Genomic DNA, 115,083 nt, shown 5'->3' with positions numbered 1-115,083 from the left:
TCGAGCATTGCAGCCTGTGTAAAACCCACTAATCCAAATTTAGATGCATTATACCCAGCACCCTGAGCAAAAAAGTTGGTCCCTGCTAAGCTGGCTAGGGTAATATAATACCCTTCTGATTTTTTTAAGGCTTCTACACTTGCTTTTAAGGTAAAAAATGCTCCGGTCAAATTGGTATCGATCATCTGTTTCCAAGCATCTTCAGAAAGGGTATCGACAGCGCCAAAATTACCTACTCCAGCATTCGCTAAAACCACATCGAGCTGCCCCCATTTTTCTAGTATTTGCTTAACCGCATTATTTTCATCTTGTAAATTTGTCACATCAGATGCAACTGCTAATACCCGATCGCTATAACCTAAACTAGTCGCTGCTTTTTGAGTTGCTTCTAAATGACGACCACTAATAGCAACACGCATTCCCATTTCTAACATTGCTTGTGCAACACCATAACCAATCCCTTTTGTACCGCCTGTAATATAGGCCACTTTATCCTGTAATGAACTCATCTATTTCTCTGTTTGTTTTGTAAAAGTATAACCATCTATTATAATTTATCTCATTTTTAAGGAAACATTTACAACGAATAAAATTATTTTGTTTAATATTATTGAATTATCTTTAAACAAAAAATTATGTTCGGTTTTTTAAAAAAGAAATCAGAGAAAGAAAAGCTACAAGATCGCTACAAAAAGTTGCTAAAAGAAGCACATGCCTTATCAACAATAGATCGCAAACAAAGTGATCAAAAAACATGGGAAGCTGATCAAGTTCTTAAACAAATAGAGTCGCTCTCACAATAGTAAATTAATGTCAGAATTTAACGAAAGACAGCTAGATCGCATTATCGAAATGGCATGGGAGGATCGTACTCCTTTTGAAGCGATTCAATATCAATTTGGTTTGCCTGAAAAAGAGGTGATCAAGCTCATGCGAAAAACACTTAAAGAAAGTAGTTTTAAACTATGGCGCAAAAGGGTGAACAGCGGAGTAAGTCAAAAGCATCTTAAAAAACGTAATCCGGATATAGATCGTTTTAAATGCTCTCGTCAAAAAAATATTTCCAATAACAAGATCAGCAAAAGACGATAAACATGGTTGGTGTGATTGATAATGATTTTCCAATTGCTATTGATGCTATCAATGATAGAATTGATCAAATAGACCCGGTTCGATACGGCAAGACAAGAAACTTTATTGATGGTGCAGTCACCCGATTATCACCCTACATATCCCGCGGGGTGATTAGTACAAAACAATTGTTGAATCGGGTATTAAATAAGGGATACAAACCTTATGAGATTGAAAAATTTATACAAGAGCTCGCTTGGCGAGACTATTGGCAACAAATATGGATTAGTAAAGGAAATGAAATCAATACCGATTTAAAGAGGCTTCAGGATGATGTCTCTAATCACCAACTCGCTGTTGCTATTGACAAAGCTAAGACTGGAATTACTGCCATTGACAATGCTATTCTAGGGTTATATGAAACTGGATATATGCACAACCATATACGCATGTATACTGCTGCTATTGCATGTAATATGGCTAAAAGTCATTGGTTTATTCCCGCCAAGTGGATGTATTATTATTTATTAGATGGTGATTGGGCCAGCAATGCCTTAAGCTGGCAATGGGTAGCTGGCGCTAATGCCAATAAAAAATATGTGGCTAATCAAGAGAATATTAATAAGTACTGTTATACGAAGGATCAACATACCTTTTTAGATGTACCCTATGAAGCCTTTAACCATTTTCAAACCCCACAAATCTTAGAAGATACATTTGTTCCCGAATTAAAGACTTCTTTCCCGCAAACAGCATCACTTTCAATTATCGAAAACGTCCCAACATCGATTTTTAATTATTACAATTTGGATCCGAATTGGATGAAGGATTTGGAAACTAATAATATTTTATTGCTCGAGCCTTCTCATTTTGACCAATACCCTATATCAGAAAACAGTATGAATTTTATGCTTGAACTTGCTGAAAACATTCCAAATATTCAAGTTTTTGTAGGAGAGTTTGGCGAATTAATTAACACATATGGTTTAAGCGATATCCACTATAAAGAACATCCCTTAAATAAGCACTATACAGGAACCAAACATTCGCGAGACTGGATGTTTGATGTTACAGGATATTATTCATCATTTTTTGGGTTTTGGAAGCGATGTAAAAAACAGCTTAGGCATGTCTAAACCTTTAGTCAATATTGTATGGATGAAAAGAGATATCCGCTTGCAAGATCATCAGCCATTATTACATGCTGAAAAAGCTAACGTACCCTACATCATTATCTATCTTTTTGAGCCATCGATAATTACGTATAAAGATACTTCAACCAGACACTTGCAATTTATTTATCATTCATTGCTTCATTTAAATAGTAAGTTGGCTTCCTACAATAGGGCTGTGATAATAATGCATACCGAGGCTATTAAAGCATTTTCATTTTTAATGGATCATTATACCGTTAAGCGCGTTTTTAGCTATCAAGAGAGTGGAACACAAATTACATATGATCGTGATAAATCAGTCGCAACTTTTCTAAAAGAAAAAAAAATATTCTGGAAGCAATTTCAACGTGATGGTATTGTTAGAGGTATTAAAAACAGATACGGCTGGGAAAAACAATGGCAAATTTATGTTCGAACGATCATTGAGCCAAATACCTTTACCGTCAGCAGTTTAAATGAAATAGAAAACCCTTTTAAATTACCTACGAAACTACTTAAAAAAATAGCAGTTTATCCAGATCATTTTCAACCTCCTGGTGAAGACAATGCTTGGCGATATTTAAAATCATTCGCTAGCGGACGTGGGTTTCAATACCACAAACACATTTCAAAACCAACCAAGAGTAGAACCTCATGTGCTCGCATATCTCCCTATTTATCTTGGGGGAATATATCAGTAAGGCAGGCCGCTCAATTTCTAGGCACGCATAAAAACGCGCCAAAAAATAAACGTGCATTTTCGGCGGCCCTAACTCGGCTTACATGGCACGACCATTTTATTCAAAAATTTGAGGTTGAGTGCGCTTATGAAACCCGATGTATTAATCATGGTTTTGAGTTACTACGACATACCAAAAACGAACAATTTATAAACGCTTGGAAAACAGGAACAACCGGATACCCAATGGTCGATGCTAATATGCGTTGTGTACTAAAAACCGGATGGATTAATTTTAGAATGCGTGCCATGCTAGTTTCATTTCTGTGCTTTAATCTCGATCAAGATTGGCGATCGGGGGTGTACCATTTAGCGAGGCAATTTCTAGATTATGAGCCTGGTATTCATTATCCACAATTTCAAATGCAGGCTGGTACCACAGGTATTAACACCATACGTATGTACAACCCAATAAAACAATCACAGGAGCACGACCCTGAAGGTATTTTTATAAAAAAATGGGTGCCAGAGCTTGCTAATGTGCCTATAATGCATATTCATGAACCATGGAAGATGACATTGATGGAACAAGAACTATTCGGTGTCACTATCGGCAAAAACTATCCAAAACCTCTTGTTGACCTGAATAAAAGTGCCAAACAAGCCAGAGATAAGGTTTGGGGGCATCGCAAACACATTAAGGTACAACAAGACAAACAACGAATTTTACAAACACATACTAATAGAAAAAGATAAATGCATTTTACCAATCAAGACATCAAAACAATGGATCGCGTAAAAAGGCTGAAAATAATGAATTCCGTTAGCGGAATTAAGCCTGCCAATCTATTGGGTACAGTCTCCAGTAAAGGTGTTGAAAATGTTGCGGTTTTCAGTTCAGTATTTCACCTAGGAAGTAATCCGCCTTTGGTTGGATTCATTTTGCGTCCTGTTGATGAAGTCCCTCGAAACACATACGACAACTTTAAGGAAAATGGTCAATTTACGATCAATCATATTTCAACATCATTTATTAAAAATGCGCACTATACATCAGCCAAGTTTCCTGCAGAAGAATCTGAATTCGAAAAATGTAATCTCACACCCGAATATATAGCAAACTTTAAGGCCCCTTTTGTAAAAGAAAGTGCCTTTAAAATGGGGCTAGAATTCGTTCAAGAAATCGATATTGAGCTTAATGGCACTAAGATGATTGTTGGTGAAGTACAACATCTTGTGGTACCTGAAACAAGCTACATAGATGATGACATTGATCTTGCAGCGATTGATGTGGCCGGCATATCGGGTTTAAACACCTATTACAGCCTAAAAAAAATAGCAACGTTCCCCTATGTAAGACTTTCTAATTTTCCGGATTTTGAACAATGAGAGGCGTCAAAAAACAGCACTTACCTAAGAAAATATGTCCTGTTTGCGAACGCCCTTTTAGTTGGCGTAAAAAATGGGAACGTAATTGGGATGAAGTAATTTATTGCAGCCACCGATGCAGAACCAACTCAAAAAAATGAATCAAATTAATCTAGTATTTCCGCATCAATTATTTGAAGAAAGTCAACTGTTACAAAATGACTTTTCTTTTTATTTAGTTGAATCATTTCTGTATTTCAAACAGTACCCATTTCATAAGCAAAAAATAGCATTGCATCGAGCAAGTATGCAGTTTTACATGGGTTTTCTAAAGAAAAAAGGGAAGGAAGTAAGACTAATAGAAGCCGGAAAAGAGGAAGCTGATGTCAGAAATCTAATACCCTTTCTAGCGTCAAACGATGTACAGAAAATTCATTTGATTAATCCCATTGATGATTGGCTCTCTAGAAGAATGATAACCGCATCTAAGGAACATAACATTGAGATTATGGAATATGAAAGTCCAATGTTTTTGAATTCTCAAACTGAAATTGAAGATTATTTCAAGAAGGATAAAAAGAAATATTTTCAAACAGACTTTTACGCCAAAGAACGCAAAAAAAGAAGGATACTTGTTGATGACAATTTGAATCCGGAGGGAGGAAAATGGACCTATGATACCGACAACCGAAAAAAATATCCGGCCAAAAAAGAACCTCCTGCTATTCAATTTCCTGATAGCAATGCATACTTTAAAGAAGCAACGAAGTATGTTGATGCGAACTTCAGTTTGCATTACGGAGAATTAGGCGATCAACAACTATACCCTATAACTTTTGAAGAAAGCAGGGGTTGGCTGCGACAGTTTTTTGAACAGCGTTTTGCTGAGTTTGGCCCTTACGAAGATGCGATCGTTAACGAACATTCTATTTTAAACCATAGTGTATTGACTCCGATGATGAATATAGGCCTGATCACACCTAAGTACGTTATAAAAGAAGCAATCAACTATGCCAAAGACAATAATATTCCTTTAAATTCATTAGAAGGTTTTGTTCGTCAAATAATGGGGTGGCGTGAATTTATGCGAGGGTTATATGTAAGTATTGGCAGGAAGGAAAGAACCATGAATTACTGGAATTTTACCCGTAAAATACCTGACTCCTTTTATAACGGAACAACAGGAATAGAACCTATTGACAATACAATTAAGAAGTTATTAAAAACAGGATACTCTCATCACATTGAACGTTTGATGGTACTTGGTAATTTTATGTTGCTATGTGAGTTTGATCCTGATGAAGTATATCGCTGGTTTATGGAGCTTTATATTGATGCATATGACTGGGTGATGGTACCAAACATTTACGGGATGAGCCAATTTGCTGATGGCGGACTCATGGCTACTAAACCCTATATAAGCGGTAGTAATTATTTGATGAAGATGAGCAATTACAAAAAAGGAGATTGGCAACCCATTTGGGATGGACTTTTTTGGAGGTTTATGGACACCCATCGTGATTTTTTCTTGAAAAATCCAAGACTAGGAATGCTCGTACGAATGTTTGATAAAATGGATGCTGATAAAAAAGAAAAGCATCTTTTAAACGCCGAAAACTACCTACAATCTTTAGATAATTAATAACACAAATGAAAGTCACATTAAAGTTAGCAGCAGTCTATAATATTATCTGGGGAGCTTGGGTAATATTATTTCCCAATCACTTTTTTAATCTAGTTGGTATGGAGCCCCTAAACCACCCTATGGTTTGGCAAGGCATGGGAATGGTTATTGGGGTTTATGGTCTTGGTTACTGGTGGGCTAGTTATGACCCTATTCGCCATTGGCCCATTGTTGCAGTGGGATTTCTGGGAAAGATTTTCGGCCCTTTAGGTTTTATCTTTAATTACTTACAAGATATTGTTCCGTTTGAATTTATTTACACTTTGATTACCAATGATTTTATTTGGTGGATTCCTTTTTATCATATTCTGAAGCATGCCCATCGAAACCAATGGAAACTGACTAATGCATAAATGGTCTCGTAACATATTAATAGTATTTTATGTATTTGCGGGTTGCTATCACTTTATCAACGCAGATTTCTATGCAGGTTTAATTCCTAGTTATTTGCCCAATCATAAAGCAATAAATACGATAAGCGGGTTTTCCGAAATTAGTTTAGGATTGTTAGTTTTATTTACCAAAACAAGAAAAATCGCAGGGTATCTACTCATCTTAATGCTCATTTCTTTTATTCCTTCACACATTTATTTTATTCAAATAGGAAGTTGTGTTCCTAGTGGTCTTTGTGTAGCGGAGTGGGTAGGCTATACACGCTTGTTGGTAGTTCATCCAATATTAATGATATGGGTCGCCAAAGTATGCTTTACACCTCAAAAAAAACATAATATTGCATGCACAAATTCCTAATGAAGTATTAATAGTAACATGCAAATCGATTTAATTCGTTTATTGATAGATTTCGGTCTTTTTGTTCTTATTTGGATGGTGCAATTGGTTGTTTACCCTTCCTTTGCCTTCTATTCAAAAAAAGAACTAATCAATTGGCATCAGCTATACACCCCGAGGATTACAATGATGGTTTTTCCACTTATGGCAGGGCAATTATTGACTGGAATTTTTCAGTTAGCGAAAGGACAAAGCCTATTCTCTATTATAAGCATTATTGTTATTACTACCATGTGGTTACTTACCTTTTTCATCTTTGTCCCCACACATAATAAGATCACATCCGAGGAAGTCGATGATGAAATTTGTACTAAGTTGGTAAAATACAATTGGCTTCGTACTGCCGGATGGAGCTTTTTATTTATCTGGAATTTTCTACAGTATTATTTTAGATGAAACGAACATTAAGAAAATTAAATATGCACTTTTGCAAAGTAATTTTTAAATTTCTTAGTCTGGGAGCGCAGCAGTTACATAAGTTCTTATTTTTTTAATTCGTTTATTTTCCATTAATTAAAAACATTTAAACGCATGAAAGCGGTAACCGTTAAACAATTAAAAGACGAGTTAAAACACCTTTCGCAACCTGAGCTTATTGAACTTTGCTTACGTTTATCAAAGTTTAAAAAAGAAAATAAAGAACTACTTACCTATCTACTTTTCGAAGCACATAACGAAGAAGGATATATAGAAACGGTAAAAAACGAGATTGATGAGCAATTTAACGAAATCAATACCTCATCGTATTTCTATATAAAAAAGAGTGTTCGTAAGATTCTGCGCAATGTTAAAAAGTACATTCGCTATTCGTTAAACAAGGAAACTGAAGTTGCTTTGATCATATATTTCTGTCAAAAGTTACATGATATGAGTCCTTCTATCAAGCGCAACAGAACGCTCACAAATCTGTATGAACGCCAGTTAACACTTGCTAAAAAAAGAATAAGTACTTTACATGAAGATCTTCAATATGACTTTAATTTAATAATTGAAGACTTAGCGTAGTACACTTCAAGTTTATAGTAAATAAAAAGCCCGAACATAAATGTTTGAGCTTTTTTCTGTTAGATATACTAGTTAATTATCCGATCATAAAAAACCCAGTAAATACGCGATAAATAAATGCGAAAATACCTAATGCGATGAATCCCATCACAGTGTAAGACAACCCCTTAAGGATGTGTAATTGATACGACTTAAGCGTTTCAAAAGCCTGTGAATAAAGATTTCTAAAAAGTAATAGTGTACTCATACTCAAATTGTTTAATGTTAAACGTTTATATAGCTTTTAAACAATTAGGTATAATGGATGGTGATACAAATGTAAGGTAGACCTTAGTAAATGTAGCCTGATCGACGAAATACTCGTTGATATTTGCTAAAAATCGGGTATAAAACAACCAAAATGTCATACAACGATAAAAAAAGCACCTTAAACAAACTCCAAAACATATTATTTCTGTCATAATTATAATCTCCTCATAACCAACACATTATATTTAGTGAGATTTTAGAAATCATAATAAAAATGGGAAATATTTTAAAAATGTTTAATTATTTGGTCCGTTCATTAGAAACTTGACATAAAATCATATATTTAAATGAAGAATTCATTTTTAGTAATAAACACCTAAACAGTGAAGTTAATTTGCAGTATAGTACTTGCCTTTGTTATAAATGATTTGTTACTTTCTCAAGATTGGGCAAATCTCAATCGATATAGGGAAGCTAACAAAACCATTAGCGAGGCACTCGGAGATCGTGTGGTTTTTATGGGAAACTCTATCACCGAAGGTTGGAACGAGCATCACCCTGAATTTTTTGAAAACAATCCCACTTTCATTAATAGGGGCATCGGAGGGCAGACCACACCCCAAATGCTACTTCGTTTTCGTGCAGATGTTATTAATTTGAACCCAAAAGCTGTAGTAATTCTAGCGGGAACCAATGACATTGCAGGTAATACAGGCCCCATGACGCTTGATGAAATTATGGATAACATTAAGGGTATGCACGAATTAGCAAAAGCTAATAATATCAAGGTTGTTGTGTCATCAGTATTGCCAGCAGCCGATTATCCTTGGAGACCAGGTTTACATCCTGATAAAAAGATCCCAGCTCTAAATAAAATGATTAAAGCATACTGTGAGCAACATGAAGTAACTTATCTGGATTATTTTTCAGCAATGACTACCGGAAATAACGGGTTGAAAGATGAACTTACCTATGACGGTGTACATCCTGATAGAAATGGGTATTTGGTGATGGAACCTTTAGTTTTAAAAGCGATTAAACAGGCACTAAAAATTTAAGCTTCCACCAATAATTTATGGAATGACTTAAGTTTCTCATCCTCATTAATAAGTTTGCCCATACAAGTCTCCAGAAAATTAAGAAAAGTCTTTTTCTCCTCTACCGAAAATCCTTCTGTTAAATACATAATCACAGCTAAACGAGAGGGCTGCGTTCTGTTAACAAGCTCAATGCCCTTTTTGGTAAGTGTAAGACGCTTTTTACGGCGATCTTTGGTATCTTCATATTGGCGAATTAATCCCTTTTCAAGCAATACATTTATTAGGTTAGTAATATTTGCACGCGAAACATTTAAAGAGTCGGCCAATTCGCTTGCCATTAAATCTTTAATATGTTTTTCTCTTTTGAAAAATGGTAAATTCGGATTATCAGCTAAATGCAGCATAATTAACCATTGCTGAGTAGTAAGTCCTACTTTTTGATATACTTCGTCCCCGATTTTTTTAAGCTGATTAGCTAGGTCAAAAATACTTAGTACTATGGATTCTTCAATGCTTTTTTCTATCATCTTTCTTTTTCTATTTCAAGCAATTAGTTCGGTACAAAAGTAAACATAGTTAATCATTTTTTACTTAGTTTCTGAATAACTTTTGCTTGAGTCTTAATAAATAAGTCTTTACTTAGTTTTTGATCTTTAAAGCTGTTAGGCGGATAATGAGTAATGTTAGTATAGGAAGGTGCATATAACTCAAAACGCTGTCGTGCAATATAATTCTGCATCGATACTTTCGATCGATAGTCACGCAAAGCATCTATATCGATGTAACTATTTGCAACCATGCTACCTCCGGTTAATGCTTCGCTTAATACATGGCCTTCAAAATGAACAATTTTCGAAAGCCCATCCGTACTGGCAAAGGGAAACTTTATCCCAGATATGCCAGCTGAATTGGAGCTAACAACATAACCCATACTTTCAATAGCTCTCGCTCTCTTTGCAACTTCTTTATGAGACAGTTGCGCACTACCGGCCTCCGAAGATGAATGCAAAAACACCTCAGCTCCGCGCATTACCAGACATCTTGCAACTTCAGGATATAGTATTTCTTCTGATGCAATACAGGCTAGCTTTCCTAATTTGGTATCGGCAACGGGAAAAAGAGACTCATAATCGTACACCTTTAAATACTCATCAAAAATATCATGTGGTGTTGGTGCAAACATTGAGTTCAGTCTTCTATATTTTAATATCATTTGGCCTTCATCGTCTATGATAAAGCTCGATTGAAAATACAGATCAGGAAAATTGTCATCTAGTTCATAAAAATTTCCTGATACAAATAACGAATTCGCAATACAAAATGCTTTAATTTGATCAAAAAGCGGATCATCAGTCTTTAAACATGCTTTATTTTTCCACTGCTGAAGAGTCTCGCCAAAGGGAAAACTAGTTAAAAAATATTCCGGTAAAACAACCAATTTTAAATCAGGGCCTATAAACCCTTTCGAACCCCTTATTTCATCTAAAATTCGTACCAATGACCGCTGCATTATTGCATAACTTTCGTCACGCGTTTTACAAGTATTAACAGCTTTGCATTCAGTTTGTAGTGCGAGTGCTTTATATCTTTTTATCACTAAGGATGGAAATTTGGTTTTCTTAAATATACATAAAAACAGTTAACCACATTAACTATTCGTTAATTATCATCGGATATCAATTTACTAAATACCAGTTATTTTTCTTCTTTAAAAACAAGCTCGGTTTTCGGCTTATTTTTAGGCGGATAAAGCCTTTCAATAATTTGCCAACTAACACCTGCTGTATCACTGAATATAAAAGTACGTTCGTTAAACTCATTAGACATAATTTCTGTTGGATTAAGGTCATGCTTCTTAACCAGCTGATGAACCATCTCAATTTTAGGCGTATAAAATGAGTGAAGTGTGATACCTTCTTCCCCAATACGTTGATGTGCTGACCGATCCGTTTTATTTCCTATAGGAATAAAAAACTTTAACTTACCACATATGTTATTAGGTGAAACAAAGCCTTGATACCAATGACTAAACCCTGGTTCCATTTGAAATACTTGCCGGGGGCCTTTCATCCAATCACCATCAAGTGCTGGTTCATCTTCAGCAGTTAATCCCAAAGCAGAGGACAAATAGGTCATTTGATCCATCGAATCTGCCTTGATCACAAAATCATGATGTGTAAATTCACTTGTTTTTAAAAGTGTGTCATTTTCAATCGTTCCATAGCCCGGTATTTCATACCCATATCGTTGAAAGAAAATGTGATTAAAAAACTTGCCATACACTGCGTTTTCGCGAACTAAAATAGGGCGATTAAAAAAATCACGTTCTCCGGTATTTAATCCAAAAAGATCATCAGCAACTGGTTCTGTGGGTAACCACTGCTTTTTACCTTTATCTCGAGCAGCTTTGTAAATATCATGTAGACGAAAAATATCGTGAGTCATCATTACGGATATACGCGAACCTATAGTTTCAACGGGCGCATAACCGACTCCTGTACCTAGTAATTTATCCCATTCTAAAATCCGCAAAAGGCCATGACTATCAATGTTACCATTCTGAAGTCTATATGATTGTAACTTAGATGGAACACCGTATAGTTTTAAAGCTTCTTCCTCAGAAAAAGAAGCCTCTGTCACTACCCTAAAACCATAATCAGCAAAATATTTTCTGGCATAATCAGCGTTTGAAACCCCAATCATTACTTCATATAAACCACTAATACCAGTATCAGGGATTGCTTTTGCCATTTGTAATTCAAAAAGTTAGTACTATACAGTTAAAATAAGCTTCCCAAAATTATCCCCTGTATATAACATTTTCAAAGCACTAGGAAAATTTTTGAGACCAGTAATAATATGTTCCTTTGGTTTCATTTTACCATCTTCAATCCAACCCGCAATTTCTTTTACCGCCATAGGCCATTCTTTCACATAATCAAAAACAATTACCCCATTCATAACTCCTCTTGCCGTTACAATTTTCATGTAATTTTTAGGTCCACGTATATTTGCCATATCATTATACTGTGAAATTGCTCCACAAATAACAACGCGAGCTCCTTGAGCCAAGTTGGCCAATGCAATGTCTAAAGTTTCTCCTCCTACGTTATCAAAGAAAATATCCATTCCGTTAGGAGCATACACCTTGAGCTTCTCATCGATATTTTCCGTTTTATAATTAATTGCATGATCAAACCCGCATTCTTCTAAAAGATATTTGCACTTTTCGTTGCTTCCGGCTGAACCAATAACCGTGCAACCTTTAATTTTTGCAATTTGTCCTACTGTTGACCCAACTATTCCAGCCGCTCCAGAAATATAAATTACCTCACCTGCCTTGGGTTCTCCTTTTCGCAACAATCCAAAATAAGCGGTCATACCGGGCATACCTAATACCCCTAAATGATGTGTTAGATTATCATTGGTGACATCAAGTTTCATTAAACCTTCACCATTATGAATACAATATTGTTGTGCACCTAAAAGACCGGAAACGAAATCACCTTCTTTATAACCCGAATTGGATGATTTAATTACTTTTCCAGCCGAAAAAGCACGCATTACTTCGCCTATCCCAACTCCTTTTATGTAAGTAGTGCCTTCATTCATCCAACCACGCATAGCAGGATCTAAAGAAATGGCATTTATTTCTATCAATACTTCACCGTCTTTCAACTCAGGAAGCTCTTCTGTTTTGATATCAAAGTTGCTATCTTCGATTGCTCCTGTCGGTCTATTAGCAAGTATTATCTTAGTATTCATCATACCTATTTACATCTAATTATAAAATTCTTTCATAAATTTAGTTAATATATTTAATTATTAACTATATTAACTAAAAATATTTTCCTATTATATGCCAGAACTCCAAGATAAGTACGTGCAACTAGACGGCAGGAAACTTCATTTCTACATAGGTGGTTCAGGTCCTGCACTTGTTTTGATGCATCCCTCACCACATACTGGTGAGATGCTCATTCCTATTGCCAAAGAATTGACTTCGCACTATACGGTTCTATGTATAGATACTCCGGGTTACGGAAAATCTGACGGTTTCGAAATAGCTCCTACTTCAATTGAACAATATACCGATCTTTTATATCAATTTTTTAAAAAAATGGGATTACAAAAGCCCTCTCTTTACGGATCGGCAACAGGCGCACAAATTGCTATTCGGTATGCTATTAATTATCCTGATGATGTCGGACATATTTTTCTAGATAACTCCGCTCACTTTGATGATGCTTTGCGCTCAGAAATCATGAAATACTATTTCCCTGATCTCACCCCTGTTGAAAATGGGGATCATCTAAAGACAATTTGGCGCATAGTTAGTAATATGTTTCAGTACTTCCCTTGGTGTTTACAAACGGATGAATTCAAGTTAGACCGATCACAATTACCTAAAGAATTTTTGCATGCTATTGCAATAGATTATTTAAAAGCAGGAGCAACCTATCATTATGCCTACAAAGTAGCCTTTGAGCACGAAATAGGCTCTAACGTTCAGGAGATAAAGGCTCCAACCACCATATTTAATTGGACAGGTAGTATTATAAGGCCCTATGTAGATGCTTTATTAGCATTTGAATTCGGTAGTAATATTGAAACATTGACGTTACCTGCTGATCAAAATGAACGCATGGAAATCATGTGCTCACATATCAATAAAAAAACAAACGGAGCACCTTTTTATTTATCTGAAGTGGTCACAATTACTCCTGAAAACGATCATGAACCGTATATTCCTATTTCTGTCGTTCCTTCTATTACCATGGATGGTGACTATCTTTTAGACGCTTGGAATAACATCAAAAAAGAAAAACCATCGTTGTCGCCAACAGAAATACAAGACAGTATGGTTAGTTGGTTTAGTAATGCGAATGCTTAAATAATTTTATAATGAAAAAATACATAAGTATACTGTTCATTCTGGTTGCGGCAGCAAGTTGCATAGTGAAATATAATGCCGATGAAGAAGGTATTAAAGATCAAATAAACTTGATTGGCGAATGGGATAATTTTCAGCAATATTGGTTAGAGAATACTGCTGAAGATATGCATCGTGTTGAAACTGATGATAAACACCGACATCTATCTTTAATTATTGATTCATTAAACAATGACCAATTGAATATTGAAGTTCGAGAAGGAAGAAATGGAAAAAATCTTATCGAAAAAATGGCCATTCCTTCAAATAAACTTCCAGACCATTTCAAACTAATAAACGATACCCTATATATATCTGGTAAAGCACCTTTTGAAAACAAAGATGCCTATAAATTTATTCGTACTCGCAAGTTTTCAGGCTGGGTAGAGGCCCCCAAAAGTAATGGAGAAGAAGACACTTATCGAAATGATAATTTGGTTATAAGCGATCAAGGCGGAATGGCCGAATTACAGGTAGATGGCTCATTTTACACCGTCGAACTCACACAGCTTCTTTTTGCTAAAAAGCTCGCCATTATGAAACTGGCTGTTTATGACATGCCTATGGATAGTGTAGAGATTAATAGTCGATCTATAAGTTATACATGGACCAATCCTGCTGCCAAACGACTTGGCATCAACTTGAGAAAAGTACTTTCTGGCTGGACATTCATCGAACCCGGATATCAAAATCAAAATTCCTGGCAAAAAGAAAAAGAATAAATTATTTTGAAAGCTATTTACAACGCTTCAGGGAAAAAGTTTGTCATTGTTGGTGCCAATAGTGGTATCGGTCAAGCGTTAACTCATGAATTATTAGACTGTGATGCAACAGTTTTTGGGATTGATATTCAAAAAGATTCCCAAATTGTAACAACTCCTAAATACTTCTATTTTAAAGCTAATCCGCTTGAAAAAAATGATCTTGATGACGTTTTTACCAAAATCGACACACAAGTGGATCAAATAAATGGCCTTGTAAATTTATCAGGTACTATAAAACAATTTAAGGCTATTGAATCTCTAACATCTAGTGATTGGGACGAGACCTATGACATTAGTTTTAAAAGTTGCTTTAATGCATGTAAAGTGATTACTCCTTTACTAAGAAATGCTCAAAAAGCAGCAATTGTAAATATGGCTTCGGGTCTGGCCTTTATTGGACAGAAAAATTATGGTCCTTATAGCGCCTCTAAGGCTGCAGTTGTAAGTTTTACAAAAACCTTAGCGGCAGAGCTGGCTCCTGCTATTCGGGTAAACTCAGTCGCTCCCGGAGCGGTGAACACCAATTTCATTTATAAAGAAGATGGTGGCACAAGATTTGACAAAGACCAGTATATAAAAATGGTGCCGCTCAAATCCTTAGCAAGACCTGAAGAGATTAGCTCAGTTATCTTGTTCCTTCTTAGTGAAAGTGCATCTCATATAACAGGACAATGTATACATATTAACGGAGGTGCAGGAATGCATTAAACATCAAGCATATGAAAACAAAGCTTTTTTTATTAATAGTCATATCATTTATTGCTAATCAAACAATATTAGCTCAGGGGGAAACAAACGTTTTGTTTAAACGAAGTACACTGCTTGTTGCAGATATGGAAAAATCACTTACTATTTACAGAGATGTTCTTGGTTTTTCAATGTTCGGGCAAATTAAAAACAGCACAAAAGATTCCTATTCGTATCCTGTTTTTAAAGTTCCGAAAGAGGCTACTATTCGTTTTGCAACCCTAAACTCTAAAACACAGGAGCGTACACTAGCACTAACCGAGGTAAAGGGCGTAAAACTTCCCAAACCTAATACTCCTTTAATGAGCGCAATTGTAATTAAAGTTGACAATATTCAGCTGACGATGGATGAGATTAGAAAAAAGGGACTGGAAACAACAGCAATTAGAATAGTAGAATCAAAAAGATTAAACTATAAAGAACAAGCCTTTATCGATTATGACGGACATTTAGTTGTTCTATATGAAGTTTTTTAACAGGAATTAAGATGAAGAAAGCAGTTGTAAACAGTCCAGGTGGGCCAGAAAAAATAATAGTAGAAGAACATCCTATACCTCATCCAAAAGAAGATGAAGTACTTATTAAAGTGGCATATGCAGCATTAAATCCGATGGATAATCACGCTCGAGCCGACAGGATTAAGTGGATGCATCCAGGATTCCCATTCACACCAGGATTTGAGTATTCCGGCACTGTTGAAGCCTTAGGAAAAGGTGTTAATTCATCATGGGTAGGAAAACGTATAGCCTGCAACGGTCAATGGGGAGGCTGTGCTGAATTTGCCATTGCAAAAGCCAATTCACTTCAAGAAATTCCGCAGGGTATGGATATGAAAACGGGGGCGGTCTTTTCTACATGTGCCTATACTGCATGGTTGCTAATTCACTCTGCAGCAAAAATGAAACCTGATCAGTCACTAATCATTCATTCAGCTGCAGGAGCCGTAGGAGCTATGCTTATTCAAGTAGCAAAATCTCATGGAGTAACGGTTTTTGCCCTTGCGGGAAGTGATCAAAAATTAGCATATGCAAATCAGTTTGATCCTGATCATCTTATTAACTATACAGACCCCAAATGGCCCGAAAAAGTATTAACGTTAAATGACGGTAAAGGAGTTGATGTTATTATTGATGGTAACGCCGGTCCTAATGCATTACGAAACTTTGAGGTGATTGCTCCTCATGGTAATGTAATATTTATTGGTGCTGTTGCAGGGCAGGCTCCGGACATTAATGTATCGATGCTTATCGGTAAAAATTGTTCTGTAACCGGATTCGTTCAATACTTTCATCAAGCTATAAATAATGGGGCAGAGAAAGAGGCAACCCATGAAGCATTGATCTCCAAAAAATGGCGAATACCTATCGAAAAGATCTATTCCTTACAACAAATCACACAAGCTCATGAAGCTTGGGAAAACCGGGAACTTGTAGGCCGAACATTGATCAAGATCAATTGATTTCACTCAATCTTGTCAAGATTATGATATGCAAAATCGGCTGCTGTGGTCAACCGCTTGTTAGTTGATAATTCGGTAATCTTATCTCGATAACTAAACATATTATGGGTAAGTTTTACCTGATAGCTAAAATACTTATCTCCAAAGGCACAGTCTTTATCATTCATATACATATGGTAAGCATCGCCATCTTTTTTTACATGCATGTCGCAAAAGTCTGGATAAGCACTGATCTCTTCTTTCTTTAGGTCTTTCAACATCGTGATATCGTTGAAAGAACCTAGGTATTTCTTCTTGTCCTTAAATGGCCACATTTTAACCTTAATCATATTAGCTTCTTTATCGATTGATACCGTATAAATGCGTTGCCTATATGCGTTTTTTGGGTCGTGATCCCGATATTCTTCAACGTATAAAACGTGCTCTCCCAAATCGGGTCTATCCAGTTTTATGTAATGTGATGTAATTTGCAAAAAGCCTCCTTTACCCGAATCATCTACCATCCAAATATCTTTTCCAGCTTTTTTAGCTGTTGCGATCTGCTTATCATTATTGTAGGTACCTGGCCAGAAGTTCATAATTTCTGTCAGCTGTTCTTCTAAAGCTTGTCCGAAACTAATCGTACTCACTAATACAGCTATCATGGTAATCCCACCTTTAAGAATTGATTTTCTCATCAGTATTTTGTTATTAATTATTAAAGTAAATTTAAAATTTCGAAGGCCGCTCTTTCGCCGGACTCCATTGCCCCTTCCATACCTCTGCTAATGGTTGCGGTATGCTCTCCAGCGAAATGAATACGTCCATTTGGAGCTGCAATTCCATCCGCGAATTCGGTAATTTGCCCCGGTTTCCAGTAGGCATATGCGCCACCGGCATATGGGTTATCGATCCAGGTCCAATAGTGCACAAATTTAAGTGCCCCGTTCAGACTAGGTCGCATATCTTCAAGTGTCTTGGTCACCGTTTGAATCGCAGTTTCTCTATTCATGTTATCTACTTGAACAGCCACACTACTATTTAGGTAAGCAACGCAACTTGTAACCTTATCCGGATCATTGGGATCGTTTTTTAAAGCCATAAATCGCCCTGCCAAGGTATCGCACCACATACTTGGCGGTAAACCATCTTCTTCCCAGTACTTTTTGGTTGGAACAAAATGAATTTGACAGCAGGGTGTATAAGGCAGTTCCTTAAAGGCTTTTTGCTGAGTTGGAGTAGGCGAAACGGAAATTCGTCGTAATGCTGATGCAGGTAGCGTAATTAGGGCGTATCTGGCACGCAGTTTTTTATCGTCCTCTAGTATGATATCTACTCCGTCAGCTTCTGAGGCAACCGATTTTACCGGAGAGCTCATTAAAATATCTTGTTTGAAAGCAGCACCCATAGCCTCCGGAATTCGCTGATTACCTCCTACTGCTGCACCTCCCTGTCCATTAAATTGTGATTGCTGGGTAAGGAAATTCAAGATTTGAAAATACATTAGTACTGAAATATTCTTGGCATCAACACCATAACTCGAATTGGTTGAAACACCTAATTTTATGGCCTCATCTGAAAATCCTTCCTCTTTTAGCACCTCATAAACTGATTTATCCCATTTGGTGTATTCTTTATTTCGCCAAGCCACCAAATCGTTTTTAGGAAGCGGATTTAGCTTGCTATATATTGACCATGGCGGTGATGTGGGAGAGCCTTTTCGGTATCCTTCTGGATGCGGATTTGCTTTGTGACCTTCCCAATCTTCAGGTAGAATGAAATTGCCCTTAACCGCATATAAAATTTCACCATTTCGAGGCTCCGTTCTTGGTCGATAAGGTCCAATGCCCACACCATATTTTTGAGCGGCATTTAATAAACGTGCATAACCTCCACCAATACCATTTGCACCCAATTCAGGATGTCCGGGCACATCACTCTCTTTGGCAGTGTGTACGCGACCGCCTAAGCGGTCTGTTGCCTCAACAATTTTTACGGAAAAACCACTTTCTTCAAGCAATAATGCCGCATTTAAACCGGACAGCCCAGCACCGATAACAATAACGTCTGCATCAAAAGCCTTCTTACTAGCCGATACACAAGAGCTCAAACTTAAAAATGGGGTAGCAGCTATAAACAGGCTACTCTTTTTAATCATTTCTCTGCGGCTAAAGTCCTGTTTAGCTGTTTGCTTATTTCTATTATTCTTCATTTTCTTCCCATTCTAGAGGTTCACCAAAAATATCTGGTTGTTTGGCTTCTGTCGCAGCTATAAATTCTGCCGGAAGGTCTTCTTTGTTATAATACGTGCCTCCACTAGATGCCCATATCATATGACCTGGTGTACCTGCCATATCTAAAATAGACAGCCATGAGGTTTCGCTTGTCCAATGTGTATCAGCAGGTATATGAGGATGCGAGCGATCGTATAAATACGATTTATCAAAATCATAAGTATCTAAGGTCATTTCTGTTCGCCATGTTTGCGACTTCTTTTCAAACCACTTAGTAAATGCATGCCTCGTAACGTGCATGCGGTCACCAATCTCCGTAAAAACAAGATTTAAGGGTTGGCCAAAAGCCGTACTTTCCATTGTAAAATTTGCGTCGACCTTAGGTCCTTCTGGGGTCATAATTCCACCCCGAATCCCGGCTCTAAATGGTGGTACATCGACCACTTTACCCGTATATGGGTTTCGCATTTCACTAACATATTCTCCTGTTTTAGGGTCTTGGTACAATAACCATCCTTTAGATTTGGTCTCAACATTCCCATCCTCTAACAAACGCATAATCTTCATACCGCAGCCTGAATATCTGAAAACTTCCTTTCCAAATACATCTAAGCTGTCTGGTTTATCAGGACGAATGCCAAACACCCTACCCTCGGAATAGGAGTAGGTTTTTTTGCCAGATAAATCGCCCTGTAACTTTTCAAAAATTAGCAATTGATCTTTAGGGTCATTAAGGTCGTACGCTAACTTTTTAGTAACAGGAGCTGGTTCCTTTTCAGCTGATTCATTTGCTTTCTGCTTTTCATTACAACTTATAGCTGTGGCTACGAGGAATGGCAAAATCGCAATTAAGGCAATTAATTTCTTGACTTTCATCCTTAAGTTAATTGATTAATTAAATTAATAATTAATAAAGTTAACTAAATTTTAAAGAATAACTTAATAATGTAGTCATTATTTTTTCAATCTGTTTAGAATTGTGTCAAGAGATTTTCGATCATGTATTTTCCCATTCCGTATCACGGAATTGATCGATAAGGTATTTCCTATTTTTTCCAACGGATTTGCATCTAAAATTAACAGGTCGGCTAAATAATTTTCTTTGATCAGCCCTAATTCATCATCTAGGTTGAAGTACTTGGCGGGGTTCAAGGTTGCTGTTTTTAATGCTTCTTTTGGAGATAAGCCTGCTTTAACCAACACTGCTAATTCTTCATGAAGGCTTCTACCGGGAGTTAAATACGCTATGGGGCTATCAGTCCCCGCCATAATAGGAATACCGGTATCATGAATTTTCTTTACCATTTTCAAGTTCCAATCATCATATTTCTTCCTAAAATCACTTATTGGAAACTTTTGAAGTACAATAGATCGTTTCTGCCAATAGGCTCCAATGGAATCTGGTAAATACTCATAGCTTTTTTGATAGTCTTCATTGGCAAAATACTGTCCTGTAAATAAGGTGTTTAAAACCAGTGTAGGCACTTGCCAAGTATCATTCTTTTTCAAAACGGCCAGTACTTCATTTGCTCTTTCTTCATCATAATTATTAATAGCTATTTCTTGTTGAGCCTTGTGGATAGATGATCTTAAATCTCCCCCCTGTTTATATGCGCCTTCGGCAAGCATTTTTGTACGTTGTTCCCATAGTTCACGCCAGTTAAAAGCCATTGACACATCGAGATTTCTCATGTGCTCAATGCTATGCATGCCTGCGTTCGAAGCGCTAATGGCATCCATACTAAGTGGAATATGTCCCGTAACTTTAAGCCCTTTTTTATTGGCTATTTCAACAATCTTGACTAACTGCTCGGGACTTAACATTTCATAAGCTTTAAACAAATCCACCCCAATACTGTCAAGCTTATGCATTTCCTTTGCTACTGCTTCAACAGAATTTAAGCCTACCGATAATTCAGGTCGATTGGGTGCGCCTCCATCATATACATTAGGAATGCCGTCTAAAAGCGGACCAGCTATTTTAACGCGAGGTGAATTTTCAGGGTCAGCATCCGCTTTATCCTTCCACTGCTTTACAAACTCAATTCTTCCACCGGTATCTCTTACCGATGTAATTCCATAAGCCAAAAATAGGTCTAACATACTGGGTGCCAATTCTTCTATATAAGCAAAATGCATATGGGTGTCCCATAAGCCTGGAATCAGATATTTTCCGGTCCCATCAATGATATTGTTATCTTCTGATAATGCTAAATCATTGGTGTCCGAAATTTTAAATATTCTATCGTTCTTTAGTATTACGGTCTGACCTTCTTCTACGCCATTAATGGCATCAATCGTAGTAATATTTTGAATGCAAATGGCATTTTCAAAAACCTTTTTATTGTTTTGACATCCATTTAATAGCAGTGACAGTAACAACAATACGAGGCTAGACTTTTTCATAATCTGTATTAATATTATCCCATTATCCCTTTAACCAAGCCACCATCTACCGAGATAGTTTGTCCTGATATATAAGCGCTATGCGGTGAGAGCAACCAGACTGCTAACGAGGCGAAGTCTTTAGGGTCCCCAATTCTGTTCATTGCTATTTGTCCTTCAAAAGTTGCTCTTATAGACGATTCAGAGACTCCTTTTAATTCGCTATTCTTTTTAAACAGATTTTCCATTCGTTGTGTAGCGTGATATCCTGGTCCAAGAATATTCATAGTCACTCCTGATCTACCTACTTCTTGAGAAAGTGTTTTTACATAACCCACTATAGCCAATCGCATGGCATTACTCAATACCAAATTCTCTACGGGTTGTTTTACTGATACGCTTTCGATATACAACAATCTCCCATATTGTTGTTTCATCATTTTGGGGATTAGCGCTTGGGTAAGTTCAATTTTCCATCGCACGACATTTTTATAAGCATCATCCCAATCTGACATTTTGGTTTCCAAAACTGGCATAGCAGGTGGTCCTCCTGAGTTAATTACTGCTCCTGTAAGTACCCGATCTCCTATTGTCTCCAATATTTTCTTAAGTGTAGATTCTTCTGCAAGATCTCCTGATATAATCTCAACCGTATCATTACCATTTTGAAGCTGAAAAAGCGCTCCTTCTTTTCTTGCTACTGCTATGACTCTTGCATTTTCAGCTAGAAGTTGTTCTGTAATTGCTTTTCCCAATCCGCTAGTTGCTCCGCCAACCAAGAAAAGTTTATCTTTTAAATGCAAATTCATGATTTTTCTACTTTAATGATCATCTTCTTATAAATATTGACCACCGCTATTGCTAACAAACTCATTACAACACCATAAACACCAGGTGTGGCAGCCATTTCCGGAGTATTTAATAAGCCGGGGGCCATTGCCAGTGTCATTCCCAGCACATTATTTTGCATGCCACTTTCTATGGAAATAGTCGCAGCTTGTTTGGTTGAAAGCTTAAGCATTTTCGCGCTTACGAATCCTACTCCCAATGTGAAAAAATTAAGCAACAAGACACTTACTAATGAAGCTTTTAAAAAGCTCCAGCTATCACCAATTTCTTCTAACTTCATTACCATAAAAATTAGTGCGAGTATGATAACGGTAATCGAACCCCATTTGATCACTGGTTTACTTTTTTCCGCGGTTTTTGGGAATTTATAGTTAATCAACATTCCGATAAATACAGGTAATGCCGTTAGCTTAAAAATATTGTAGATGGTTTTTCCCAATGGAAGTTGAATGCTTTTTGAGGCCTCTCCTAAAATTGCATCTAAGGAAAAATTAATGATTAATGGTATCGTAAATATCGTTATGATACTGCTTATTGCTGTTAGGGTAATTGACAACGCTGTATCACCTTTCGACAAATAGGAAAAGAGGTTAGACACTGCGCCTCCCGGACTACATGCAACCACCATGAGCCCCATGGCAATCATCGGTTGCATAGGAATAATTAAAACAAGACAATATGCAATTAAGGGGACAAAAAGAATTTGATTAACCAGTCCTGTAAAAACCGCTTTTGGTTTAACTCCAACTCGCGTAAAATCTTTTACGGTAAGTGTCATTCCCATACCCAGCATGATAAGAAACAACAACAGTTGTAATATCTTTGGAATGTACTGGGAAAGTAGCTCAGTCATTATTTATAATCTTCTCTAACCGGCTGAAAAATATCAACAATCACGCAGTCTGTAATAGCTTTTCCTGAATGCACTGTATTCGACGGAATTACTACCAATTTACCTGGAGTTATTCGCTCAGTTTTTCCTTCTAAGGTGAAATCGAATTCACCTTGAACGAGATACGAAAGTTGTTCATGAATGTGATGATGTTCAGGAAGTTGAGCTCCTGCTTTAATTTCCCATTGTGAAAAGGTCATTCCCTCCATATGAACCATTCGGGCTACAAAACCCGGGATCATTTCACGTGCTTCAATGTCTTTAATTGATAATACAGGCATAATTTATATTATTGTTGACTTTTCCAAGCTTGTTGAATTTCTCCTGCCGAGGCAGTCCAAACATCTGAATGATTCCCCAATAGGTTCAAAACCCTTTCAAGGTATTGAATACGATGTGGTTGACCAAGCACCCATGGGTGAATATTCAAACTTAATATACGACCACCTTGGGTTCTTGATTCCGCTAAAAGAAACTGAAATGCATCTTCTACCTGCTCGGCCCAGTCTTGAGCTGAATGTAAGTTGTTTAAAATGATAAAATAATCTTCCAACTCCGTTGACAACGGCATTGCTGTGAGCATGCCTTTTGTTGTCCTAAAATCATATGGCATTTCGTCATTTACCCAGTCGCAGAAATATGAAATTCCATTTTCAGCTAATAAATCTGGAGTGTTTTCTGATTCATTTTTTGCTGGACTTATCCAGCCTTTAACTTCTTGGCCTGTTATTACTCGAAGCTTTTCTAATGATCTTTTTACGAGCTCTCTTTCTTCCTTTATATCCTGACCACCGTAATGTAAATTATCCATGTGATAGCCATGACATACAACCTCATTACCACGTTCTTTAATAGCTCCAACCAAGTAGGGAACTCGCTCTGCAAGTCTTGTATTCATTGCAAAAGTTGGTTTAATGTCAAACCTGTCAAAGGCCTTTAGAAAACGATAGATTCCAACTCGGTTACCATAATCTCTTAGACTGTAATGCCGCAAATCAGGATATGGTTTGGTCATACCTCCGGGAACCTTGAATGGGATTCCTTTCTGGTTCAAGGGGAAAAATTGAAGACCCACATTTACCCAAAGCGCAATCTTCTTATCCCCTGGCCAGCTAACTGGTTTTCTGTTTGTTAGCATAGACCAATCGTAACGATCATGGTCCATTCCGTAAGAACGCTCAGGATATTCTAAATATGATTTATCTAACCGTCCCATACCTGTTATTTTTCTTATTTATATCCTCTAAAGCAATATCGTAATAGTGATCTAAAAAATAAGAGGCTATTTCTTTTCCCGTGGTAACCCAGACATCAGAATGCCCGGTAATGTATTCTAATGCTTCTTCATAAGCTTTTATCCTATGAGCATTGCTTACTTGATAATTGTGAGTTGGGATACACATGATGGTCCCGCTTTCGGCACCTTCTGCATATAACCTGTCGAAATTGTCCTTTAATTCCTTTCCGTATCGCCTTGGTGTGATTTTTTGCACCAGATAGGCAATGGTATCATTCATTTCTAAGGAATAGGGAATTGAAGCAAATCGTTTACCATTTCTTAATTGAATAGGTGTTGGTTGGTCATCATGAAAAAGATCACAAGAATAAAAACCGGCTTCATCACCAAACAATTCTGTTCCTACCTCGGCAAAAAGATCTAAGGTGTTTTCTGAATGGGATAAGGCTGGTGCCAAATACCCTGCACATTTTTGCTTGGTATGATTGTAGATCGTTTCTATAGAGTCTTTAATCATATCACGTTCCTGTTGCTCAGTCATTCCGTAGGTATAACGTGTGTTGTAAATACCGTGACTAAAAAACTCCCAATTACGTTCCTTACATAACTCAATAATTTCAGGATGGTGGTCACATAATGCCGTTGATAATGAAATAGAACCCCGAATTCCATATTTGTCAAGTAATTCCATTTGTCTCACATGCCCAACTCGGTTTCCCCAATCTCGACTGGTGTATCCCGGTAAGGCGGGACTTGGTTGTGGCCACGGCTTTCTAAAAGGATTATCTGGTGGATTTAACTCATAAAACTCAATATTTGGAGCCACCCAAAATGCAACTTTTGCCCCATTTGGCCACTCAATTTTAGGCCTGTTTTCATAGGCCCAATAATCGTAATATCCGGTGTCTTCTTTCATAATTCTATTCCCGCGAAGGCGGGAATCTTTTAATCCTAATTCTCAATAACTTTAAGGGGACACCCCTCTAAATCTCCCCTCAAGGGGAGGCTTTCAACTCTCAACTCCATTTAACCAATCAAAAACCTCTTTAACTTCTAGTACATCGCAATACTTCAATGCTAAATCGGTCAAGTTGGAGTAATGATAACTTTCATGTTTATCTGCAACACATTCTTCAGGAATTATTGTTCGATAACCCCTAGATAACGAATCTACTCCCGCTGCACGAACACAACCAGAAGTAGAGCCTCCTGTTAAAATAACAGTATCGACCTGATGCCATACCAATAATGATTGTAAGGGTGTTTCAAAAAATGGAGATGGCATTTTCTTCTCGTAAAATACATCTGTGTTTTTGTCTAAAATCAAACGATCATCTAATTCTGCTCGTTCAGACGCGAACTTAATATTTTGTAAGCTATCTGGTGTATCGGTTCTGGTACCCCAAACCCCTGCATCGGCTGCGGTGTCCATATACGCTACATGCGTCCAAACTACGGGCCAACCTAATTTTCTAAATGCAGCGGCCAGTTCATTTACATAATCTAGCTGTTTAGGGTTTGCTTCATAGGCAGTCTTAAACAGATCGGTCCTTGTATATGCTTTTTGAATATCAATATTTACCAATGCCGCTTTCTTACCAAACCCGAATCGCTTTCTAGCCGGATTTGCCTTTACCTCAAAATAAAGTTCTTTAGCCGTTTTGGTTGTGGTTTGCATTTTGGTTCCTTTCATTTTATGGTATACTATTTAGGTTTTTTGATTCTTGAAGATTGCATGGAAATAATTTTCCAATCTCCCTGATACTGCTTCCAAACAACAGTAAGTCTGAATACACCCTTATCCAAATCTTTATATTTCCTTTCGTTGATATAATTTGTTATCACAACAGCATCGCTAGCGTTTAAAAATTCAATATCTGAACTTTCATAAATCTCAAATGCATTTTTAAGATTTTTAAGTGCTACTTCCTTCTTATATTTTTTACCACTTTGGGAAGTAAGAATTAAATCTTGATGATAAATTTTGGCTGCTAACTCTGCATCACTTTTCAGATGAGCTGTTCTTAAATTTTCGATCTGTTGTTTGATTTGTTGTTGAGTTTCAGGGCTCACTTGTTGGGCGAATCCTAAAAAACAGAAAAGTAAACAAGCTAATAGTGTTGCAATTTTCATAAAGCAATCTAATTCATTTTAATGATGCCCGCGGCAACCATTTTTTCGATGGTAGCATTATCTATATCTAAACTCTTTAAAACCTCAGCTGTATGCTCTCCTATCTCAGGCGGATCCATACGTTTTCCGGAGCGCGTGCCTTTATACTCCAACGGAAACTTAGGAAGCTTGGTTACTTTATTATCTCCCATCTTAACCTCCAGCAAGCTTCCTCCTTCGTTTAATTGTTCATCGTCGAAAAGGTCTTCCGGTTTGCTAATGGGTGCAAAAGGTATATGCCCTTTATCACAACGTTCAATGATCTCAGCTTTTGTAAACTGCCTGAAACGTTCATCTAAGGCAGGCAAAAACCACTCTCGCTCATCAATACGCCTATTATTTGTTTCTAATCGACTATCATTTGCCCAATCATCCCAACCAAATACATCACATAAGCGTACCCAGTGTTTTTCGCTGATAATACCAACAAATACCTTATCATTTTCTTTAGTGTCAAACACCTTGTAAATAGACCATGCACTTACTCGACTTGGCATTGGCGGAATCTCATAATCAATTTGAGAGGCATAGGCCATATGCTGACCCATTAAGAAAACACAGGTTTCGAATAGTGATGCTTTCACAAAACCTCCTTCTCCCGTTTTTTCTCGTTCATAGAGGGCCTGTAAAATCCCAATATAACCAAACATCCCACCGGTAATATCGATCACCGAAGTACCTGCACGAAGCGGATCACCTTTTCGTCCAGTCATATATGCTAGGCCGCCCATCATCTGCACCACTTCGTCCATTGCATGTCGCTTCTCATATGGGCCGCTTAAAAACCCTTTTAAGGAACAATAAATAAGTCGGGAATTTAATGGCTTTAAGGCTTCATAGCCTAAGCCTAACCGATCCATCGTTCCAGGGCCAAAATTCTCAACAACAATGTCATATTCCTTTACCAAATCATGAATAAGTGTTATGCCTTCTTCAGATTTTAAGTTGACTGCAAGACTTTTTTTATTTCGATTATAAAACCAAAAATAGCCGGTTCCAAAACCCTTTAATCGCCTGGTGTTATCTCCATTTAATGGTTCTACATGTACCACTTCGGCGCCCATATCAGCTAACATGAGTCCGGCACAAGGCCCCATTACAGCATGGGTAAATTCTAATACTTTTAATCCTTTAAGTGGATTGCTATGCTCCATCCTTATCATTTATTTTTTGATATACCGCATTCGGTACATCTTCTAGTTTTGTATTAAATGTAAGATTCCATCTGTTTAAAAAACCAAACATCGCTATTACACTTACGATTTCGACAATTGCTTCATTGTCAAAATACTTTTTTAGCTCCAAGAAATCGTCATCATCTACTTGGTTTGGACTTATACTACCTTTTAAAGCAACATTTAAGGCAGCTCTTTCCCTTTTGTCAAACAACTCAGAAGCGTTAAACTCCCAAATTGCCTTCATTTTCTCCGCTGAAACCCCATTATTATCCGCTCCAAAAGCGGTATGCGCACTACAATACACACAACCTGAAGCCCGGCTAGAAATATGACCTATCATTCGTTTAAGGCCGGAATCAATTTTTCCCGGGGCATAGATCGCTTTTGCTAATGCAAAAAACGAGGCCAAAATATCCGGTTTATGCGCCATGACCAAACCATCATTTGGCATAAAACCCATCCAAGCCTCGGCCTTAGTGAAAAGAGAAGCTAAATCACCTTGTTTTGGGTTGGATATTGGCGGAATTCGGCTCATACTAAAGTGTATAATTTCCGTGTTCCTTTAAGTAATTGACCAATCCGCCTTCATTCAAAATATTGATCATAATATCCGGTAATTTTGTGGCTTTATAAGTAATGCCCGCTGTTAAATCTTTGACGATACCCTGTTTCAAATCGACCTCTACCTCACTGTTTTTTGCAATATCATGTTGCCCAATTTCTAATACGGGTAACCCTATGTTAATTGCATTTCTAAAGAAAATTCGAGCAAAGTCTTGTGCAATTACAACAGACACCCCAGATTGTTTTAAAGCCAAAGGAGCCTGCTCTCTAGATGAGCCACAACCAAAATTGGTGCCTGCAATTAAAATATCTCCTTGTTGTACTTTTTTGTTGAATTCAGGATCTAGATCTTCGAGTACGTGACTCGCCAAGGTCGAGAGGTCTAGTGTTTTTGTATACTTCCCCGGAATGATACGATCGGTATCAATATGATCGCCATATACATGAGCGGTTGCCTTGATAATGGTTTGTAATGCCATTACAGATATTTTTTTGGATTGATAATTCGTCCTTCTAAGGCTGATGCCGCAACTGTTGAGGGTGCACCTAAATAAATATTGCTATTTGGATTTCCCATTCGACCTCTAAAGTTTCTATTAGCTGCCGATATCACCACCTCACCATCAGCCGGAACACCCTGGTGGGTGCCAACACATGGACCACAGCCTGAAGTAATTAGTGATGCACCTGCTTCAATAAGAGTCGCAATGCTTCCATTACTAATCCCATCCAATAACACACTTTGGGAAGCAGGTGCTATGACCATTCTTACATCTTTATGTATTTTTTTTCCCTTTAGAATTTTCGCAGCAATATCCAGATCTTCCAATCGACCATTACAACATGTGCCAATAAAAGCATAGTTTATTTTGGTGCCCTCGTATGCTGAAATATTATGTACATTATCGGGAGATTCAGGCGCGCTTACCTGAGGTTCGAGATCAGAGACATCGAAATCGAATGTTTTAATATAATTAGCATCTTCGTCGGGTTCAACAGCCTTAAAATCGTAATCGAGCTCTAATCCTTTTGGATGCGCGATACCCGCTTTTGCACCCATTTCTGAAGACATATTTGCAATAGTCATTCTACTTGCAAGACTAAGGCCTTCAAAAGCTTCTCCGGTAAATTCAATTGCCCGATATGTTGCTCCTGAAACAGTCACTTTCCCTACTAAAAATAGAATCAAATCTTTAGCAGTGACACCGGGCTTTAATTTTCCTGAGCAATTAATTTTAATGGTTTGCGGTACTTTCAACCAGATCTTACCAGTCATCATTACTGCAGCTAGATCAGTAGAACCCACTCCGCAAGCAAATGCATTCAATGCCCCATATGTTGGCGTATGCGAATCAGCACCAACAAAAATATCCCCGGGTTTCACATATTCATTTTCTACCATTACTTGATGGCAAATTCCTTCTCCAATTTCAAACAATCGCATACCTTGATCTTTGGCAAAGTCACGCATCATTTTATGCAGGTTCGCAATACGTTCGTTTGGTGACGGCGCCGCGTGATCAATGACCAAAGCACATTTATCAGGATTGAATACCTTCTTTCCGCCCATTTCATGAAACGCCTTTATAGTCAATGGCCCTGTGGTATCACTCGCCATACAACCGTCTACATCGCTAATAACCAATTCGCCGGCATATACTTTTTTGCCAACATGGTTTGAGATGATCTTTTCTGATATTGTTTGTCCCATTAATTTAATACTATGTTTTCGTCATTAATCAAACTATACAGCTGTCCTGGCAATTTATACCCTAAAAATGTATCCATTTCTTGACTAATTGAAGCTATTTGCGAAAGATTAATACCCGTTTCATAACCCATTTGATGTAACAGGTGCGCAGTATCTTCAGTTGCAATATTCCCAGTCGCATTTTTTATAAAAGGACAGCCACCAAGTCCTCCAAAAGCAGTATCAAAAATTTTCACCCCAGCTTGCAAAGCGGCTACTAAATTGGCGTAGCCTTTATTTTCTGTATTATGTAAGTGAAGAATGACAGGAGTGTCGCCAGCTTTTTCTACTACTTTGCTCATCAGCTCACCTAGTTGCTTCGGGTTTCCCATTCCCGTGCTGTCAGCTAGTGCTAGTTCATCAATTCCCGCATCCAAATGGTGATCGACCATATCAAGTACGTGATTTGGATCGATACTTCCTTCGTATCTACATCCAAAAGCACATTGAATTCCGCCTCTAACAGCAATCTTATTTTCTTGGGACAGTTTTACCATTTCTTTGAATGCCGTCTTTGCTTCATCCAGCGTTAATCTTGCATTTTTTTGACTATGCGTATTACTTGCAGAAATAGAGCATGCAAGATGATCAAGTCCTGTATTAATGCCCCGCACTACCCCTTTTAAATTAAGAACCAAGCCACTGTAAACTACTCCCTCTTTTTTATCGACTTGCTGGCAAACCGCTTCTGCATCGGCCATTTGAGGCACTAGTTTTGGATGTACAAAGGATGCGATTTGAATTCGTTTTAGACCTGCATCCACCAAGCGATCAATATATGCTAATTTCATCGCTGTAGGAACATTTTTTGACAAGGTTTGAAATCCGTCACGAAGACCTTGCTCTTCTAAAATAATATGATTGTTTTCGCTCAAAATTGAGTTTTCAAAATTAGTTAACTAAGTTAACTAATTTTATTGGATTGACTATCGCTAAGCTCAATTAATTTACTAAGTGATACAACCAAGTCAAAACCTTCCGATGCACAAACGATATATGATCTATTCAATATTAATTTTTAATGTACTCATACATTTGGATGCGGATACCGTTGGGATCTAGTACTGCCAAGGTCATCGATTTTCCCGTAGCTGATGGTGTCAAGGGAGCTACGATAGGAATCCCGGCATCTTTCATCATTTTTTCAATCTGTTTTAGCCCTGTCACCGAAAATGCCATCATTTGCTCTCCGGCAATGGGCGGTCTTTTGCCTTCTTGTTGAAAAGGTGTATTTGCTGCTTCTTCAATCTCAATAAGATTGATTCCCATAATGATATTATCCTTTGAAAATTCTTGAGGGACTAATCCGACATAGTCTAAGGACTTATCCCCTGTAACTCCAAAATTAGCTAGCCCCCCGGGCGTGTCGATTTTAATACGTTTACGTACTTTGAAATTTAAAAAACGTGTGTAAAACTCGATGCTGCCTTCAAGATCATGGGTCACAAAAGCCATACCAGATACTTTGGCTGTTACCTGATCTTGCCCTTTTAAAACAAGTGTTCCTGTGAAACACATAATAAACAATAAAAACGTTGATTTACTAACTCTCATATTTGTCCGTTTAAAAAAACGGATAGCTTTTTAAGGGCTATCCGTTTAATAAGTCAAACTAACTCAGTAATTAAAACTCTACTTCTATTTTAATATCCTCGACTAAAAAGAATATCCAATAGTAAACAATACTCTTTTTGGGTTTTGGAATACCGCTGATGATATTCTTCCAGCACTAGTAGGATTAGCTTGTAATTCTCTTAAACTAGCGTCAGTAGCTTGCCCACCTACGACCAATTGTCTCGCATTATCTCCGTCAAATAAATTCTTGATTCGCATACTAATTCTCAGTTCATTATCATCTAATGGGAATGAGTAATATGCCCCTAAATTGTATTCAGACAAGGTTGGAAGCTCTATCAGGTTTAAGATATCTGCAAAAGCACCTGAATATGTAATACCACCAAAATCAGCACCCCATCTATCTGCGTTATACCCAATATTAATATTGTAAATAGTATTAGGCCTGTTTGGTGCTTCTAAACCTTTTAAATCGAATGCTTGTGCCCCTGTATCATCAGTGACCACAGTTCTACCAAACACGTTATTAGGATCAGTTGCGGAGTTAAGAGGTTCTAAAAAAGTATCGAACTCTGATTTCGAAAGTGTTAATGCACCTCTAACAATTAAACCTTGAATAGCACTTGGAGTATATATTGCCGAAATCTCACCCCCAGATACTTTGTTTGATCCTGCTGGTCTTTCAACAAACTCACCAAGGTTACTGTCAAAAATAACCGCCGTTCTATTATCTATTTTTGTATTAAAGAGTGTGAAATCAACTGTCAAATCACCAAGACCTGCTCTATACCCAACCTCAAGGTTGTTTACTACTTCATTATCATCTGGTAAGATAGTCGTTAGGTTAATTGAACCTGGCAATGAAAACGCTCTAACATAATTTGCGTAAACAGCAGATGATTCTCCTAATAAATAGTTTGCTCCGATTGAATAAGAAAAATCTTTAAATTGCAACTCATTCTCCTCAAAAGTTCCCGGATCAAAATCAATTCCTGTCGATCTTATTTCTTCAGGATCATTATTGAATCTTGATTTTAACCAATCGTAACGGAAGGCAACATTCACACTTAGTTTATCATTAAATGTCATTTCATCTCCAATAAACAAACCTGTACTTGTTTCTTGCCTATTCGATGATGTGTTAGAAATGTATGAAGTGGCCGGTAAATTTGGATTTGTAAATGACCCTCTTGTAAACCCATTGGCAGAAATGGTTGGATTTCTGAAAGCAACGCTTGAGCCATAAATAAAATTAATCCCTAAACGATCTCTTTTTGCATCAGAATAATAAAGACCTCCTGAAATGTTATGTTCGGCAGTTTCTCCCTTTATTTGCTTAGAAATTCTGTGTTCAGTAATTATCGCCCGATTCTGATTATCTGCCTGACCATTAAACCTACTCACAGTGGTATTCTCATCGTAAAAGGTGGAAAAGTTAAACTCATTGATATCTAAATATTTGAAATCATTATAACGAAAACGCTCATTTAAGAACCAACCGTTGCCTAAGTCTAGATTAAAGTCTATTCCTACTGATGTTCCACGAGTCTTTTCTCTGTTTCTTCCAGGGTTATCTCTAAGAGCAGCCCCTGTATTGGCATCTGTTGCTGGAGTAGGATTAAAGAAACCTTGTCTTACACCCACTTCGCCAAAAGCTGTAGTTAAATTTCCAGCGTCATTAAAGAAAGTATTGGCGGGATGCCATCCATCCAAAATTCTGTTATTCTCTAAATCCCATGGGCCATCGGTTACATTTTGAAACTGGTTGTTAAAGGTAGAACCATATACACGTATGGAAGAAGTTTCGGATATTAAGTAGTCAAAATTAGCCCTTACTTGAGCACCTCTATCTTTAGCAAATTGCTCTTTTACTCCAGAATCTTCTAACAAATAACCCCCAATGTTATATCGGATTTTGTCACTAATAGGACCATTAAAGTTAAAGTCTGTTCTAAAATCAACTTCATCTTCAAACTGATGCCCTTGTCTCGAGTTATTACTATATTTTGTTATTGAAAAACTACCATGATGCTCAGTACCTCCTGTCTTTGAGATAATATTAATGGCGCCTGCCGCTGCTGCTCTACCAAATAACGTAGCGGCTGCTCCTCTAACAACTTCTATGTTTTGAACATTTTGGTCTATTCCATAAAATTCCTGCGTGCCACCTGATAACGCTGCTATTCCAGAAACAGGTAATCCATCAATTAAAGTGGTCGTATAAATAGAACCTCCGGGAAAACCCCTAATGTTAAACCCCCCTTTTCTACCTTGTGTTTCATCAATAGTAACACCTGGCGTATTCTGGATCGCTTCGGTAAATGACTCCGCCTTTAAAGTTGCTAGTTCTTCAGAGCCAATACTATTAATTGCAGTAGTTGCTTGCAGTTTACGCACTGGTTTTCTGGTTGAAGAAACAACAACCTCATTCAATCTGCTTACATCCGGTTTCATTTGTACATCGATGGTACTTTGGTTTCCAACCGTAATCGATTGTCTTGCAAATCCAATGTAAGAAAATACTAGGACGTCCCCCTCGCTAGCACTAATACTATAAGTACCATCTTGTCCGGTAACTGTACCCGTACTTGTGCCTTTAACTTGAACGGCAACCCCCTCAATAGGAACGCCGGTTTCGTCTGTAACAGTACCCGAAATTTGGGCAAGAACTCCCGCCGAGCAAAACAAAAAGCTTAGCATACAGACTAATTTCATAACTTTTCTTGTCTTCATAAAGTTAAAATTATTGGTTTTGAATAGTTGCAAATAGTATTGATTTTACTGCCTTGCAATGTGATTAATAGTTGCTGTTTAGGGATAATTTATGCTTAAACAGTTCACCAATATAATAATTAATTATATTAATAGTTAATTTTATTAACTATTTTTTTATAAATATCTTAATCATTCTATTCACAATGGGCCTATTTAATGACCAATTGTTCTTGTATTCTGGTGATGCCCTAATAACACTGAAAATAATTTGATTAATAAAATTAATCGTTAATAATGTTAATTATTTATAACTTTACTCATGACATGAAAGATTTTCATGTTTATTTTTATTAGACATTTGAATCTATGAGCGCTATAAAACACAACCTTCACTTTACAAAATCAGATAAGGACCTTAAAGGGTTTCAAGAAGTTATTTTTAGTGTTTCTAATATAGAACGATGGGTTGACTTTTTCGAAACGGTGTGTGGTTGGATTGTAATAAGTGAAAATGAAGGCGGCAATGACCTTAAAAAACTATGGCATTTAAATGAGGACGTAATCATATCAGAGACGGTTATGCAAAATGAAGGAGATCATGAAGGTTTTTTGCGTATTGTTCAATTTAAAAATACTGATCAAATACAAATACGATCTGGCGCTCATGTCTGGGATACTGGGGGCATCTTTGATATTAATCTTCGTACTCATCATATGGACGTTACGTATAAAGAGCTTCAGGATAACGGATGGAACGGTATTAGTGATCCACTTAGATACACCTTTAATATATATGACGTATCTGAGGTTTTAATGAAAGGACCCGATGGTATTGTTATCGCATTTATGCAACGCTTTGCTCCTCCACTTGTTGGTTTTGATCACATGAAAAAGACGAGCAGAATATTCAATTCATCAGTTATTGTGCGGAACATGGAAGCTTCCTATGATTTCTTTATCAATAAGCTAGGCTTTAACATGTTTTTTCAGACCCCGGGTCTTGATCGTAAAGCTGGTCATAATGTGATAGGCATTCCTCCTAATATTAACAAAGACGTTACAGTTCCCATCGATATCGTACGACCGGACCCTGACCACTTTGGTTCTATCGAATACCTCCATACGAATGAGCTAGTAGGAAAGGATTGCTCACCTATGGCGAAACCGCCAAACTTGGGAATATTGATGTATCGTTTTCCTGTTAGAGATGCCAATACCTATGCCGAAACTTTAAAAAAACGGGGACTTACTTTAAACTCTGAAGTACAAAAATTAAGAATCGAGCCCTACGGAAATATGAAAGTCTTTTCAGTTTTATCACCTGATGGGGTCTGGATTGAATTTATTGAGTTAGTTGACTAATATCACATATGAAAAAACTGAGTGCCATGTTAACAGCATGACAAATAAATCATAATAAACACCGATATTAAAATGAAAAAAATCAACGTTATTCTTATGCTACTACCCTTAGTAGCTTTAATAGGTTGTAAAAATGTAGAAAAAAAACAACCTCAAGCTGAGACAACCTTGGTTGAACAAGCTCCTATTGAAAAACTACTTACCATGTTTTCAGGCGAATTTGATAGTATTGACCAAATGCGAGCTGATCAAAAAGAGGACAGTATCCCTGAAGATGATAAACATGGTCGTGTAAACCGGATTTTCGTACGAGTAAATGCCCCAAAAGTGGGCAAGTATATACTAGTGGGTTCAACGCGATATAATGGTCATGATGACAAACCCTGGTACTTTGACAAAACGGAATTTTTAGTTTGGATTTTTGAGGAGGACACCAATGGAAAAACTATTACTATGCGACCTAAGAAGTTTAAAGATATAGAATCGAAGATACCGCATGTAAGAGATTCTGTAAAACTATCGGGTTTTGGACCTGAAGACTTAGAAGATGGAAAAAGTGGCGCCATATGTCACATTGTATGGACACCTACAGAAACAGGATTTTCAGGAAGAAATAAACCTTGTAAGGTGTTTTCTACCACCACACAACAATTACTCAATTTTAAATGGGAATATGAACTAGATGAAGGCGGCATGTTCGCAGAGGTAAATGGATTGGATGATGACGGTAAAATTATCTACAGTACCCCTGGGATAGCTCCTTACCGATTAAAACGGGTCAACTAGTTTTTTTGAACCGGTCAACACCGCACTAAACAAAAAAATAGGCGGGTCATATGACCCGCCTAAATACTATATATATTGTTTACAACCACGAACTGTTAATTCAATCTCTTAAGATTGTATACCATACCAAAGGGTGGTTTGTCAAATACCTCACCATCATCAGCAACTCCTTTAGTCTCCATAAGTAAGTAATCTTGGTTAAGCTGCATTTTCCAGGTCCAGCTTACCATTTTATTCGACTTTTTATTTAACATTCGAAAAGGCTTACTGATAGCGGTATATCCATTTCCTGTGTCGTCTTTATGCCAAATAAACTGAAATTGTTTTTCTGTTGCTTCTTCAAATAGACTTTCTTTTGAGATTTCTTTCAATTTATCGGCTTCTTTTGAATAGGCCATGAAATCTTCAGGCTTTTTAAAATTAAGCGGAATCATCTTTATAGTACCTTTTTCTTCTCCGTCTCTAAGTACCCAAACCAAAAATTCTTTGGTGTCAAATTTCCATATTTCCTCTTTGTAGTTTGTAGCTGATACAATCGCATAATCTGCTATATGAGGTGCGTCAATTTTTATAAAAGAGCGATTAATACGCATGTGGGTTTTCTCTTTTGGTGCATTCGTGCGTAAGTCTTCTAAAACCTCATCTTCATTGTCAAAATCACCGTTAAGAAGCATGGCTACCTCTTTTTTCATGGTCTCTAGGTCATTCGTATTTGACTGGCATTGCACATTGCTTACTAAACCAATGGTCAGTAATAAAAATATATAAACATTTTTCATATTGAATAATCTTTAAAAAATAAACTTATAGTCCTTCGTCAATTGATGGCTTTCCAGGTCCATTCAACAATAAAAAAATACCCATGACCAACAAAACCGTAGCTGACATAGATTCACTAATACCATGTCCTTTAGCAGCATGAAACCCCAAAACCGCCACCAAAAAATAAATTACGATAGGAATACTGGCTAATCTTGTTTTCCAACCGATAATTACAAAGACATATGCAATAATGCCACTCCAACTTGCTAGGTAGGCCAGAAAAGTTGACATTGGCCAATTCATTTCCGCTAGATTGCCGGCAAATTTCTCAACATTACTAGGCATGAACGATTGGTGATCAACAGCCAAAATAAAATATAACAGAAATATGAATCGAATTCCTACCGGGGCATAGTCTTTGAACTTTTCTAATTTGTTTAATGTTTTAAAAATCATCTGTATAAAGTGTTAGTGCTGATAGTGATTTATGCAATCCTATTATGGTTATCTTACTTTTGAAATTTTAGCTTTTTCCACATCAATGATACGAATGTAATAATTAATTATGTTAATAATTAATTAAATTAACTAATTTTGATTAATTTTATTACCGAATCTTATTCGCATTCCTTGCTAAACTCGATTCTTACTCTAGAAAAACATTTAAAATCATCATATGAAATTTAGAATCCTCATCCTTTTGTTTGTTACCCTCTTTGCCTGTAAAACAGAAACAAAAACAGCCGAAGAAGAAACCACTGTTGAAGCCGTTCATCCTTGGGCGGACAAGGCGTCTTATCAAAATGCTGCCGAACCACTTAAAACTTGGATAGATTCCCGGGCAGGTACCGGTAAACCTGTACATTGGATATCTGATGGTGCCGTATATGAATATCCTTCAGGCAAAAAACTATTCGGTCTTATCGGTTTTGATAGTTCTACCATCATATGGCCTGACGAAGCTGATGGTAAGGTAACTCATTTGACCAGAAAAACGTTTGCCTATACCGATGCAGAAACTGGTGAAGTACTGAAAGAATATAATGGTCAAGAAGTAAAGCCTATAGCCTATCCCTATCAAATGATTACCTACAGATTTGAGAATGATAGAATTTATGGTGATGTCGAACAAGGCGTTGGTGACCGTGTGCAGTTCATAAAATCGGAAGACGGTATTCCTTATCGTAAAATGGGTGATGGATACATTTACAACGCCCAAGTATATCTAGACTTTCCTTTACCCTCAGGAAAGCAATACCAAGCTTGGGAAAACTATGATTTTTTCATCCAGCCGGAAGGTAGTGTCGAAGAACCTTACCAAATGGCATGGCAACGTTATGGCGCTTTACCTGCGTGGGCAGGTATGCCGGATACCAAAGCTATCATTCACTTGCACTCTTGGCGGGTTGAAAGCCATGATGAATTTCCGAAAGCGTTAATGGAATGGGCCAAGGCCGATAAGCCACAATGGCTAAATCCGCCAAAAGACGTAGCAGAAGTAAGGGCTTTACAAAAGGGTGAAGCTGGTGCGGGTTGGGGTCGATAGACAGTCTCAACAGGAAACAGTTTTTACCTAGTGACGTTTATTTCGGTTCGGTAAGATCACGCAGCAATAATCTTTTTAAGCTACCGGGATACTACGTACCAGAGGTATTTGGATCATATTAATCTGCCTACCTCCAAAATGGATGAAACGGCTCTAGCACCTTCCTATATATACCTTTAATATACATAACTGTGCGAAGTATTAATGAAAACGTATGCTGCTATGCTTATTAACTTTATTGAATTAATCGATTAATAAATTACTATGAAATTTAAAGCTCTTTTACTACCTATTGTGCTATTTATAGTTTTAATGGCCTGTAAAGAATCTAAAAAAAATGTAGCCTCTAAAGAGGACATGCACCCCTTAACTACAAAACTTGTAGCTGAAAATGGTACGTACCCTAAAATCCCGTTAGAAAAAGATTCAGTAGTTGTTAAGGTCATGCAAACCAGAGTAAAATCATTATCGAGTTTCCCATCGATTGATGAAGGACTTGAAGAGAACCTTCAATACATGGAAAAAATGGCTAAGCAAGCCATGACCGAAGGTGATAAACCCGATTTTATCTTATTCCATGAATTCCCACTAACAGGATATTCTTCAGGTACACGTCAAGAAAAACTTCCTTTCACTATTGAAGTTCCCGGTCCCGAAACAGCGCGTATCGGAAAAATTGCCCAAGATTGCGATTGCTATGTCATTTTTGGAAGTTATGTTCGTGATACCGCATGGCCGGACCATATTTTAAGCATTAATACCGTGATGGGAAGAGACGGTAAAATAGCCAAAACCTTTTGGAAATCTAGAAACATTAAACGCATCTATAAAGATAGAGAGATCACTACAACTACAGTAGAATCGGTACGTGACGCCTATCGCGAAAAATATGGTATTGAAGAAGAGTTTCCTGTACTACAGACTGAGTTCGGAAATATTGCAGTAAGCACTGTGCAATTTGATCCTTTTATTTATGCTGCTTTTGCCATGCGGGGCACCGAAATAATGCTACGGACTGCCACTATGTTTGCTGTAGAAGATGTGGTTTTTACTGCATGGAGTAATGACTTTTATTCGGCTATGGCTAATTTTACTTTACCCTTAAGTTCTGGTTATAAAGCCGGAGAATCGGTAATTGTTGGCCCGAATGGCGCTATTTTGGCTCAACACCCAAGCAATGAAGATGACGGAATTGTGGAAGCTAAAATTCCGATAGCTGCTTTTAGAAGGGGCAGAACTATCCCTAATTATGCATTAGAAATGACCAAACCAGTTTTTGAACAATATCAGCAGGAAATCCCAATTAATCATATGGATATGGCTCGAAAACAGCTACCGCAAACCGGACAGGAAATGAAAGCTCTACTCGATAGTATAAGTCGCTATAATCCTCCAAAAAAAGCCACCTGGTAAAACCATAAAATAAAAAGATATGTCATTATTATATAAAAGAATTACACTTTGCGTGGCCGATTTAGAACGTTCACTTACTATCTACAGAGATATCCTGGGATTTACCATAAATTACATTCAACCTTCTGAAAAAGATTCTTTTTCTTATCCTGTTTTTAACATCCCCAATGAGGCAGATATCAATTTCGCCACATTAGATAGCCCAACACAAGAACGTACTTTCGCACTTACTGAAATAAAAGGAGTGCCATTGCCTAAACAGGAAGGAATTCATATGTCTGCATCTGTCATTAAAGTGGATGACCTAAATGGTGTGATTTCAAAAATTGAAGCCCTTGGTCTAAAAACTACAGAAGTGAAGACTGATGAGAATGAATATGCAACTTTTATTGAACAAGCTTTTGTCGATTTTGACGGACATCTGATTGTACTATACCAATTAATGGAGAAAAGCTAAATACCTAATCACAAAGTTTGGCTAAATCAAATTCAAATTATGAAACCACTAATTAATGCAGACCAGCTTCAATCATTAACCAGTAATAAAGATCTTTTATTAGTAGATGCTAGAAGTGGAAAAGCTGGGAGAACGGCTTATCTCAAAAAACATTTAAAAGGAGCTGTTCATGTCGATCTAGACAATCAACTTTCTGATATTAAAGAAAACCCAGCCAATGGTGGGCGGCATCCTTTACCAACTGTTTCTCATTTTGTGGATACGCTTTCTAATTTGGGTATTTCTAATGATCATCATATAGTTGTTTATGACGATAAAAACGGTGCCAATGCTGCATCTCGATTTTGGTGGATGCTTCGTTCATTGGGTCATGAAAAAGTTCAGGTATTAAATGGCGGGCTTGCAGAAGCTGAGAAAGTAGATTTCCCGATGTCATCAGGCGAAGAAAAATTACCAAAAACAACCCCTTTTCCATCCAAAAAATGGGAACTACCTCAAGCTTCCATGAGTGATGTAACACAAGTTGCTGATAAAGAAAATTACTTGGTTATCGACGCAAGGGCCAAAGACAGACACGACGGTAAAGTCGAACCGATTGATCTCATAGCAGGCCATATTCCCGGCTCGATTAACGTTCCTTTTGCGACCAACCTAGATGAGAATGGACTCTTTTTATCTTCATCGAAATTAGAAGAAAAATATAAGACTTTAGTTGGTAATCGCCCGATGGATAATGTGATCGTGCATTGCGGTTCTGGGGTGACTGCGTGCCATACCATTCTGGCGATGGCTCATGCTAAAATGCCATTGCCCAAATTATATGTGGGGTCATGGAGTGAGTGGTCACGAAATAATAAACCAATTGGGACTAATCTTTCTTAAACCTCTATTTATGAAAAGTATTCTTGTTATAACATTCATCTTGGTCTCATTAGTTGCTCGAGGACAATCTGATGAAAAGGGCGTGGAAAGGGCGAGTTCCAAAACTCCAATTATTGAAAAAAACAGCACGCAACCCTCAAAAATGCCTCTGGCATTTAGACGAACCACCCTAATTGTGAGAGATATTGAAAAATCACTAGCGCTTTATCGAGACATTATGGGCATGGAAGTTATTTATGACACTAATTTAACGAGACCTCACCCTAAAGAAGATCGCGATCAAATAGTACGTTTAGTTTTCCTGAAAGCCATTCATAATTTTTATGGTGTATTAGGTTTAATGGAATATGACTATGGGAATTCAAATAAAACCACTAAACCTATCAGAAAAGAGGGATTTACTGAGCAAAATGTGGTGCTCCTTTTTAATTCTAATAACCAAAAAGCGCAATTCGAAAAAATTAAAAACCTAAAGGGTATTGATGTCATTAAAGAACCAACATTAACCGAATATCCATCCTATGACGGCAAATCTAAGACACGGGTAATGGTTGCTATTTTTTATGATCCGGACGGATTTCTTGTGGAGTTTAACCAATTACTAGATGACCTATAAGCCTGATGGAAACCCCAATTAAAATGAAACAGTGGGTTATGGCAAAGAGGCCTATTGGATTGGTCAAACCAACTGATTTTAGACTTGAAGAAACCTCCATTCCTGAAATAGAAGAAGGACAAGTCTTGGTTAAAACCCTGTATCTTGGTGTTGCACCGGTAATGCTTCGTTATATGACCAACGAAACAGAATTTGAAAGACCTATGAACAATGGTGATGTTATGCATGGCCGTGGTGTAGCCCGGGTTGTTAAAAGTAAGTGTGGAAAATTCAAGGAAGGTGATATCATTCAAACTAAATTGCGTTGGCGAGAATATGCGGTAATAGAAGATGACCCCTATTATATGACTTATAAAATGAATAATACCGATTTAAGTCTATCATATGGTTGCGGAGCCTTAAGTATGAACGGATTTACATCGTTATTGGGAATGCGAGACATTTGTCATGTTAAAAAAGGGGATCAGGTATTGGTTTCAGGTGCCGCCGGAAGTGTTGGTAGTATGGCTGGATTTGTGGCGAAAGCACTCGGCTGTAAAAAGGTCATTGGCATTGCAGGTGGTAAACAAAAATGCCATTTATTGAAAGAACGGCTCGGTTATGATGGTGCCATTGATTATAAAGAAGAAGGACTTTACGAAAAACTCGATCAATATTTCCCAGATGGGATTGATGTATTTTTCGACAATGTCGGTGGCGAATTATTAGATGAGGTATTAGCTAGAATTAACCGAAGGGCACGGATCGCCATTTGCGGAAGGATATCCGAATATCTAATTCCACCTGAACAATATCACAGGCCTCGAAATTTGTATCGAATAGGATTAAAAGATGCCAAAATGGAAGGGTTTTTTATCTATGATTATCAAGGGAGGCATTCCGAATATGAGAATCAACTAGCACAATGGATCAGGGAAGGTAAGATCAATCCGCTGGAAGATATAGCCGTAGGGATAGAAGAAATGCCAAATGCACTAATTAGTTTATATAAAGGCACCAACGGCGGCACTCGAATGGTAAAACTTGATTCTTAGTTGGGCGACTAATTATCCCAGAATTTTCAATCGATTTTACTACTTTCCTTTTCAAAAACATACCAGCTTTTAGAAATTTCATAATACACACTTCCGTCGGTATTAAACCATCCATCAAGGTACGCAAATGAGGTATCATTAAATTTCATTTGTGACCATGAATAAATTGGTATGCCACTATCAGGTGCATTAAAGGAACATGCCTCCTTTTTCATAGCACCTGTATATTCATTTTTATCCCATTTGAAGTAAACGTCACAACCAGGAAGCGGAACAACATCTTTAGGAGTAACTCCATCCAATTTTGAAGGAGTTTCATAGGCCCCCTGCGTTCTTCTGACAAAAGCAGAATCTCTTGGGAATGCAAACAATTTCAAAACAAAAGTGGTGTCTCGGTTTTCGAAAGCATAAATTCGTTGTCGCGTTACCTGCTCAGGATTTTCATGCTCAAACCACTCAGCATAAAAAACGTTATTGCCGAAAGAAGGAAGTGCTAAGCTCTTAATACGAAGTGACAAATGTTTGTTTATATCAGTTGAGTCAACTTTCGCATTAAGTTGCTCTTCTATTTGCGAACTATTGTCATATGTTCCCTCCCACGATTCCAGAAAAGATTCCCAAGAAAGCTTTTGACGCTTTTTTCTGTTGTCAGATGAACATTGAATTAGAAAAAGACACAACAGCAGTTTTATAAAAGTAGCATACTTCATTATTTATCTGTTTAGCTATTAGCCACTTCCACCTTTTCGCTTACAATGGGTTTAATGAAAAAAGAAATGATTAATGCAATACACAGCAGTACCACTACCAACCAAAAACTAGCACTATACGAGCCTGTTTTATCCGAAATTACACCTGTTAACCAAGCACCTACACCTGACCCTATTCCCTCAAAAACAGAAATGATCCCTCCAATCTTTCCTGCTGATTTTACCCCAAAAGTGGTTATAATAATATAGTTAAGTAGGGTATACAATCCTCCCCATCCAATACCCACGGCAATTAACGAGGGCCAAACCAAATTTTCGGTATTCATTGCAATACCTACAGTGCCTAATGCCATTAGGGCCACTTGAATTTTAAATAGTTTATGCTCATTAATAAAGTCGGTCACTACGCCTGAAGTAAGTTTAGCAGCAAGAATAATGGCAAAGAAAATGCTAAATGCATTTGCGGCACCTCCAACAGAAAAGTTAAGCTCACGCAGGTAAAGAAAGAGGTTACTAATGATCCCCATGATACTATAGAAACAGAAAATACCAGCAAAACAAATAGCCCAAAAAACCGGAGTTTTAATGGCCTCTTTAAACTTTAGTTCAACCAAGCCTGTTTCATCATCGGTTTTGGCATCCTTAGTAGAATCAGCAGCAGCCTTTTTATATTTAATTGGTCTAATAAAAGCCACTATAAGCACCAAAACAAATACAGGTATAATAGCTTCCCATTGAAATGCGGCACGCCAACCAAGAGATTCTAGTAAAGGCTTACCAATTTGAGGTATTACAATTCCACCCGCAGAAGTACCTGCCAACGCAATACCAATTGCCGTGCCTCGGTTCTTAGTTACCCGCTGCGATACCATGATAATGGTTGCTAAGGTACCTGCTCCTGAGACAGCAAAGGCAAAAGCAAAATGAATGGCATACATGTGAAATGTTGTCTGTATTAATGAGTAGAGATAATACAGTCCCGCAATTAATACCAATCCCGTAACCATCATCTTTTTGACACCATATCGGTCAATTATGGCACCCACAAATGGCATAATAAATGAAGCCGCAACCAAATTGACCAAGTCTCTAAATTTTAACTCAGACTTCGTCCAACCAAACTCTTTAATTAAGGCTTCATCAAAAATGGTTATTCCTGAAAAGGTCATTCCGTTTGTAACCATTAGAAGAAAAAATCCTAAGATGGCAATTCCGAAAAGCTTAATAAATGAGCTGCTGTTATTCTGGTCTGTTATCAAAATTCTTTGATTTATGTGATTAGTTTACACTTTAATATAGTCGATAGGCGTATCATAGGGCGTTAAGTTCACCCCGTCTTTTCGTACAATCTCCATAACCGACAAATGTCCATCGGACAAGGTTTCTGTTAATTGAAATGTCATTCCGGGACCAACAATTCCGATATGATTGGTTGTAAATTGATCTGTTTCCATCAACGTATACTCTGCTATACCAAATGGCCTAATTGACAACTCACTATAGTCAAGAATAAAGTCTTCATTAGCGTTCGTTGCATCAGCCGGATTCCATTTTTCAGGGATTTGAACAGACTGTAAAAAAACCTTGCTTTTTCCGTCTGATCGCAAATAGAAAAGAAGCGGTTTTATATCCATTTCCTTACCTGGATAGGTATAGTAACTCTCTTCTAATACATAAATTCCTTCATGATCCTCAGGCCTATTCAGCACACGATGGCTAAAAATAGCTGTTACATGCTTCGCATATGGGTGCACTTGTTTTCCTGCCTTTTTTTCCGCTTCAACTTGTGCAATATTATCTAGTGTGCCACAAAGTATTTCGCAAAATCGTTCTAGTACTTTATCCATTAGTTTGCTTGAAAAATTTCAACATAAAATCCATTAGGGGTTTCTAATAAACAGGCTCTACCATCACCTAAAATATAGTCTGTCACCTCTTGAATTTCAGACAAGACTTTAATTCCATTGTCCTTTGCGTTGCTCATTACCTTTTCGATATTGCTAGAATGGAAACTGTACATTCCCAAGCCTTGATTTGGAATACAACTCTGTACTCCGGTATCGACCATATTACCGTCTTTAAAGTCGAGCAATAAATAATGGTTTTGCTGTGCTTCGGGCGCATAAATGCCACAAAAACGAAATGGCGTACCGGTGTTAACACCCAATGCGCCGTCTTCTGCAGCCTCCCAAACGGAATCAAACAAAATATAATGTTCTAATACATTTGTGTAAAAGGCAACCTCAGCATCAGAATCTTTAGCTACAAAAGCGGAATAACCCGGGCCTCCAAAACCATCGGCAGGGTCGCAAGGTGCTAATTGCGGGTAGTTTACACGTTCAATCCCCACACAATGTAAATAATCAGGCCCTTGGTAAATAGTTTCTAAATATTGACCAGTATCACCGTTAGCTCGAACGATATCACCTAATTGCATAGGCGCCATGGCCTTCACATCATATTCTTGCATTCGCTTATCCATACCTTTCGCATCTGAAGTTGGGAACCCAAGAGAAAATGAGCCCAACTCGTATGAGCTATAGCTCTTGTGAATATGTGGCGTTGGTGTTTTTAGATGGAGTATTCTAAGCTGAATTAAGCTTGGAACGGTTGGTCGGTAACAATGATACATATCATAATCAATATCATTAGGAATGTTCCAAAAATCTTTTTGCTTATTTTTTTCTTCTGATGAGAGCTCGACTTTGTCAAAACTCATTTTCATTACTTCACCATAAAAGTGCTTATACCCTTCAAGATCAACCGTACACAAAGTTGCTGTATGAATATAACTTGTTAAAGCTTCTTTGCCAATACCAGTGGGAATGTTTAATGTTGTTTTTTGCATTATTTGCTTAGTTAGCTGTTGCTTTACTTACTGGTTTGTTCTTTAATATAGGCGATAAGAATATCTTGTCGCTTTTTATTTTTTAGCCCGATGAACGCCATTGTGGTTCCAGGAATATAATCTGTTGGTTTTTCTAACCAATTACGAATGGTTTCTTCGCTCCAAACAATTCCGGAATTTTTAACGGCCTGAGAATATGAAAATCCTTCTGCAGTTCCAGCTTTTCTTCCGAAGACACCATGTAAGTTAGGCCCGGTTTTATGCCCACTTCCCTTATCTAAATTATGGCATGCGGCACATAATAAAAAGGCTTTCTCACCTTCGGTCATTTTTTTACGAGTTGTATTTTCTTGCACAACCTCTTTTTTAGGCTGTAAGCTTATTTGCTCTTTCTTTTCTTCTTTTTTAGCACAAGAAAATGTAATTATCGATATAGTCCCAAAGGCTATTAATGCTTTATTAAGATTCTTATTTTTCATTGTTTTTCAATCTTTTGACAGAAGCACGAAGCCCAACCATTATTAAATGATAGTTTCGAGGTTCCTGGCTCTGCCGTTACCAGTATATTAGATCTTTTTTTACCTTCTTCTATAAAACGCATCATAAAAAAATCTGACCCACTGCCATAAAATGGATACTCTTTTTCACGCAGTTGAAAACCGTATTTCTTATTGTTCTTTGGATAAACAACCCAAGCCATTCCACCTTGATTGTGAATTTTTAAGCCTTTATACTTCACATCGTCTGGATGAGGCTCGACATAAGAATTAACATAAAAACTTACATCACAATTGTATGTTTCTGCCCGTCTCATTTTATGAGGTATTTCATTTGGGTGACCTTTATAAAAAGAGTCATCTTTAACTAAGAAAGAACGATCCACCCTCCAGTATTGATCTTTTGATATTACCATATCATGAACAGAATATCGTTTTAACTTTCCTTCTCCAAATTGACATGCTTTTTCTTTCATACTCCCCTTATATTGCTCTCCATCCCGCTGAAAAATTACGTTGCAGCCATCAAGTCCAAACAGATCATCTTTTGTAAAATCTTTGAAAACACTGGTGTTTGTATAAGCACCAACATACTTCTTTGCATCTTTTAGAAAATATATGGCCATCTCAATGCCTTCGTCAGGTGCCAAACTTGTAAAAGAAACTATTCGTTGGCGCGAAATATTTTTGGGATCGTCGTCAATGTATTCCTCAACATAAAATACGTGATCTCCTATTGCTGAAGAGTCAATCTTTGCATGAATTGTGTGCATCCGATCATGTTTATCTTTAACACTTCGTCTACCTTCATACCAAAGTTGCGAATCATTATCAAATTCACCTTCAAACCATTTTGCCAAAATGAGTAAATCTCTAGTGTTAGGGTCGTTTTGTGCCTTAACATTCTGAATTCCTATCAATAAAAGGAAGCAAAATATTGTATAGACTATAGCACTTAGTTTTAATTTCATTTCTTTATTCAATTAATTTATGATTCTAAGATGATCTCTAATGCCGCGCGTTCGCCAGACTCAAATGCACCTTCCATACCACGCTCCATTATCGCTGTATGTTCTCCGCAGAAATGAATATTTCCATGACGGGGTCTCATATGATTGCCAAACTTAGTTACCTGTCCGGGCTGCCAGTATACCCAATCACCTGCTCCGTGAATATCACGCTCACAAGACTGAATTAAAAGTGGTTTTAAAAGCCCTTTGGTTGATGGTCGCAATTCCGCGAGCTTCATTTGGCAATAAGCAAATACCTGCTCATCTGTCATTAGTCTGAATTTAAGCGACTCCGGTCCATTTATAAATACCACTAGCGCTTCCGGCTGATCAAAAGATCTTTTTGTTCGCACCGCTACGCGTTCCAATTCACCATCTGACCACATGTTTGGTGCCAATCCATCCTTTTCCCAAAATGGTTCCATTACTTGAAAATGTGCTTGAATAGATAGTCCATAACCTATCTGTTCTATGGCCTCAGCAGCAACACCTTTAATTATAGGCTCAAAAACTACATCTTTCAAAACAGAAATAGGAATGCTACATATAACATGATCCGCATTATAAGCAGTCCCATCAGCACAGCTTATTTCTGTCACATTATTCTTTTCACGAAAAGCTACTACGGTTTTATTTAATAGGACTTCATTGCTTAAGCTCTCCGCCATTCTCGTTGGTAGTTGTGAATTACCTCCTTCAATCATTTTATAGCTTTTACCATCAGAAAATGACATTTTGCTATTAAATTCGTTCACATGATAGCGTCGTAATTCATTTAATGCTGAAGTTCGATGCATTCCACCGGAATGTATAGTCACATTCATTAGACGAATGGTTTCTTCATCCAATCCTTTTGATCTTAGATATTCGTCATGTGGGATATCATATTTTTGCAACTCAGGTCGAAGCCAAGCATCAAGAGGTTGGTCTTTTAGCGGATTTTCATGATTAGAAATTCGAGAAAGAAATTGACTTGGCAGCAAATGTCTAAATTCTCCCTTTTGAGGATTCATAGGATGTGATTCCCAATCTTCTCTATTGATGAATTCACCATTTATATGATACATCCATGGACGGTTTTCATTATTCTGCTCCGGCGAGAACAATTTTAATCCCATTTTATCCACCATGCTGATCATGCGTGCGTAATTAGCCCCTATCCATTCGCCCGCTGCTTCTGGCTTTCCGGGAATATTCTCCAAGGTATAAACTCGACCTCCAAGGCGTTTTCTACCTTCTAGAACTAGTACATCATAACCGGCTTCTTCTAACATGATCGCCGCTTGAAGCCCTGATAGACCAGCACCAACAACTACAACATCATACTTTTCTTTAGCAGGGCCCTTAGGTTGTACGGGCATGGTAGCTGCAACTTCATTCTCATTTTTTTCACCTTCATTGGCACAATTCACCAGGCCCAAAGCCCCAACAGCTGCGGCAGCACCAGCTACATTTTTTACGAATTTTCTTCTGGTCGTTTTCATGTTTTCTTCTTCTTTATTTTTTATAGCTAATAAGATACTTGTTTTCTAACCGCTGATGCAACTCGGAAACCAAGCATAAAGCTTTTGTAATCAGCTCCATCTCTAGACCTCACAGCAGCGCGTGACCAAGCGATACCGCTTATCCAGCTGCCTCCTTTTGGTGTTCGCCATGAACATGCATTATCTTTGTTTTCAGTCCAGCTTGTTCCATCAACCGGAGCGTTGACCAAGTTATTTTGAAAGCAGTCACTGGTCCACTCCCAAGCATTCCCAACCATGTCGTATAATCCAAACTTATTAGGTTTAAATCGGCCTACTCTTGTAGTAAATACGTATCCGTCGTCACAAGGAAAGGAGGCCCGAGTAGGAAATTTAGCAGCAAAAGCACGATCACCTATATTAGCATAATCACAAGCATCAGCAGGATCTGTACCCCAATACCAAGGAGTACTGCTACCTGCACGACTAGCATATTCAAACTCTACAGCAGAAGGTACTCTATATTCACGCCCTGTTTTTTTGGTGAGCCATTTCGCATAGGCTTCAGCGTCACTCCAACTTACACACACAACCGGATCGGTTTCGCGTTGCGGATAACCCGGATTTTTCCAATTATGTTCGGCCACATAACCATAACTCTTACCATCAAAGTAGTTACAGCCCACCAAGGGTTCTCCCTTGTAATAACCCAATTTTGATTTGTATTTGGTCTCTTCCATAAATATGCGATACTGAGCCAAGGTTACCTCGGTTTTAGCCATGGCAAATGGTTCTTTTATACTCGCTAATACACGGTCTCTTTCACCTTTTTTTCTCCCTATTTCTTCTTTATAGGAACCGATATATACCTCACCTGCGGGAACAATTACCATATCTGGACATTCCTTGCAATCTTTAAATTCTTGAGGGGTGTTTTGAGCAAACGAAAAACCTAAAAGGCCATTTAAAAAAAGAAAGGAAATTATGTTTTTAGATAGTCTCATCTTCTTCTAAATAGCTGAAAGGGTTTCAGATATCTTCTCAAAATTTGGTAAGCTCTTCCCGTCAGTAACTTCGGCATATTGTACTACTCCCTTATTATCAATTACAAACGCAGAGCGTTTTGAAAAATGGGTCATTCCCGCAAAATCGTCTTCGAATAAAACTCCATAATTATTGCTAACCGTTCTATTAAAATCAGATCCTAATTTGAAATTTAAATTGTTTTCTTTTCCAAACTTGTCTAGCACAAAAGGCGAATCAACAGATACACCTAGTACCTCCGCATTTAATTTTGAATAATCACTTTCCGCATCTCTAGACATGCACATTTGTGCAGTACAAACACTGGTGAATGCCAACGGAAAAAAATGTAGAATCAAATTCTTTCCTTTATAATCACCTAACTTGATAGGTTCTAAATCGGTTCCTATAAGTTTAAAATCTGGTGCTTTTTGCCCTATCTTTAGTACTGACATGATTGGTTTGTAGTTTGTTTAAAAAAACAGTTAAATATATTAATAATTAACAATATTAACTAATTTTTTTGGTACATTTGATTTACTCAAAATAAATTCGTGTTAAAATTACGTTTAACGCCTAGTGCTTTACGCGACTTTTAACTTTAATCTTCCTTAGAATTCTTCTATGAAAATTAGAAATCCTCGAAACGGAGCTTATGATTACACCTTGTTAGTTGATGATAAAACACAAGTTGAAAGTAAGGTTGATATACTTAGAAGTAATCAAAAAAAATGGCAGCTATTAGCAATTGAACAACGTGCGGAGATTATGACCCAGTGGTTGCAAATCATCGAAAAGCATGAAGAAGAAATTGTGAATCAATTAAGCATCGATACTGCGCGTTTGAAAATTTCGCAAGTAGAATACCAAGGTACTGTTGGGCTCATCAAATCATGGATAATGAGAGCACCACAACTTATGAAACTACCTGAAAAAAGACCCTCATTTACTGCTCCCTCTGTCATGATACAACAGCAAAGAGTCGCGTACCCTGTAGTAGGAGTTATTAGCCCTTGGAATTTCCCTTTATTGTTAGCCTTAATTGATGCCATACCCGCTCTGTTGGCTGGATCTTCAGTGCTACTAAAACCAAGTGAAGTGACTCCTCGATTTGTCGATCCGCTTGTAAAAACCATTGAGGCAATCCCTGAATTGGCAAAGGTGTTTCAAATTGTACGTGGTGGACCTGAAACGGGAAAAGCAGTAGTTGCAAATGCCGATGCTATTTGCTTTACGGGTAGCGTTGAAACCGGAAAACACATTGCTGCTGCAAGTTCAGCCAGGTTAATACCAGCTTTTTTGGAGTTAGGCGGAAAAGACCCTGCAATTGTTTTAGCTGATGCGGATCTCGAAATTGCTACCGATGCTATTTTGCGAAGTTGTGTGGGTGCTACCGGGCAAGCATGTCAATCGTTGGAGCGTATTTATGTAGATGAATCTATTTTTGAGTCGTTTATACAGCTTATTACTAAAAAAGCTGAGGAAGTTACCCTAACCACAAACCCTACAACAGGGCAGATGGGACCTTTAATTTTTGAAAAACAAGCTGTGAAAATCCAGCAACAAATTGATGCCGCAGTTGCAGAAGGCGCGTTACTACATACTGGTGGAAAAGTAGAAAACATTGATGGTGGTTTATGGTGCAGACCTACAGTGCTATCCAATGTAAATCACTCGATGGATGTGATGAACGAGGAGACTTTTGGCCCTATCATACCCATTATGAAATTTAAAACAGAAGAAGAGGCCATCGAACTTGCCAATGATAGTATTTATGGATTATCTGCTTCCGTTTTTTCAAAAAATCAAGAGCAGGCTTTAGCGGTGGCATCGCAAATTGAAGCAGGCGGAATAAGCATTAATGACGGAAGTTTGACCAACCGAGTTTATGATGCCGAAAAACACGCTTTTAAACAATCAGGCTTCAACGGTTCCCGCATGGGTGATGCCGGATTCACACGATTCTTTAAAAAGAAAGCCATGCTTATTCAAACAGAAAAGCCTCAAACAATGGCTGGTTTTGAAGAGTCAAACTAAAAACCAACATGAAGTATTTTACAGGCTTTTTAACAACGTTATTTTTACTCCTATTTGTTGAGACTTCTGCTCAAAAAGCGCTAAAGATTGGTGATTATTATCCCATTTCTGATGGAAATACGTGGCGGTATACCGCTCCCGAAGGATGGAAAGATGTTGACTATATTTCATCAATTAAAAAAGAAGAAAACCAACTAGTTGTCATTTATAAAAAGTATGGTTTAGATGTTCCTGCTGTACTTAAAAGTAATTCAAACAACGATTTTTACAAGCACTTTGATGCCACTAAAACGGCCAAACTTTTGGTAGTAAATGCTAAAGGTGTTTGGTATTTTGGAGAGTTATTTTCTAACAACGGAGGTACAGTTTTGTTTGAGCAACCTATTTTGTGGTTTTCATCGAAATTTGAGGTGGGGGATTCGGTTGATGAGGAACGTAATTTTAACCGCTACTATGAAGATGGGACAGTCCTGCAAGGTACCTTCCACATTACTCAAAAGATAGAAGCAAAGGCAACCGTTGTTGTTCCTGCGGGAACCTTTAAGGATTGTTTACGCATTGCTTTTGACACCCATTGGGATTTTGGCAAAGGATCGGAAGCTAAATCGATTAATGTTTATCACTATTCGAAACAAACGGGTGTGGTAAAAGCTTCTGCACGTTTTATCATTTTAAAGAACAAGAAGGAACTAATTAATCGATTAGTAGAGCCTGATCTTAAGTCGTATGGTTTGAACTAAAGTTCCTTTTTTTTAAAAGGGCTCGGCTAAGAGTAGTTGCATTGTTTAGCACTCACTTTTACAAGAACACACCAAATTGGAAATTGCGCAGGAATTTCCAAAGTAGCCAATAAAAAGAAATTACTTATGGCCATTGTTGTATACCACTTTTTAATTATTTGTTCGTCTTACCAATGAAAGCATTAATCCGCTTAGGATTAAAAGAGAACCAATTATTTTGTTTTGTAAATGCACTTTTTTCTTATTCTCTAAATACCCTTTCAATTTTGTTGCAAAATAAGTGTAGGTCAAAAGCGAAGTACCATCCAAAATCAAAAAAATGATTCCAAGTACAACTACTTGTGGAACAAAAGGCAAATCTTTGTTTAAGAATAAAGGGAATAATGCAGCAAAAAATACGACAGCTTTAGGGTTTGCGGCAGACATTAAAAATCCCTCTGCATATAAATTAAAGAAACTTCTATTTTTTAAATTATTTTCTTTTAGTTCAGTTTTTGGAGTGACAATTATTTTCTTTATCCCAATAAATATTAGATATCCAACTCCAAGCCATTTAATTATTTGAAATAATTCACTTGATGAAGTGATAATTGTCGCAAGTCCAACCGAAGCAAGAATTATCTGTATTAAATTAGCTGATAAGTCTCCTAATATTGTACCTGTTGTTTTCTTCGCTCCATATTTTAAACTGTTAGCAGTTGCAAGTAATACGCTTGGTCCAGGCGTCCAAACCAGTATTAAAACTGTTCCAATGAAGGAAATTAAAAGGTTTAAATCCATTGTTTCATTAATTCTTTAATTGGGTTCTCAAAATGACTTACAACCCCAATATATCAATTTGTATTTCGAACTAACTGATTTTTACCAATTGCTTACCTACATTCTTTTTGGTAAATAATCTGTTTAAGGCTTCAGGCATTTTTTCAAGTCCGTACAACATGTCTTCCTGATAGGTCAATTTGCCTTCGGTAATCCATTGTGCCATTTCGTGTTCTGCTTTTGGAAAATGTTTTTCATAATCATATATAAAAAAGCCTTCCATTTTTGATCGTGTTGCACCCACCCGATGCCAATTATTTAAAGAATAATCAGGATTATCTCTATCCTTATATTGCGAGATTCTTCCACAGAGTACTACACGCGCATAGCGCCTTAACTTTGTTAAGGCAATATCTAAAATTTTACCCCCAACATTGTCAAAATATATGTCTACTCCTTCAGGAAAGAAGTGATCGATCTGCTCTGCGATATTTTCTTTTGTATAATTGATTGCTCCTTTATACCCCAATTTTTCAACTAGCAACTTACACTTTTCATCTGTACTAGCCATACCAACAGCATTAGCCCCCTTGATATTTGCTAAATGTCCCACATTAGAACCAACTCCACCGGTAGCGGCAGAGACTAACACGTTGTCATCTTCTTTACATTCGCCAACATTGTACAAGCCAAAATAAGAAGTAAAACCGGTCATACCCAATACACCAAGTGCGGTTGAATACGATAAGCCACGTTGATTTACTTTATACATCATATAGTAAGGAGTACCATCGCAAATAACATATTCTTGCCAACCGCACTTCCCCTGAACGATATCACCCACTTGAAAAGTAGGGTTTTTACTCTCAACTACCTCGCCAACGCCACGACCTCTCATGGTATCGCCAAACTGCATAGGGTTTTCAATACCGGCCCCGTCTAACATATAAAATTTCATTACAGGAGCAACCGATAGAAATAAGACCTTTATCAAGAACTCACCCTCCTTTAAAGGTCTTATTTCCTCTTCTTCTAACCTAAAATCTGTCTCTTTGATAAGATGTTCAGGCCGAGCAGCTAATACTAGTTTTCTGTTTTTCAAGAAATTATTTTTTCGCTTCCTTATCGGCTAAAAACTTTTTGAAAACGGTCCATGAAGTTTCATTAGGACGTTTGTCATCTCTTGGTGGTGGATTTTTATACAAAGGGTATCGATCACCCAAGATCTTCTGTAACCTTTCCCAAACACCATCTTTATCTAATATACTTTCTCCAGTGGCATTTGCAATAATCCAACCTGGTCGGCTTCCCATCTCCATCCATGGTAACCATTGAGACATACGTTGCCAAGAAATATTCGATTGACTGAGGTTTTTTATTTTAGAATTAAGTAGTTCTTCTGCTTTATAATAGGTATTAAAAATTTCCATAGCATGGTAGGTGCCACCTACGTACTTTTGATAATCCCCGGAAAGTGGATTGTTATAAAATAAAGGTATTTCATAAGAAGTAACGGCAACATCCTCATACTGTCTGAAACTAGTTTTTGCTGATACTTTGCCATCCTTATCTTTTTCATACACATAACCTCTCATGTTCACTGGATCATTCGCTACGTGAATAACATCTACCATTTCACCTGTCCATGGATTTTCCCATTTATCAATAATCTCATTTGTTTTTGGGTCAAGATACATCATGATCTCACGACCAACACTTCTAAAACCCTTTCCGCGAACAGGGTCTTCGACGCAATCACATTGACGCACGTTGATTCCAACCACGTTGAATAAATGACGATCTTTCTCTCCCTGAACTCTACTCCAAATTCTACCTTCCCACATCCCGTATACTGGTTTACCTTCTTCAAGTGTATTACAGGTGGTTTTTTGTCGAATTTCCAGTGCTTTTGCTCCCGTAAATTCTTTGGTCTGGGCATTCATTATACCAACAAATGCCATTAATACTAGTACTACTTTTAACTTCATGTTATTGCTGTTTTTAGTTTATTTTATTCTTCTATAAATGTGATCAAAACCCCATCTGGACATATTACTGAAAATGTGTTAACTTTTCCATAAGGTTGAATATCTAATTGTTGTAAAGGTTGATGAATGGATACTTCTTTTTCTTGCAAGTGGTTATAATATCCTGAAATACCGTCAACGGATACCCTGTAGCTCATAAATCCTTTATTAGGTGGTTTCGCTTTTGCTGAAAAATCTTTACCAGTGGCACCTTCAAACTCGCAAATCTGGAACATCGTATCACGTTCCCCATCATAAGAAAGCATCACCGCTTTACAGTTAACTTTATTCGTTAAGTTATGAGGAAAACCAAACATACTCTCCTGTGGTTTTTCTTTCTTTACCTCATAATCCATCAATACTTTACATCCCAAAGTATCAATATAAAATTGTTTCGCCTTTGCAATATCCTTAACAGTAATTGAAGAGTTGTACACATGAGTGGGAAACTTAATCGGAGATTTTAGTTCCATGGGAGGCTGAACCCTATGAGTATAAGCAATAATGGTATCGTCATAACCTTTCATTAAAATATCATATAACTCAACTGTTCCCATTTTTTGAAAAAGAGGATCACTTAATCCGTGCCAGCCGAGTTCACGTAATTCATCAAAGGTGTTGGCCACCTCGTGCACACGAAGATTAATATCCATAATACCCCCTGTATCCCAAGGTTGCTGTGATGATCGAATGTAATCTTGATCTATATTATTGAATTTAACCAAGCGTAGTTGTCCCGTTGGGTGATGATCAGATTGGATTAAAACTTCCTCTGCATTCGCTTGGTTAGAAACTTGCCAAAAACCGAGCTGATTTTTGGTTGTTTGGTATGTACCAACTTCGTTCCAACCGCCATAATCACAAAAAAAGCTTTTGACTTTTTCAAGGTTTCCAACGCTGTATAGTACTTCTTTTATAGATCCTAATTGATACATAATATCTTTTTATCTAGCTTGATTATGAATCTGGTCTTAAACCCCGTTGTAGCTTACTATTTTTTTTTGATGTAAGATCGCATTGAACGCGAATCCATCCCGGGTTAAAACCGATACGATCTGCACCTGGATTGCCCCATGAATACACAAGGGTTTTTCCCTTTTGTGACCCTTCCTGAATAAAAATAACGAAGGTCTCCCGCTGCATACCAAACGACCAGGTATTTCTCATCCCTAAAACCATATGCCTCCTATCGGGATAGTCAAAATCAAAGAACCCTCCTTGGTCCAAAATATCGATATAGTATTTGGTGATGGTCGGCCTACCATTAGTTTTATTAGGAAAATCAATCATACAAGTAAAACATCGAGCCTTCTCTTGTTGATAAAATGATTTTTGTTCTGTGCTTGCTATAGGTTTAAACCAAAAGTTGTCCTTGTTAATCAATAACTCCACCTGCTGTTTGGTTTTCTTGGTGGAAGTAGATTCGCATTTATCATCTACCGCCTTCATAACAAAATCCATTCCTTCTCTTTGAAGTACCATTTGGCAAACTTCTTCTAAGTTTGGTGAATCTGGTTTTAGTTTATCCATTAAAGAATTAATCTCCTTATTCAATGCTAAATATGGCTTTTTAGACCTAAAATGAAGAGGCTTTACATTTATTATTTTCCCATTTTTATTGGCACTTAATTGATAAATAGTTTGCCTAAGTAATCTACTGGGGTCATTATTTAAATAGGTTTCAACATAAACAGCATAAACTCCAAAAGCGGGATTCTTAATTCGTTTTACTATGGAATGAACCCTATCATGATCGCCTTCACGATCAGCAATTTTATCAAAATCAAGTTGTTCGACATTATCATATTCCCCGTGCCAGATTTCCATCAGGTATTCCAACTCCCTTTCAGCATAACTATAGGTTCTTTCCTTAAATTCTGTATCGGAATTTAGCCGGGCTTGTTGACCTGCAACAACAGTTGAAATGATTAAAAATGATATGAAAAATCCAGCTTTTAGCATCACTTGACTAATCTATTAGTTAAGAAATTATCGATAGCCATTGCGCAGTTTTCCCCATCATCAAAAAAACCAAATGGGCCACTATTTGACAATTCAACACGCTCACAATTAGGAATAATCTCCATCAATTTATCTTGTTTACTTACGAAAACGTCAAACGAGCCTTGAAGTAACAATACAGGGCAACGCAGACTATGCAATGCAGGGTTTCTGTCCCATTTCAACATACTACCATGAGCATCATACGGCTTAATTTTCTGATTCAAACTGTTTATATAAGGAGGAATCATTTCCATTGCCTCGGCATATGGCATATAATCAGCATAGCGTTTCCATGCATCAAATAATGCTTCACCACTTCTTTCTAAAGGTTTCTTCTTCTTTGATTTCAACGTAGCCTTAAATTGTTGAGCCTCTTTTTCAGTTTTAGGTCCGCTCGTACCCGATAAGATCAATGCTTTTACCCGATCGGGTTGCCGATATGCTAGATTCATTGCTATTAAAGCACCCCCATGATGGCCAATAGCCGAAAATGATTTTATGCTTAAATGATCAAGTATTGCCTCCGCACAATCGGTATATTCCTCAACATTAGGTTCATGATCAGGATCATCACTGTTCCCATGTCCAATCCAATCAAATGAAATGATTTGATAGCGATCACTTAACAAAGGAATTAAAGAAGCATATTCTTCACTAGATGACGATGATTGATGAATACACAACAACGGTGTTCCCTGGCCAACTATCCAATAATACAGTTTCCCCAGTGAGGTGGTCAAAAAACCTTTAGTGACATTTCTAAACTGTGTTGTGCTTGCCATTATTAAACAATTTACCAAAAGATTTAAATCGTCCTAATCGAAATAAGTTTATAAATTTAGTTAATTTAATTAACAATTAATATTATTAATCAATTTTAGTATCTTTGGGATATAACCATTTTACAACTCAACTACAATTCTTATGAAAAAGTTTTCTAAAATAATAGCCTGTTTCGTTGCAATGATTGTTGCCGTAGCTTGCCAAACAAAAAAAGAAGATAAGATTGCCCTTAATAATGAAGCCAAGGAAGAATTGGTTAAAAGACCCGCATCGTACGAAGCGGCTCCTGAGGCATTAAAAATTTGGGTTGATGCTCGCGCCGGTACTGGAGAAGCAGTTCATTGGATAGCTGATGGCTCCGTATATGAATATCCTTCAGGGAAAAAGTTATTTGGCATGATCGGTTTTGATAGCTCAACGATCATATGGCCCGAAGAAGCCGGCGGTGAGATCACACATTTAACTAGAAAGACTTTTGCCTATACTGATCCAGAAACGGGTGAAGTCATTAAAGAATACAATGGTAATGAAGTAAAGCCAATAGCATACCCTTACCAAATGATTACCTATCGACTAGAGAATGATCGTATTTATGGCGATGTCGAACAAGGTGTTGGTGAACGTGTTCAAAAAATTAAGTCGAAAGATGGGATTCCATTTAGAAAATTGGGAGATACCTATATCTATAATGCTCAAGTATATTTAGATTTCCCGTTGCCTACGGGAAAGCAGTATCAAGCATGGGAAAATTATGATTTTTTCGTGAACCCCGAAGGAAGCATTGAGGAGCCACATCAAATGACATGGCAACGCTACGGTCAACTGCCTAGTTGGGCAGGTGGAGGTCCAGCCATTATACACTTGCACTCATGGCGAGTTGAAAGTCATGACGAATTTCCGCCAAAACTACTAGAATGGGCAAAAGCTGATAAACCAAATTGGTTAAATCCTCCAAAAGATATTGCAGAAGTTCGTACTCTTCAAAAAGGAGAAGGCGGACCTGGTTGGGGACAATAACGGAATTTGAGGTCTTTTTAAGTTAACAATACTTATTAGCGATAGGGCAAGACTCTAAGTATCAGTACAAGTTTTAATTTATTTTTAAAGCACTTTATACTATAAAAAAGAAAGCTTAAAATCACCCTTACCCTTTATTTTTCTTGGGATTAAATGAGGTTGTACATTTGATTTCGATTGGTTTCCCCCAGGGCTTTTTTTCAAAAGCTCCCTTCGCTTTTTGGTCACGAAACTCACTTGAACATCGTAAAATCAATAAAATTCATTAGTTAATTATATTAATGATTAATAATATTAACTAATTATTTTATTTTTATATTGAATAAGAACTGTATGGAGACCATAATCGAACAAAACTGGCAAGAAGAATTAAAAGAGTGGATCGCATCTTTAGATGAAGTAATTACTGATCAAGGTGATGATCATGGTGCTAGCTTACTAAGAGAACTTCGTGCTTTCGCATTGAGAAAAGGTGTAAAACTTGCTGGTGATGCGTTAAACACACCATATATTAATACTATTAATGTAAAGCACCAACCACCATATCCTGGTGACACGGTAATAGAAACCAAAATTGAAAATATTAACCGTTGGAACGCTATGGCCATGGTACTGCAAGGCTATGATAGTGGTACTGGTGTTGGCGGTCACATAGCCACCTACGCATCCGCTGCGAGTATGTATGAGGTTGGACTAAATCACTTTTTTAGAAAAAAGTCTGATGATTATGGCGGAGATCTTGTTTCGTTTCAACCTCATGCTGCACCCGGGGTTTATGCACGTGCTATGCTCGAAGGTCGACTTACTGAAGACAATCTAAAAAATTACAGGCGCGAATTGCAGCCGGAAGGAGGTCTCCCTTCATACCCGCATCCAAGGCGGTTACCCGAATTTTGGGAAATACCTTCGGCTTCTATGGGGCTTATAGGAGTAAGTGCTATTTATCAGGCCCGTTTTCAAAAATATCTTGAAAACCGTGGGTTAAAAGAAAAGAAAGGCGGTAAGATCTGGACCTTCGTTGGTGATGGCGAGATGGATGAACCAGAAACGCTGGGAACATTAAATATTGCTGTACGTGAACAACTAGATAATTTGGTTTTAGTGGTTAACTGCAACCTGCAACGTCTTGACGGTCCCGTTCGTGGAAATGGTAAAGTAATACAAGAATTAGAAAGCACCTTTCTTGGTGCGGGCTGGAACGTGACCAAGGTGATTTGGGGTAGTGAATGGGATGCTCTTTTAGAGCGCGATCATAACGGCATTCTTACCGAGCGTATGAATCAGGCACTAGATGGTGACTATCAAATGTATTCTGTTTTACCTGGCGATCAGGTACGAGCCCATTGGGTCAAGGATAATCCCGAGTTAGAAGCAATGATGCAATCGTTATCTGACGAAGAAATAAGAACGATACGACGTGGTGGCCACGATTATAAAAAAATATTTGCAGCCTTCGAAAAAGCGGCAAAACCTAACGGGAAACCAAGTGTTATCCTAATGAAAACTATTAAAGGATATGGTATGGGTAGTGCAGGTGAAGGAAAAAATACTACTCACCAAAAAAAGAATATGAGCGCTAATGAGCGTATTGAAGCAGCAAAACGATTTGGTATTCCGTTAAGCGAAGAAGACGCTGCCAAAGCTAAGTTCTATGTTCCTGGCGCAGATAGTGAAGAGATAAAGTATCTGAAATCGAAAAGGGAAGCTCTAGGTGGGTTTTTACCGGAAAGACAAGACACAAGTATCAAAATTAATACTCCCGGAGATGAGGTCTTTGGTGAGTTTTATACCGGTACAGAAGAGCGAGAAGTATCAACAACTATGGTTTTGGTAAGAATCATTACCAAACTACTTCGTCAAGAAGGAATTAAAGAATATATCGTACCTATTATTCCTGATGAAGCTAGAACTTTTGGTCTTGATGGTCTTTTCCGTTATGCAGGTATTTATCAACCAAAAGGGCAATTGTATGAACCCGTTGATGCCGGTAGTATTTCTTACTATCGTGAAAGTGTAGACGGTCAAATTTTACAAGAAGGCATCTGTGAAGCTGGTGCAATAGCATCTTTTATGGCAGCAGGATCTGCATACTCTATGCACGGGTTACCTATGATTCCTTTTTATGTATTCTACTCCATTTTCGGATTCCAACGCGTTGGTGATATGATCTGGGCTTGTGGTGATATGATGTGTAAAGGCTTTTTAATTGGTGGTACTTCTGGGAGAACAACACTAAATGGCGAGGGGGTACAACATCAAGATGGCCATTCGCACATACTTTCGAGCATCGTTCCTAATATGAAAAGCTACGACCCTTCGTTTGCTTATGAATTAGCACTTATTGTAAAGGATGGTATTTATAAAATGTATGAGCTAGGTGAAAAAATATTTTACTATATAACTGTTACCAACGAAAATTACCCCATGCCAATGATGCCTGAAGGTGTCGAAGAAGGTGTAATTAAGGGTATGTATCGCTATGAAAAGTCAACCAAAAAAGCGGTTGATAATCGCAAGGCTCATTTAATGGGTAGTGGTTCGATCATGATGCAGGTCATCGAAGCCAAAAAAATGCTCGAAGCGCTTAACATCTCAACAGACATATGGAGTGTAACTAGTTATACTGAACTGGAACGAGATGCCTTGAATGTCGAAAGAGAACGGCTTCTTTCTTCAAAAGAAAGCAAGAAAAAGTGCTATGTCGAGCAACTAACTGAAAAAGAAAACGGAGTTTTTGTTTCGGTTTCAGACTATGTAAAATCTTGGGGGAATGGGATATCGAAATGGATGCCGAAAGCATATCATGTATTAGGCACCGATGGATACGGATTAAGTGAATCGCGTACCAACTTACGGGATCATTTTGAGATTAGCCCAAAATATATTGCTTTAGCCGCTCTTCAGCTTCTCAAAGAAGAAGGAAGCGTGAGCGCCAAAGAGGTTGCTGCTTTTATGAAAAAGCACGACATATCAGCTAAAAAAACAAACCCTGTTGACTAACAGGAAATACCTATAAAAGATGACTGAATTAAAATTACCATCGTTAGGAGAAGGTATTGAAAAAGGAACCATTATTTCGATCATGGTCAATGTGGGTGACAGTATTGAAGCCGAGCAAACACTTATGGAAGTTGAAACGGATAAGGTGGTGGTTGAGGTACCCGCAGATATTGCAGGAGTTGTTAGTGAAATTTTAGTAAACATCGGCGACGAGATAGCCGAAAATACGTCCATCATCCGATTAGAAAGTGAAACAGCATCTACAATCATACAAAGCACGCCTGAAGTATCAATAAATGAACAAGAAAATGAGGTATTAGTTCAAGATACAACCACAGTAGAGGCTGCAACCTTAGTTAAGGAAGCAACTGTAACAACCGTTGCACAAACTGCGCAAATTAACTTACCCTCATTAGGTGAGGGAATAGAACAAGGCACTGTTATTTCTATCGCGGTAAAGGAAGGTGATACCATTACTGCTGAACAAACACTTATGGAGGTAGAAACGGATAAAGTTGTTGTAGAAGTACCTTCGGATATTGATGGCATCGTTGAAAAAATATTAGTAGCAATAGGTGATGAAATTAGCGAGGGTACGCCCATTATCGAAATAAAGAGTGCAGCGACCGAAGAGATACAACAAACAGAAGTTAAAGTAGAAAAGAAAGCTTCGGAAAAAACTGTTGAACCCAAACCCACCATTAAAAAAGAAGTGCAACAATCGGTGCCAACATCTAGCAGAAAAGGAAAATTTAGAGCATCACCATTAGCAAAGAAATTAGCTCGAGAAATTGGTGTAGATATCGCTACCATGCCTGTAAGCAACCCAAGTGGTCGTATTTCTGTAAAAGATGTAAAGGCATATTCTAAACAACTGCATCAAAATAGAACTTCTTTCTCAGGAAATTCTCCCCAACCTACCTTACCGGATCTTACCAGATGGGGTGACATTAAGCGTCATCCCATGTCTGGTATCATGCAGGCCACCAGTAAAAATATGACCACTTCATGGAGTACCATACCTCATGCTTGGCTTCAGGAAAAAGTTGATATCACTTATTTAGAGGAAAAGAGGCAAGTGCATAAAAACGCTTTTAAAGAAAAAGGTAGCCCGTTAACAATTACAGGAATTCTTGTAAAAGTGGTTGCAAAAGCTTTGGAAGAGTTTCCCATTTTCAATGCGAGTTTAGATGTTAATTCAAATGAGTTGATCTATAAAGATTACATCAATATCGGTGTTGCCGTAGATACTGACCGTGGACTACTGGTTCCTGTTTTAAAAAATGCTGATCAAAAAAACATTGGTGAAATTGCTACCGATCTCGCCAGCTTAGCTGACAAAGTCAAACAGAAAAAAATTAGTGCCGAAGAACTCGATGGTGGTACATTTACCATCTCAAATCTTGGCGGTATTGGCACCTCGGCTATTTTCCCTCTAGTTTCGTTTCCGCAAGTTGCTATATTGGGTGTTGCCGGAAGTCAAACCGAAGCAAGCTATATTAATGGTCAATTTCAACCTCGCTTGATCATGCCATTGACTATTGGCTTTGATCACCGAATTATTAATGGCGCAGATGCCGCCAGATTCATTAAGCATATTAAGTTGTTACTTGAAGACTGGTTTGCGTGGAATTTATAATTAACCAACACAAATGAAATGAGCATATTTCTAATTTTAAAGTATTTCCATATTTTACTATTCGTATTTTGGCTTGGTACTGATATGGGTACATACTACTCTAGTAAATTTGTAATAAATCCGAACCTGTCACCACCTCAGCGAGCTACTGCATTACAAATTTTACAGGGTTGTGATCTTGGACCTCGTATTGCAATGCCTTTGATCATGCCAACAGGTATTCACATGGGAAAAGAATTAGGTTTAATCAATATTGGTAGAACCGGACTTGGTTTAATATGGTTGGCCGGAATTCTTTGGTTGATTTTGGTTTTAGCTGTGCACTTCGGAAAAGATGAAGCCAGAAAAAAGAAGCTTAAAAATTTAGATTTTTGGTTGCGCCCCATTATTGTAATTGGTGTTTCTGGTTTTGCCATTTATTCTTTGATTGATAACTCATACATTGCTGTAGCTTGGATGAATTATAAGCTACTCATTGTTTGTGGTTTGATACTTTGCGGATTGGGAATTAGATATCACCTCACTCGTTTTACCCCTGCTTTTGTTAATTTAATGCAAGGAAAAGAGATTGAGACATCTAATGAAATAATGAAAAAGAGAATGAATGCCTGTTTACCATATGTATATGGCATTTGGATAGGGCTTTTAGTGAATGCCGCATACGGAATCCATTTAATTTAATTAAACATGAAACATAAAACCATACGCGGTTACATTCGATATACCAGTAAAAAACCAGAACGTTTAGATCAGGAACGAGGGCGTGAGTTTTTTACCTTAACCACTCAAAGTGATAATGTATTGGTCATGGATGCGCATTGCGAAATTGATGATGAACCTAATGTGATACGAAATGTGATGCAAGCTATGAGAAAAGATGATTGCAGCCCTTTAGATTGCAGTGTGCGCCTTTCCGTTGGAGATAAATTTGAAGGTTCCGGTTGGTTTCGGTTTGCAAATGATTGTGTAGAGTGTGAAATGTATAATCGCAAGGATGGCCGAATTACGCAGAAAATAGCAATAGAAAAAAGGGTGCCTTGGTTGCAATCGCATCCCATTGTTGGAGATGGCCTGCTTATGAAATTATATGACCTGTCTAAAGGTGAAGGGAAGCAACTCATAACCGATTTTATGTTGACATCTCCGGATCATAGAGGGGCTACGGGCCCAATGCTTTTCAAAATGGCTAAAATGAGTATTTCATACCATGGCGAAGAAGAAATAACTATTGCCGCCGGTACCTTTAAAGCTCGACATTTTTCAGTAGGAGATACCGCCGGGAGCCTTTTAGAAGAACACCCTCCTTATCATGTTTGGGTAACTGCAGATGATGATTATCTGTTCTTAAAAGCCGGGGCTGCCGGATATATGCAAACACATTATGAGCTAGAAAAGGTCGAATATTTTGGGTAACCAACTAAAGCCGTACCACCACTTTACCGCAACTTTTTCCCGCTAAAAGGTATTCTGATGCTTCAATAATCGATTCAATTCCGGAGAAGGTTGTTTGATCAACTTTTACCCGTAGTTCTCCTTTTTGATATAAATCGAACAGATAATTTCGGGCTTCTTGATGTTGTTCCCTATATAAATGATTCATAAAACACCGTACTGATGCTCCTTTCCAATAAATACTTTCATATACTCGGGTAGCTTCTCTTTTTTCAAAATAAGGTGCATTTAATTCCGTTGCTAGGCCACTTACTACTAATCGCCCCAGTGGTGCTAAATTTTGTAAAAATGCATCAAACATATAGGTGCCAACCGAGTCAAAACCAACATCAATTTTATTACTATACTCCTTACTTAATACCTCAGCAATTTTTTCCTCTTTATAATTGATGATCCGATCGCATGAATTCAAACTTTTCAAAAGCTCCACCTTTTCTTTTGTTCCGCAGATGGCTACCACATGACATTTTTTATGTTTTGCTAACTGCACAACAATATGCCCTAGTCCTCCTGCAGCAGCTGAGACTATAATAATTTCTCCATCTTTCAATTCGGCTACATTTTTCAAAGCCAAATAGGCTGAGACACCTGTAGGGTTTAATGTTAAGTATTCTGGGGTGGCTTCTGGTATCTTAATAACATCTTCTTGCTTTATTATCTGATATTCTTGATACGCCGTGCCTACTTTTACCGTTGATACCGCTTGACCAAGAGCCACATTTTTTACGTTTTTTCCAACTTCAATGACAACACCCACCGCTTCTACACCAAAAACGTATGGTAAATCAATATCTATATAAGGAACCCGACCTTGATACAACTCTCTGTCGTATAATGCATTTATACCAACATAAATGTTTTTGATAAGGACATCATTTTCCCATAATACGGGAATAGGTTTTTCAATTACATCGCTTGCTATTGTTATTTCACTTGAAAATTGCTTAACAACAAGTTGCTTATTCAATTTCATTATTTGCATTTAAAATGAATAGACTATCAGCCAATTTTTCGTTTACTTCAAAATCGGTCCAGTAAACTTCATTAGAGATTTTTCCGTCATAAAACAGCTCAACACGGCCAGATTGCAACCAAGAATACTCATCTTTCGAAAAGAATTCAGAATACTCTCGATGGTGCCAACCTCTTGGAGTTTGAAAGGCCACTTTTACGATTTTAAAGTCTAGTTTGTCAATACCAAAAAAAGTTTCTCCTTGATTTGGGTCAGTAACTTTGATGGTGTAGGCAGGTTTTCCTTTAATCGTATCGGTTGCTACTTTTTCTAAAATATAACCTTCATCTAACGCATGCCGTATAGCTCCATAACCAAAATTGGAAGCCCAGCGATTATCGGCGGCTGATTTTTCCTGTTTCCCACGAAGATCATAGGTGTTTTCTCCATCAAACGTCACAATAAAAATAGGAACTGAATCTTTAAACGATTCTATTCTAACTTTCCCATTGGCTATATGCGCATCACTTTTTGTCTGTTCAAAAACACGCCACATATTATGTGTCTCGTGTTTTGAAGCGTTACCATCTTTGTAAAAAACAGCATGGCCTTTTAAGGTTAAACTTTTTGGTTTCTGCCAAAAATCTCCTCCTGCTTTTTCATGAGCTTTTTGCATAATCTCAGTTGCAGTCAACATATCAGTATTTACCTTTTTATTATTACAACTCAAAAAACTCAGTAAACACATCAGGAATATTAAGTGTGTATTTTTCATGTATAGTATAATTTAATTACACGGCTGTTCTTTTAAACTAATGGTAGGCCCTTTGTCATGAACTCCAAAAACAGGATTGCCGTCAATATCGGTGGCTGTATCTTCTAAAAGCAAAGCGTCTTTTCGTAAAATGAGCGTTTCATTTAAGTAAACCTGCTTCCCAAATCTGTCGGAATAATAGTTACAAGCATTCTCTTTTAAATATCCTCTAAAGACATCACTCTCTCTATTCCAGAAAACATCACAACCCGGTTTTAAAAAGAAATCATTTTCGCTTAAACGTTTAAATATTTCAGGTTTTTTATGACCATTGGTCAGTTTAGCTGGTTCCTTTGGTGTATATATTCTTAATCGAATAGCCTGTTCCGCATCATCAATTTCAAAAGAATAAATTCGCTGTCTGTACAGATCGTCTAAATTGTAATGCTGCGATTGTTGTGCATACAAAGTGCGACCTGGAATAAAATCAAGTTTCACTTCATGAAAAATGTGATGCGTTTGTCGATGCCTTTTTGCTATATCAAATTTATCGACAGCTTCTTTATACACCTGTTCATGATTATCATACTCCCCGGGAAACCAGGCTAAAAGTGTATCAAGATCTTGTTGTAGCGTTATATAAACATCAGCGTTTTCAGTATTAGCAACTGATGGCTTCGCTTTATGCCCTACAAAGGCAGTAATGAATAGAAAAACAATGAGAAGTGCGATTAAATTTTTCATCTGTTCCTTATTTCTAATTAACTACCGGTTGAATTCTTGGTATAAAAATCATCACTATTAGTGCTGAAACTATGTGTAAAAATGAAACGATTACGAATACAGGTGAATATGAAATTGTATCGACCAGCCAGCCTATAACAGGTGTAAACAACATCGCGCCAAAACTTCCTGCTGAGCCGGAAATCCCCCATACCGATGCTGCATCTTTTTTTGAGAATAAATCAATTGGTAATGTAAACAGAGATGATTGTTTAAACTGGGTTGCAAAAAGTGAAAAACTAATGAGAGTGATTGCCCAATATGGTGATTCTATATATAAACATCCTAATACGGGCACTACCAAAACTGCACCAATCCAGATAATCCATTTTCTAGAGGCGTCTAATGACTTCCCATTTTTAATTAATTGGGCACCTGTCCATCCGCCTACGAAACTTCCGATATCTGACAGTAAGAACGGAATCCAAGCAAAAAGACCTATTTCTGTTAATGTAAATCCTTTTTCATCAGCCAACCACGACGGTAACCAAAAAACGAAAAAGTAAAATGCCCCGTCAGAAACAAAGCGAGATAGCGTTAGCCCCCAAACCTCTTTATACTTAAAGTAGTGCAACCACGGCAGCTTTTTTTGATCATTTTCTTCTTTTGAACTGTTTATTAATTTCAACTCTTCTTCACTTATTCTTGGATGATCTTTTGGTTCATAGTAGATCCATCGCCAGAGCAATAGCCAGAAAAAACCAATTGCTCCTGTAATGACAAATGCCATTTTCCATCCAAAATCGAGAATTAACCATGCCATTAAGGGCGGTGCAATGATCGCACCTAATCCCGGTCCCATATTTAAAATACCAACTGCTTTGGTCCGTTCTTGTTTGGGAAACCATTCTGATATAGCCTTCATTGCAGCAGGATAATTACCTGCTTCACCAATTCCTAACAAAAACCGAAAAAAACCAAGACTTAATAAACCTCGACCGAATGCATGTAACATATTTGCAATGGACCACCATATAACTGCAATGCTAAATCCTTTTTTGGTTCCTAATGAATCTATGAGTCTTCCTGACACCATTTGCATAATCGCATACGCCAACAAAAATGCACTTACAATCCAACCATATTCTTCGTTTGATAGGTCTAGATCTTTTCGAATAGTTGGTGCCGCAACTGACAATGCTTGCCTATCAATATAATTGATAGTCGTAGCGAGAAAAATGGTTCCAGCTATATACCAGCGAATATTCTTGGTTTTTCGCATAACTAATTTGGCTATGCTACAACTGATTCTTCTTCGGTATCTGCTTTAAATGTTCTGTATTTTCCTAAAAACAAAAGAGGGATTGATCCAACTACAAATGCAATTGCCGCATATCCTAAAATGGAGTTATAGCTACCTGTTTCTGTGAAAAAACGGCCGAATATATAAGGCCCAAAACCGGCTCCTAATCCGAAAAAGGCATAAAGAAAACCGTAAATAGCAGCGTAATTTTTCATGCCAAAATACCGTGATACTAAATAGGCCATTAAATCATATTCCACCCCAGCACCAAAACCTAGGATAACAACCGCTATAACAGCATTGGTGTAAGACAAATCGACAGTTTGTAAGATTAAACAGGATACTGCAGGAATACTCAATAATATAAAAGCAACTGCTGGCGCCCAAAACCGGTCTATTAAATAACCCCCTATCAATCTTCCTATTACCACCGCATATCCCAAAAAACTTGCTAAAATCACTGCGTCAGAAACATCGAAACCTTTACTTGAAAATAGCTTTTCTAAATTAGGTATAGGCCCCCCTACTGCAAAAGAGATAAGCAGAAAAGAGAAGGCTAAAAGCCAAAACCGCCAATCTCCAAACGCCTGTTTTACACTTAATCCAGAGTGATTCCCCGAGACATATTCGGGAACTTCTGCTCGTAGCTTGGCAACCCGATCAGCCACTTTCGGATCATTCGTATCTCTAAAAAAGAAATAAGCCAATGGTAGCGAGATTAGTAACGGTAATAGGGCAACACCTATATATGCATATTTCCAACCATAGCCGTCAATAAGATGTGATGCAAAAATTTTTGCAAAAGATCCAAATATACCGGTACCTAATAACGATAAACCTAGGGCCAAGCCCCTGTTTTTATTAAACCAATTATTGATCGCTCGGGTCCATGTCATAGGTAAAGTTCCTGCACCTGCTATAGCCAACATAGCCCAAAGAAACAAGTAAAGCGCTTTTGAACCGGTATTAAAACTAAACATCATAAACGTAAAACTGAAGATAATCACAGAAGTTATAGCAGTTTTCCGAGCCCCAATTTTATCAGCTATATAACCGACAAGAGGGCCTGCAAAGACAGCTCCAATGGTGAACACTGGCATCGCCGCCATAACGGTATCCATACCCCACCCAAAATTTTTAGTCAGTGGAATTGCGAAAACACCAAGTGTATAAAATGGCAATGGAGACATTCCTAAACCTATCCCGAATGTTGAAGCCAATACAACACGCCATCCATATTTAAACTCTTTAAAACTTGAAAAATTCATATAGTGTAGTTTTTTAATGCCCCTTTTTTACCCGTATCTTTAAGTAATTTTCAACTAGTAAAGTTGATCAATTTAGCTAAAGAAAATCGATTTAATATCTACTTTGAGTTAGAATCACAATAAATACCGGTTCAAAAAAATGATGGTTAAATTAAGTTAATTAGTTGTTTTTCATAGGGTTTGAATCCATTTAAAGCTCTGCAAAAAATAAATCTTGACCTAAAATTATTTATAAATTTAATGATTAAGTACATTAATAATTAATTAAATTAACTATTTTTATGCAGAATAGACAACCGTAATACCATTTAATATTATGCCAGATTTAAAATTATTCCCCAAACATGAGGGTATTTGGGAAGGAACTTATAGAAGAATAGGAGCAGATGGTCAGTTAATTGACCAGTGGAAAAGTCGCTTGACCTGTGTTTTATTGCCAGGGAATAAATATCACCAAGTAAACGAATATACTTGGGATGACGGATTTAAAGAATGTCTTGATTTTGGAGTTTGTGATTTTAACGAAAAAGGAGAGCTTATTTTCGAAAATCCGAGGCTTTCTGGAAAAGCTTGGGAAACAGGTCGGAGCATAGTTCTTATCTGGGATTATAAACACAGACCTGGCATGACGTTGTTTGAGCAAATTGATTTAATAGGCCCAAAAGAAGATCATCGTATCCGCGTATGGAAATGGTCGGAAGGTGATACTTTTAATGGGATTACGATGATAGAAGAACGCAAAGTTTGTGGAAAAGAAGGAATAGATCCGCAATTTTGGATAGATCTCCCTAAAAATAGAACGAACGGACAAGAATCTCGATCAGATGACTCTTAACATTCGCTGTTAAAGATCAAACTTCTAACAAAACTGTACGAATATGGGAATGACCATTACAGAAAAAATAATGGCTCGCAGCAGCGGGCGCGATAAAGTAATTCCGGGAGAGCTCGTTTGGACTGATATCGAATCCGTAATGACTATGGATTTTTTAGGCAAGCAGTGTTTTGAAAAATTTAGGTCACTTGGAAAAACTGAGGTTTTTAATAAAGACAAAGTTATTTGTGTTTCAGATCATTTAGTACCCCCGCCAACACAAAAGTTTGCTAACATGCTTAACGAATGGCGCGAGGTGGTAAAACAACATGACATCACTAACTTTTATGATTTAGGAAGACAAGGTATCGCACATCAAATTATGGTCGAACAGGGTCACGTACTACCAGGTACAATAAGTATCGGTACCGATTCTCACGCAAATACGTATGGTGCTGTTGGCGCAATGGGTAATGCCATAGGAGTAACTGATGCTGCAGTTGCAATGGCAACCGGCAAGGCGTGGTTTAGAGTCCCGAGATCAGTTAAATTTAACATCGTAGGTGAATGGCAACCTTGGGTAATGGGAAAAGATCTTAGTTTACACATTATGGGGATGATGCGCTGGAATGGGCATTTATTATATAAGTCTCTGGAATTTGCCGGCCCAGGAATAGAAAGTTTGAGCATGGCCGGTCGTATGACCATCTGCAATATGACTGTTGATCTTGGCGCAAAAAATGGTATTGTAGCCCCAGATGTTGTTACCGAACGTTATTTAAGAAATAGAACAAAGGAAGCTTGGGAGCCTTTACATAGTGATGAAGACGCTGAATATGATATGGTCTATGAAGTGAATCTAGGCGATTTGGGTCCGACTATTTCAATGCCCGGAAAACTTGACGATACGCAGCCTATTGAAAAATTAATAGGTACAAAATTTAATAAAGCCTTTGTGGGTACATGTACTAATGGTCGACTTGAAGATATCGCTACTATGGCAGAAATCATGAAAGACAAACAAGTACATCGTGATGTCAATATGATACTTGTACCTGCAAGTCAAACAGTATATCTTGAAGCTTTACAAGCAGGACATCTTGAAACCTTAATTAAAGCCGGTGTAGCGATCGATACTCCTAGTTGCGCCTCGTGTGCCGGGCTTCATACAGGTGTTGCCGGAGATGGTGATATCGTACTTAGTGCCGGAAATAGAAATATGACCGGTCGCATGGGCAGTCGCGAAGCAAAAGTGTATTTGAGTTCTCCGTCTGTAGTAGCGGCATCTGCAATTAGGGGTGAAATAACAGATCCTAGAACATTCGATATTTAAAATGAATAGAAGGTACTTCATACAAAAAACAAGTGCTGCCGGCATTGCATTTAGTCTAATGCCGATAGCATGCGCTAAAGCTCCTAAAATGGATGCTGAATTCATCATTTTAGGTGGTGGCCTATCCGGATTGTACTTGGCGCACTTATTAGAAGAAGTGGGAAAAGATTATCTTTTGTTAGAAGGAAGTAATCGTCTTGGTGGTCGCATGTTTTCTCGTAAAGATATTAACCGAGAAGTAGGTGGTAGAGGTATTGGTGATAAGTATATTGAAGTGATGAAATTGGTAAAAAAGTTCGACACTGAAATGATCGACATTACCGACTATATGAGATCACCAACAGCAATTTATGTTGATGGCACCCTTCATAAGGAATGGACTGATAACACAACCAATCCGGCTTATTTGCAATTTATGGCATTAGCCAAAGCACCAAAATTAAGCGCATTAGACCAATGGTACCAACGTCCTGATCTTGATGAAACGTATAGTACATTACTTAAACGGCATGGACTTACTGATGAACAAATCGACCTTGCTAATATCAGTGCTAATTATAATAACCTGCGAGAAACCTCTGCTATAAATGCCTATCACAGCGCTGCATTTAGGCAGTTTAACGATTCTGAACGCATTCTAAATTTTAAAGGCGGCTCGTATAAGTTCATCGATGCTATAGTAGGAAGTCTTAAAAAAACAGTGCTCAGAAATAAAATGGTTACCAAGATTAATGATACAAAAGATAAGGTAACTGTATGGTGCGAAGACGGCTCTTCATATAACGGGAAAAAAGTAATCTCAACACTTCCCTTCTCTACATTACGGGATGTTAAAATGGATGTATCCTTCAATAGTAATCAACAAAAAGCAATTGCCGAATTGCCGTATACTAAAATCACTCAGATACATCTAACCCAGACCGAAGCTTTTTGGGAACAAGATCAAATACCGTATGATATGTGGACTGATACTCCCCTCGAGCGCATTATGAATGTGAGTTCTAATAAAGATGAAAAACAAATGGCTTGTTGGGTAAATGGAACTGGCACGGCCTTCTTTGATAAGATGTCAGAAAAAGAAATTGCTGATTATACCATCAAAAAAATAAACGAAATTAGGCCTTCGACAACGGGAAAACTTGAGTACTTAGGCACCCAAGATTGGGGGCAATACAAATATAATAAAGGGGCATATGTTGAGTTTGGAGTCGGTCATGCATCACTATTTGAAGATATGATTCGCCCTGCCGGAAATATGCATTTTGCAGGTGAGCATGCGGCAAAAAAATCCCGTGGTATGGAAGGTGCTGCCGAATCTGCCAGAAGGGTTTTTAATGAATTAACTAGTTAAACTTAAGAAAATGATAAAAGGAACATGTTGGGTAGCGGATGACTACGTAATGGCATATGATATAATTACCTCAGAATATTGGACTTCACCTATCGATCCTGTTGAGAACAGCAAGATTGTAATGGGGGGTGTAAAAGAAGAATTTAGCAAGGAAAACGGATTTAAAGATAAAGGATACACGTTCATCGTTGCAAATCATAATTTCGCAGGAGGGGGAAAATCAATAGAACATGTAATCACTGGTTTAATGGGTGCTGGTATTAAATCTGTTTTTGCGACTAGTTTTGCTCGACTTCAATTTAGAAATGCCATAAATTACGGATTACCTTTTGTAACATGTGATGATATTCATCTAGGATGTGAAACAGGTGATGAACTGGAATATGATCCGGATAGTGGTATAATAAAAAACCTAACCAATGGAAAGGAATTTCAATCGGTGCCAGCAGCACCATTTGTAGCAGAAGTTGCTGAAGCGGGAGGTTTAATGAATTTTGTTCGAGAAAAAATAGCCAAAGGAGAACCTATAGAATAAACCTACTGTATGAAAGAAAACAAACTAAAAAAACGAATCGAAGATGGCAAAGTTGGTTTTGGGGTCATCTCTCCTACTACAGACCCTACTATTTGCGAATATGTTGGTCTTACCGGCTTTGATTTTTATATGATTGATGGTGAACATGGAGCAATTTCTGCTTCAGACATAACCAATATGGTACGTGCTTGTGAGCTGCGTGGCACAACGCCCTTAGCCAGAATCCGTAGTGTCGATACTAAGCTTATTCTTCAATATATTGACGCCGGTGTAATGGGTGTGATGATGCCGACTATTAACACCATTCAAGATGTAAAAATCTTAGTAGACGCCATTAAATATCCACCAATTGGTAGTCGCGGTTTAGGACCGGTGCGAGCAGCTGATTATATGCAAGGTCCTATGTCGCAGGAAGAATATGTTCATTTTGCAAACTCGCAAACCTTAGTGATGCCACAAATTGAGACTATGGAATGTGTTGAAAATCTTGAAGAATTATGTAAAATAGATGGTGTTGATGGCTTCATTATTGGACCTCGAGATTTAGCAATGTCTATGGGTTTTTATGATGGTCCAGCCCATCCTGAAGTGAAGGAAATGCTCGATCACATTTTCAAAACAATCCTAGATGCAGGTAAATGGTATGGTACCGTTGCTGGTAACGCTGATCAAGCAACTGCACTAGTTGGAAAAGGAGCATCATTTGTAATGAACTCTGTACAAGGATTAATAAAAGCTTCAGGAAACGCATTTCTTGGAGCAAGACAATAAATTTAAGATTATGGCAGCATTAGTGGTGTTATTTAATTTAAAAGATGAAAATGCAAGAGAAGCGTATGAGCAATGGGCAAAAAATACCGATGTTCCTACAGCTTCGAGCATGTCGTCAGTAGATTCATTTAAAGTGTTTAAACTTGGTAACATCATGGGTACCGAAAATGAGTCTCCTTATCAATATTGCGAAGTACTTGAAATTAATGACATGGCCAAACTAGGAGAAGAAGTTGGCTCAGAAGCAATGCAAAAAGTTGCTGCAGAATTTCAAACATTCGCCGACAATCCTATGTTCATTATCTCTGAACAAATTGCATAAACCATGTACAATTTAAAAGGAAAAACAGTAATTATAACAGGTTCTGGAAGACGCAAAGGTATTGGCGAAGCAATCGCTCTTAAATTTGCCACTGAGGGTTGTAATGTTGTGATCACTGATATAGGAAAACCTCAAGGAGAAAAATTCAGTGAAGAACATATCGGTACCACTGATGAAATGGAAAGTATCGTTAGTGATTGTATAAAGGCAGGAGGTAATGCTGTTGCGTTTGCATGTGATATCCGCTATGAAGAGCAAGTAGCTAATCTTATTCAAAAAGCAAAGGAAACTTTTGGAAGTGTTGATATATTGGTTAACAATGCAGGGGTTGGTTATATTATGGAACCATTCACTGAATTTAAAGATGAAAGTTGGGATGCAGTTTTAGACGTTAATTTAAAAGGCACCTTCCTCTGTTCAAAACACGCTGCAAAACAAATGATAGAACAAGGGAAAGGCGGGTCAATAATAAATGTAGCCAGTCAAGCAGCTAAATCAGGTTTTCCTTATGCTGCCGCCTACACTGCCTCAAAACACGGAATGATCGGATTAACACGTTCTAATGCGGTTGAACTTGGCGAACATAAAATAAGAGTAAATGCCGTTTGTCCAAATCATATTACTACTGGTTTAGGGCATTGGCAAAATAAATTCTTCAGCGATAAGCTGGGAAAAAATTATGATGATTACTTGCAAGGAATTGTAGACAAAAATCCCTTAAAACGAACCGGGCTTGTAGAAGATATCGCTAAGGCCGTTGCGTTTCTAGCTTCAGATCAAGCTGACTATATTACTGGTGAAGCAATGAACGTTTCCGGCGGCGAAGAATATCATTAAAAACAAATACAAACATTAGAAATAAACCAGATAATTCTCCCTCGATCGAGGTGAGATCATGGGAGGTGTAACCTCAAAAAATGAAAAAATGAAACTTGGAATTGACATAGGAGGAACATTTACAGACTTTGTATTGTTCGATGACGACAGTAATCAGTTATATTTTGCCAAAACCTTAACTACTTATCCCGATCCAACGGTTGGTATTTTTAACGGTATTAAAGAACTTGAAGATAAGTTTGGTTTTCCTGTGAAAAACATGAATGATATTGTTCACGGGACAACCCTAGTAACCAATGCTGTTATTGAACGCAAAGGGGCTAAAACCGCATTTATAACTACCAAAGGTTTTGAAGATGTGTTAGAAATAGGTCGTGAAATGCGATATGACATTTACGATATATTCTTGACCATGCCCAAACCATTAGTGCCTAGAAACCTAAGAATGGGGGTTGCAGAACGAGTTGACATTAACGGCAATGTTGTAACACCTTTAAATGAATCAGCGTTGCAATACTTAGCACAAACCTTAAAAGAAAATGATATTGAAGCTGTCGGCGTGTGTTTGCTAAACTCATTTGCAAATACCAATCATGAAAAGGCAGTAGGTGATTATTTGAGTAAAAATATACCCGATATTTACTACAGCCTTTCTTCAGAAATTATGCCTGAGATTCGTGAGTATGAGCGAAGCTCGGCAACAGCAATGAACGCCTATGTACAACCAATAACCGACAAGTATTTAAAAGATTTCGAAACTCAGTTAAGAGAAGCGGGTTTTGAAGGTAATATTAATATTATGATCTCTAGCGGTAAACTGACCACTATTGATGGTGCGAGAAAATCCCCCATCCATTTGCTAGAATCAGGCCCTGCAGGTGGTGCTATGGCCGGAGTGTTTTTTGGTACCCATTTAAATGAAGAAAACCTACTTTGCTTTGATATGGGCGGTACTACTGCAAAGGCATGCGTTATATATGAAGGGAAACCGGAGATCACCAATCACTTTGAAGCTGGTAGAGTAAAACGATTTAAAAAAGGCAGTGGCCTTCCTGTTCGCATTCCTGTGATCGATTTGATAGAAATTGGTGCAGGCGGCGGAAGCATCGCCCGAGTAAACAATATTGGCTTATTAACCGTAGGTCCCGATAGTGCATCTTCTACTCCAGGACCAGCATGCTATAATTTAGGTGGTGAAGATCCTACAGTAACCGATGCGGATTTGGTTTTGGGATATTTAAATGCTGAATACTTTCTCGGAGGTGAAATGAGTTTAAGTGTTGAATCTGCACGAAAAGCAATTGAAAATAAACTTGCCAAACCTCTTGGCATTTCTATCGAGGAAGCCGCCATGGGAGTTCATAAAATAGTAAATGAAAATATGGCCAATGCTGCACGTGTTCACGTACTTGAAAAAGGGATGGATCCTCGGCATTTTAATATGGTGGGTTTTGGAGGCGCAGGACCAGTACATGCCTTTGGTGTTGCTAAGTTGTTAAATACAAAGCGTCTTATTATTCCTGTGGGCGCAGGGGTTACATCAGCTTTAGGATTTTTAGTATCTCCCGTTGCAAGCGAAAAAATTCACAGTTACATCATTGAACTCAACAAAGCCAATTGGGATGAAATAAATACATTCCTTTCAGAGATGGAAGAAGATGGGTATGATTTCTTACAACAATCAGGAATTGATAGAAAAGACGCAACGGTACAACGGGTTGTAGAAATGAGATATTATGGACAAGGTCATGAAATCACCATTGAGTTACCTAAAGGAAAATTAAGTGATAACAGCATTGCTGAAATAGAAAAGCGGTTTATCAAAGAATACGAGTTTAGATACAATCGCTCTATCGAAGGAATGAGCATGGAAATGGTCACTTGGCGGGTTGTGGTTCAAGGACCAATTCCTAAAATGAAAGTTAAACAGTTTTCTACAACAGAAGAAGATAAAGAAGCCTACAAAGGAACAAGAAAAGTATTTTTTGAAGAAACCGGGTATCTCGACTGCCCAGTATATGATCGTTATGCTTTAAAGCCTTTTGAAAAATTTGATGGGCCAGCAATTATTGAAGAAACTGAAAGTACAACTGTTATTGGAATCAATAGTTCAGTTCAGGTGGACAATGATAAAAATATAATAATCGATCTACATTATTAAAATGAGTTATGATATTTTAATAGTTGGGGCAGGTACCGCAGGAATGAGTTGCGCAATTACGGCAGCACAACGCGGACTGAAAGTGGGAGTTGTTGAAAAATCTGATCATGTAGGTGGTGCCATGCATTGGTCAGGCGGACATATGAGTGCTGGTGGAACGCGTCTTCAAAAAGATAAAGGAATTGAGGATAGTGTTGAAAAACACCTCGCAGATATTTACCGCATCAATAATCGATCGGGTGATAATGGCTTAATTGAAATGGCTGTTAAGGAAGCACCGAAAACCATAGCCTGGTTAGACGAAATTGGCATGGAATGGGCTCCTGAATGTCCGAGAATTATCTACGGCCATGTTGCTTATGAAACCGCTCGCACTATTTATGGTCCTGAAAAAGCATTGAGTATTTATAAAGTCCTGCTTCCGCTTTGGGACGAACAAGTTTCAAAAGGAACGATAGAATGCCATTTACATCATACATTTACCGGCTTAGGAAAATCTGCTGATCGATATGACAAAGTGGTGTGTAAAACTCATGATGGAGAAAAGATATTGGAAGGAAAAAACATTGTAATCACTTCTGGAGGTTATGGCAGTAATCCTGCATATTTTCAAGAGAAACATCCGGGAATACCATTGGTAAGTTCATGCTACCCTACAGCTACTGCTGAGGGTCATGTGATTCTGGAAAAGCAGGGTGCTACTTTTCGCTTTGGAGAATACCATTTACCAAGTTTAGGAGGTATGGAAGAGGAGGAAGGTAGTGGTCGGGTTGATTTTAATGCCAACTGGGCAATGGTATTGACTTCTATTTACAGAAAACCAAGAGATATATATGTCAATGCATATGGTAAACGCTTTATCAGTGAAGATGAGGTAAGCCCCGAAGCAAGAGAACTGGCTACAATGCAACAACCAGACTGGTGTTTTTGGGTGATATTTGATGAGGCTGCATTGAATGCACCCGATGAAAATGGAAATCACAATCCGATTATGATTGGGCGATCAGTGCAAGAAATGAAAACCGAAGCAACCAAAGAAAACGCATTATGTAGTGCCGATTCTATTGATGAACTTGCACAAAAAACAGGCTTACCATTCGATAATTTAAAACGCACCATTTCTAATTATAATGAAATGGTCATCACAAAAAAAGACCCAGAATTTGGTCGTACCTATTTAGAAGATCCTATTAAAACAGCCCCATTTTATGCTTTAAAAGTTCATGCCTCTGTTTTGGTGACTTTTGGTGGTATAAAGGTTAATGATGATTTGCAAGTTTTAGATGCCAATGGAAACATTATGAAAGGCCTATATGCCGCAGGTGAAGTATTGGGATTAGGTTCAACCAGCGGAAGCTCGTTTTGCAGCGGAATGGCGATAACACCAGCTTTGGGCTTTGGTCGTATTCTTGGCAGAAAACTGGGCTAATCTCATAATAAACTAATAAAGACAAACAAAAAACATTATTTACAAATCAAAATCATCCGTGTCAGGAAGATTTTTGAATAAGTTAACTATTAAAAGACAAAAATTAGTTAACTTAGTTAACTAATTTTAGAATATGCAAGCAACCGCAACCACATTCGACCCAATAGCATTAAGTATTCTCTGGTCCAGACTCATCAGTATTGTTGATGAGGCGGGTACCACATTACAACGTACATCCTTTTCGACAGTGACTCGAGAATCTAACGATTTTGCCGTTGTGCTAATGGATAAAAAAGGGCGTTCTATCGCACAATCTAGCGTATCTGTACCCTCATTTTTGGGAGTTCTCCCTATCCTGACAAAAGCATTGCTGAAAGATTATTTTCCTGAGAAAACCTGGAAAGAAGGAGATGTAGTTATGACTAATGACCCTTGGTTATGTGCAGGCCATAAGCCGGATATCGGCATCGTTTCGCCAATATTCTATCAAAGAAATTTAATTGGTTTTATAGGTACTATTGCACATAGTCCCGATATGGGAGGCCAGCTTTGGGGTGCAGGTACACGTGATTTGTATGAAGAAGGTTTAATGGTACCACCAACCAAGTTAATTTCGGAAGGTGTTCCTAATGAAACGCTGTTTAATATTCTAGAGCAAAACGTACGTGCTGCCGACCAAACTGTTGGTGATATTAGAGCACAGGTGGCAGCAAACGATCAGGGAATAAAGTCGTTGATGAAGTTAATGGAAGAAAACGATCTGGATGACCTTCAGGATTTAGCTGATGCGGTAATTAACTCGTCTGAAAAAGCAATGCGAGAAGCCTTACTTGCTGCCCCAGATGGTAGTTATCATTATGCATATGATACCGACGGCGATGGCAGGGGAACAGGATGTCATTTTGAAATAACAATTACGATTAAAGGAGACGAAATAATAGCAGATTATACGGGTACTTCAAGTGCACATTATATGAGTATTAATGCCGTGTTAAACTACACATTTGCGTATACCGCGTATCCTATTAAATGTGCTTTCAGTCCGGATGTGCCAAATAACGATGGTTCGTTTTATCCGATTACAGTTACTGCTCCGAAAGGTTGCTTGGTCAACGCACAAAAACCTGTACCACTGGGGGCAAGAAATGTTACGGGCAACATGTTGCACTCAGTGGTATTCGGAGCTTTGGCCAAGGCGGTCCCAGATCAGGTTCAGGCCGACTGTGGCAGCGCATGCTGGTGTATTGTACTAAATGGTGAACATAAAGGAAAAGAATTTGTAGAATACTTCTTTTTAAATGGAGGATACGGCGCCAGACCAAATATGGATGGAGAACATGTTTTGAGCTTTCCAACTAATGTAGCGAATGTTCCGATTGAAGTGCTGGAAACCGATGTTGCTGTACTGGTAACCGAAAAATCATTAATTCCAAACTCGGCAGGTCAAGGTAAATACCGAGGAGGATTAGGTCAGCGTTTTAGCTTTAAAAACATCGGTGAAAATCCGATTAACGTATCGATGGTTGCCGAAAAAACAGTTACAAAAGCAAAGGGGATTTTAGAAGGGCTCGATGGAGCAATGGGATCTGTTAAAATTATTCCTGAAAGAGATTTTCCTTCAAAGGGACTTGACAAATTATTTCCAGGAGAAGAATTGATATTGACACTACCAGGTGGCGCAGGTTACGGTAATCCGGAAGAAAGAGATCAACAACTAGTTGAAGAAGATAAAATATTAGGATATATTAGTTAATAACAAAATTATGAGCGTACGAAACTTACCTCCGGTTTATAATAAAATAGCACAACATGCTGTTTTTCCAGAAATGAATCATGATGAAAGAGCGAGATACAATTTCTTAGCAAATTTAAACAAGCATTTAGCACATGTATCTACAGGCAATAAAGTAGCTTTTGAAAACCGAGTAGAACCTAAATTTGAGAAAGAACACGGACGAAAAATTGCTTCAGTTGAAGAATTAAAAAAAGCAATAAGCCAAGATTCACATTATCAGGTATGGTCATCTCTTAGAAGAAGCACCATGGAAATGCGGCAACAAGCGGGTCGTTCTATCGTATTGCGACAGGCCTCAGCATTACGTGATAAAGTGAAAGCCCTAAATGAAGGAAAAGATACCTTGGTATTAGACGATACCGTTGAAGTGCCTCCATACTTATTAGCGTGTGATAATCATATTATGCCGGGTAGTTATCATACTGAGCTCATCGATGAAGATGTTACCCCTGCAGCAAATTATGACACGGGGTTATTTGTCACCACAGCAGGGCTTTTAGGTAGATATAGCGATGGCGGAGGAAAAGCAATTGTAAGCTGGGTAAAGAAAACGTATCCTAATTTCAAACCCAAGCGTATATTAGATATTGGTTGTGGTATGGGCCATAATGTATTACCTATTGCCAAAGCATTCCCCGATGCTGAAGTTATCGGTATTGATACGGGCGCACCAATGCTGCGGTATGCCCATGCCCGTGCGATAGACTTGGGTTATACCAATGTTAAGTTCATGCAAATGGATGCGGCAAAAACTACGTTCGAAGACGAGTCATTTGATTGGGTGCAGTCCACTATGTTTTTTCATGAAACGGGGGGTAAATCAATATATAATATTATGAATGAAGTATATCGTGTACTGAAACCGGGAGGATTAACGCTACATATAGAACAACCACAATATACTGATGACATGAGTCTTTATGAAAAGTTTATACGCGATTGGGATGCGCTTTATAATAACGAACCGTACTGGTCAAAAATGCATGATATTGAGCCTTCTGAATTAATGGTTTCATCAGGATTTAGAAAGGAAGATTTTATGCAAATTGGCGCGAGGGCTGAAAACGATTTAGATGACGGTTCGCAAAAAGCGGACGAACCGGAAGATCATGGCCGTTCTCCAATCTGGAATGTATTCGGGGCTATTAAAAATTAAGAAATGGAAAACAAAATAGATTACATAAAACTTGCTTCAAATAAACCAAAAGGTAAACGTCCTTATTTTCACGATGATCCTGCGGTAGAACGCGTGCTAAATATCACCATGGCAGTCGCTGGTGAATTAGCGGTGATGCGAGAACGTATGGATAGTATCGAGCGTTTATTAGAGAAAAAAGGAGTGGTGACTCGTGAGGACATTGAAACTTTTGTTCCGGAAACAAAAGAACAAGAAGAACAACGCCAAACCTGGCATGCTGAATATATAAGCCGTGTACTTCGCATTGTGCAACAAGAGCAAGAAGAACTTGAAAATCCCGATAAGGATTTAGAAGAAATTGCCAATGACATTAACGAGATGTAATGGCAGTACTTCAAAAAAGAATTCGAAAATTTTGGAATGCCATATCAGAACGTGATATGGATGAAATCAATAACGGTTACTGCCCAGATGAGGATACTTATGTTGTTTTAGAAGGACCTCGTTTAGCAACAAAAGGCTTCAGTATGATTATGGAGGGTTGGGGAGATTTTGTAAACTCTTCTATTTCTTTAGACAAAATTATTTGGACCGAAGGCCCCTATGAAGAAATTGTTGGTGATATGGGATGGATTAGTGGTGTAACCGATCTGTACATTTCTATTGGCGAGAAAGAAATTATGACCACATTCCGCTCGTCATTTGTAATGAAGAATGTAGATGGCGATTGGAAAATACGTCATGAGCATGTCTCAGCTGCTCATCCAGATCCTTATGGTGTTGGGGATTGGAAAAAATAGTAGTTTGAAAAACAAAACCGCACAATGTGCGGTTTTTTAGTGGAGAAGATGGGACTCGAACCCACGACCTCTTGACTGCCAGTCAAGCGCTCTAGCCAGCTGAGCTACATCCCCAAATTACGTTTTCGCCAACGTCTTCCCGCGGCTGATTTTAAATACTTTTCTCGTTTTCTAGCTTCTAAACGAGTTGAAAATTTTTCAAAATGAATCATCTTCCAAGGTATAAATGCTTTTGTTGACTTTACACTTCCAGAATTATGAGTTTTAAGTCTCGCTTCCAAATCCGCTGTCATTCCTATATAATATCGACAAGCCTGTTGGCTATACAATACGTAAACGTAAAACATTTAATTTTAATGAACTTATAGGCATCTTGACTTGTGGTCAAGCACTCCCCGCCCGAACGTGCCGTTCGGTACGGGCGGGTAGCCAGCTGAGCTACATCCCCAATTAGGTTTCCAAATGTATCATTATCCTATTGAATATCCAATCTTAATTTTACTAGTTTCTACTCTAAGTCAAGATTATTATATATTTAAATAAAATTACATAGTTTGAGTCAGGAAATAGAACGGAAATTTTTAGTCAATTCCAATGAATTTATTGGGCAAGCTTCTGGTAAATTCAGAATTGTTCAAGGCTTTTTAAACAATGACCCCTCTCGGACTGTCCGCATTCGAATTATAGAAGATAAAGGAATAATCACCATAAAAGGAGCTTCGAATAAAAATGGAACGACGCGATTTGAATGGGAAAAGGAGATTTCGATTAATGAGGCCGAATCCTTGCTAAAACTATGTCTTCCCGGCATAATCGACAAAACAAGATATGAAATCCCAGTAGGAAAATATCTTTACGAGGTCGATATTTTTGAAGGGGAAAATGAGGGATTAATACTTGCGGAAATTGAATTGGAAAACGAAAATGATTCATATGAAACTCCTAGTTGGCTTGGCAAAGAAGTTACTGGTGATACAAAATATTATAACTCACGATTAAGTCAACACCCATTTAAAAACTGGTAATATGCGAACTACTTTTTTCACTTTGGCTGTCATCTTTATCATGGCAAGTTGCACCAATCAACAAACGGATATAGCACGAAAACCAATCGAAGTGCGAAGCGCACAAAAGAAGTCGACAGCAGAAATAAAAAAAGAGCTGGTCGATAAAGGCTTTCAAATATTTGACTATGTCGATGAGGAAACAAAGGATACCGTGATCATGCAACAGTATTTTATCGCTTTTTTGAAAAGCGGCCCCAATCGCTCTCAATCAAAGGAGGTGGCTGATAGTCTTCAAGCACTGCACATGGCTCATCTGGGTAAAATGTATCAACTTGGATATGCTGATATCTCTGGACCCATGGGTGATGATGGTGAACTACGAGGCATTACTATTTACAATGTTCCTACCTTTGCAATGGCTGATAGCCTTGCCAACTCAGACCCAATGGTAAAAGCAGGAAGATTGGTGATAGAAGTAAAACCCTGGTGGGCAGGAAAAGGCTTCCCTTTAAGGTAATTAACTACAACATTGTCAGATTTACTGGCGTTATCTATGTCAAAATTGACGATAAATATATTTTTATAACAAATTGTTATAAAATTGATAATTTTAATATTTCCCTCTATACCAACGTTATTAATATGTAACTTTGGCGCTCAATTTTAAGTTCCTCTAAAAGGAACGATATTAACAATTTAGATTTTAAGCAGATGAAAGTAGCTGTTGTAGGCGCTACCGGCATGGTAGGCGAGGTCATGTTAAAAGTACTGGCGGAGCGTAATTTTCTGATTACTGAATTAATTCCTGTCGCTTCTGAGCGCTCAATTGGAAAACAGGTTATTTATAAAAATGATCCTTATACTATTGTCGGAATGCAAACGGCAATTGATATGCTTCCAGACATTGCCATTTTTTCTGCTGGAGGAGGAACATCGCTTGAGTGGGCTCCAAAATTTGCCGAAGTTGGCACCACTGTGATTGATAATTCATCAGCCTGGAGAATGGATCCTACTAAAAAATTAGTGGTCCCCGAAATTAATGCAAACGAGTTGACTACTGAAGATAAAATCATTGCAAACCCTAACTGCTCTACTATTCAAATGGTACTAGCATTGGCGCCTTTACACAAACAGTACACAATGAAACGTGTTGTTGTTTCCACCTATCAATCAGTTTCTGGTACAGGGGTTAAAGCAGTTCAACAATTGGATAATGAAATTGCTGGAGTTAAAGGTGAAATGGCATATCCGTATCCCATCAATAGAAACGCACTACCGCATTGTGATGTTTTTGAAGAAAATGGATATACTAAAGAAGAAATGAAATTGGCTCGTGAACCTCAAAAAATCTTAAATGACAAGACCTTTTCTGTAAGTGCAACGGCCGTTCGTATTCCCACAGCAGGTGGGCATTCAGAATCAGTTAATGTAGAGTTTGAAAATGATTTTGACTTAACTGAAGTTAGAAAATTATTGCATGAAACGCCAGGAATTGTGGTTCAAGATAATCCGGATACAAATACCTATCCGATGCCAATTTATGCACATGATAAAGATGATGTTTTTGTGGGTAGAATTCGACGTGATGAAACCCAACCAAATACATTAAATATGTGGATCGTCGCCGATAACCTTAGAAAAGGTGCGGCAACTAACGCAGTGCAAATAGCCGAATACTTAGTAGAAAAACAATTAATTAAAGCTTTGGTGAGCTAATATCTGTGTGCAAATGATTTTATTAAGTCATAATATTTACTAAATATTATAGAATTTAATCTCATTTTTGAAAATTATCATTACCTTTAAAAGACTAATATTTAATCTTTTGAAGTTATGTTAAAATTCTCAATGTATTGTTTGATTACTATTACCTTATTCGGATGTTCAACTCAAGATGAAAATCAGCTAGATGAAACCCTAGAAGCCCATAAAGGTTTTATTGATCCTAGTAACCTTCCTCCACCTGTTAGTTGTTCTCAAAAATTCTTAACACCTGGATTAGTCATTGAAAACTTCTGCATTGTTCAAGGTCAGTCATACGACACATATTCGGTTTATGTCTCTTCTGGTACTCACACTGTAAGTTACGATCGAAATGTAGAGGTATATGCTGCAAAACGAATTAGTGGAACATGGTACTTAATAGATGCTGCAATCGTTACTATTCCTGCAAACCAAAATGTGTCTAACAATACACTGATTTTTGAAAATGCCGATAGAAATTATGGTAAAATTGAGCTTGTAATTTCTCAGGTTACTAGATCTAGTGGAGTAATTGAAACATGCTACCTTCCTCGGAAGGTAAGCCCAACTATTAGGAACTGCTATATTGCAGCAATAACTGGTTTTGATGATGTTGGACCAGATAGAGATATTTGGGGAGGGGATTCTGATTTCGATAACGATGGAATTGACAATAAGTTTGACTGGGACGACGATAATGATGGCGTAGGAGATAGTACTGATACTGATGATGACAATGACGGAAATCCGGATAATACAGACACTGATGACGACAATGATGGTGTCCCAGATAACGAGGATCCCGACAACTAAAAGAAAGTTGTTTTTTACCATTTAAAAAGAAAAACAAGGCTCTAGAATCTTGTTTGTCCTCCGTTGAAAACATGTTCCCAAAACTATTCTGAAAGTTCATTTCATAATTTTCGTCTAACTTTAAGTATTGACCAAAATTTAAAACAAATTATGAATTCGAGGTTAACAATGGCCCTACGTATCTTGATGGGACTGATATTCGTGGTTTTCGGAGCCAATAAATTCGGAGGGTTTTTACCAAACCCTGAATTAGGAGCAGAAGCAGGAAGCTTAATAGGTGCAATTATCAATTCAGGCTTTATGTGGGAGCTAATGGGTATTATTTATGTTGTCGCTGGTGTATTATTGATCATTAATAAAGCAGTACCATTTGCATTAGTATTATTAGCACCAATGGTGGTTAATATTTTCTTATTTCATGCGGTCTTAGATCCCGCCGGACTTGAAGGACCGTCGTCTTTAGTATTGATTTTACAAATAGCATTAACATATGCCTATTGGCATAAATTTAAAGGACTGTTTTCATAACGCACTCCTTAAATAATTGTTAAAAGCCCTAGGCCCTTCTAGCCTAGGGTTTTTTTTATAATATTTTTGAAAAAACACCAATCCAAAACACCATGAAACATGTAATTCTTCTTGGCGGGTTAACCGCCTTACTATTTTCCTGTAATTCAAACTCAAATAAGCAAGTGGCAGTTAACTATCCTGAAACAAAAAAAGACACAGTAATTGATACCTATTTTGATAGTGAAGTGGCTGACCCCTATCGATGGTTGGAAGACGACATGAGTGAAGAAACAGGTAATTGGGTAAAATCTCAAAATGAAGTAACATTCGGTTATTTAAATAAAATACCGTATCGGGAAGCGTTAAAAACACGCCTGGAGAATATACTAAATTACGAGCGCATATCTGCACCTTTTACCGAAGGTGATTACACTTATTTTAGCAAAAATGATGGGCTGCAAAACCAAAGTGTTTACTATCGTAAAAAAGGAGATGAAGAAGCGACAGTATTTATTGATCCCAATAAATTTTCCGATGATGGAACCATCTCGTTAGCAGGACTAAGCTTTTCTAAAAATAGTAAAATAGGAACCTATTCAATTTCAGAAGGAGGAAGCGACTGGAGAAAAGTAATCATCTTTGATGTAGAAACACTTGAACAAAAGGAAGATACTTTAGTTGATATTAAGTTCAGCGGTGTTTCTTGGAAAGGAAATGAAGGCTTCTACTATTCAAGCTACGATAAACCTAAAGGAAGTGAGCTTTCAGCAAAAACTGATCAGCATAAAGTATACTATCATAAACTGGGCACTTCACAGAAAGAAGACCAATTAATCTATGGAGGAATCTCTTCAGAAAAACATCGTTACATTGGTGCTGGTGTAACTGAAGATGATCGTTATTTAATTATCTATCCCCGAGTATCTACTTCAGGAAACAAACTATTAATTAAGGATTTGTCCAAACCAAATTCTGATTTTATTACTATACTCAACCATACTGACAGCGATACCTACGTTATTGAAAATGTTGACAGCAAATTATATATGGTCACCAATTTAAATGCACCAAACCAGAAAATCGTGACTGTTGATGCATCTGATCCAAGACCGGAAAACTGGGTTGATTTTATTCCTGAAACAGACAACGTACTAAGTCCAAGTACTGGTGGTGGCTATTTCTTTGCAGAATACATGGTAGATGCCATTTCCAAAGTATTACAATATGATTATGAAGGGAAGCTAGTGCGAGAAGTAAAACTACCGGGTGTAGGAAGTGCTGGTGGTTTTGGCGGTAAAAAAGAACAAAAAGAATTGTATTTCTCTTTTTCTAATTACAAAACACCAGGAACTACTTTTAAGTTCGATGCTGATAGCGGAGATTATAGCAAATATTGGAGTCCTGAAATAGATTTTAACCCTGACAACTATGAATCTAAGCAAGTATTTTACACTTCAAAAGACGGCACAAAAGTACCCATGATTATCACCCATCAAAAAGGGATTGAGCTCAACGGTAAAAATCCTACAATTTTGTACGGTTACGGTGGCTTTGATATTAGTTTAACTCCAAGTTTTAGTTCAGTAAATGCTGTTTGGATGGAGCAAGGTGGCATTTATGCTGTACCTAACCTAAGAGGTGGTGGCGAATATGGTAAAAAATGGCATGATGCTGGCACCAAGATGCAAAAGCAAAACGTGTTTGATGATTTCATCGCCGCAGCGGAATATTTAATAAAAGAAAATTATACCTCTCCTGAATTTTTAGCGATTCGAGGTGGGTCAAACGGGGGGCTTTTAGTCGGTGCTACCATGACCCAACGACCAGATTTAATGAAAGTAGCACTACCAGCTGTTGGTGTTTTAGATATGTTGCGATACCATACATTTACTGCAGGAGCGGGTTGGGCATATGATTATGGTACTGCAGAAGATTCTAAAGAAATGTTCGAATATTTAAAAGGGTATTCTCCTGTGCATAATGTTGAAGAGGGCACGCAATATCCTGCTACATTGGTAACCACCGGAGATCATGACGATCGTGTGGTCCCGGCTCATAGTTTTAAGTTCGCAGCCGCTTTGCAGGATAAACAAGCAGGAAAAAATCCGACCTTAATCCGTATTGAAACTGATGCCGGCCACGGTGCAGGCACCCCTATTAGTAAAACGATCGAGCAATATGCTGATATTTTTGGTTTTACCTTGTACAATATGGGTTTTGAAGTATTACCTAATAAATTAGATGAAAAGGTAAAGGGGTAGTTTTTCAGTATTCAGTTGACAGTCCGCAGTTGGCAGTAGAATTTGGAATTTGACTTAACGAAGCTTCCCTGTTAGTAGGAAGTGAAATCCCTCTGATTTTGTTACCAACAAGGGCTCCAAAAATCTTCTTCCTTTTATAAAAAGGTAGGAGCACATATTTTTTGAAAATACTGAAGACTGCTAGCTGAAGACTGAATACTAGACTGTATAACTTTGTTCATTCTATTTTAACTAAAGTCAGATCTGGCTAGTTCTACTCCCTATTTTTACTGGTATAAACTTCATCTTTTATGTTGGTTGCAGATCATGTTTCATTCGCATATCAGGAAAAAAACACACTAAAAAACATCAGCTTTACCGCCAGTAAAGGAGAACATTTGTCTATTATTGGGGAAAGCGGATCAGGAAAAAGTACCTTGCTAAAGGCCATTTACGGATTACTTCAACTAAAAGATGGAAAGATTACTTGGAATGATGAAGCGCTTCTAGGTCCTGATTTCAATTTGATTCCAGGACACCCTTTTATGAAATATGTGGCACAAGATTTTGAGTTGATGCCCTTTACTTCGGTAGCTGAAAATATTGGAACTTATTTTGCGAGAGAAGATAAAAAAGGAGAGGCGCGAGTACAAGAATTAATACAAATTATGCAGCTTGAAAATTTTGCGGACACAAAGGTGAAGAATCTTAGTGGCGGACAACAACAACGAGTTGCCTTGGCAAAAGCCTTAGCGACAAAACCTGAAGTATTATTACTCGATGAACCTTTTAATCAAGTGGATCATTTTTTAAAAAACAGTTTGCGAAGGTCGCTTTTTGCGTATTTAAAAAAAGAGCATATTATGTGCTTTGTTGCTACACACGACATGACCGATGCATTATCCTATTCAGATACGACTATTGTACTAAAAGATGGTGAAATAAAGGCGCTAAACTCGCCAAAAAAATTATATGAAAAACCAACCGATCGCTATACGGCTCTACTTTTTGGAGAAGTAAACGAGTTAAACGTAAGTGATGTATGGAAAGGCGAAGTTCCTAAAGAATTAAAGAAGAAACGTTTTTTTTGTTATCCGCACGACCTACGAAAATCTAAAGTGGGGACCTTAGAGGTTGAGGTGATACAATCGTACTACCGGGGTGATCGCTACCTAATTAAATCGAAATTTAATAAAAAGACGGTGTTCTTTTTTCATAAAAAATCTTTGAACAGCAAAACTATATGCTCATTATATACTTCCAAAGGAAAAATTTTGAAACGAATTTCTTCATAAAAAAGTTGAGCTATAAATCTTAATTTAAGTAATTAAATATCTATTCCAGCATTCAACAGTTTTTGAGAGAGTCTATTTGAAACCTCCAAAAAATTCCCAACGGAAGAAGGATTTTGCTTCAAAGCGGATTTAACCAAACTATTCTTAACATCCAAATATTCTAAATATTCTTTATAATTTATATTTCTATCAAATCGAACTAAAATAAAATCGTAGTTAAACATAAGTCTATTAAATAGATTTAAATTATCCACTAAAAAAATTTGAGATTCGAACAATATTCTGGACTTTGGTAAAACTGTAATATTCGCAATATTAAACATTGAAGCTGTTTTCTTTATATCCTTTATTTCCAGATTATAAAGTTTGTCTCTGAACGAATTTTTAACAACATCCTCTTCGCTCAATATTGCACTTATAGAAGAATTATCGCTTATTGTATATTCAATTTTCTTACCTTCTAAAGGTCCAACGTAATCGGCACTAAAATGATTTAATGTAGTTCCATCGATAAAACCAAATGAACTGTAATCTTTATTACCTTCTATATTATATTCGACTAAGGATGAGATCAAAAATCGACCTAATTCCTCTTTAATGTTATCTACTACTTGATAATCAACTTTAGGATGCCCTGTTATTACAGATTTTAAAGAAATAATCTGTAAAGGTTTCATTTTACTTACTAATGATGTTATCTCATGATAAAACTCAATTTTCATGTTATTTACATAAACTGAATGATCTTTAGAAATAGAAATATTAACTAAGGTGGATGAAATGTTATTACTTGAAATGTTCAATTTACTTTCTTGTTCTTGCCCACATACTAACCAAGGCATAATATTTATCATTAATATAAACTTTCCTATCCGATTTCTAATAGAAAAAGTTTCGCTTTTAAAAATTTCGAAGAGGTTAAAGGAATAAAAGAACAAAAAAACCTTATTTAATTCATTCACAATATTGTGCTTTTACAAATGGGACTCCATTACAAAAAGTTGGAAGTGCCGATGCCCCACCAGGGGTTGCAAAAGCAAAGTTTAAATTTACAGTAAACATTTCCAGAATCAATGCTTTAAGAGTTATAACATTTAGCAGCATTAAACCTCTAGTATTATTTAAATAGGTAAAAACTTGATCGGTAGTCATATTCCACGCAATTTTTAATTGATGAGAATACCACTCTGGACTTACATTGTAGGCAGGAACTGTAACGCAAAGATTATTAAAAACACCATTAATATTGGTCGTGCCATTTGAAGCCACAAGACCAATATTTTCCAAATTAAGCACATATGCTTCACCTATTTTTTAAAAGTTTAATCAAACTATAAGCTCTGAGTCGCGTTTTAAAAAGCAACCTGTATTCTTCTACTATAAAAATCATTGAAATCAGGATTGAAAACTTCCTTATTTATCTCTAAAGAAATAATTACAAAAAGATTAGTAATTTGATATTGTCAAATAGTGAATCATATGAATGCTGCTATCTCTGGAAAACCGAACAAATTAGCCTTAATCAATTTAATAATTGTAGCATATTTCCTTATTTCTTATCTACTTTATCTATTAAAAATTGATGGAGTATTGATCGGTGTGATTAAGGAGCTAACTACTATTCCGTTTTTAATTGCTCAAGTTGTTTTTCTTGTAATTGGAATCATAACTATTTCGAAATCAAAACCAGCAGCTACATTACTTTTAATTAGTGTAATCTTGTTGGGCATTTGCGTTGTAATCACTTTGGGTTCTTTCTTTTAAATGATTCGAGTTATTTGCATGGAGTTCCCATTAAAAATAACCTCATCATCAACTTTTTTACCAAGCAATACTTTTCCAATGGGTGTATTTGCAGCTACTGCTAAATATTCTTGCCCATCGATTTCAATTTGACCGGCACTAATAGCGATAAAGTAATTTGCTCGATTGGTGATTACCAAACTTCCTAGAGAGATACTGGATCCCGAACTATTTTGGATATTGACTTTAGCTAATAACTGTTGTACACTTTGTATTTGTGCAAGTTGTGCTCCTGACTTTTCTCGTTCAAGCTGTAACATAGCTCGGCCAGTTTCATGCTTATCCCCAGCGGTTGACTTTGTTTCGGATTTTAGCGACGTTTCTATATCTACTATTCGGTTTTGAATACGCTTCAAACGTTCCGAAACGAACTCTTGGCATTTTGAGTAAAGCTGAGTTTTAATATGTAATTCGTTATTCAAACTTTTAAAAATTGAATAATGAAATTACCGAAATAATTAGATATATATTGCTTTTCTTTATATTAGACCTGCAAGGTTTTTAACCCCTTGTAGGTCTCTTTGACTTCATTCCTTGTAGGAAACCTGCAAGGAAGTCTCCTTCGTTTCACTCATACGACAACACCTTGCAGGTTAGTGTAAGCCCTTCTTACTTTCTATCTTTAGTAATAAGAATTCCCTATTTTTAAAGCATGAATTTCATTGACATTTTTCTTGGAGCCATTATTGCTTTTGGCTTATATCGTGGTTTTACCAAAGGTCTCTTTTTAGAAGTGGCAGCACTTGTTTCATTGGTTGCAGGTATTTACGGAGCCATTCATTTCTCATATTTTGTAGGTGATTATCTAGGTGATCGCGTAAACTGGAATGAGAAGTATGTAAATTTGGCGGCATTCATTATCACCTTTATAATTATCATCATTGCAGTGACCATGCTGGGCAAATTGTTAACCAAAGTAGCCGATTTTGCAGCCTTGGGCATTTTAAATAAACTATTAGGTGCCGCTTTTGGAGGTCTGAAGCTTGCAATAATACTGGGTGCAGTACTGGTATTTTTTGACAGAACCAATAACACCTTAGAGATAATTAGCAAGGAAACAATAGAAGAATCTGTTTTATATAAACCAGTTCGAAATCTTGGTGACTTCGTGTTTCAATGGGTACTTGAGCAAAAACCTGAAGAACTAGAAAATCAAACTACCAGCAAAATCTAATTTTTATAATTCTTTAATATCCTCTGCTGGAATCCACCCCTCGGTACCATTGGCTATTTGAATTTTCTTCCAATCGCCAAAGGCTTGTAATACTTGTACTTTTGTTCCTTCATGTAAGACAAATACTTGTTCGCTGGTAAAATTGGGGTCCGTTTTCGCTTGGGTTTCTACTGCAAAAACAATCGCTGGTTGATCATTAGTATCCATTGTCTTTTGTCTAAAAGCAAAAACCGTACTTAAGATCATCATAGTCAAAGCAATAAAACTAAGAATGAAGAAATACCTTTTTTGATTAGCCCTAGTTCCAAAATAATACGTTATAAAAGTCAATACAAAGACAAAAGAAAATAACACCGCTACACGTGCCCAGGAATTATAGTTAAGCTTGCCGATCCAGTTATTTAGTATTCTGGAAAAACCAGCTTCAGGAAGTTCATCTATCGCATCAATGGTCATATTTTGCGCGAAAGCGAGGTTGCTTTGTATATCAGCATCATCAGGTGCTAATTGCAATGCTTTTTCATAGTAATAAACCGTAGGGGCAATCTTGTTGAGTTTGTAATTGGCATTAGCAATGTTATAGTATAATTCCGCTGAATGCATGCCACTATCAATAATAGACTGGTACTGCTCTATGGCTTCAAGATACTTACCTTCATTATACAGTTGATTGCCTTTTTGAAATGCAGCCTCATTTTGCGCATAAAGCCCAACAGCTATTAAGAGAAATAGGATATTTAATAGCTTCTTCATCTTTAAAACTGTTTATCTATGGTTGATAGTGTGTTTACTGCTTTATCATAATCTTGCTTCATCGCATCGGTTGATGATGGAGTATATCTTGCAAATTCACATGCTTTTAAAAGATTGATAAATTCAGCAATAGCAGTTTCTTCTACATTTCTATCTTTTAATAATGCAATGATTTTCTCTTTGCTAAAATCACTTGTTTCAATATTCAATTTTGCCTTTAAATAGTTGTGTAAGGCTTTTTCTAACGATACATAAAAGGCTTCTTGGTTACCAAGATTTTTCTTTGCCGTGCTTAGATATTTTTTGGCAAGTTTATTCGCCTTTCTAATTTTAGAACCTTGAATGTCGTTATCGATCGCTCTTTTCTTTTTCATTACCAACATGGCTATTGGTATTAATAATAATGGTCCTAAAAGCAACCAGTAAAACCATGATGACTTAAAAAAATCTGTTTGATCAATAGAAACTAAATTAGCATTTACTTTAAACCCTCTAAACTGATTTGGATTCAACATAACTGCTTGTTTTGTATTGGCATTACCGTTAGAAGAGGCTAATGCATTATTCATCGGTCCATCGATTACGTCAATAACGATCTCTTCAGAATTCACGGTTCTATAGCTTTCAGTCTTAGGATCGAAATATGAAAAACTCAACGCTGGAATTGGATACTTTCCGCGATATTGAGGGACTAATGTATAATTGTCTACTACACTACCTCGCATACCCCGAAGGCTCGTGGCAACCTTAGTGTCACGTTCAGGATCGTACGCCTCTAAAGAACTTGGAACATTTAATTTTGGAAGTTCAAATAGTTTTAGATTTCCATTCCCTTTTACCTGTACCTTAGCTTGTAACGACTCTGATGCACTTAAACTATTGCGACTTACTTCAACATTAAAATCAAAACTACCGACAGCACCTGTAAAGCTTTCGGGCTTTCCAGCTTCAGGGAGGGCCTTCACATTAATTTTACGACTTCCAGCTGTTAGTGACTTTTCAGCCTTTTTATACATACGCTGCCCAAAAATATCTCGTCTATTCGTCGGTACATCAACAAATACATTAATTGAGTAAGGTTTGATGGTTAAACTACCCGATTTTTGAGGATATAGCACAATCTTCTTAAACACATAATAATAAAAAGGCTTTCCTTTAAAAGTGCCTTGCTGCAGCGGATAGCCTTTTATGGGAATATCATTACTCCAAAAGTCATTGTATTTGGGTGTATCAAGAATATCATAATTTCTGACTGCTATGTTCTTAGAAAAATAAAGTTTATAAGTTATGCTTATAGGCTCGTTTAAATATGGATTCGCATTCGAAATCTCGGCCACAAAGAACATATTATCATTGATAATATTGGTCGGGTCATTCGGATCTTTAGGCACGTCAACCGCATTGGTCACCACAATATTAATAGGGATAGACTTATAGGTTTCTCCCTGATATTGCATGGTAGCTTGCTTGATCTTTTTATTGCCTTTAGAAGTGGGCTGTAAAATGTAAGTGAACTTTTTGGAAAAAGAGCGCTTACCATTTACCCAAGATCGACTTATTGAATGATTTGGGCCTGCAACTACCTGAAATCCTGCAAAATCTGCGATACTAAAGTTATCCCCGTCAACATTCATTTCAAAATCGACCCGAATACGCTCGTTAACACCTAGTGTTTTCTTGCTTACCTTTGCTTCAAACTGTACTTGAGCAGCAAGTGTTGATCCTGTAAGGATTAATAGCAGTGTTATGTATGTCTTTATAGCTTTCATTACGAAACCCTTCGACTTCACTCAGGGTGGCTATTACTTTATCTACATTCTATTTAACTTCGAACAAAAAAAGCGGCTACCAATCTTTCTCGTTTTTAACTTTCGCGCCTTTTGCTTTTTTTGCATTTATTTTTTGCTGCACTTTCTTCTCTTCATTATTCATCGCTTGCAACAAGTTTTTTATTTGTTGTGGTGATAACTGGCCAGGGCGAGGTTTTGGTGGTTTCTTATCCTTATCCTTTGGCTGGTCTCCTCCCTTATTTTTATCCTTTTGATCTTTCTGATCTTCCGGCTTTTTATCTCCTTCATTATCCTTAGGGTCTTCAGGCTTCTTATCATTCTCACCATCGCCCTCTTTGTTCTCATCCTTTTTATCACCCTCTTTGTCCTCGTTTTCTTTTTCGCCTTCTTTATTTTGGTCTTTATTATCTTTTTGGTTTTGGTCTTTATTGTCCTTATTCTTATCGTCCCCACCGCCACCTTGCTTGTCTTGCTCTTCTTTTTTCTGTTTTGCTAGTGCAAGATTATATCGGGTTTCGTCATCAGTAGGATCGTTCCGTAAGGCATTTTTGTAAGCTTCGACTGCCTTATCAAACTGTTTTTCTTTCATAAAAACATTCCCCATATTATGATAAGCCATATGCTTACTCCCTTTATCTGGAGCTACTTCTACCGCTTGTTTAAAACGATCAAAAGCCTCTGCCAAGCTTTGACGATTGTAGTAGGCATTTCCCAAGTTGTATTTAGCAGTACCTGTATCCGGATTTGTAGAAATGGCACGCCGATAATCCGCCTCGGCATCGGCAAACTTGTTACTTTGTAATTTGTTATTGCCTTGATATGTATACCCCTGTGCTTTTTGCTGTTGCTTTTGAAGTTGTTTTACAGCAGCTTCATCTTCCTCCTGTGCAATCGCTAAATTGAAGCACAACAAGGATAAGACCCCAATAATAGTTTTCATTGTGTTAAGCTTCATTAAATAAGTTTAATTTTCGTAGCCAATTCGTCTTTCTTTCGAGCAGGAATACATCGATAAAGATTAGCACTATGCCAAACCCTAAAAACCATTGAAACTGATCTTTATAATCAGCAAACTCCTTGGCTTCAAATTCTGTTTTATCCATTTCACTTAGTGTCTCTTTTACAAAATCCACTACTTCCTGCGTATTATTTCCATTAAAATATTCGCCATTTGCCTCTTTAGCAATATCTTTTAATGTGTTTTCATCAAGCCGAGTTATCACTACTTCACCAGCTTGATTTTTCTTGTAGGTTTGAATGATACCATTTCTTTTTATAGGGATGGGACCTCCCTTTTCGGTACCAACGCCGATGGTAAATATTTTGATTCCCTCGCTTTTAGCTTCTTCGGCAATAGAAGCAGAATTCTCTGAGTGATCTTCTCCATCTGATATGATAAAGAGTACCCTATTGGTCTGCTCTTCATCATCATAGTAGCTTTTAGCCAGTTTTATTGCTTCATCAATAGCAGTACCCTGTGATGAAAGCATATTGGTATTCATGCCTTGTAAGAACATTTTTGCCGATGCGAAATCAGTCGTGATAGGTAACTGCGGAAAAGCTGTCCCTGCATAGGCAATAATACCAACACGATCGCTCGCCAGCTGACTAATAATTTCTGAAACCAATCTTTTTGATTTCTCCATGCGATTGGGCGCTATATCTTCAGCCAACATACTTTTCGATACATCTACTGCAAAAACGATATCAACTCCCTCTCGTTTTATGATTTCTAGCTTGGTTCCGATCTTCGGGTTTACCAAAGCGATAGTCAAACTACTAAAAGCTAATAGTAATACAATCAACTTTAACAAAGGTTTAAATGAAGACTTGTCTGGCACCAAACGACTGAATAGGGATTTATCCGCAAATCTCTTTTGCTTGCTACTTTTCCAAAGTTGAATAAACAAGAAGATCACTAACATTACGGGAATTAATGCTAGCAGATAAAACCATATTTTTTCTTCTAGTTGGTACATCTATATAAATCCTCTAAAAATCGTTATTCTCAACAACCATTCAAATAACAAAAACCCCATTGCGAGAAGTACCCAAAAACGGTATTTCTCTTCATAGTTAGTGTATTTAAACTCCTCAATCTCTGTTTTTTCAAGTTTATTGATCTCTTCATAAATTTCTTGTAGCTTCTCATTATCGGTTGCTCTAAAATATAGCCCCCCGGTTTCATCAGCTATTTCCTGAAGTAATTTTTCGTCGATCTCCACCTGTTTTTGACCATAACGGAATTTTCCATTGGGTAATAAGCCAATAGGCGCTAACGCATAACCATTGGTACCAATACCAATCGTGTACACCTTAATACCGAACTCTACTGCTAATTCTGACGCAATTTTCGGGTCAATAAACCCAGAGTTGTTCACCCCATCAGTCAGCAAAATGATCACTTTACTTTCTGCTCTACTTTCTTTAAGCCTATTCACAGAAGTTGCCAATCCCATACCTATTGCTGTACCATCTTCAATAATGCCATCAAAGTTAATGTCACGAAGTCCCCTTTGTACAATACGTTTATCGCTGGTTATTGGTGTTTTCGTAAAACTCTCCCCCGCATAAATCACGACACCAACACGATCACTTGGCCGACCATTTACAAACTCGATAGCCACTTCTTTTAAAGCCTCCAGGCGATAAGGTTTTAAATCGCGCGCCAGCATACTCGAGGATACGTCAATTGCCATTACAATATCTATACCTTTATTGGTTTTGGTCTTGGTAGAAATATCTACAGTTTGTGGCCTGGCCATGCCAACTATTAACCCAGCAAGTGCCAAAATTCTAAACGCAAACAACACAGGTTTTAATTTTGGAAGTACGGATGGCTGCGCTTTGAACCCTTGTAAACTTGAAATTTTTAGCGGTGCTGTTTCTTTTTTTCGTTTAAACACATACCATAATATCGCCAGCGGAATCAACAGAAACAGCCAGAAAAAGTTGGGATTTGCAAATTCAATTCCTTTAAACATTAGATGGTCGTTTTAAGTTCAATTGAATTAATAATTCTCTCTACAATCTCCGGAGCATAAGGATCATCATCTGTCCAGGTTAGCACCAATTGCTGCGATACTCCTTGTGCTGCAAAGGTGAAAATGGCGTATTCACCATTTACCATTTCATCATTTATCTTAAACGAAGCACTTCCATGGGTTTTTAAGCCTTCGGCTCCTCCCGACGTATTAAATTTTTCGGATTTGGTTAAAATGTTCTGTGCCCCTTCATTTTCAAGTTCTTTAATCGCCTTTTCTACCACCTTTGGGATATCAACTTCTTTAGGCTCTTTGTAAACAACGGAATGCAGTGACACTTTAAAAGCTGCATCTTTTACCTCATGTAAAAAGGTACCTTCTTGTTTTATTTCATCGGAAACTGCAGCTACGCTAACGCTATCTTGTCTCACCAGTACCTCTGGAGTTGAGAGCGCTATTCCCGGTGCCCCATAAGTGCTATTTACCCATTCATTATCTAAAAACGGCTTTGTTGGGTGACCAAAAACAGTATCATATGTTTTTTGAAAACCATTGATATACGAGTAAATAAACCCTGCAATTACTAAAACAGTTGTACTAATAATGGCAGTGTTTCTTATTATTCGACGACGTTTCTTTTTGGTCATTTCTTTTGCGTAGAACTCGTCTGCTAATTTCTCATCTTCAGTTTCTTCAGGAAGCACCTCTTTTGTTTGAGTTACAACCTGCTCAATCATCGTAGTATCAGTTTTTACTTGAACTTCAGCAGGTTTTAATCTGGCAAACTTGACAAGGTCTGCAGTTTGAAGTACCTGTTTGAAATTAACAATCGTCTCATTTTCAAGAGGAAGCTTATCGGCTTCTCTTAACATTTCAAGTTTTGCAATCAATTCATCTGTTGTACTTTCCATAGCTGAAACATGCACATCTTCTTCAATGTAGACACGTACAATATCAGTAAGCTCTGAATAGTATTTTTTATGTTCTGAACGAATTAAATATTGAGACGCTTCTAATTTTTTCAATTTTTCTAGAGCGCGATCAAATGGTGTTAAGTTGGCAATACGTTCTTCTTCCGTTTCCGGTTTTTTCTTTAGGAATAAAAAATAGATTAAAACAGCCAAAACCAATAGAACTCCTAAGCCGATAAGTAGCCATTGCAACCAATTACTTTTTGGCTTTTTTACCCCCATAAGTGGCTTGATTTCGTACATGGCTTGTTTGGTGGTGTCGACCACTACATCATTCACCCTAACAGCAATAGAATCAGTGAAAAATGGTTTTTCGTTTATAGAAATACGTTGAGGTGGAATATACCAGAAACCAGAATCGAACTGGGTAAGCCCGTATTTTTTAATCAGCTGGTATTTCGAACCAATAACTGTAGTATCTGTGGGATATGATTCTATCGTCTCTAACGGACTAAAGCTTTGCCCTTCAGGAAAAATCACTAGATCGGTACTATCAGCTTCTACGCGTATATTGAGTTTGATCTCTTCGCCTATTTTAATTTGAAAAGTATCTACCGTGGCGGAAACTTGAGGTTCTGATTGGGCAAAACCCATTGTGGAAAAACAAATCAATAAAAAGGTAAGTACAACTACTTTTAGTTGATCGTTAAACCCATTTATAATTTGTAATTCTGCCTGCTTCATTTGTTTATCCTCTTCTTTTAAAATACCCTAGTAGTTTTTTTACATAGCTTTCATCAACACGACTACTCAAAACTCCAGCGCCGTTTTTGGTAAATGCATTCTCGAAATAAGCGACCTTATCTCTATAAAATTTGCCATATGCATTTCTCACTGATTTACTTGCTGTATTGACCAATTGTAATTCGCCGGTTTCTTCATCTTGCATATGCACCATGCCAATATTCGGAATTTCTTCTTCTGCCTTATCATACACTCGTATTCCTGTTACATCATGTTTTTTTCCAACAATTCGCAAGGTGTGCTCATAATCATCAGCAATAAAGTCCGACAAAACAAATACAATTGCTTTCTTTTTCATAACACTACTTAAAAAGCGTAGCGCCTGACTTACATCCGTTTTTTTGCTTTTAGGTTTGAACTCTATTAACTCCCTAATAATACGAAGTACATGTGATTTTCCTTTTTTAGGAGGAATGAACAGTTCAATATCATCAGAAAATAAAATCAGCCCAATCTTGTCATTATTCTGCATTGCAGAAAACGCTAAGGTCGCTGCAATCTCTGTTACAATTTCGTCTTTAAACTGTTCTTTAGTCCCGAAGAATTTGGATCCACTCACATCGGCAAGTAGCATCATCGTAAGTTCTCGTTCTTCTTCAAAAACCTTAATAAATGGCTCGTTATATCGTGCAGTTACATTCCAATCGATATTACGCACATCATCACCATATTGATATTGGCGAACTTCACTAAAAGTCATACCGCGTCCCTTAAACGTACTGTGATATTCCCCACCAAAAATATGGTCAGACAGTCGTCGGGTTTTAATCTCAATCTTGCGTACTTTTTTTAGAAGCTCTTTTGTGTCCATGCCTGCTTAGTAAGCAGTCTTCAGTCTTCAGTCTTCAGTCCGCAAAAAAACTGCCAACTGCCAACTGCCAACTGTAGACTACATTACGGTACTTCGATCTCGTTTACAATCTTGTTAATAATGTCTTCGGAGGTCACATTTTCAGCTTCGGCTTCATAGGTAATTCCTATCCTGTGACGCAATACATCATGCACAACTGCACGAACATCTTCAGGAATTACGTACCCGCGGCGCTTAATAAATGCATAACATTTTGAGGCATTTGCAAGGTTGATACTTCCTCGAGGTGACGCCCCAAAGCTTATTAATGGTTTAAGGTTGGAAAGATTAAATTTTTCAGGGTAACGCGTCGCAAAAATGATATCAAGAATATACTTCTCGATCTTTTCATCCATATATACCTCGCGAACAGCCTCCTGCGCTTTTTTGATTTGAGTGGTTGTTACAACCGGTTTTACCTTATCGAATTCACCCTTTAAATTCGCACGAACAATTAATTGTTCTTCATCGATTTTGGGATAATCAATAACCGTTTTCAACATAAAGCGGTCTACTTGCGCTTCTGGTAAAGGGTAGGTTCCTTCTTGTTCTACCGGGTTTTGAGTCGCCATTACTAAAAATGGTTTATCCAAAATAAAAGTTTCATCACCAATGGTAACTTGCTTTTCTTGCATTGCCTCTAATAAAGCCGATTGTACTTTTGCAGGTGCACGGTTAATTTCATCAGCCAACACAAAATTTGCAAATATGGGTCCTTTTTTAATCGTGAAATCGTTCTCTTTAATATTATAGATCATCGTTCCCACAACATCAGCAGGTAACAAATCGGGTGTAAATTGTATTCTTGAGAACGAGCCCTTTACCGCTTGCGATAACGTATTAATAGCCAATGTTTTTGCCAAACCAGGCACCCCTTCCAACAAGATATGCCCTTGACCCAATAAGCCTATGAGTAATCGTTCGACCATATGATTTTGACCGACAATAATCTTATTCATTTCTGCGGTAAGCAAGTCGATAAATGCACTTTCCTGCTCAATCTTCTCGTTAATCGCAGCAATATCAATCGTAGTATTTTCTTCCATGCATGCCTATTTTTTATGGCGTGAATATAGTAATGTCAAAATTGGTTCGCAAATTGTTAAAATTTTAGTCCTTGTGTTGTTAATTAATGGTTAAAAATCTTTCTGAACCTTTATTTTATAGTGGTTTTAACAAAAACAGTGTGCTTGCCGCTTATTACGTTGAATTTTCCAAATTCATCACAATTCCTATTCGCTATTCTGATCACTAATTTTCTTGAAAAGTGGTACTTTTAGTCACCTAAAAAAGTACACATGCCAACGTATTCAAGAATTATTGCCGGCGCCATGAATTGGGGCGTTTGGGGTAAAAAATTAAATCCAAATCAACAAACAGCACTTATTAACCATTGTATATCGTTAGGAATTACCACTTTTGATCATGCCGATATTTATGGTGGTTATACCACTGAAGCCGATTTTGGTAAGGCATTTGCGCAAAGTGAGATTGGGCGAGATACCGTTCAATTTATTTCAAAATGCGGAATCCAGTATCCTGCAGATTCAAGAGAGAATAGGGTAAAACACTATCAGTACGATAAGGAATATATTATTTGGTCGACAGAGAATTCGTTAAAAAACCTTAAAACCGATTATCTAGATCTACTGCTATTGCATAGACCGAGCCCTTTAATGCAACCTGATGAAATTGCAGAAGCAATTGATGAATTGCAAACCAGTGGAAAAATTATCGAATTCGGAGTATCTAATTTCAACCCTTTTCAAACTGACCTTATTGATACCAAAGCCACAGTACAGGTAAATCAAATTGAGTTTTCGCTAACCGCTTTCGACGCTATGTTTAATGGTAGCCTTGACCATATGATAACCCATGATATTGTTCCAATGGCTTGGAGTCCCTTGGGATCCTACTTTAAAGAGGATAATGAAGCTACTCTGAGAATAAAACCAGTGATGAAATCATTGGCCGAAAAATATGAAACAGGAGAAGATCAACTACTATTAGCTTGGTTATTACATCACCCTGCCGGAATTCATCCGGTAGTAGGAACTACAAATGAAGCCCGACTTAAAAAAGCCGTTGAGGCACTTGATATTGAATTAGAGCTTCAAGATTGGTTTGAGTTGCTAGTGGCTAGTCAAGGACATAAAGTTCCATAACGATTATAGAAAGATGAAAAAAACAGCATTTATAACAGGAGCTACAAGCGGTATTGGTATGGCGACAGCCAAACTTTTTGCCGAAAATAATATCGATCTAATTATTTGTGGAAGAAGGCAAGATCGATTAGATAATTTGAAAGATGAGTTGGCTTCTAAAGTTAGTGTACATACTTTGACGTTTGATGTGCGCAATCGGGAAATGGTTTTTGAAAAAATAGAAGCACTTCCATCCGATTTTCAGAAAATAGACATTCTTATAAATAATGCTGGTAATGCACATGGCCTAGACCTAATGCAAGATGGCAGTATGGATGATTGGGATGCCATGATCGACATTAACGTGAAGGGCCTTTTGTATGTAAGCAAAGCCATTATGCCAGGAATGATTAAGCGACAGAGTGGACATATCATTAACATTGGATCAATTGCCGGAAAAGAAGTATACCCAAAAGGAAATGTATACTGTGCCTCAAAATTTGCTGTAGATGCGTTGAATAATGCTATGCGAATTGATTTGAATGAACATGGAATTCGGGTAGGTGCTATTAATCCCGGTTTGGTAGAAACTGAATTTAGTGAAGTGCGTTTTAAAGGCGATACGAAGCGAGCCGCGGGAGTATATAGTCCGCTAGAAGCACTACAGGCTCATGATATAGCGGATATTATTCACTTTGTTGTAACACGGCCTTATCACGTAAACATTGCTGATTTGGTGGTGGTACCAACAGCCCAAGCATCGGCTTATGTGATCAACAAAAATAACCGCCTCTTATAAAATGATCAACAAACGCCTTCTTATTAAAAACTTACTCGCTCATAACGACGAGAACAGTTTTTATGATAAGAAGCGTAAGATCAATATTTCGCTAAAAGAAGGGAAAGCCAAATTTCTAAAACATGTTTGTGCACTCTCTAACAGCAACCCAAAAAACAACAGTTACATCGTTATTGGTGTTGAAGATGAAGACAACAAGATTATAGGAGTCGACTTTTTTGATGACAGCAAAATTCAAAACCTAGTTAATGCCTATCTAGACAATCCACCGATTGTCGCCTATGAAAATATCCCTTTTCCGCACCTGCCGGAAGGCAAAGTTGTTGGTTTGGTCACCATAAGACCCATCGAAAAATTAACATCCCTCCGCAAAAATATCTGGAAATATTATGGAGGATCTATTTTTTTTAGAGAGGGTAGCACATCTGTTTCTAAAGTATTTGAATCTGATATTAAAGACACCAACTCTAAGATTGTAGAAGCTATTGAAGCCCATGCGCAAAATAACATCAAACTTACGCTTGATGGTGTGATGGATTTTATGAAAAACAGAGGGGATTATGATCCACAATATCGCGTATTTAAAGAATATTTTGTGATTTGCTGGGCCGGTATTGAAAAGAAGGTGGATGATAATAAATACTTTTCAAGAGTCGACATTGAACTAATCAACGAACAAGTTCGTTTGTTTTACTCTGCCTTAGACGAAGTGTCTATCAACGTTGATGAAAATACTTTCAAAATTCTTGAATACGTGCACCTGGGTGTCAATAATCACTATCAGTACTATCCTTTAGAAGAAGTAACTATTACATTTAATGACAATGCTAGTTATTCAATTGACAGCGAGTTGTTGTTTAACCCACCGCAATTTGACAAAAAAGTACTTCATCACATATACAATAACAATAACGCGCTAATTGATAAGCTAAAAAAACGGCAAAAGTTAAACCTAAGAGAAGAAGAAGACCTAGTTAATTTACCAAGTACCTATATGATATGTTATTTGAATTTGTTTCATGAAGCTATTGATAAGCTAGTTGAGGCAAAACCGTATTTAAAAGAACATAGCCCCCAAACGAAATCTGCATTTAAAGAGGCAATGCGAATTTTGAGAAAGATTCGGTATAACTGATATCTCGTTTTCCTAGCGTTGAAAATATGTCATCGTAATATTGCAATATTACGATGACGGTGTTTGGCAATCGCTCCGTTTATATAAAAACAACATTTCATTTTACCGAACCTCACAACTTTTACTATCTTTAAACCACAACCGAAAAAACAACTACAAATGGGACTTTTTGATGAAATAAAGAAAAAACTAAGTCATGAATTTATTGATATTGTCGAGTGGCTAGACAACACAGATAATACGATCGTTCATCGTTTTGAACGTTATCAAAATGAGATAAAAAATGGAGCTAAGCTTATCGTTCGTGAAGGACAAACAGCGGTATTTGTGAGTGAAGGCCGATTGGCAGATGTTTTTGCTCCCGGCACCTACGATCTTGAAACAAAAAATCTTCCCATTTTAGCAACTTTAAAAGGTTGGAAATATGGATTTAATAGTCCTTTTAAAGCAGAAGTCTATTTCGTAAATACTCATTTATTTACCGATGAAAAATGGGGGACTAAAAATGCAGTGATATTAAGTGATGAGCGTTTTGGTTTAACCGAAATACGCGCGTTTGGCACATACTCATTTAGAATATCAGACCCTGGAAAATTTGTTGTTGACGTCGTAGGAACTGATGGGCATTTCACCAATTTTGAAGTAAATGAGCACCTTAAAAGTTTAATAGCAACCAAATTTACCGATACTATAGGTGAAGCGAATTTACCCATCGAAATGTATGCCAGTAATGCCACAGAACTTTCAGAAACTTGTCGCGAGGTAATGCAACCCGAGTTTGATCGTGTTGGTATTGAATTAGAGCGTTTTTATATTGAGAATGTATCGATGCCTGAAGATCTCAAAAAAGAGATTATGGAATACAGTCGATTGGATAAATTGGATATGGGCAAACTTGCTCAATTTAAAGCTGCCAAAGCTATGGAAGCCGCTGCCAAAAATGAAGGAGGTACCGCAGGTGCCGGAATGGGCATGGGTATGGGCTTCGTATTAGCGCAGCAAATGGGAGGTATGATGAATCCAGGAATGATGGGTGGGCAACAAGCAGCCCAGCAACCGCAAGCTGCGGCCGTACCACCACCGATGCCCACAGCAGTTACTTATTATTATGCTGTAAACGGCGCCCAGCAAGGCCCTGTTACCATAGATGCATTAAGAAATTTGTTTGCCGCCAGAACCGTTAATAAAGATTCACTAGTTTGGAAACAAGGGATGGACGGTTGGAAAGCTTTGAAAGATGTAGAAGAATTGAAATCATTTTTAGGTGGTAGTACGCCTCCACCTTTACCAACAACTTAGTATTGTTGTCATTCCTGTACAAACAGGAATCCATGAAACAAAAGCAATTAAATTTATGAGATTCCTGCTCTCGTAGGAATGACTGCTGTATGGAGCAAGAAAGACAGATAACCAAGTCCAACCAAAAAAAAGCATGTGCCAACTGTGGTGCCGAGCTTAATTTTAAGCCGGGATCTGACCAGTTAAAATGCGATTATTGTGGGTACGAAGAATTTATCGAACAAGATAAAACCAGCTTCGAAGAACTTGAATTAGCGCATTATTTAAATACGGTTGGTAATGAGGCTCATACCCATACTATTAGTATCATAAATTGTAAGAATTGTGGAGCCAACCAACATGTTGAAGAGAATTACAAATCCCTTGCCTGCGTTTACTGTAGTGAACCCCTGATTTTAGAAGACCAGGAAGAACAATCCTGGATATTTCCAGGAGCTGTTGTCCCTTTCCAGCTAGACAAAAACAAAGCGAGAAAGGTCTTCAAAAAATGGGTAAGCGGTATTTGGTTTGCCCCGAATAAATTAAAAAGGGCGTCTTTAGATGCCGAAGGGCTTCACGGATTATACATTCCCTACTGGACGTTCGACTGCAATTTGTATGCTTCCTACCAAGGTCAACGCGGGGATTATTATTACGAAACTAGAAAAGTAAGAACAAAAAATGGTGTTCGTACACAACAGGTTCGTAAAACAAGATGGTCACATGCTTCCGGAAATGTAAGTGGATTTATTGATGACATCTTGATTAATGCTTCAGAAAAAAAGCGACGAGAAATACCATCCAAAATCTCTCGTTGGAATTTGAAGGCATTGGTACCATTTACAGAAGATTATCTGTCTGGTTTCGTAACCGAAAAATATACCATTTCCTTAAAAGATGGACATCATCACTCTTTTCAAAAAGCAAAAGACATAGCCTACAACTGGATTCGTAGCGATATTGGTGGTGATACGCAGCGTGTAAGTCATGCCGATATTAACTTATCGGATGAAACCTTTAAGCATATTTTACTGCCTGTTTATATCAGTTCATACATATATAATGGTAAAGACTATCATTTTCATATAAATGGTCAAACCGGGCAAATAGCTGGAAAATATCCCATTTCCTTCTGGAAAGTATTCTTTGTTATTTTGCTAGTTGTAATCATAATAGCGATAATAGTAGTCTATTCTCAATGAGCAGAACCCTAGTAATTGGCGACATCCACGGAGCTTTAAAAGCATTAATTCAAATTTTAGATCGCGCAAAAGTCACCCCGCAAGATCATCTCATTTTTTTAGGAGATTATGTAGATGGTTGGAGCGATGCTGCTGAAACGATTGATTATTTGATTCAACTTAAATCAACCCACAACTGTACATTTATAAGAGGGAACCACGATGAGTTAGCAAATGACTGGCTTAAAAACGGCAAAAACAATCCTACTTGGTTAATACATGGTGGCCAGGTGACTGCTGACAGTTATAAGCCCTATAATCAAGAAGACCGAAATATCCATATTGGTTTTAATGATCAATTAGAGAACTACTATATAGATGATCAAAATAGGCTATTTCTTCATGCAGGTTTCACCAACTTAAAAGGGGTTAATTTTGAGTACTTCTCTAAAATGTTTTATTGGGATCGTACCCTTTGGGAATTGGCCTTATCCATCGACCCTTTATTAACCAAAGAAGACTCCAATTTTCCTAAACGACTCGCTCAGTACCAAGAAATATATATAGGCCATACACCTGTAACTCGTATTGGAAAAACCACTCCGGTACAAGCCGTTAATGTTTGGAATATTGATACTGGTGCGGCGTTTAAGGGTCCACTTACAATTTTAGATGTTAATACCAAAGAATTTTGGCAAAGTGAGCCAGTCTATCAATTGTATCCATTAGAAAAAGGGAGGAACTAAATATGATCAACTACCATAACAAAAAGTTTCGTCTAAAAAGGACTTCAAATAACGCTGAAACTGACATAGAAACTGTATTTATTTACAAACAAGAAGGAAATATAGTTACTTCAACATATGAAGGGAACCAGATTATAAAAGGTCATCTTTTAGGCCTTGTTAATGAAAACGGAGTTATTGAGATGAGATACCATCAGATCAATTCTAACGGCAAGTTGATGACGGGTGTTTGCAAGTCAACCCCGGAAACTTTGGCAAACGGAAAAATTAGATTACACGAAATATGGCAATGGACCTGTGGTAACCAATCAAAAGGCAACTCAATCTTAGAAGAGATTTAGGTTCTATTGCTACCAACATCAATCTATAAATCAACCAAGCGCATATTTAAACAATAGCTCTAAAAGATGAACAGGGTTTAAAGTGCGACCAACCGCACTCTTTAACATTTAGCAGGGGGAATTTTCCTGTATACAATCCTCAATATACCTCTTACATAACATATACTTTACATGCATCTTTGTGAAGCTATTAATCGATAATGTAGAATTGACATTAAAAGAACCATCCAGTAATATTTACTGGCGATTTTTGCTAAACAACTTAATGACATGAAAAAGTATTTAAGAATCTTTTTGATCTTGCTGGTTCTAGCTTTAGAAACATTTTATTTGGTTTCTACTGCAACAGATGAAGATAAGCAAGTAAATGACCTAGCAACCATAGAGGTTGTTAACAAATAATATTTTATACGAGTTCACATATTCTTCATATAATTTTGGTTAGTTAGAATTTTAAAAGCCCTGACAGTATTGTCAGGGCTTTTTTTGTTAAAAATTTGATTATCAGTTAATTATCATAATTCTTATCTTGAATACATATTTTAACAATTAACCTTTAACCAATAAACAAATGAAAACAACCACTCAATTCTTGAAAATAACGCTATTAGTTATTTCATTAATCGTTTTAGGCTGCTCTCCTGAAGATGGAAAAGATGGGGCGCAAGGTCCTCAAGGGGAGGCTGGTCAAGATGGACAAGACGGTGCAGATGGAAATGCAAATGTTATCGCAAGTCCTTGGTTTGATGAAGAGTTTCCAAACACTCCATCGACTTCGGCATTTTTTAATAGAACCGATACTCAAATAACACAAGATGTAGTTGATTCAGCTGCCTTTTTGGTTTATGGCAAACGATTAAATATTAGTTCTACTGACATTATTGTACAATTACCTGTTGTTGACGACGAGGTCACCTACTTCTATGAATTATTTCCTCAAACCAATCAGATTTTCTTTCGGGCTGAATCTGTTGATAAAACTACCGAGTTTACTTTCAATGATTTTGAACAATTTAGATATGTAATTATTCCTTCTGCAAACACCGGAAAAGGACAATCTAAAGATTTTGCTAAAATGAGTTATTATGACGTAATGGATTACTTCAGCTTGGAATACTAGAACAAATAAAAAACCGCTTCCATGTAGGAAGCGGTTCTATTCTTTAAGAAACAAGATTTCTATAAATCAAACTTAATCCCCTGAGCCAATGGCAACTCGGCAGTATAGTTAATCGTATTTGTCTGTCTTCTCATATAAATTTTCCATGCATCAGATCCGGACTCACGGCCTCCGCCCGTTTCTTTTTCTCCGCCGAATGCTCCTCCGATTTCTGCACCACTGGTACCGATATTCACATTGGCAATACCGCAATCAGATCCTGCATGACTTAAGAAACGTTCGGCTTCTCTTAAGTTATTGGTCATAATAGCCGATGACAGTCCTTGAGCAACTCCGTTCTGAACATCAATGGCATTCTCCACATCTCCAGAATATTTAAGCAAGTATAAAACCGGAGCAAATGTTTCATGCTGTACAATTTCAAATGAATTGCTAGCCTCAGCAATGGCAGGCTTTACATAGCATCCACTTTCATATCCTTCGCCAGAAAGTACGCCTCCTTCAACAACAATGTTTCCTCCTTCTTCAACTACTTTTTCAAGTGCATTTTGATATCCTTTTACCGCATCAGTATCGATCAATGGACCTACATGATTATTTTCATCAAGCGGATTCCCAATTCTCAACTGACCATAGGCGTCAACAATTGCTTTTTTTACTTTATCATAAATGCTTTCATGAATGATCAGTCTTCGGGTTGACGTGCAACGTTGACCACATGTTCCAACCGCGCCAAAAACCGCCCCGATTACAGTCATTTTAATATCGGCATCAGGGGTTACAATAATGGCATTATTTCCTCCTAATTCTAGCAATGATTTTCCTAAACGTTCACCCACAGTTTTCGCAACTATCTTTCCCATTCTGGTAGAACCCGTTGCAGATACCAAAGGAATACGCTTATCTGTTGTCATCATTTCACCAACCCGATAATCGCCATTTATCAAACATGATATTCCCTCAGGAAGGTTATTTTCTTTTAAAACTTGTGCTATAATATTTTGACAAGCAACACCACATAATGGCGTTTTTTCACTTGGTTTCCAAACACAAACATCTCCACAAATCCAAGCTAAAGCAGTATTCCAAGCCCAAACAGCAACTGGAAAATTGAATGCTGAAATGATCCCAACAACACCAAGTGGATGGTACTGTTCGTACATTCTATGGCCAGGACGCTCGGAGTGCATGGTAAGACCATGTAACTGACGCGATAAGCCTACCGCGAAATCGCAGATATCAATCATTTCCTGAACCTCACCAAGACCTTCTTGATATGATTTTCCCATTTCATAAGAAACCAATTTACCTAGAGGTTCTTTCAATTCGCGAAGCTTTTCGCCAAATTGCCGAACGATTTCCCCTCGTTGAGGCGCAGGCATTACTCTCCAACTCTTAAATGCTGAAGTTGCCGCCTGCATTACCTTTTCATAATCTTCTTTGGTGGTAGTCTTCACTTTTCCTATTAACTCACCATCAACAGGTGAAAACGATGAAATTTCTTCACCGCTTGAAAACCAATCAGAACCTGTTGAAGTTCCGTTATTTATAGTATGCAACCCTAATTGTCTTAGGGCCGTGTCCATTCCGAAATCAGTCGCAACTGTTGTCATGTTTATAACTTTTTGTAGTGCTATTGTTATATTTTGCTAAAATACTAAACTGTAATTCAAGTAAAGATACTACCGACAAAATTTATTGCCACTTACCGCAGAAAACATCCACTTAACCATAGTCAAAAACCACTTATTGCTTGCGTATAGGAAAATCCCCCTAATTCATTCAACTTGACCCCCTGACCCTTAAAATTTTGTATCTTATTATGTTGCAGTTTTGCAACTGGTTAAGACTTTTACTATGAAAAATGTCATTACTCTCATTGCAATAACTAGCTCGTTTATTTTTTCATTTCCGATACACAGCCAAACCGTGAATATAATTGACAGCCTTAAAAAAGTGTTACGCACTTCAAAGTCCGATTCCGCCAAAGTGCAACTATATGGAAAAATTGCATGGGCTTATGCAGGAACTAGAATTCAAACCGAAGAAGCGAGAACATATGCTGACAGCATTAGGTTAATTGCGGAACGCACCAAGGACAATTATTATGATGCTCGAAGTCATTTTTATTATGGTGTTATTGATCGGTTAGAGGGTAAAAACAATTCTGGTATTTATCACATGGATAAATATGTTGAGTACAACAAAAGTCAGGGTGATTCTTCTCGAGTTGCACGCGGCCTATTTCAGATTGCTGCAATGCAATCGGCCATTGGTGATTATGATAAAGCAATCACCACACATTATAGATCTTTGGCTATTGAAGAAGAATTTGGTGATCAATACGGAATTGCTTTTGTGAAACAAGGCATTGGGATTGCATTATTCGAAACCAAAAGGTATAACGAGGCCCTGGCCTACTTAAATGAAGCTTTAGCACTATTTAAAGAGCTAAACCGTTCAGGAGACCAAGCCAATATTCATACCACACTGGGAAATGTGCACACGCAACAGAATAATTTTACCAAAGCAAGGAAAAATTATGGTACCGCCCTTTCAATCTATAAAAAAATGAAATCTTCATGGGGTATTGCGCTAGCAGAAAGTAATATCGGGCATCTGAATCAGCGAACCGGCAACTTTAACGATGCAAAACAAAATCATTTAAAGGCACTAAAAATAAGAGAGTCCATGCCAAACAAAGAGCTGCTTACGCGCAGTTATTTGGCAGTTGGTTCTCTCCACCATCAAGATAAAGAGTACACAAAAGCGCTGGAATACTACAAAAAAGCAGGAAAAACTGTTAAAGAGACTGGGGCGAAGTCGTTAATGAGCGATATTCAATTTCGAATGAGTGAAACCTATGCCGCAATGGGCAATTATAAATTAGCTTTTGATGCTAGAGGGCAACAAATGATATTAAAAGACAGTATTTATGATGAAACAAAAGCGAATCAAATAACAGATCTACAAACCAAATACGAAACAGCTCAAAAAGATCAACAAATACAAACACTAACCAATAAAAATGCGTTGC

General features: G+C 37.5%; 122 protein-coding genes and 1 tRNA gene (2 of these 123 cut by a window edge). 63 read left to right on the top strand and 60 right to left on the bottom strand.

The window, feature by feature from the left end; all coding sequences use genetic code 11:
- Positions 1-509, bottom strand: the 5' portion of a protein-coding gene (locus ABN763_RS05915; protein ID WP_410484514.1) for an SDR family oxidoreductase. Its footprint begins 205 nt before the window's first position; only the first 509 of its 714 coding nucleotides appear in the window; it begins with the start codon at positions 507-509; the stop codon falls past the left edge of the window.
- Positions 510-635: 126 nt separating this feature from the next.
- Between ABN763_RS05915 and ABN763_RS05910 the strand changes: the two genes are divergently transcribed.
- The 10 genes from ABN763_RS05910 to ABN763_RS05865 all read left to right on the top strand — a co-directional run bounded on the left by ABN763_RS05910 (position 636) and on the right by ABN763_RS05865 (position 7,750).
- The gene (locus tag ABN763_RS05910; protein ID WP_410484513.1) at positions 636-803 is read left to right on the top strand and encodes a Lacal_2735 family protein; all 168 of its coding nucleotides are present in this window, start codon (positions 636-638) and stop codon (positions 801-803) included.
- Positions 804-810: 7 nt separating this feature from the next.
- The gene (locus ABN763_RS05905; RefSeq protein WP_410484512.1) at positions 811-1,092 is read left to right on the top strand and encodes a TIGR03643 family protein; all 282 of its coding nucleotides are present in this window, start codon (positions 811-813) and stop codon (positions 1,090-1,092) included.
- A 2-nt stretch (positions 1,093-1,094) separates the two neighbouring features.
- A complete protein-coding gene (locus ABN763_RS05900) occupies positions 1,095-2,207 on the top strand; it encodes an FAD-binding domain-containing protein (protein ID WP_410484511.1) in 1,113 nt (370 codons plus the stop codon).
- A complete protein-coding gene (locus ABN763_RS05895) occupies positions 2,200-3,660 on the top strand; it encodes a deoxyribodipyrimidine photo-lyase/cryptochrome family protein (RefSeq protein WP_410484510.1) in 1,461 nt (486 codons plus the stop codon). The genes ABN763_RS05900 and ABN763_RS05895 overlap by 8 nt, the downstream gene beginning before the upstream one ends.
- On the top strand, positions 3,661-4,293 hold the full coding sequence (locus ABN763_RS05890; protein WP_410484509.1) for a flavin reductase family protein: 633 nt from the start codon (positions 3,661-3,663) through the stop codon (positions 4,291-4,293).
- Entirely contained in the window at positions 4,290-4,433 is a 144-nt protein-coding gene (locus ABN763_RS05885) for a DUF2256 domain-containing protein (RefSeq protein ID WP_410484508.1), read from the top strand. The genes ABN763_RS05890 and ABN763_RS05885 overlap by 4 nt, the downstream gene beginning before the upstream one ends.
- The gene (locus tag ABN763_RS05880; RefSeq protein WP_410484507.1) at positions 4,430-5,914 is read left to right on the top strand and encodes a cryptochrome/photolyase family protein; all 1,485 of its coding nucleotides are present in this window, start codon (positions 4,430-4,432) and stop codon (positions 5,912-5,914) included. The genes ABN763_RS05885 and ABN763_RS05880 overlap by 4 nt, the downstream gene beginning before the upstream one ends.
- Positions 5,915-5,922: 8 nt before the next feature.
- The gene (locus tag ABN763_RS05875; RefSeq protein WP_410484506.1) at positions 5,923-6,309 is read left to right on the top strand and encodes an alkyl hydroperoxide reductase; all 387 of its coding nucleotides are present in this window, start codon (positions 5,923-5,925) and stop codon (positions 6,307-6,309) included.
- 415 nt (positions 6,310-6,724) lie between these two features.
- Positions 6,725-7,141, top strand: coding sequence for a hypothetical protein (locus ABN763_RS05870; protein ID WP_410484505.1), 417 nt, complete (start codon positions 6,725-6,727; stop codon positions 7,139-7,141).
- Positions 7,142-7,276: 135 nt separating this feature from the next.
- A complete protein-coding gene (locus tag ABN763_RS05865; protein ID WP_410484504.1) occupies positions 7,277-7,750 on the top strand; it encodes a hypothetical protein in 474 nt (157 codons plus the stop codon).
- Positions 7,751-7,826: 76 nt separating this feature from the next.
- On the opposite strand, the gene ABN763_RS05860 is transcribed toward ABN763_RS05865, so the two are convergent.
- Positions 7,827-7,997: a DUF6747 family protein gene (locus ABN763_RS05860; protein ID WP_410484503.1), complete on the bottom strand. Its 171-nt coding sequence runs from the start codon at positions 7,995-7,997 to the stop codon at positions 7,827-7,829.
- 385 nt (positions 7,998-8,382) lie between these two features.
- Here ABN763_RS05860 and ABN763_RS05855 point away from each other — a divergent pair, with 385 nt between their 5' ends.
- Positions 8,383-9,057 carry an SGNH/GDSL hydrolase family protein gene (locus ABN763_RS05855; protein WP_410484502.1) on the top strand — a complete coding sequence of 225 codons (675 nt, stop codon included), beginning with the start codon at positions 8,383-8,385 and terminating at the stop codon, positions 9,055-9,057.
- On the opposite strand, the gene ABN763_RS05850 is transcribed toward ABN763_RS05855, so the two are convergent.
- The 4 genes from ABN763_RS05850 to ABN763_RS05835 all read right to left on the bottom strand — a co-directional run bounded on the left by ABN763_RS05850 (position 9,054) and on the right by ABN763_RS05835 (position 12,804).
- Positions 9,054-9,566, bottom strand: a complete 513-nt coding sequence (locus ABN763_RS05850) for a MarR family winged helix-turn-helix transcriptional regulator (protein WP_410484501.1) — start codon at positions 9,564-9,566, stop codon at positions 9,054-9,056. The genes ABN763_RS05855 and ABN763_RS05850 overlap by 4 nt on opposite strands.
- A gap of 53 nt (positions 9,567-9,619) precedes the next feature.
- Positions 9,620-10,636, bottom strand: coding sequence for a nitrilase-related carbon-nitrogen hydrolase (locus ABN763_RS05845; RefSeq protein WP_410484500.1), 1,017 nt, complete (start codon positions 10,634-10,636; stop codon positions 9,620-9,622).
- Positions 10,637-10,734: 98 nt separating this feature from the next.
- Positions 10,735-11,790, bottom strand: a complete 1,056-nt coding sequence (locus ABN763_RS05840; protein ID WP_410484499.1) for a hypothetical protein — start codon at positions 11,788-11,790, stop codon at positions 10,735-10,737.
- A gap of 21 nt (positions 11,791-11,811) precedes the next feature.
- On the bottom strand, positions 11,812-12,804 hold the full coding sequence (locus ABN763_RS05835; RefSeq protein ID WP_410484498.1) for an NADP-dependent oxidoreductase: 993 nt from the start codon (positions 12,802-12,804) through the stop codon (positions 11,812-11,814).
- A gap of 94 nt (positions 12,805-12,898) precedes the next feature.
- On the opposite strand from ABN763_RS05835, the gene ABN763_RS05830 reads away from it, so the two are divergent.
- From ABN763_RS05830 to ABN763_RS05810, 5 genes are read left to right on the top strand one after another with little or no spacing between them, the layout of a single operon-like run.
- Complete coding sequence (locus ABN763_RS05830) at positions 12,899-13,933, top strand: alpha/beta fold hydrolase (RefSeq protein ID WP_410484497.1); 1,035 nt, start codon at positions 12,899-12,901, stop codon at positions 13,931-13,933.
- An 11-nt stretch (positions 13,934-13,944) separates the two neighbouring features.
- Positions 13,945-14,694, top strand: coding sequence for a hypothetical protein (locus ABN763_RS05825; protein WP_410484496.1), 750 nt, complete (start codon positions 13,945-13,947; stop codon positions 14,692-14,694).
- A 6-nt stretch (positions 14,695-14,700) separates the two neighbouring features.
- Positions 14,701-15,444 (top strand): SDR family NAD(P)-dependent oxidoreductase, encoded by a 744-nt coding sequence (locus tag ABN763_RS05820; protein ID WP_410484495.1) that lies wholly within the window; start codon positions 14,701-14,703, stop codon positions 15,442-15,444.
- Positions 15,445-15,455: 11 nt separating this feature from the next.
- Positions 15,456-15,959: a VOC family protein gene (locus tag ABN763_RS05815; protein ID WP_410484494.1), complete on the top strand. Its 504-nt coding sequence runs from the start codon at positions 15,456-15,458 to the stop codon at positions 15,957-15,959.
- Between the two features lie 11 nt (positions 15,960-15,970).
- Entirely contained in the window at positions 15,971-16,942 is a 972-nt protein-coding gene (locus ABN763_RS05810; RefSeq protein ID WP_410484493.1) for a quinone oxidoreductase family protein, read from the top strand.
- Positions 16,943-16,944: 2 nt separating this feature from the next.
- Here ABN763_RS05810 and ABN763_RS05805 read toward each other — a convergent pair whose 3' ends face one another.
- From ABN763_RS05805 to ABN763_RS05720, 18 genes are all read right to left on the bottom strand, one after another.
- Positions 16,945-17,619 (bottom strand): CpcT/CpeT family chromophore lyase, encoded by a 675-nt coding sequence (locus tag ABN763_RS05805; RefSeq protein ID WP_410484492.1) that lies wholly within the window; start codon positions 17,617-17,619, stop codon positions 16,945-16,947.
- Positions 17,620-17,639: 20 nt separating this feature from the next.
- On the bottom strand, positions 17,640-19,133 hold the full coding sequence (locus ABN763_RS05800) for a flavin monoamine oxidase family protein (RefSeq protein ID WP_410484491.1): 1,494 nt from the start codon (positions 19,131-19,133) through the stop codon (positions 17,640-17,642).
- Positions 19,123-20,031, bottom strand: a complete 909-nt coding sequence (locus ABN763_RS05795) for a DUF1838 family protein (RefSeq protein WP_410484490.1) — start codon at positions 20,029-20,031, stop codon at positions 19,123-19,125. Before ABN763_RS05795 ends, ABN763_RS05800 begins: the two co-directional genes overlap by 11 nt.
- Before the next feature lie 78 nt (positions 20,032-20,109).
- Positions 20,110-21,561 carry an amidohydrolase family protein gene (locus ABN763_RS05790; RefSeq protein WP_410484489.1) on the bottom strand — a complete coding sequence of 484 codons (1,452 nt, stop codon included), beginning with the start codon at positions 21,559-21,561 and terminating at the stop codon, positions 20,110-20,112.
- A gap of 14 nt (positions 21,562-21,575) precedes the next feature.
- Positions 21,576-22,349 (bottom strand): SDR family oxidoreductase, encoded by a 774-nt coding sequence (locus ABN763_RS05785; protein WP_410484488.1) that lies wholly within the window; start codon positions 22,347-22,349, stop codon positions 21,576-21,578.
- Entirely contained in the window at positions 22,346-23,242 is an 897-nt protein-coding gene (locus tag ABN763_RS05780) for a bile acid:sodium symporter family protein (RefSeq protein WP_410484487.1), read from the bottom strand. Before ABN763_RS05780 ends, ABN763_RS05785 begins: the two co-directional genes overlap by 4 nt.
- Entirely contained in the window at positions 23,242-23,562 is a 321-nt protein-coding gene (locus tag ABN763_RS05775; RefSeq protein ID WP_410484486.1) for a cupin domain-containing protein, read from the bottom strand. The genes ABN763_RS05780 and ABN763_RS05775 overlap by 1 nt, the downstream gene beginning before the upstream one ends.
- Positions 23,563-23,570: 8 nt before the next feature.
- Entirely contained in the window at positions 23,571-24,497 is a 927-nt protein-coding gene (locus tag ABN763_RS05770; RefSeq protein ID WP_410484485.1) for a polysaccharide deacetylase family protein, read from the bottom strand.
- Positions 24,481-25,434 (bottom strand): polysaccharide deacetylase family protein, encoded by a 954-nt coding sequence (locus ABN763_RS05765; RefSeq protein WP_410484484.1) that lies wholly within the window; start codon positions 25,432-25,434, stop codon positions 24,481-24,483. Before ABN763_RS05765 ends, ABN763_RS05770 begins: the two co-directional genes overlap by 17 nt.
- 93 nt (positions 25,435-25,527) lie before the next feature.
- Positions 25,528-26,211 (bottom strand): isochorismatase family protein, encoded by a 684-nt coding sequence (locus tag ABN763_RS05760; RefSeq protein ID WP_410484483.1) that lies wholly within the window; start codon positions 26,209-26,211, stop codon positions 25,528-25,530.
- Between the two features lie 11 nt (positions 26,212-26,222).
- On the bottom strand, positions 26,223-26,651 hold the full coding sequence (locus tag ABN763_RS05755; protein WP_410484482.1) for a nuclear transport factor 2 family protein: 429 nt from the start codon (positions 26,649-26,651) through the stop codon (positions 26,223-26,225).
- 8 nt (positions 26,652-26,659) lie between these two features.
- A complete protein-coding gene (locus ABN763_RS05750; protein WP_410484481.1) occupies positions 26,660-27,844 on the bottom strand; it encodes a CaiB/BaiF CoA transferase family protein in 1,185 nt (394 codons plus the stop codon).
- Positions 27,834-28,403 (bottom strand): carboxymuconolactone decarboxylase family protein, encoded by a 570-nt coding sequence (locus ABN763_RS05745; protein ID WP_410484480.1) that lies wholly within the window; start codon positions 28,401-28,403, stop codon positions 27,834-27,836. Before ABN763_RS05745 ends, ABN763_RS05750 begins: the two co-directional genes overlap by 11 nt.
- Before the next feature lies 1 nt (position 28,404).
- Positions 28,405-28,911, bottom strand: a complete 507-nt coding sequence (locus ABN763_RS05740; RefSeq protein ID WP_410484479.1) for a 3-isopropylmalate dehydratase small subunit — start codon at positions 28,909-28,911, stop codon at positions 28,405-28,407.
- Complete coding sequence (locus tag ABN763_RS05735; RefSeq protein WP_410484478.1) at positions 28,911-30,143, bottom strand: 3-isopropylmalate dehydratase large subunit; 1,233 nt, start codon at positions 30,141-30,143, stop codon at positions 28,911-28,913. The genes ABN763_RS05740 and ABN763_RS05735 overlap by 1 nt, the downstream gene beginning before the upstream one ends.
- Positions 30,143-31,057 (bottom strand): hydroxymethylglutaryl-CoA lyase, encoded by a 915-nt coding sequence (locus tag ABN763_RS05730; RefSeq protein WP_410484477.1) that lies wholly within the window; start codon positions 31,055-31,057, stop codon positions 30,143-30,145. The genes ABN763_RS05735 and ABN763_RS05730 overlap by 1 nt, the downstream gene beginning before the upstream one ends.
- A 136-nt stretch (positions 31,058-31,193) precedes the next feature.
- Positions 31,194-31,736 (bottom strand): VOC family protein, encoded by a 543-nt coding sequence (locus tag ABN763_RS05725; RefSeq protein WP_410484476.1) that lies wholly within the window; start codon positions 31,734-31,736, stop codon positions 31,194-31,196.
- A 102-nt stretch (positions 31,737-31,838) separates the two neighbouring features.
- On the bottom strand, positions 31,839-34,490 hold the full coding sequence (locus ABN763_RS05720) for a TonB-dependent receptor (RefSeq protein ID WP_410484475.1): 2,652 nt from the start codon (positions 34,488-34,490) through the stop codon (positions 31,839-31,841).
- Positions 34,491-34,838: 348 nt separating this feature from the next.
- Here ABN763_RS05720 and ABN763_RS05715 point away from each other — a divergent pair, with 348 nt between their 5' ends.
- The gene (locus ABN763_RS05715; protein WP_410484474.1) at positions 34,839-35,834 is read left to right on the top strand and encodes a VOC family protein; all 996 of its coding nucleotides are present in this window, start codon (positions 34,839-34,841) and stop codon (positions 35,832-35,834) included.
- A 72-nt stretch (positions 35,835-35,906) separates the two neighbouring features.
- The gene (locus ABN763_RS05710) at positions 35,907-36,620 is read left to right on the top strand and encodes a hypothetical protein (protein WP_410484473.1); all 714 of its coding nucleotides are present in this window, start codon (positions 35,907-35,909) and stop codon (positions 36,618-36,620) included.
- A 95-nt stretch (positions 36,621-36,715) separates the two neighbouring features.
- Here ABN763_RS05710 and ABN763_RS05705 read toward each other — a convergent pair whose 3' ends face one another.
- Both ABN763_RS05705 and ABN763_RS05700 read right to left on the bottom strand, forming a co-directional pair.
- Positions 36,716-37,399, bottom strand: coding sequence for a CpcT/CpeT family chromophore lyase (locus ABN763_RS05705; RefSeq protein ID WP_410484472.1), 684 nt, complete (start codon positions 37,397-37,399; stop codon positions 36,716-36,718).
- A 25-nt stretch (positions 37,400-37,424) separates the two neighbouring features.
- Positions 37,425-37,838, bottom strand: coding sequence for a DoxX family protein (locus ABN763_RS05700; protein ID WP_410484471.1), 414 nt, complete (start codon positions 37,836-37,838; stop codon positions 37,425-37,427).
- 220 nt (positions 37,839-38,058) lie between these two features.
- Between ABN763_RS05700 and ABN763_RS05695 the strand changes: the two genes are divergently transcribed.
- The 6 genes from ABN763_RS05695 (at position 38,059) to ABN763_RS05670 (ending at position 43,330) form a co-directional block, all read left to right on the top strand.
- Positions 38,059-38,928, top strand: coding sequence for a DUF1838 family protein (locus tag ABN763_RS05695; protein WP_410484470.1), 870 nt, complete (start codon positions 38,059-38,061; stop codon positions 38,926-38,928).
- A 264-nt stretch (positions 38,929-39,192) separates the two neighbouring features.
- On the top strand, positions 39,193-40,341 hold the full coding sequence (locus ABN763_RS05690; protein WP_410484469.1) for a carbon-nitrogen hydrolase family protein: 1,149 nt from the start codon (positions 39,193-39,195) through the stop codon (positions 40,339-40,341).
- A gap of 19 nt (positions 40,342-40,360) precedes the next feature.
- Entirely contained in the window at positions 40,361-40,798 is a 438-nt protein-coding gene (locus tag ABN763_RS05685) for a VOC family protein (RefSeq protein ID WP_410484468.1), read from the top strand.
- A gap of 39 nt (positions 40,799-40,837) precedes the next feature.
- Complete coding sequence (locus ABN763_RS05680; RefSeq protein ID WP_410484467.1) at positions 40,838-41,680, top strand: sulfurtransferase; 843 nt, start codon at positions 40,838-40,840, stop codon at positions 41,678-41,680.
- A 10-nt stretch (positions 41,681-41,690) separates the two neighbouring features.
- Entirely contained in the window at positions 41,691-42,296 is a 606-nt protein-coding gene (locus ABN763_RS05675) for a VOC family protein (protein WP_410484466.1), read from the top strand.
- A gap of 23 nt (positions 42,297-42,319) precedes the next feature.
- Complete coding sequence (locus ABN763_RS05670) at positions 42,320-43,330, top strand: NADP-dependent oxidoreductase (RefSeq protein WP_410484465.1); 1,011 nt, start codon at positions 42,320-42,322, stop codon at positions 43,328-43,330.
- Between the two features lie 26 nt (positions 43,331-43,356).
- On the opposite strand, the gene ABN763_RS05665 is transcribed toward ABN763_RS05670, so the two are convergent.
- From ABN763_RS05665 to ABN763_RS05625, 9 genes are read right to left on the bottom strand one after another with little or no spacing between them, the layout of a single operon-like run.
- Entirely contained in the window at positions 43,357-44,040 is a 684-nt protein-coding gene (locus tag ABN763_RS05665) for a CpcT/CpeT family chromophore lyase (protein WP_410484464.1), read from the bottom strand.
- Between the two features lie 11 nt (positions 44,041-44,051).
- Complete coding sequence (locus tag ABN763_RS05660) at positions 44,052-45,299, bottom strand: MFS transporter (RefSeq protein WP_410484463.1); 1,248 nt, start codon at positions 45,297-45,299, stop codon at positions 44,052-44,054.
- Between the two features lie 24 nt (positions 45,300-45,323).
- On the bottom strand, positions 45,324-45,887 hold the full coding sequence (locus ABN763_RS05655; RefSeq protein WP_410484462.1) for a hypothetical protein: 564 nt from the start codon (positions 45,885-45,887) through the stop codon (positions 45,324-45,326).
- On the bottom strand, positions 45,887-46,888 hold the full coding sequence (locus tag ABN763_RS05650; protein ID WP_410484461.1) for a hypothetical protein: 1,002 nt from the start codon (positions 46,886-46,888) through the stop codon (positions 45,887-45,889). The genes ABN763_RS05655 and ABN763_RS05650 overlap by 1 nt, the downstream gene beginning before the upstream one ends.
- 23 nt (positions 46,889-46,911) lie before the next feature.
- Positions 46,912-47,367 (bottom strand): c-type cytochrome, encoded by a 456-nt coding sequence (locus ABN763_RS05645; protein ID WP_410484460.1) that lies wholly within the window; start codon positions 47,365-47,367, stop codon positions 46,912-46,914.
- Entirely contained in the window at positions 47,364-48,356 is a 993-nt protein-coding gene (locus tag ABN763_RS05640) for a chromophore lyase CpcT/CpeT (protein ID WP_410484459.1), read from the bottom strand. The genes ABN763_RS05645 and ABN763_RS05640 overlap by 4 nt, the downstream gene beginning before the upstream one ends.
- Positions 48,357-48,373: 17 nt before the next feature.
- The gene (locus ABN763_RS05635; RefSeq protein ID WP_410484458.1) at positions 48,374-49,879 is read right to left on the bottom strand and encodes a flavin monoamine oxidase family protein; all 1,506 of its coding nucleotides are present in this window, start codon (positions 49,877-49,879) and stop codon (positions 48,374-48,376) included.
- 26 nt (positions 49,880-49,905) lie between these two features.
- On the bottom strand, positions 49,906-50,862 hold the full coding sequence (locus ABN763_RS05630; RefSeq protein WP_410484457.1) for a formylglycine-generating enzyme family protein: 957 nt from the start codon (positions 50,860-50,862) through the stop codon (positions 49,906-49,908).
- Between the two features lie 6 nt (positions 50,863-50,868).
- Positions 50,869-51,336: a redoxin domain-containing protein gene (locus ABN763_RS05625; protein WP_410484456.1), complete on the bottom strand. Its 468-nt coding sequence runs from the start codon at positions 51,334-51,336 to the stop codon at positions 50,869-50,871.
- 169 nt (positions 51,337-51,505) lie between these two features.
- Here ABN763_RS05625 and ABN763_RS05620 point away from each other — a divergent pair, with 169 nt between their 5' ends.
- A complete protein-coding gene (locus tag ABN763_RS05620) occupies positions 51,506-52,918 on the top strand; it encodes an aldehyde dehydrogenase family protein (protein WP_410484455.1) in 1,413 nt (470 codons plus the stop codon).
- 8 nt (positions 52,919-52,926) lie between these two features.
- Positions 52,927-53,658 carry a hypothetical protein gene (locus tag ABN763_RS05615; protein ID WP_410484454.1) on the top strand — a complete coding sequence of 244 codons (732 nt, stop codon included), beginning with the start codon at positions 52,927-52,929 and terminating at the stop codon, positions 53,656-53,658.
- A gap of 150 nt (positions 53,659-53,808) precedes the next feature.
- On the opposite strand, the gene ABN763_RS05610 is transcribed toward ABN763_RS05615, so the two are convergent.
- The 6 genes from ABN763_RS05610 to ABN763_RS05585 all read right to left on the bottom strand — a co-directional run bounded on the left by ABN763_RS05610 (position 53,809) and on the right by ABN763_RS05585 (position 59,230).
- Positions 53,809-54,438: a LysE family translocator gene (locus ABN763_RS05610; RefSeq protein ID WP_410484453.1), complete on the bottom strand. Its 630-nt coding sequence runs from the start codon at positions 54,436-54,438 to the stop codon at positions 53,809-53,811.
- Positions 54,439-54,508: 70 nt separating this feature from the next.
- Complete coding sequence (locus tag ABN763_RS05605; protein ID WP_410484452.1) at positions 54,509-55,519, bottom strand: NADP-dependent oxidoreductase; 1,011 nt, start codon at positions 55,517-55,519, stop codon at positions 54,509-54,511.
- 4 nt (positions 55,520-55,523) lie between these two features.
- Positions 55,524-56,405 carry a DUF1838 family protein gene (locus ABN763_RS05600; protein ID WP_410484451.1) on the bottom strand — a complete coding sequence of 294 codons (882 nt, stop codon included), beginning with the start codon at positions 56,403-56,405 and terminating at the stop codon, positions 55,524-55,526.
- Positions 56,406-56,428: 23 nt separating this feature from the next.
- Entirely contained in the window at positions 56,429-57,379 is a 951-nt protein-coding gene (locus ABN763_RS05595) for a VOC family protein (protein WP_410484450.1), read from the bottom strand.
- Positions 57,380-57,401: 22 nt separating this feature from the next.
- A complete protein-coding gene (locus tag ABN763_RS05590; protein ID WP_410484910.1) occupies positions 57,402-58,406 on the bottom strand; it encodes a CpcT/CpeT family chromophore lyase in 1,005 nt (334 codons plus the stop codon).
- Positions 58,406-59,230: an alpha/beta fold hydrolase gene (locus ABN763_RS05585; RefSeq protein WP_410484449.1), complete on the bottom strand. Its 825-nt coding sequence runs from the start codon at positions 59,228-59,230 to the stop codon at positions 58,406-58,408. Before ABN763_RS05585 ends, ABN763_RS05590 begins: the two co-directional genes overlap by 1 nt.
- A gap of 142 nt (positions 59,231-59,372) precedes the next feature.
- Between ABN763_RS05585 and ABN763_RS05580 the strand changes: the two genes are divergently transcribed.
- The 5 genes from ABN763_RS05580 to ABN763_RS05560 all read left to right on the top strand — a co-directional run bounded on the left by ABN763_RS05580 (position 59,373) and on the right by ABN763_RS05560 (position 66,300).
- Positions 59,373-60,248 (top strand): DUF1838 family protein, encoded by an 876-nt coding sequence (locus ABN763_RS05580; RefSeq protein ID WP_410484448.1) that lies wholly within the window; start codon positions 59,373-59,375, stop codon positions 60,246-60,248.
- 333 nt (positions 60,249-60,581) lie between these two features.
- Entirely contained in the window at positions 60,582-63,248 is a 2,667-nt protein-coding gene (gene aceE / locus ABN763_RS05575) for a pyruvate dehydrogenase (acetyl-transferring), homodimeric type (protein ID WP_410484447.1), read from the top strand.
- A gap of 19 nt (positions 63,249-63,267) precedes the next feature.
- Positions 63,268-64,887 carry a 2-oxo acid dehydrogenase subunit E2 gene (locus tag ABN763_RS05570; RefSeq protein ID WP_410484446.1) on the top strand — a complete coding sequence of 540 codons (1,620 nt, stop codon included), beginning with the start codon at positions 63,268-63,270 and terminating at the stop codon, positions 64,885-64,887.
- Between the two features lie 18 nt (positions 64,888-64,905).
- Positions 64,906-65,568: a hypothetical protein gene (locus ABN763_RS05565; RefSeq protein WP_410484445.1), complete on the top strand. Its 663-nt coding sequence runs from the start codon at positions 64,906-64,908 to the stop codon at positions 65,566-65,568.
- Positions 65,569-65,574: 6 nt separating this feature from the next.
- The gene (locus ABN763_RS05560; protein ID WP_410484444.1) at positions 65,575-66,300 is read left to right on the top strand and encodes a hypothetical protein; all 726 of its coding nucleotides are present in this window, start codon (positions 65,575-65,577) and stop codon (positions 66,298-66,300) included.
- A 4-nt stretch (positions 66,301-66,304) separates the two neighbouring features.
- Here the strand turns inward: ABN763_RS05560 and ABN763_RS05555 are convergent, their stop codons facing one another.
- The 5 genes from ABN763_RS05555 to ABN763_RS05535 are packed head-to-tail and all read right to left on the bottom strand — an operon-like array spanning position 66,305 to position 71,339.
- Positions 66,305-67,312: a zinc-binding dehydrogenase gene (locus ABN763_RS05555; protein WP_410484443.1), complete on the bottom strand. Its 1,008-nt coding sequence runs from the start codon at positions 67,310-67,312 to the stop codon at positions 66,305-66,307.
- Positions 67,299-68,066, bottom strand: a complete 768-nt coding sequence (locus ABN763_RS05550; protein WP_410484442.1) for a hypothetical protein — start codon at positions 68,064-68,066, stop codon at positions 67,299-67,301. Before ABN763_RS05550 ends, ABN763_RS05555 begins: the two co-directional genes overlap by 14 nt.
- Before the next feature lie 12 nt (positions 68,067-68,078).
- Positions 68,079-68,789 (bottom strand): chromophore lyase CpcT/CpeT, encoded by a 711-nt coding sequence (locus ABN763_RS05545; RefSeq protein WP_410484441.1) that lies wholly within the window; start codon positions 68,787-68,789, stop codon positions 68,079-68,081.
- Between the two features lie 13 nt (positions 68,790-68,802).
- Positions 68,803-70,050 carry an MFS transporter gene (locus ABN763_RS05540; protein WP_410484440.1) on the bottom strand — a complete coding sequence of 416 codons (1,248 nt, stop codon included), beginning with the start codon at positions 70,048-70,050 and terminating at the stop codon, positions 68,803-68,805.
- Positions 70,051-70,061: 11 nt separating this feature from the next.
- Positions 70,062-71,339: an MFS transporter gene (locus ABN763_RS05535; RefSeq protein WP_410484439.1), complete on the bottom strand. Its 1,278-nt coding sequence runs from the start codon at positions 71,337-71,339 to the stop codon at positions 70,062-70,064.
- 316 nt (positions 71,340-71,655) lie between these two features.
- On the opposite strand from ABN763_RS05535, the gene ABN763_RS05530 reads away from it, so the two are divergent.
- The 13 genes from ABN763_RS05530 (at position 71,656) to ABN763_RS05470 (ending at position 84,625) form a co-directional block, all read left to right on the top strand.
- A complete protein-coding gene (locus ABN763_RS05530; protein WP_410484438.1) occupies positions 71,656-72,174 on the top strand; it encodes a hypothetical protein in 519 nt (172 codons plus the stop codon).
- A gap of 43 nt (positions 72,175-72,217) precedes the next feature.
- Complete coding sequence (locus tag ABN763_RS05525; RefSeq protein ID WP_410484437.1) at positions 72,218-73,486, top strand: aconitase/3-isopropylmalate dehydratase large subunit family protein; 1,269 nt, start codon at positions 72,218-72,220, stop codon at positions 73,484-73,486.
- Between the two features lies 1 nt (position 73,487).
- On the top strand, positions 73,488-74,837 hold the full coding sequence (locus ABN763_RS05520) for a flavin monoamine oxidase family protein (RefSeq protein WP_410484436.1): 1,350 nt from the start codon (positions 73,488-73,490) through the stop codon (positions 74,835-74,837).
- A 10-nt stretch (positions 74,838-74,847) separates the two neighbouring features.
- The gene (locus ABN763_RS05515; RefSeq protein WP_410484435.1) at positions 74,848-75,372 is read left to right on the top strand and encodes a 3-isopropylmalate dehydratase; all 525 of its coding nucleotides are present in this window, start codon (positions 74,848-74,850) and stop codon (positions 75,370-75,372) included.
- 9 nt (positions 75,373-75,381) lie between these two features.
- On the top strand, positions 75,382-76,143 hold the full coding sequence (locus ABN763_RS05510; RefSeq protein WP_410484434.1) for an HpcH/HpaI aldolase family protein: 762 nt from the start codon (positions 75,382-75,384) through the stop codon (positions 76,141-76,143).
- 10 nt (positions 76,144-76,153) lie between these two features.
- Positions 76,154-76,465, top strand: coding sequence for a hypothetical protein (locus ABN763_RS05505; protein ID WP_410484433.1), 312 nt, complete (start codon positions 76,154-76,156; stop codon positions 76,463-76,465).
- 3 nt (positions 76,466-76,468) lie between these two features.
- A complete protein-coding gene (locus ABN763_RS05500; protein WP_410484432.1) occupies positions 76,469-77,302 on the top strand; it encodes an SDR family NAD(P)-dependent oxidoreductase in 834 nt (277 codons plus the stop codon).
- Positions 77,303-77,390: 88 nt separating this feature from the next.
- Entirely contained in the window at positions 77,391-79,463 is a 2,073-nt protein-coding gene (locus ABN763_RS05495) for a hydantoinase/oxoprolinase family protein (protein ID WP_410484431.1), read from the top strand.
- A 1-nt stretch (position 79,464) separates the two neighbouring features.
- Positions 79,465-80,892 (top strand): FAD-dependent oxidoreductase, encoded by a 1,428-nt coding sequence (locus tag ABN763_RS05490; RefSeq protein WP_410484430.1) that lies wholly within the window; start codon positions 79,465-79,467, stop codon positions 80,890-80,892.
- Positions 80,893-81,025: 133 nt separating this feature from the next.
- Positions 81,026-82,645, top strand: coding sequence for a hydantoinase B/oxoprolinase family protein (locus ABN763_RS05485; RefSeq protein ID WP_410484429.1), 1,620 nt, complete (start codon positions 81,026-81,028; stop codon positions 82,643-82,645).
- Positions 82,646-82,655: 10 nt separating this feature from the next.
- A complete protein-coding gene (locus tag ABN763_RS05480; protein WP_410484428.1) occupies positions 82,656-83,843 on the top strand; it encodes a class I SAM-dependent methyltransferase in 1,188 nt (395 codons plus the stop codon).
- A gap of 3 nt (positions 83,844-83,846) precedes the next feature.
- Positions 83,847-84,209 carry a hypothetical protein gene (locus ABN763_RS05475; RefSeq protein WP_410484427.1) on the top strand — a complete coding sequence of 121 codons (363 nt, stop codon included), beginning with the start codon at positions 83,847-83,849 and terminating at the stop codon, positions 84,207-84,209.
- Positions 84,209-84,625 carry a nuclear transport factor 2 family protein gene (locus ABN763_RS05470; protein ID WP_410484426.1) on the top strand — a complete coding sequence of 139 codons (417 nt, stop codon included), beginning with the start codon at positions 84,209-84,211 and terminating at the stop codon, positions 84,623-84,625. Before ABN763_RS05475 ends, ABN763_RS05470 begins: the two co-directional genes overlap by 1 nt.
- Before the next feature lie 40 nt (positions 84,626-84,665).
- Here the strand turns inward: ABN763_RS05470 and ABN763_RS05465 are convergent.
- Positions 84,666-84,739, bottom strand: a tRNA-Ala gene (locus ABN763_RS05465).
- A complete protein-coding gene (locus tag ABN763_RS05460) occupies positions 84,730-84,972 on the bottom strand; it encodes a GIY-YIG nuclease family protein (RefSeq protein ID WP_410484425.1) in 243 nt (80 codons plus the stop codon). The genes ABN763_RS05465 and ABN763_RS05460 overlap by 10 nt, the downstream gene beginning before the upstream one ends.
- Before the next feature lie 207 nt (positions 84,973-85,179).
- Between ABN763_RS05460 and ABN763_RS05455 the strand changes: the two genes are divergently transcribed.
- From ABN763_RS05455 to ABN763_RS05425, 7 genes are all read left to right on the top strand, one after another.
- Positions 85,180-85,650 carry a CYTH domain-containing protein gene (locus ABN763_RS05455; RefSeq protein WP_410484424.1) on the top strand — a complete coding sequence of 157 codons (471 nt, stop codon included), beginning with the start codon at positions 85,180-85,182 and terminating at the stop codon, positions 85,648-85,650.
- A gap of 1 nt (position 85,651) precedes the next feature.
- On the top strand, positions 85,652-86,149 hold the full coding sequence (locus ABN763_RS05450; RefSeq protein WP_410484423.1) for a YciI family protein: 498 nt from the start codon (positions 85,652-85,654) through the stop codon (positions 86,147-86,149).
- Positions 86,150-86,343: 194 nt separating this feature from the next.
- Positions 86,344-87,348, top strand: coding sequence for an aspartate-semialdehyde dehydrogenase (locus ABN763_RS05445; protein WP_410484422.1), 1,005 nt, complete (start codon positions 86,344-86,346; stop codon positions 87,346-87,348).
- Between the two features lie 132 nt (positions 87,349-87,480).
- Entirely contained in the window at positions 87,481-88,188 is a 708-nt protein-coding gene (locus ABN763_RS05440) for a hypothetical protein (protein WP_410484421.1), read from the top strand.
- Between the two features lie 150 nt (positions 88,189-88,338).
- A complete protein-coding gene (locus ABN763_RS05435) occupies positions 88,339-88,716 on the top strand; it encodes a DoxX family membrane protein (RefSeq protein ID WP_410484420.1) in 378 nt (125 codons plus the stop codon).
- Positions 88,717-88,808: 92 nt separating this feature from the next.
- The gene (locus ABN763_RS05430) at positions 88,809-90,959 is read left to right on the top strand and encodes a prolyl oligopeptidase family serine peptidase (protein ID WP_410484419.1); all 2,151 of its coding nucleotides are present in this window, start codon (positions 88,809-88,811) and stop codon (positions 90,957-90,959) included.
- Between the two features lie 290 nt (positions 90,960-91,249).
- Complete coding sequence (locus ABN763_RS05425) at positions 91,250-92,233, top strand: ABC transporter ATP-binding protein (protein WP_410484418.1); 984 nt, start codon at positions 91,250-91,252, stop codon at positions 92,231-92,233.
- A 32-nt stretch (positions 92,234-92,265) separates the two neighbouring features.
- On the opposite strand, the gene ABN763_RS05420 is transcribed toward ABN763_RS05425, so the two are convergent.
- Positions 92,266-93,195 carry a hypothetical protein gene (locus ABN763_RS05420; RefSeq protein ID WP_410484417.1) on the bottom strand — a complete coding sequence of 310 codons (930 nt, stop codon included), beginning with the start codon at positions 93,193-93,195 and terminating at the stop codon, positions 92,266-92,268.
- A complete protein-coding gene (locus ABN763_RS05415; protein ID WP_410484416.1) occupies positions 93,188-93,529 on the bottom strand; it encodes a hypothetical protein in 342 nt (113 codons plus the stop codon). Before ABN763_RS05415 ends, ABN763_RS05420 begins: the two co-directional genes overlap by 8 nt.
- A 183-nt stretch (positions 93,530-93,712) precedes the next feature.
- Between ABN763_RS05415 and ABN763_RS05410 the strand changes: the two genes are divergently transcribed.
- Positions 93,713-93,997: a hypothetical protein gene (locus ABN763_RS05410; protein ID WP_410484415.1), complete on the top strand. Its 285-nt coding sequence runs from the start codon at positions 93,713-93,715 to the stop codon at positions 93,995-93,997.
- Here the strand turns inward: ABN763_RS05410 and ABN763_RS05405 are convergent.
- Positions 93,994-94,458, bottom strand: coding sequence for a 3-oxoacyl-ACP synthase (locus ABN763_RS05405; RefSeq protein ID WP_410484414.1), 465 nt, complete (start codon positions 94,456-94,458; stop codon positions 93,994-93,996). The genes ABN763_RS05410 and ABN763_RS05405 overlap by 4 nt on opposite strands.
- 230 nt (positions 94,459-94,688) lie before the next feature.
- On the opposite strand from ABN763_RS05405, the gene ABN763_RS05400 reads away from it, so the two are divergent.
- Positions 94,689-95,210 carry a CvpA family protein gene (locus ABN763_RS05400; RefSeq protein ID WP_410484413.1) on the top strand — a complete coding sequence of 174 codons (522 nt, stop codon included), beginning with the start codon at positions 94,689-94,691 and terminating at the stop codon, positions 95,208-95,210.
- Positions 95,211-95,213: 3 nt separating this feature from the next.
- Here ABN763_RS05400 and ABN763_RS05395 read toward each other — a convergent pair whose 3' ends face one another.
- The 8 genes from ABN763_RS05395 to ABN763_RS05360 form a co-directional block, all read right to left on the bottom strand.
- A complete protein-coding gene (locus ABN763_RS05395) occupies positions 95,214-95,963 on the bottom strand; it encodes an SH3 domain-containing protein (protein ID WP_410484412.1) in 750 nt (249 codons plus the stop codon).
- Between the two features lie 2 nt (positions 95,964-95,965).
- Complete coding sequence (locus ABN763_RS05390) at positions 95,966-97,732, bottom strand: BatD family protein (RefSeq protein WP_410484411.1); 1,767 nt, start codon at positions 97,730-97,732, stop codon at positions 95,966-95,968.
- A 76-nt stretch (positions 97,733-97,808) separates the two neighbouring features.
- On the bottom strand, positions 97,809-98,708 hold the full coding sequence (locus ABN763_RS05385) for a tetratricopeptide repeat protein (protein ID WP_410484410.1): 900 nt from the start codon (positions 98,706-98,708) through the stop codon (positions 97,809-97,811).
- Positions 98,698-99,732: a VWA domain-containing protein gene (locus ABN763_RS05380; RefSeq protein ID WP_410484409.1), complete on the bottom strand. Its 1,035-nt coding sequence runs from the start codon at positions 99,730-99,732 to the stop codon at positions 98,698-98,700. Before ABN763_RS05380 ends, ABN763_RS05385 begins: the two co-directional genes overlap by 11 nt.
- The gene (locus tag ABN763_RS05375) at positions 99,733-100,737 is read right to left on the bottom strand and encodes a vWA domain-containing protein (protein WP_410484408.1); all 1,005 of its coding nucleotides are present in this window, start codon (positions 100,735-100,737) and stop codon (positions 99,733-99,735) included.
- On the bottom strand, positions 100,737-102,392 hold the full coding sequence (locus ABN763_RS05370; protein WP_410484407.1) for a hypothetical protein: 1,656 nt from the start codon (positions 102,390-102,392) through the stop codon (positions 100,737-100,739). Before ABN763_RS05370 ends, ABN763_RS05375 begins: the two co-directional genes overlap by 1 nt.
- Before the next feature lie 4 nt (positions 102,393-102,396).
- Positions 102,397-103,263, bottom strand: coding sequence for a DUF58 domain-containing protein (locus ABN763_RS05365; protein ID WP_410484406.1), 867 nt, complete (start codon positions 103,261-103,263; stop codon positions 102,397-102,399).
- Between the two features lie 83 nt (positions 103,264-103,346).
- Positions 103,347-104,348, bottom strand: coding sequence for an AAA family ATPase (locus ABN763_RS05360; protein ID WP_410484405.1), 1,002 nt, complete (start codon positions 104,346-104,348; stop codon positions 103,347-103,349).
- A gap of 252 nt (positions 104,349-104,600) precedes the next feature.
- On the opposite strand from ABN763_RS05360, the gene ABN763_RS05355 reads away from it, so the two are divergent.
- From ABN763_RS05355 to ABN763_RS05315, 9 genes are all read left to right on the top strand, one after another.
- Positions 104,601-105,467, top strand: coding sequence for an aldo/keto reductase family oxidoreductase (locus ABN763_RS05355; protein WP_410484404.1), 867 nt, complete (start codon positions 104,601-104,603; stop codon positions 105,465-105,467).
- Between the two features lie 13 nt (positions 105,468-105,480).
- Positions 105,481-106,245 carry an SDR family NAD(P)-dependent oxidoreductase gene (locus tag ABN763_RS05350; RefSeq protein ID WP_410484403.1) on the top strand — a complete coding sequence of 255 codons (765 nt, stop codon included), beginning with the start codon at positions 105,481-105,483 and terminating at the stop codon, positions 106,243-106,245.
- Position 106,246: 1 nt separating this feature from the next.
- A complete protein-coding gene (locus ABN763_RS05345) occupies positions 106,247-107,380 on the top strand; it encodes an ATP-binding protein (protein WP_410484402.1) in 1,134 nt (377 codons plus the stop codon).
- A 159-nt stretch (positions 107,381-107,539) separates the two neighbouring features.
- Positions 107,540-108,679, top strand: a complete 1,140-nt coding sequence (locus ABN763_RS05340) for an SPFH domain-containing protein (RefSeq protein ID WP_410484401.1) — start codon at positions 107,540-107,542, stop codon at positions 108,677-108,679.
- 89 nt (positions 108,680-108,768) lie between these two features.
- Positions 108,769-109,860 (top strand): DNA helicase PriA, encoded by a 1,092-nt coding sequence (locus ABN763_RS05335; protein ID WP_410484400.1) that lies wholly within the window; start codon positions 108,769-108,771, stop codon positions 109,858-109,860.
- Positions 109,857-110,585, top strand: a complete 729-nt coding sequence (locus ABN763_RS05330; RefSeq protein ID WP_410484399.1) for a metallophosphoesterase family protein — start codon at positions 109,857-109,859, stop codon at positions 110,583-110,585. Before ABN763_RS05335 ends, ABN763_RS05330 begins: the two co-directional genes overlap by 4 nt.
- 2 nt (positions 110,586-110,587) lie before the next feature.
- Complete coding sequence (locus ABN763_RS05325) at positions 110,588-110,926, top strand: n-acetylglutamate synthase (RefSeq protein WP_410484398.1); 339 nt, start codon at positions 110,588-110,590, stop codon at positions 110,924-110,926.
- A gap of 270 nt (positions 110,927-111,196) precedes the next feature.
- Positions 111,197-111,328 (top strand): hypothetical protein, encoded by a 132-nt coding sequence (locus ABN763_RS05320; protein WP_410484397.1) that lies wholly within the window; start codon positions 111,197-111,199, stop codon positions 111,326-111,328.
- A gap of 169 nt (positions 111,329-111,497) precedes the next feature.
- A complete protein-coding gene (locus tag ABN763_RS05315; RefSeq protein ID WP_410484396.1) occupies positions 111,498-112,046 on the top strand; it encodes a hypothetical protein in 549 nt (182 codons plus the stop codon).
- Positions 112,047-112,105: 59 nt separating this feature from the next.
- Here the strand turns inward: ABN763_RS05315 and ABN763_RS05310 are convergent, their stop codons facing one another.
- Complete coding sequence (locus ABN763_RS05310) at positions 112,106-113,659, bottom strand: aldehyde dehydrogenase family protein (protein ID WP_410484395.1); 1,554 nt, start codon at positions 113,657-113,659, stop codon at positions 112,106-112,108.
- 244 nt (positions 113,660-113,903) lie between these two features.
- On the opposite strand from ABN763_RS05310, the gene ABN763_RS05305 reads away from it, so the two are divergent.
- Positions 113,904-115,083 carry the 5' portion of a tetratricopeptide repeat protein gene (locus ABN763_RS05305; RefSeq protein ID WP_410484394.1) on the top strand. Its footprint extends 809 nt past the window's final position, so 1,180 of the gene's 1,989 nt are visible here — the first part of the coding sequence; its start codon is at positions 113,904-113,906; its stop codon lies beyond the right edge, outside the window.

This window comes from Spongiivirga sp. MCCC 1A20706 (assembly GCF_046524175.1).
Classification (GTDB): Bacteria; Bacteroidota; Bacteroidia; order Flavobacteriales; family Flavobacteriaceae; genus Spongiivirga.
This window is presented reverse-complemented; position numbering and strand designations above follow the sequence as displayed.

What these genes read in the sequence shown, in the direction of transcription:
- ABN763_RS05895 (WP_410484510.1), top strand. Translation starts at nt 2,200, where the DNA reads ATGTCTAAACCTTTAGTCAATATTGTATGGATGAAAAGAGATATCCGC.
- ABN763_RS05810 (WP_410484493.1), top strand. Translation starts at nt 15,971, where the DNA reads ATGAAGAAAGCAGTTGTAAACAGTCCAGGTGGGCCAGAAAAAATAATA.
- ABN763_RS05615 (WP_410484454.1), top strand. Translation starts at nt 52,927, where the DNA reads ATGAAGTATTTTACAGGCTTTTTAACAACGTTATTTTTACTCCTATTT.
- ABN763_RS05490 (WP_410484430.1), top strand. Translation starts at nt 79,465, where the DNA reads ATGAGTTATGATATTTTAATAGTTGGGGCAGGTACCGCAGGAATGAGT.
- ABN763_RS05900 (WP_410484511.1), top strand. Translation starts at nt 1,095, where the DNA reads ATGGTTGGTGTGATTGATAATGATTTTCCAATTGCTATTGATGCTATC.
- ABN763_RS05595 (WP_410484450.1), bottom strand. Translation starts at nt 57,379, where the DNA reads ATGTATCAATTAGGATCTATAAAAGAAGTACTATACAGCGTTGGAAAC.
- ABN763_RS05655 (WP_410484462.1), bottom strand. Translation starts at nt 45,887, where the DNA reads ATGGATAAAGTACTAGAACGATTTTGCGAAATACTTTGTGGCACACTA.
- ABN763_RS05340 (WP_410484401.1), top strand. Translation starts at nt 107,540, where the DNA reads ATGGGACTTTTTGATGAAATAAAGAAAAAACTAAGTCATGAATTTATT.
- ABN763_RS05385 (WP_410484410.1), bottom strand. Translation starts at nt 98,708, where the DNA reads ATGAAGCTTAACACAATGAAAACTATTATTGGGGTCTTATCCTTGTTG.
- ABN763_RS05815 (WP_410484494.1), top strand. Translation starts at nt 15,456, where the DNA reads ATGAAAACAAAGCTTTTTTTATTAATAGTCATATCATTTATTGCTAAT.
- ABN763_RS05745 (WP_410484480.1), bottom strand. Translation starts at nt 28,403, where the DNA reads ATGAGCCGAATTCCGCCAATATCCAACCCAAAACAAGGTGATTTAGCT.
- ABN763_RS05560 (WP_410484444.1), top strand. Translation starts at nt 65,575, where the DNA reads ATGAAACATAAAACCATACGCGGTTACATTCGATATACCAGTAAAAAA.
- ABN763_RS05520 (WP_410484436.1), top strand. Translation starts at nt 73,488, where the DNA reads ATGAATAGAAGGTACTTCATACAAAAAACAAGTGCTGCCGGCATTGCA.
- ABN763_RS05740 (WP_410484479.1), bottom strand. Translation starts at nt 28,911, where the DNA reads ATGGCATTACAAACCATTATCAAGGCAACCGCTCATGTATATGGCGAT.
- ABN763_RS05870 (WP_410484505.1), top strand. Translation starts at nt 6,725, where the DNA reads ATGCAAATCGATTTAATTCGTTTATTGATAGATTTCGGTCTTTTTGTT.
- ABN763_RS05830 (WP_410484497.1), top strand. Translation starts at nt 12,899, where the DNA reads ATGCCAGAACTCCAAGATAAGTACGTGCAACTAGACGGCAGGAAACTT.
- ABN763_RS05625 (WP_410484456.1), bottom strand. Translation starts at nt 51,336, where the DNA reads ATGTCAGTACTAAAGATAGGGCAAAAAGCACCAGATTTTAAACTTATA.
- ABN763_RS05725 (WP_410484476.1), bottom strand. Translation starts at nt 31,736, where the DNA reads ATGAGAGTTAGTAAATCAACGTTTTTATTGTTTATTATGTGTTTCACA.
- ABN763_RS05720 (WP_410484475.1), bottom strand. Translation starts at nt 34,490, where the DNA reads ATGAAGACAAGAAAAGTTATGAAATTAGTCTGTATGCTAAGCTTTTTG.
- ABN763_RS05435 (WP_410484420.1), top strand. Translation starts at nt 88,339, where the DNA reads ATGAATTCGAGGTTAACAATGGCCCTACGTATCTTGATGGGACTGATA.
- ABN763_RS05860 (WP_410484503.1), bottom strand. Translation starts at nt 7,997, where the DNA reads ATGAGTACACTATTACTTTTTAGAAATCTTTATTCACAGGCTTTTGAA.
- ABN763_RS05475 (WP_410484427.1), top strand. Translation starts at nt 83,847, where the DNA reads ATGGAAAACAAAATAGATTACATAAAACTTGCTTCAAATAAACCAAAA.
- ABN763_RS05460 (WP_410484425.1), bottom strand. Translation starts at nt 84,972, where the DNA reads ATGTTTTACGTTTACGTATTGTATAGCCAACAGGCTTGTCGATATTAT.
- ABN763_RS05515 (WP_410484435.1), top strand. Translation starts at nt 74,848, where the DNA reads ATGATAAAAGGAACATGTTGGGTAGCGGATGACTACGTAATGGCATAT.
- ABN763_RS05695 (WP_410484470.1), top strand. Translation starts at nt 38,059, where the DNA reads ATGAAATTTAGAATCCTCATCCTTTTGTTTGTTACCCTCTTTGCCTGT.
- ABN763_RS05360 (WP_410484405.1), bottom strand. Translation starts at nt 104,348, where the DNA reads ATGGAAGAAAATACTACGATTGATATTGCTGCGATTAACGAGAAGATT.
- ABN763_RS05370 (WP_410484407.1), bottom strand. Translation starts at nt 102,392, where the DNA reads ATGAAGCAGGCAGAATTACAAATTATAAATGGGTTTAACGATCAACTA.
- aceE (WP_410484447.1), top strand. Translation starts at nt 60,582, where the DNA reads ATGGAGACCATAATCGAACAAAACTGGCAAGAAGAATTAAAAGAGTGG.
- ABN763_RS05795 (WP_410484490.1), bottom strand. Translation starts at nt 20,031, where the DNA reads ATGAAAGTCAAGAAATTAATTGCCTTAATTGCGATTTTGCCATTCCTC.
- ABN763_RS05600 (WP_410484451.1), bottom strand. Translation starts at nt 56,405, where the DNA reads ATGAAGTTAAAAGTAGTACTAGTATTAATGGCATTTGTTGGTATAATG.
- ABN763_RS05865 (WP_410484504.1), top strand. Translation starts at nt 7,277, where the DNA reads ATGAAAGCGGTAACCGTTAAACAATTAAAAGACGAGTTAAAACACCTT.
- ABN763_RS05790 (WP_410484489.1), bottom strand. Translation starts at nt 21,561, where the DNA reads ATGAAAAAGTCTAGCCTCGTATTGTTGTTACTGTCACTGCTATTAAAT.
- ABN763_RS05780 (WP_410484487.1), bottom strand. Translation starts at nt 23,242, where the DNA reads ATGACTGAGCTACTTTCCCAGTACATTCCAAAGATATTACAACTGTTG.
- ABN763_RS05665 (WP_410484464.1), bottom strand. Translation starts at nt 44,040, where the DNA reads ATGAAGTATGCTACTTTTATAAAACTGCTGTTGTGTCTTTTTCTAATT.
- ABN763_RS05555 (WP_410484443.1), bottom strand. Translation starts at nt 67,312, where the DNA reads ATGAAATTGAATAAGCAACTTGTTGTTAAGCAATTTTCAAGTGAAATA.
- ABN763_RS05610 (WP_410484453.1), bottom strand. Translation starts at nt 54,438, where the DNA reads ATGGATTTAAACCTTTTAATTTCCTTCATTGGAACAGTTTTAATACTG.
- ABN763_RS05875 (WP_410484506.1), top strand. Translation starts at nt 5,923, where the DNA reads ATGAAAGTCACATTAAAGTTAGCAGCAGTCTATAATATTATCTGGGGA.
- ABN763_RS05710 (WP_410484473.1), top strand. Translation starts at nt 35,907, where the DNA reads ATGAAAAAAATCAACGTTATTCTTATGCTACTACCCTTAGTAGCTTTA.
- ABN763_RS05580 (WP_410484448.1), top strand. Translation starts at nt 59,373, where the DNA reads ATGAAAAAGTTTTCTAAAATAATAGCCTGTTTCGTTGCAATGATTGTT.
- ABN763_RS05880 (WP_410484507.1), top strand. Translation starts at nt 4,430, where the DNA reads ATGAATCAAATTAATCTAGTATTTCCGCATCAATTATTTGAAGAAAGT.
- ABN763_RS05330 (WP_410484399.1), top strand. Translation starts at nt 109,857, where the DNA reads ATGAGCAGAACCCTAGTAATTGGCGACATCCACGGAGCTTTAAAAGCA.
- ABN763_RS05735 (WP_410484478.1), bottom strand. Translation starts at nt 30,143, where the DNA reads ATGGGACAAACAATATCAGAAAAGATCATCTCAAACCATGTTGGCAAA.
- ABN763_RS05335 (WP_410484400.1), top strand. Translation starts at nt 108,769, where the DNA reads ATGGAGCAAGAAAGACAGATAACCAAGTCCAACCAAAAAAAAGCATGT.
- ABN763_RS05565 (WP_410484445.1), top strand. Translation starts at nt 64,906, where the DNA reads ATGAGCATATTTCTAATTTTAAAGTATTTCCATATTTTACTATTCGTA.
- ABN763_RS05890 (WP_410484509.1), top strand. Translation starts at nt 3,661, where the DNA reads ATGCATTTTACCAATCAAGACATCAAAACAATGGATCGCGTAAAAAGG.
- ABN763_RS05635 (WP_410484458.1), bottom strand. Translation starts at nt 49,879, where the DNA reads ATGAAAACGACCAGAAGAAAATTCGTAAAAAATGTAGCTGGTGCTGCC.
- ABN763_RS05500 (WP_410484432.1), top strand. Translation starts at nt 76,469, where the DNA reads ATGTACAATTTAAAAGGAAAAACAGTAATTATAACAGGTTCTGGAAGA.
- ABN763_RS05325 (WP_410484398.1), top strand. Translation starts at nt 110,588, where the DNA reads ATGATCAACTACCATAACAAAAAGTTTCGTCTAAAAAGGACTTCAAAT.
- ABN763_RS05365 (WP_410484406.1), bottom strand. Translation starts at nt 103,263, where the DNA reads ATGGACACAAAAGAGCTTCTAAAAAAAGTACGCAAGATTGAGATTAAA.
- ABN763_RS05650 (WP_410484461.1), bottom strand. Translation starts at nt 46,888, where the DNA reads ATGCAAAAAACAACATTAAACATTCCCACTGGTATTGGCAAAGAAGCT.
- ABN763_RS05505 (WP_410484433.1), top strand. Translation starts at nt 76,154, where the DNA reads ATGGCAGCATTAGTGGTGTTATTTAATTTAAAAGATGAAAATGCAAGA.
- ABN763_RS05630 (WP_410484457.1), bottom strand. Translation starts at nt 50,862, where the DNA reads ATGAGACTATCTAAAAACATAATTTCCTTTCTTTTTTTAAATGGCCTT.
- ABN763_RS05910 (WP_410484513.1), top strand. Translation starts at nt 636, where the DNA reads ATGTTCGGTTTTTTAAAAAAGAAATCAGAGAAAGAAAAGCTACAAGAT.
- ABN763_RS05375 (WP_410484408.1), bottom strand. Translation starts at nt 100,737, where the DNA reads ATGTTTAAAGGAATTGAATTTGCAAATCCCAACTTTTTCTGGCTGTTT.
- ABN763_RS05380 (WP_410484409.1), bottom strand. Translation starts at nt 99,732, where the DNA reads ATGTACCAACTAGAAGAAAAAATATGGTTTTATCTGCTAGCATTAATT.
- ABN763_RS05805 (WP_410484492.1), bottom strand. Translation starts at nt 17,619, where the DNA reads ATGAGAAAATCAATTCTTAAAGGTGGGATTACCATGATAGCTGTATTA.
- ABN763_RS05755 (WP_410484482.1), bottom strand. Translation starts at nt 26,651, where the DNA reads ATGAAAATTGCAACACTATTAGCTTGTTTACTTTTCTGTTTTTTAGGA.
- ABN763_RS05680 (WP_410484467.1), top strand. Translation starts at nt 40,838, where the DNA reads ATGAAACCACTAATTAATGCAGACCAGCTTCAATCATTAACCAGTAAT.
- ABN763_RS05585 (WP_410484449.1), bottom strand. Translation starts at nt 59,230, where the DNA reads ATGGCAAGCACAACACAGTTTAGAAATGTCACTAAAGGTTTTTTGACC.
- ABN763_RS05905 (WP_410484512.1), top strand. Translation starts at nt 811, where the DNA reads ATGTCAGAATTTAACGAAAGACAGCTAGATCGCATTATCGAAATGGCA.
- ABN763_RS05850 (WP_410484501.1), bottom strand. Translation starts at nt 9,566, where the DNA reads ATGATAGAAAAAAGCATTGAAGAATCCATAGTACTAAGTATTTTTGAC.
- ABN763_RS05320 (WP_410484397.1), top strand. Translation starts at nt 111,197, where the DNA reads ATGAAAAAGTATTTAAGAATCTTTTTGATCTTGCTGGTTCTAGCTTTA.
- ABN763_RS05835 (WP_410484498.1), bottom strand. Translation starts at nt 12,804, where the DNA reads ATGAATACTAAGATAATACTTGCTAATAGACCGACAGGAGCAATCGAA.
- ABN763_RS05750 (WP_410484481.1), bottom strand. Translation starts at nt 27,844, where the DNA reads ATGGAGCATAGCAATCCACTTAAAGGATTAAAAGTATTAGAATTTACC.
- ABN763_RS05640 (WP_410484459.1), bottom strand. Translation starts at nt 48,356, where the DNA reads ATGAAATTAAAACTAAGTGCTATAGTCTATACAATATTTTGCTTCCTT.
- ABN763_RS05355 (WP_410484404.1), top strand. Translation starts at nt 104,601, where the DNA reads ATGCCAACGTATTCAAGAATTATTGCCGGCGCCATGAATTGGGGCGTT.
- ABN763_RS05315 (WP_410484396.1), top strand. Translation starts at nt 111,498, where the DNA reads ATGAAAACAACCACTCAATTCTTGAAAATAACGCTATTAGTTATTTCA.
- ABN763_RS05390 (WP_410484411.1), bottom strand. Translation starts at nt 97,732, where the DNA reads ATGAAAGCTATAAAGACATACATAACACTGCTATTAATCCTTACAGGA.
- ABN763_RS05885 (WP_410484508.1), top strand. Translation starts at nt 4,290, where the DNA reads ATGAGAGGCGTCAAAAAACAGCACTTACCTAAGAAAATATGTCCTGTT.
- ABN763_RS05825 (WP_410484496.1), top strand. Translation starts at nt 13,945, where the DNA reads ATGAAAAAATACATAAGTATACTGTTCATTCTGGTTGCGGCAGCAAGT.
- ABN763_RS05495 (WP_410484431.1), top strand. Translation starts at nt 77,391, where the DNA reads ATGAAACTTGGAATTGACATAGGAGGAACATTTACAGACTTTGTATTG.
- ABN763_RS05440 (WP_410484421.1), top strand. Translation starts at nt 87,481, where the DNA reads ATGTATTGTTTGATTACTATTACCTTATTCGGATGTTCAACTCAAGAT.
- ABN763_RS05535 (WP_410484439.1), bottom strand. Translation starts at nt 71,339, where the DNA reads ATGAATTTTTCAAGTTTTAAAGAGTTTAAATATGGATGGCGTGTTGTA.
- ABN763_RS05470 (WP_410484426.1), top strand. Translation starts at nt 84,209, where the DNA reads ATGGCAGTACTTCAAAAAAGAATTCGAAAATTTTGGAATGCCATATCA.
- ABN763_RS05510 (WP_410484434.1), top strand. Translation starts at nt 75,382, where the DNA reads ATGAAAGAAAACAAACTAAAAAAACGAATCGAAGATGGCAAAGTTGGT.
- ABN763_RS05425 (WP_410484418.1), top strand. Translation starts at nt 91,250, where the DNA reads ATGTTGGTTGCAGATCATGTTTCATTCGCATATCAGGAAAAAAACACA.
- ABN763_RS05775 (WP_410484486.1), bottom strand. Translation starts at nt 23,562, where the DNA reads ATGCCTGTATTATCAATTAAAGACATTGAAGCACGTGAAATGATCCCG.
- ABN763_RS05430 (WP_410484419.1), top strand. Translation starts at nt 88,809, where the DNA reads ATGAAACATGTAATTCTTCTTGGCGGGTTAACCGCCTTACTATTTTCC.
- ABN763_RS05715 (WP_410484474.1), top strand. Translation starts at nt 34,839, where the DNA reads ATGAGCGCTATAAAACACAACCTTCACTTTACAAAATCAGATAAGGAC.
- ABN763_RS05645 (WP_410484460.1), bottom strand. Translation starts at nt 47,367, where the DNA reads ATGAAAAATAAGAATCTTAATAAAGCATTAATAGCCTTTGGGACTATA.
- ABN763_RS05760 (WP_410484483.1), bottom strand. Translation starts at nt 26,211, where the DNA reads ATGAAAGGAACCAAAATGCAAACCACAACCAAAACGGCTAAAGAACTT.
- ABN763_RS05670 (WP_410484465.1), top strand. Translation starts at nt 42,320, where the DNA reads ATGAAACAGTGGGTTATGGCAAAGAGGCCTATTGGATTGGTCAAACCA.
- ABN763_RS05590 (WP_410484910.1), bottom strand. Translation starts at nt 58,406, where the DNA reads ATGCTAAAAGCTGGATTTTTCATATCATTTTTAATCATTTCAACTGTT.
- ABN763_RS05800 (WP_410484491.1), bottom strand. Translation starts at nt 19,133, where the DNA reads ATGAAGAATAATAGAAATAAGCAAACAGCTAAACAGGACTTTAGCCGC.
- ABN763_RS05685 (WP_410484468.1), top strand. Translation starts at nt 40,361, where the DNA reads ATGTCATTATTATATAAAAGAATTACACTTTGCGTGGCCGATTTAGAA.
- ABN763_RS05310 (WP_410484395.1), bottom strand. Translation starts at nt 113,659, where the DNA reads ATGACAACAGTTGCGACTGATTTCGGAATGGACACGGCCCTAAGACAA.
- ABN763_RS05450 (WP_410484423.1), top strand. Translation starts at nt 85,652, where the DNA reads ATGCGAACTACTTTTTTCACTTTGGCTGTCATCTTTATCATGGCAAGT.
- ABN763_RS05480 (WP_410484428.1), top strand. Translation starts at nt 82,656, where the DNA reads ATGAGCGTACGAAACTTACCTCCGGTTTATAATAAAATAGCACAACAT.
- ABN763_RS05530 (WP_410484438.1), top strand. Translation starts at nt 71,656, where the DNA reads ATGCCAGATTTAAAATTATTCCCCAAACATGAGGGTATTTGGGAAGGA.
- ABN763_RS05785 (WP_410484488.1), bottom strand. Translation starts at nt 22,349, where the DNA reads ATGAATTTGCATTTAAAAGATAAACTTTTCTTGGTTGGCGGAGCAACT.
- ABN763_RS05345 (WP_410484402.1), top strand. Translation starts at nt 106,247, where the DNA reads ATGATCAACAAACGCCTTCTTATTAAAAACTTACTCGCTCATAACGAC.
- ABN763_RS05400 (WP_410484413.1), top strand. Translation starts at nt 94,689, where the DNA reads ATGAATTTCATTGACATTTTTCTTGGAGCCATTATTGCTTTTGGCTTA.
- ABN763_RS05765 (WP_410484484.1), bottom strand. Translation starts at nt 25,434, where the DNA reads ATGAAAGAAGACACCGGATATTACGATTATTGGGCCTATGAAAACAGG.
- ABN763_RS05485 (WP_410484429.1), top strand. Translation starts at nt 81,026, where the DNA reads ATGCAAGCAACCGCAACCACATTCGACCCAATAGCATTAAGTATTCTC.
- ABN763_RS05675 (WP_410484466.1), top strand. Translation starts at nt 41,691, where the DNA reads ATGAAAAGTATTCTTGTTATAACATTCATCTTGGTCTCATTAGTTGCT.
- ABN763_RS05410 (WP_410484415.1), top strand. Translation starts at nt 93,713, where the DNA reads ATGAATGCTGCTATCTCTGGAAAACCGAACAAATTAGCCTTAATCAAT.
- ABN763_RS05545 (WP_410484441.1), bottom strand. Translation starts at nt 68,789, where the DNA reads ATGAAAAATTTAATCGCACTTCTCATTGTTTTTCTATTCATTACTGCC.
- ABN763_RS05395 (WP_410484412.1), bottom strand. Translation starts at nt 95,963, where the DNA reads ATGAAGAAGCTATTAAATATCCTATTTCTCTTAATAGCTGTTGGGCTT.
- ABN763_RS05570 (WP_410484446.1), top strand. Translation starts at nt 63,268, where the DNA reads ATGACTGAATTAAAATTACCATCGTTAGGAGAAGGTATTGAAAAAGGA.
- ABN763_RS05700 (WP_410484471.1), bottom strand. Translation starts at nt 37,838, where the DNA reads ATGATTTTTAAAACATTAAACAAATTAGAAAAGTTCAAAGACTATGCC.
- ABN763_RS05690 (WP_410484469.1), top strand. Translation starts at nt 39,193, where the DNA reads ATGAAATTTAAAGCTCTTTTACTACCTATTGTGCTATTTATAGTTTTA.
- ABN763_RS05840 (WP_410484499.1), bottom strand. Translation starts at nt 11,790, where the DNA reads ATGGCAAAAGCAATCCCTGATACTGGTATTAGTGGTTTATATGAAGTA.
- ABN763_RS05705 (WP_410484472.1), bottom strand. Translation starts at nt 37,399, where the DNA reads ATGAAAAATGTTTATATATTTTTATTACTGACCATTGGTTTAGTAAGC.
- ABN763_RS05350 (WP_410484403.1), top strand. Translation starts at nt 105,481, where the DNA reads ATGAAAAAAACAGCATTTATAACAGGAGCTACAAGCGGTATTGGTATG.
- ABN763_RS05525 (WP_410484437.1), top strand. Translation starts at nt 72,218, where the DNA reads ATGGGAATGACCATTACAGAAAAAATAATGGCTCGCAGCAGCGGGCGC.
- ABN763_RS05445 (WP_410484422.1), top strand. Translation starts at nt 86,344, where the DNA reads ATGAAAGTAGCTGTTGTAGGCGCTACCGGCATGGTAGGCGAGGTCATG.
- ABN763_RS05540 (WP_410484440.1), bottom strand. Translation starts at nt 70,050, where the DNA reads ATGCGAAAAACCAAGAATATTCGCTGGTATATAGCTGGAACCATTTTT.
- ABN763_RS05770 (WP_410484485.1), bottom strand. Translation starts at nt 24,497, where the DNA reads ATGGGACGGTTAGATAAATCATATTTAGAATATCCTGAGCGTTCTTAC.
- ABN763_RS05550 (WP_410484442.1), bottom strand. Translation starts at nt 68,066, where the DNA reads ATGAAAAATACACACTTAATATTCCTGATGTGTTTACTGAGTTTTTTG.
- ABN763_RS05620 (WP_410484455.1), top strand. Translation starts at nt 51,506, where the DNA reads ATGAAAATTAGAAATCCTCGAAACGGAGCTTATGATTACACCTTGTTA.